Source organism: Bordetella muralis (assembly GCF_054781015.1).
The window spans coordinates 1,142,107-1,257,449 of record NZ_BAAGVF010000008.1 but is presented as its reverse complement, the minus strand read 5'-3'; the positions used below and the strand labels follow the sequence as shown (position 1 = coordinate 1,257,449).

The 115,343-nt window shown below is 59.6% G+C and carries 97 protein-coding genes, 1 pseudogene and 1 riboswitch (1 of these 99 running past the window's edge); of the genes and pseudogenes, 44 read left to right on the top strand and 54 right to left on the bottom strand.

All coding sequences use genetic code 11. The annotated features are described in order from the left end of the window. Nucleotides 1–1,059 carry the 3' portion of a pyridoxal phosphate-dependent aminotransferase gene (locus tag ACYVIT_RS23470; protein WP_415808236.1) on the top strand. 108 nt of this gene lie to the left of the window's left edge, so only the last 1,059 of its 1,167 coding nucleotides appear in the window; its start codon lies off the left edge, out of view; the stop codon is at nucleotides 1,057–1,059. A 120-nt stretch (nucleotides 1,060–1,179) separates the two neighbouring features. Here the strand turns inward: ACYVIT_RS23470 and ACYVIT_RS23465 are convergent, their stop codons facing one another. The 5 genes from ACYVIT_RS23465 to ACYVIT_RS23445 form a co-directional block, all read right to left on the bottom strand. Then, the gene (locus tag ACYVIT_RS23465) at nucleotides 1,180–2,706 is read right to left on the bottom strand and encodes a tripartite tricarboxylate transporter permease (protein ID WP_415808235.1); all 1,527 of its coding nucleotides are present in this window, start codon (nucleotides 2,704–2,706) and stop codon (nucleotides 1,180–1,182) included. Continuing rightward, complete coding sequence (locus ACYVIT_RS23460) at nucleotides 2,703–3,140, bottom strand: tripartite tricarboxylate transporter TctB family protein (protein ID WP_415808234.1); 438 nt, start codon at nucleotides 3,138–3,140, stop codon at nucleotides 2,703–2,705. Before ACYVIT_RS23460 ends, ACYVIT_RS23465 begins: the two co-directional genes overlap by 4 nt. Nucleotides 3,141–3,310: 170 nt before the next feature. Continuing rightward, nucleotides 3,311–4,309 carry a Bug family tripartite tricarboxylate transporter substrate binding protein gene (locus tag ACYVIT_RS23455; protein WP_415808233.1) on the bottom strand — a complete coding sequence of 333 codons (999 nt, stop codon included), beginning with the start codon at nucleotides 4,307–4,309 and terminating at the stop codon, nucleotides 3,311–3,313. 115 nt (nucleotides 4,310–4,424) lie between these two features. Next, nucleotides 4,425–5,840 (bottom strand): sensor histidine kinase, encoded by a 1,416-nt coding sequence (locus ACYVIT_RS23450; RefSeq protein ID WP_415808240.1) that lies wholly within the window; start codon nucleotides 5,838–5,840, stop codon nucleotides 4,425–4,427. A gap of 25 nt (nucleotides 5,841–5,865) precedes the next feature. Further along, complete coding sequence (locus tag ACYVIT_RS23445) at nucleotides 5,866–6,543, bottom strand: response regulator (protein WP_415808232.1); 678 nt, start codon at nucleotides 6,541–6,543, stop codon at nucleotides 5,866–5,868. A gap of 448 nt (nucleotides 6,544–6,991) precedes the next feature. On the opposite strand from ACYVIT_RS23445, the gene ada reads away from it, so the two are divergent. From ada to ACYVIT_RS23425, 4 genes and pseudogenes are all read left to right on the top strand, one after another. Further along, nucleotides 6,992–8,086, top strand: coding sequence for a bifunctional DNA-binding transcriptional regulator/O6-methylguanine-DNA methyltransferase Ada (gene ada / locus ACYVIT_RS23440; protein WP_415808231.1), 1,095 nt, complete (start codon nucleotides 6,992–6,994; stop codon nucleotides 8,084–8,086). A gap of 73 nt (nucleotides 8,087–8,159) precedes the next feature. Next, complete coding sequence (locus tag ACYVIT_RS23435; protein ID WP_415808230.1) at nucleotides 8,160–10,025, top strand: ATP-binding protein; 1,866 nt, start codon at nucleotides 8,160–8,162, stop codon at nucleotides 10,023–10,025. A gap of 12 nt (nucleotides 10,026–10,037) precedes the next feature. Further along, nucleotides 10,038–10,406 (top strand): annotated as a pseudogene (locus tag ACYVIT_RS23430) (response regulator); the annotation flags it as partial. 47 nt (nucleotides 10,407–10,453) lie between these two features. Beyond that, the gene (locus ACYVIT_RS23425) at nucleotides 10,454–12,217 is read left to right on the top strand and encodes a monovalent cation:proton antiporter-2 (CPA2) family protein (protein ID WP_415808229.1); all 1,764 of its coding nucleotides are present in this window, start codon (nucleotides 10,454–10,456) and stop codon (nucleotides 12,215–12,217) included. A gap of 28 nt (nucleotides 12,218–12,245) precedes the next feature. Here ACYVIT_RS23425 and ACYVIT_RS23420 read toward each other — a convergent pair whose 3' ends face one another. The 3 genes from ACYVIT_RS23420 to ACYVIT_RS23410 form a co-directional block, all read right to left on the bottom strand. After that, nucleotides 12,246–14,048, bottom strand: a complete 1,803-nt coding sequence (locus tag ACYVIT_RS23420) for a protein kinase domain-containing protein (protein ID WP_415808228.1) — start codon at nucleotides 14,046–14,048, stop codon at nucleotides 12,246–12,248. Then, entirely contained in the window at nucleotides 14,041–14,853 is an 813-nt protein-coding gene (locus ACYVIT_RS23415; RefSeq protein ID WP_415808227.1) for a formate/nitrite transporter family protein, read from the bottom strand. Before ACYVIT_RS23415 ends, ACYVIT_RS23420 begins: the two co-directional genes overlap by 8 nt. 244 nt (nucleotides 14,854–15,097) lie before the next feature. After that, nucleotides 15,098–16,009 carry a LysR family transcriptional regulator gene (locus ACYVIT_RS23410; protein WP_415808226.1) on the bottom strand — a complete coding sequence of 304 codons (912 nt, stop codon included), beginning with the start codon at nucleotides 16,007–16,009 and terminating at the stop codon, nucleotides 15,098–15,100. Between the two features lie 95 nt (nucleotides 16,010–16,104). On the opposite strand from ACYVIT_RS23410, the gene ACYVIT_RS23405 reads away from it, so the two are divergent. Further along, nucleotides 16,105–16,851, top strand: coding sequence for a sulfite exporter TauE/SafE family protein (locus ACYVIT_RS23405; protein ID WP_415808225.1), 747 nt, complete (start codon nucleotides 16,105–16,107; stop codon nucleotides 16,849–16,851). A 43-nt stretch (nucleotides 16,852–16,894) separates the two neighbouring features. On the opposite strand, the gene mnmE is transcribed toward ACYVIT_RS23405, so the two are convergent. Further along, a complete protein-coding gene (gene mnmE / locus ACYVIT_RS23400) occupies nucleotides 16,895–18,253 on the bottom strand; it encodes a tRNA uridine-5-carboxymethylaminomethyl(34) synthesis GTPase MnmE (RefSeq protein ID WP_415808224.1) in 1,359 nt (452 codons plus the stop codon). A 111-nt stretch (nucleotides 18,254–18,364) separates the two neighbouring features. Here mnmE and ACYVIT_RS23395 point away from each other — a divergent pair, with 111 nt between their 5' ends. The 12 genes from ACYVIT_RS23395 (at nucleotide 18,365) to ACYVIT_RS23340 (ending at nucleotide 30,861) form a co-directional block, all read left to right on the top strand. Then, a complete protein-coding gene (locus ACYVIT_RS23395) occupies nucleotides 18,365–19,951 on the top strand; it encodes an ABC transporter substrate-binding protein (RefSeq protein WP_415808223.1) in 1,587 nt (528 codons plus the stop codon). Nucleotides 19,952–19,969: 18 nt separating this feature from the next. Further along, nucleotides 19,970–20,944 carry an ABC transporter permease gene (locus tag ACYVIT_RS23390; RefSeq protein WP_415808222.1) on the top strand — a complete coding sequence of 325 codons (975 nt, stop codon included), beginning with the start codon at nucleotides 19,970–19,972 and terminating at the stop codon, nucleotides 20,942–20,944. 8 nt (nucleotides 20,945–20,952) lie between these two features. Then, complete coding sequence (locus ACYVIT_RS23385) at nucleotides 20,953–21,870, top strand: ABC transporter permease (protein ID WP_415808239.1); 918 nt, start codon at nucleotides 20,953–20,955, stop codon at nucleotides 21,868–21,870. A gap of 13 nt (nucleotides 21,871–21,883) precedes the next feature. Continuing rightward, nucleotides 21,884–22,924, top strand: a complete 1,041-nt coding sequence (locus ACYVIT_RS23380; RefSeq protein ID WP_415808221.1) for an ABC transporter ATP-binding protein — start codon at nucleotides 21,884–21,886, stop codon at nucleotides 22,922–22,924. Then, entirely contained in the window at nucleotides 22,924–23,991 is a 1,068-nt protein-coding gene (locus ACYVIT_RS23375; RefSeq protein ID WP_415808220.1) for an ABC transporter ATP-binding protein, read from the top strand. Before ACYVIT_RS23380 ends, ACYVIT_RS23375 begins: the two co-directional genes overlap by 1 nt. 101 nt (nucleotides 23,992–24,092) lie before the next feature. After that, on the top strand, nucleotides 24,093–25,292 hold the full coding sequence (locus tag ACYVIT_RS23370; RefSeq protein WP_415808219.1) for a M20 aminoacylase family protein: 1,200 nt from the start codon (nucleotides 24,093–24,095) through the stop codon (nucleotides 25,290–25,292). Nucleotides 25,293–25,404: 112 nt separating this feature from the next. Further along, complete coding sequence (locus tag ACYVIT_RS23365) at nucleotides 25,405–26,307, top strand: TauD/TfdA dioxygenase family protein (RefSeq protein ID WP_415808218.1); 903 nt, start codon at nucleotides 25,405–25,407, stop codon at nucleotides 26,305–26,307. Nucleotides 26,308–26,309: 2 nt separating this feature from the next. Continuing rightward, on the top strand, nucleotides 26,310–27,356 hold the full coding sequence (locus ACYVIT_RS23360; RefSeq protein WP_415808217.1) for an ABC transporter substrate-binding protein: 1,047 nt from the start codon (nucleotides 26,310–26,312) through the stop codon (nucleotides 27,354–27,356). Next, nucleotides 27,357–28,169 carry an ABC transporter ATP-binding protein gene (locus ACYVIT_RS23355; RefSeq protein ID WP_415808216.1) on the top strand — a complete coding sequence of 271 codons (813 nt, stop codon included), beginning with the start codon at nucleotides 27,357–27,359 and terminating at the stop codon, nucleotides 28,167–28,169. It begins immediately after the preceding gene. A gap of 97 nt (nucleotides 28,170–28,266) precedes the next feature. Further along, nucleotides 28,267–29,142 carry an ABC transporter permease gene (locus ACYVIT_RS23350; protein WP_415808215.1) on the top strand — a complete coding sequence of 292 codons (876 nt, stop codon included), beginning with the start codon at nucleotides 28,267–28,269 and terminating at the stop codon, nucleotides 29,140–29,142. 104 nt (nucleotides 29,143–29,246) lie between these two features. Then, nucleotides 29,247–30,332 (top strand): calcium:cation antiporter, encoded by a 1,086-nt coding sequence (locus ACYVIT_RS23345; protein ID WP_415808214.1) that lies wholly within the window; start codon nucleotides 29,247–29,249, stop codon nucleotides 30,330–30,332. 49 nt (nucleotides 30,333–30,381) lie between these two features. After that, complete coding sequence (locus ACYVIT_RS23340; protein ID WP_415808213.1) at nucleotides 30,382–30,861, top strand: low affinity iron permease family protein; 480 nt, start codon at nucleotides 30,382–30,384, stop codon at nucleotides 30,859–30,861. Between the two features lie 73 nt (nucleotides 30,862–30,934). Here the strand turns inward: ACYVIT_RS23340 and yidC are convergent, their stop codons facing one another. The 4 genes from yidC to rpmH all read right to left on the bottom strand — a co-directional run bounded on the left by yidC (nucleotide 30,935) and on the right by rpmH (nucleotide 33,531). Beyond that, the gene (yidC, locus tag ACYVIT_RS23335; protein ID WP_415808212.1) at nucleotides 30,935–32,629 is read right to left on the bottom strand and encodes a membrane protein insertase YidC; all 1,695 of its coding nucleotides are present in this window, start codon (nucleotides 32,627–32,629) and stop codon (nucleotides 30,935–30,937) included. A 61-nt stretch (nucleotides 32,630–32,690) separates the two neighbouring features. Further along, nucleotides 32,691–32,963 (bottom strand): membrane protein insertion efficiency factor YidD, encoded by a 273-nt coding sequence (gene yidD / locus ACYVIT_RS23330; protein WP_415808211.1) that lies wholly within the window; start codon nucleotides 32,961–32,963, stop codon nucleotides 32,691–32,693. A gap of 4 nt (nucleotides 32,964–32,967) precedes the next feature. Continuing rightward, nucleotides 32,968–33,348 (bottom strand): ribonuclease P protein component, encoded by a 381-nt coding sequence (locus ACYVIT_RS23325; protein ID WP_415808210.1) that lies wholly within the window; start codon nucleotides 33,346–33,348, stop codon nucleotides 32,968–32,970. A 48-nt stretch (nucleotides 33,349–33,396) separates the two neighbouring features. After that, nucleotides 33,397–33,531 (bottom strand): 50S ribosomal protein L34, encoded by a 135-nt coding sequence (gene rpmH, locus ACYVIT_RS23320; protein ID WP_003800771.1) that lies wholly within the window; start codon nucleotides 33,529–33,531, stop codon nucleotides 33,397–33,399. A gap of 279 nt (nucleotides 33,532–33,810) precedes the next feature. Here rpmH and dnaA point away from each other — a divergent pair, with 279 nt between their 5' ends. The 3 genes from dnaA (at nucleotide 33,811) to gyrB (ending at nucleotide 38,935) form a co-directional block, all read left to right on the top strand. Then, on the top strand, nucleotides 33,811–35,274 hold the full coding sequence (dnaA, locus tag ACYVIT_RS23315) for a chromosomal replication initiator protein DnaA (protein ID WP_460478294.1): 1,464 nt from the start codon (nucleotides 33,811–33,813) through the stop codon (nucleotides 35,272–35,274). 2 nt (nucleotides 35,275–35,276) lie between these two features. Further along, entirely contained in the window at nucleotides 35,277–36,386 is a 1,110-nt protein-coding gene (dnaN, locus tag ACYVIT_RS23310; protein WP_415808208.1) for a DNA polymerase III subunit beta, read from the top strand. 95 nt (nucleotides 36,387–36,481) lie between these two features. Further along, nucleotides 36,482–38,935 carry a DNA topoisomerase (ATP-hydrolyzing) subunit B gene (gene gyrB, locus ACYVIT_RS23305; protein WP_415808207.1) on the top strand — a complete coding sequence of 818 codons (2,454 nt, stop codon included), beginning with the start codon at nucleotides 36,482–36,484 and terminating at the stop codon, nucleotides 38,933–38,935. Between the two features lie 88 nt (nucleotides 38,936–39,023). Here gyrB and ACYVIT_RS23300 read toward each other — a convergent pair whose 3' ends face one another. The 3 genes from ACYVIT_RS23300 to ACYVIT_RS23290 are packed head-to-tail and all read right to left on the bottom strand — an operon-like array spanning nucleotide 39,024 to nucleotide 44,943. Beyond that, nucleotides 39,024–40,499, bottom strand: a complete 1,476-nt coding sequence (locus tag ACYVIT_RS23300; protein WP_415808206.1) for an efflux transporter outer membrane subunit — start codon at nucleotides 40,497–40,499, stop codon at nucleotides 39,024–39,026. After that, nucleotides 40,492–43,698, bottom strand: a complete 3,207-nt coding sequence (locus tag ACYVIT_RS23295) for an efflux RND transporter permease subunit (RefSeq protein ID WP_415808205.1) — start codon at nucleotides 43,696–43,698, stop codon at nucleotides 40,492–40,494. The genes ACYVIT_RS23300 and ACYVIT_RS23295 overlap by 8 nt, the downstream gene beginning before the upstream one ends. A gap of 12 nt (nucleotides 43,699–43,710) precedes the next feature. Further along, the gene (locus ACYVIT_RS23290) at nucleotides 43,711–44,943 is read right to left on the bottom strand and encodes an efflux RND transporter periplasmic adaptor subunit (protein ID WP_415808238.1); all 1,233 of its coding nucleotides are present in this window, start codon (nucleotides 44,941–44,943) and stop codon (nucleotides 43,711–43,713) included. Between the two features lie 160 nt (nucleotides 44,944–45,103). Between ACYVIT_RS23290 and soxR the strand changes: the two genes are divergently transcribed. Continuing rightward, nucleotides 45,104–45,580 (top strand): redox-sensitive transcriptional activator SoxR, encoded by a 477-nt coding sequence (gene soxR, locus ACYVIT_RS23285; protein ID WP_415808204.1) that lies wholly within the window; start codon nucleotides 45,104–45,106, stop codon nucleotides 45,578–45,580. Nucleotides 45,581–45,669: 89 nt separating this feature from the next. Here the strand turns inward: soxR and ACYVIT_RS23280 are convergent, their stop codons facing one another. Then, nucleotides 45,670–46,659: a Bug family tripartite tricarboxylate transporter substrate binding protein gene (locus ACYVIT_RS23280; RefSeq protein ID WP_415808203.1), complete on the bottom strand. Its 990-nt coding sequence runs from the start codon at nucleotides 46,657–46,659 to the stop codon at nucleotides 45,670–45,672. Between the two features lie 185 nt (nucleotides 46,660–46,844). Between ACYVIT_RS23280 and ACYVIT_RS23275 the strand changes: the two genes are divergently transcribed. The 9 genes from ACYVIT_RS23275 to ACYVIT_RS23235 are packed head-to-tail and all read left to right on the top strand — an operon-like array spanning nucleotide 46,845 to nucleotide 56,218. After that, entirely contained in the window at nucleotides 46,845–47,996 is a 1,152-nt protein-coding gene (locus ACYVIT_RS23275) for an acyl-CoA dehydrogenase family protein (protein WP_415808202.1), read from the top strand. A 19-nt stretch (nucleotides 47,997–48,015) separates the two neighbouring features. Beyond that, complete coding sequence (locus ACYVIT_RS23270; RefSeq protein ID WP_415808201.1) at nucleotides 48,016–50,145, top strand: acetate--CoA ligase family protein; 2,130 nt, start codon at nucleotides 48,016–48,018, stop codon at nucleotides 50,143–50,145. After that, a complete protein-coding gene (locus ACYVIT_RS23265) occupies nucleotides 50,142–51,221 on the top strand; it encodes a CaiB/BaiF CoA transferase family protein (RefSeq protein ID WP_415808200.1) in 1,080 nt (359 codons plus the stop codon). Before ACYVIT_RS23270 ends, ACYVIT_RS23265 begins: the two co-directional genes overlap by 4 nt. Nucleotides 51,222–51,259: 38 nt before the next feature. After that, nucleotides 51,260–51,649: a Zn-ribbon domain-containing OB-fold protein gene (locus ACYVIT_RS23260; protein WP_415808199.1), complete on the top strand. Its 390-nt coding sequence runs from the start codon at nucleotides 51,260–51,262 to the stop codon at nucleotides 51,647–51,649. Next, nucleotides 51,646–52,803, top strand: coding sequence for a thiolase family protein (locus ACYVIT_RS23255; protein WP_415808198.1), 1,158 nt, complete (start codon nucleotides 51,646–51,648; stop codon nucleotides 52,801–52,803). The genes ACYVIT_RS23260 and ACYVIT_RS23255 overlap by 4 nt, the downstream gene beginning before the upstream one ends. A gap of 10 nt (nucleotides 52,804–52,813) precedes the next feature. Then, the gene (locus tag ACYVIT_RS23250) at nucleotides 52,814–53,605 is read left to right on the top strand and encodes an enoyl-CoA hydratase/isomerase family protein (RefSeq protein ID WP_415808197.1); all 792 of its coding nucleotides are present in this window, start codon (nucleotides 52,814–52,816) and stop codon (nucleotides 53,603–53,605) included. 47 nt (nucleotides 53,606–53,652) lie between these two features. Next, a complete protein-coding gene (locus ACYVIT_RS23245) occupies nucleotides 53,653–54,465 on the top strand; it encodes an SDR family NAD(P)-dependent oxidoreductase (RefSeq protein WP_415808196.1) in 813 nt (270 codons plus the stop codon). 13 nt (nucleotides 54,466–54,478) lie between these two features. Beyond that, nucleotides 54,479–55,468: an NAD(P)H-dependent flavin oxidoreductase gene (locus ACYVIT_RS23240; protein ID WP_415808195.1), complete on the top strand. Its 990-nt coding sequence runs from the start codon at nucleotides 54,479–54,481 to the stop codon at nucleotides 55,466–55,468. An 18-nt stretch (nucleotides 55,469–55,486) separates the two neighbouring features. Next, nucleotides 55,487–56,218, top strand: coding sequence for an IclR family transcriptional regulator (locus tag ACYVIT_RS23235; protein ID WP_415808194.1), 732 nt, complete (start codon nucleotides 55,487–55,489; stop codon nucleotides 56,216–56,218). A gap of 19 nt (nucleotides 56,219–56,237) precedes the next feature. Here the strand turns inward: ACYVIT_RS23235 and ycaC are convergent, their stop codons facing one another. Both ycaC and ACYVIT_RS23225 read right to left on the bottom strand, forming a co-directional pair. After that, nucleotides 56,238–56,864, bottom strand: coding sequence for an isochorismate family cysteine hydrolase YcaC (ycaC, locus tag ACYVIT_RS23230; RefSeq protein ID WP_415808193.1), 627 nt, complete (start codon nucleotides 56,862–56,864; stop codon nucleotides 56,238–56,240). A gap of 118 nt (nucleotides 56,865–56,982) precedes the next feature. Beyond that, nucleotides 56,983–57,849, bottom strand: a complete 867-nt coding sequence (locus ACYVIT_RS23225) for a pirin family protein (protein WP_094823990.1) — start codon at nucleotides 57,847–57,849, stop codon at nucleotides 56,983–56,985. Nucleotides 57,850–58,072: 223 nt separating this feature from the next. Here ACYVIT_RS23225 and ACYVIT_RS23220 point away from each other — a divergent pair, with 223 nt between their 5' ends. Next, nucleotides 58,073–58,978 carry a LysR family transcriptional regulator gene (locus tag ACYVIT_RS23220; RefSeq protein ID WP_415808192.1) on the top strand — a complete coding sequence of 302 codons (906 nt, stop codon included), beginning with the start codon at nucleotides 58,073–58,075 and terminating at the stop codon, nucleotides 58,976–58,978. On the opposite strand, the gene bioD is transcribed toward ACYVIT_RS23220, so the two are convergent. From bioD to ACYVIT_RS23200, 4 genes are all read right to left on the bottom strand, one after another. Next, complete coding sequence (gene bioD / locus ACYVIT_RS23215) at nucleotides 58,979–59,695, bottom strand: dethiobiotin synthase (protein WP_415808191.1); 717 nt, start codon at nucleotides 59,693–59,695, stop codon at nucleotides 58,979–58,981. Further along, a complete protein-coding gene (bioF, locus tag ACYVIT_RS23210) occupies nucleotides 59,685–60,878 on the bottom strand; it encodes an 8-amino-7-oxononanoate synthase (protein WP_415808190.1) in 1,194 nt (397 codons plus the stop codon). The genes bioD and bioF overlap by 11 nt, the downstream gene beginning before the upstream one ends. Before the next feature lies 1 nt (nucleotide 60,879). Next, nucleotides 60,880–62,220, bottom strand: coding sequence for an adenosylmethionine--8-amino-7-oxononanoate transaminase (gene bioA / locus ACYVIT_RS23205; RefSeq protein WP_415808189.1), 1,341 nt, complete (start codon nucleotides 62,218–62,220; stop codon nucleotides 60,880–60,882). Between the two features lie 367 nt (nucleotides 62,221–62,587). After that, nucleotides 62,588–62,872, bottom strand: coding sequence for an acylphosphatase (locus ACYVIT_RS23200; protein WP_415808188.1), 285 nt, complete (start codon nucleotides 62,870–62,872; stop codon nucleotides 62,588–62,590). A 90-nt stretch (nucleotides 62,873–62,962) separates the two neighbouring features. Here ACYVIT_RS23200 and ACYVIT_RS23195 point away from each other — a divergent pair, with 90 nt between their 5' ends. Both ACYVIT_RS23195 and ACYVIT_RS23190 read left to right on the top strand, forming a co-directional pair. Further along, a complete protein-coding gene (locus tag ACYVIT_RS23195; protein ID WP_415808186.1) occupies nucleotides 62,963–64,126 on the top strand; it encodes an alpha-hydroxy acid oxidase in 1,164 nt (387 codons plus the stop codon). Nucleotides 64,127–64,254: 128 nt separating this feature from the next. Continuing rightward, nucleotides 64,255–65,085, top strand: a complete 831-nt coding sequence (locus tag ACYVIT_RS23190) for an AraC family transcriptional regulator (protein ID WP_415808185.1) — start codon at nucleotides 64,255–64,257, stop codon at nucleotides 65,083–65,085. Here ACYVIT_RS23190 and ACYVIT_RS23185 read toward each other — a convergent pair. Beyond that, the gene (locus tag ACYVIT_RS23185; RefSeq protein WP_415808184.1) at nucleotides 65,067–66,122 is read right to left on the bottom strand and encodes a BMP family protein; all 1,056 of its coding nucleotides are present in this window, start codon (nucleotides 66,120–66,122) and stop codon (nucleotides 65,067–65,069) included. The two genes, ACYVIT_RS23190 and ACYVIT_RS23185, sit on opposite strands and share 19 nt — an antisense overlap. Nucleotides 66,123–66,340: 218 nt before the next feature. Here ACYVIT_RS23185 and panE point away from each other — a divergent pair, with 218 nt between their 5' ends. Both panE and ACYVIT_RS23175 read left to right on the top strand, forming a co-directional pair. Continuing rightward, nucleotides 66,341–67,270: a 2-dehydropantoate 2-reductase gene (gene panE / locus ACYVIT_RS23180; RefSeq protein WP_415808183.1), complete on the top strand. Its 930-nt coding sequence runs from the start codon at nucleotides 66,341–66,343 to the stop codon at nucleotides 67,268–67,270. A 46-nt stretch (nucleotides 67,271–67,316) separates the two neighbouring features. Continuing rightward, nucleotides 67,317–67,832, top strand: a complete 516-nt coding sequence (locus ACYVIT_RS23175) for a nucleoside 2-deoxyribosyltransferase (protein WP_415808182.1) — start codon at nucleotides 67,317–67,319, stop codon at nucleotides 67,830–67,832. Between the two features lie 125 nt (nucleotides 67,833–67,957). Here ACYVIT_RS23175 and ribB read toward each other — a convergent pair whose 3' ends face one another. The 3 genes from ribB to ACYVIT_RS23160 form a co-directional block, all read right to left on the bottom strand. Continuing rightward, the gene (ribB, locus tag ACYVIT_RS23170) at nucleotides 67,958–68,695 is read right to left on the bottom strand and encodes a 3,4-dihydroxy-2-butanone-4-phosphate synthase (RefSeq protein ID WP_415808181.1); all 738 of its coding nucleotides are present in this window, start codon (nucleotides 68,693–68,695) and stop codon (nucleotides 67,958–67,960) included. Nucleotides 68,696–68,830: 135 nt separating this feature from the next. Beyond that, nucleotides 68,831–68,982: riboswitch (FMN riboswitch) on the bottom strand. Between the two features lie 39 nt (nucleotides 68,983–69,021). Beyond that, nucleotides 69,022–69,549, bottom strand: a complete 528-nt coding sequence (locus ACYVIT_RS23165) for an SET domain-containing protein (protein WP_415808180.1) — start codon at nucleotides 69,547–69,549, stop codon at nucleotides 69,022–69,024. 140 nt (nucleotides 69,550–69,689) lie between these two features. Next, nucleotides 69,690–70,163: an Lrp/AsnC family transcriptional regulator gene (locus ACYVIT_RS23160; protein ID WP_415808179.1), complete on the bottom strand. Its 474-nt coding sequence runs from the start codon at nucleotides 70,161–70,163 to the stop codon at nucleotides 69,690–69,692. Nucleotides 70,164–70,256: 93 nt separating this feature from the next. Between ACYVIT_RS23160 and ilvB the strand changes: the two genes are divergently transcribed. Then, the gene (ilvB, locus tag ACYVIT_RS23155; protein WP_415808237.1) at nucleotides 70,257–72,080 is read left to right on the top strand and encodes a biosynthetic-type acetolactate synthase large subunit; all 1,824 of its coding nucleotides are present in this window, start codon (nucleotides 70,257–70,259) and stop codon (nucleotides 72,078–72,080) included. A 527-nt stretch (nucleotides 72,081–72,607) separates the two neighbouring features. On the opposite strand, the gene ACYVIT_RS23150 is transcribed toward ilvB, so the two are convergent. From ACYVIT_RS23150 to ACYVIT_RS23125, 6 genes are all read right to left on the bottom strand, one after another. Beyond that, nucleotides 72,608–74,044, bottom strand: a complete 1,437-nt coding sequence (locus ACYVIT_RS23150) for an aldehyde dehydrogenase family protein (RefSeq protein ID WP_415804811.1) — start codon at nucleotides 74,042–74,044, stop codon at nucleotides 72,608–72,610. 57 nt (nucleotides 74,045–74,101) lie between these two features. Continuing rightward, nucleotides 74,102–74,893, bottom strand: coding sequence for an SDR family oxidoreductase (locus tag ACYVIT_RS23145; protein WP_415804810.1), 792 nt, complete (start codon nucleotides 74,891–74,893; stop codon nucleotides 74,102–74,104). A 13-nt stretch (nucleotides 74,894–74,906) separates the two neighbouring features. Next, nucleotides 74,907–75,758 carry an ABC transporter permease gene (locus ACYVIT_RS23140; RefSeq protein ID WP_415804809.1) on the bottom strand — a complete coding sequence of 284 codons (852 nt, stop codon included), beginning with the start codon at nucleotides 75,756–75,758 and terminating at the stop codon, nucleotides 74,907–74,909. 14 nt (nucleotides 75,759–75,772) lie between these two features. Further along, nucleotides 75,773–76,543, bottom strand: a complete 771-nt coding sequence (locus ACYVIT_RS23135) for an ABC transporter ATP-binding protein (RefSeq protein ID WP_460478293.1) — start codon at nucleotides 76,541–76,543, stop codon at nucleotides 75,773–75,775. Between the two features lie 100 nt (nucleotides 76,544–76,643). Then, nucleotides 76,644–77,711, bottom strand: coding sequence for an ABC transporter substrate-binding protein (locus tag ACYVIT_RS23130; protein WP_415804807.1), 1,068 nt, complete (start codon nucleotides 77,709–77,711; stop codon nucleotides 76,644–76,646). A gap of 200 nt (nucleotides 77,712–77,911) precedes the next feature. Continuing rightward, the gene (locus tag ACYVIT_RS23125) at nucleotides 77,912–80,521 is read right to left on the bottom strand and encodes a DNA topoisomerase III (RefSeq protein WP_415804806.1); all 2,610 of its coding nucleotides are present in this window, start codon (nucleotides 80,519–80,521) and stop codon (nucleotides 77,912–77,914) included. A gap of 62 nt (nucleotides 80,522–80,583) precedes the next feature. On the opposite strand from ACYVIT_RS23125, the gene ACYVIT_RS23120 reads away from it, so the two are divergent. After that, nucleotides 80,584–83,415 carry a GDYXXLXY domain-containing protein gene (locus tag ACYVIT_RS23120; protein WP_415804805.1) on the top strand — a complete coding sequence of 944 codons (2,832 nt, stop codon included), beginning with the start codon at nucleotides 80,584–80,586 and terminating at the stop codon, nucleotides 83,413–83,415. Here the strand turns inward: ACYVIT_RS23120 and gluQRS are convergent. The 4 genes from gluQRS to ACYVIT_RS23100 all read right to left on the bottom strand — a co-directional run bounded on the left by gluQRS (nucleotide 83,403) and on the right by ACYVIT_RS23100 (nucleotide 88,029). Next, nucleotides 83,403–84,284: a tRNA glutamyl-Q(34) synthetase GluQRS gene (gene gluQRS / locus ACYVIT_RS23115; RefSeq protein ID WP_415804804.1), complete on the bottom strand. Its 882-nt coding sequence runs from the start codon at nucleotides 84,282–84,284 to the stop codon at nucleotides 83,403–83,405. The genes ACYVIT_RS23120 and gluQRS overlap by 13 nt on opposite strands. Before the next feature lie 3 nt (nucleotides 84,285–84,287). Beyond that, the gene (locus ACYVIT_RS23110; RefSeq protein WP_094824010.1) at nucleotides 84,288–84,746 is read right to left on the bottom strand and encodes a Smg family protein; all 459 of its coding nucleotides are present in this window, start codon (nucleotides 84,744–84,746) and stop codon (nucleotides 84,288–84,290) included. A gap of 208 nt (nucleotides 84,747–84,954) precedes the next feature. Next, nucleotides 84,955–86,988, bottom strand: coding sequence for a TRAP transporter permease (locus ACYVIT_RS23105; RefSeq protein WP_415804803.1), 2,034 nt, complete (start codon nucleotides 86,986–86,988; stop codon nucleotides 84,955–84,957). A 78-nt stretch (nucleotides 86,989–87,066) separates the two neighbouring features. Beyond that, complete coding sequence (locus ACYVIT_RS23100) at nucleotides 87,067–88,029, bottom strand: TAXI family TRAP transporter solute-binding subunit (protein WP_415804802.1); 963 nt, start codon at nucleotides 88,027–88,029, stop codon at nucleotides 87,067–87,069. Between the two features lie 158 nt (nucleotides 88,030–88,187). Here ACYVIT_RS23100 and ACYVIT_RS23095 point away from each other — a divergent pair, with 158 nt between their 5' ends. Next, the gene (locus ACYVIT_RS23095) at nucleotides 88,188–89,387 is read left to right on the top strand and encodes a DSD1 family PLP-dependent enzyme (RefSeq protein ID WP_415804801.1); all 1,200 of its coding nucleotides are present in this window, start codon (nucleotides 88,188–88,190) and stop codon (nucleotides 89,385–89,387) included. Nucleotides 89,388–89,515: 128 nt separating this feature from the next. After that, a complete protein-coding gene (locus tag ACYVIT_RS23090) occupies nucleotides 89,516–90,709 on the top strand; it encodes an acetylornithine transaminase (protein ID WP_415804800.1) in 1,194 nt (397 codons plus the stop codon). A 121-nt stretch (nucleotides 90,710–90,830) separates the two neighbouring features. On the opposite strand, the gene ACYVIT_RS23085 is transcribed toward ACYVIT_RS23090, so the two are convergent. The 14 genes from ACYVIT_RS23085 to ACYVIT_RS23020 form a co-directional block, all read right to left on the bottom strand. After that, the gene (locus ACYVIT_RS23085) at nucleotides 90,831–92,474 is read right to left on the bottom strand and encodes an acyl-CoA synthetase (protein ID WP_415804799.1); all 1,644 of its coding nucleotides are present in this window, start codon (nucleotides 92,472–92,474) and stop codon (nucleotides 90,831–90,833) included. Nucleotides 92,475–92,571: 97 nt separating this feature from the next. Then, the gene (locus ACYVIT_RS23080) at nucleotides 92,572–92,928 is read right to left on the bottom strand and encodes an AtuA-related protein (protein ID WP_415804798.1); all 357 of its coding nucleotides are present in this window, start codon (nucleotides 92,926–92,928) and stop codon (nucleotides 92,572–92,574) included. Nucleotides 92,929–92,937: 9 nt separating this feature from the next. Next, nucleotides 92,938–94,302, bottom strand: a complete 1,365-nt coding sequence (locus tag ACYVIT_RS23075; protein ID WP_415804797.1) for an acyclic terpene utilization AtuA family protein — start codon at nucleotides 94,300–94,302, stop codon at nucleotides 92,938–92,940. A 52-nt stretch (nucleotides 94,303–94,354) separates the two neighbouring features. After that, entirely contained in the window at nucleotides 94,355–95,332 is a 978-nt protein-coding gene (locus tag ACYVIT_RS23070) for a Bug family tripartite tricarboxylate transporter substrate binding protein (RefSeq protein ID WP_415804796.1), read from the bottom strand. A gap of 26 nt (nucleotides 95,333–95,358) precedes the next feature. Beyond that, the gene (locus tag ACYVIT_RS23065) at nucleotides 95,359–97,485 is read right to left on the bottom strand and encodes an acetate--CoA ligase family protein (protein ID WP_415804795.1); all 2,127 of its coding nucleotides are present in this window, start codon (nucleotides 97,483–97,485) and stop codon (nucleotides 95,359–95,361) included. 26 nt (nucleotides 97,486–97,511) lie between these two features. Next, complete coding sequence (locus ACYVIT_RS23060; RefSeq protein WP_415804794.1) at nucleotides 97,512–98,492, bottom strand: tripartite tricarboxylate transporter substrate binding protein; 981 nt, start codon at nucleotides 98,490–98,492, stop codon at nucleotides 97,512–97,514. 76 nt (nucleotides 98,493–98,568) lie between these two features. Beyond that, nucleotides 98,569–98,910: a Zn-ribbon domain-containing OB-fold protein gene (locus tag ACYVIT_RS23055; protein ID WP_415804793.1), complete on the bottom strand. Its 342-nt coding sequence runs from the start codon at nucleotides 98,908–98,910 to the stop codon at nucleotides 98,569–98,571. Then, the gene (locus ACYVIT_RS23050) at nucleotides 98,907–100,061 is read right to left on the bottom strand and encodes a thiolase family protein (RefSeq protein WP_415804792.1); all 1,155 of its coding nucleotides are present in this window, start codon (nucleotides 100,059–100,061) and stop codon (nucleotides 98,907–98,909) included. Before ACYVIT_RS23050 ends, ACYVIT_RS23055 begins: the two co-directional genes overlap by 4 nt. Then, the gene (locus ACYVIT_RS23045; RefSeq protein ID WP_415804791.1) at nucleotides 100,054–100,824 is read right to left on the bottom strand and encodes an IclR family transcriptional regulator; all 771 of its coding nucleotides are present in this window, start codon (nucleotides 100,822–100,824) and stop codon (nucleotides 100,054–100,056) included. The genes ACYVIT_RS23050 and ACYVIT_RS23045 overlap by 8 nt, the downstream gene beginning before the upstream one ends. Before the next feature lie 165 nt (nucleotides 100,825–100,989). Continuing rightward, nucleotides 100,990–103,047, bottom strand: a complete 2,058-nt coding sequence (locus ACYVIT_RS23040) for an acetyl/propionyl/methylcrotonyl-CoA carboxylase subunit alpha (protein ID WP_415804790.1) — start codon at nucleotides 103,045–103,047, stop codon at nucleotides 100,990–100,992. A 200-nt stretch (nucleotides 103,048–103,247) separates the two neighbouring features. Next, the gene (locus tag ACYVIT_RS23035; RefSeq protein ID WP_415804789.1) at nucleotides 103,248–104,855 is read right to left on the bottom strand and encodes a carboxyl transferase domain-containing protein; all 1,608 of its coding nucleotides are present in this window, start codon (nucleotides 104,853–104,855) and stop codon (nucleotides 103,248–103,250) included. A gap of 226 nt (nucleotides 104,856–105,081) precedes the next feature. Next, entirely contained in the window at nucleotides 105,082–106,263 is a 1,182-nt protein-coding gene (locus ACYVIT_RS23030) for an acetyl-CoA C-acetyltransferase (RefSeq protein ID WP_415804788.1), read from the bottom strand. Nucleotides 106,264–106,300: 37 nt separating this feature from the next. Beyond that, the gene (gene aceK, locus ACYVIT_RS23025) at nucleotides 106,301–108,136 is read right to left on the bottom strand and encodes a bifunctional isocitrate dehydrogenase kinase/phosphatase (RefSeq protein ID WP_415804787.1); all 1,836 of its coding nucleotides are present in this window, start codon (nucleotides 108,134–108,136) and stop codon (nucleotides 106,301–106,303) included. A 12-nt stretch (nucleotides 108,137–108,148) separates the two neighbouring features. Next, complete coding sequence (locus ACYVIT_RS23020; RefSeq protein ID WP_415804786.1) at nucleotides 108,149–109,327, bottom strand: isovaleryl-CoA dehydrogenase; 1,179 nt, start codon at nucleotides 109,325–109,327, stop codon at nucleotides 108,149–108,151. A gap of 255 nt (nucleotides 109,328–109,582) precedes the next feature. Between ACYVIT_RS23020 and ACYVIT_RS23015 the strand changes: the two genes are divergently transcribed. The 3 genes from ACYVIT_RS23015 (at nucleotide 109,583) to ACYVIT_RS23005 (ending at nucleotide 112,502) form a co-directional block, all read left to right on the top strand. Then, the gene (locus tag ACYVIT_RS23015) at nucleotides 109,583–110,761 is read left to right on the top strand and encodes a M20 aminoacylase family protein (protein ID WP_415804785.1); all 1,179 of its coding nucleotides are present in this window, start codon (nucleotides 109,583–109,585) and stop codon (nucleotides 110,759–110,761) included. Nucleotides 110,762–110,883: 122 nt separating this feature from the next. After that, on the top strand, nucleotides 110,884–111,861 hold the full coding sequence (locus ACYVIT_RS23010; protein ID WP_415804784.1) for a Bug family tripartite tricarboxylate transporter substrate binding protein: 978 nt from the start codon (nucleotides 110,884–110,886) through the stop codon (nucleotides 111,859–111,861). 41 nt (nucleotides 111,862–111,902) lie between these two features. Then, the gene (locus ACYVIT_RS23005; RefSeq protein ID WP_415804783.1) at nucleotides 111,903–112,502 is read left to right on the top strand and encodes a toxin-antitoxin system YwqK family antitoxin; all 600 of its coding nucleotides are present in this window, start codon (nucleotides 111,903–111,905) and stop codon (nucleotides 112,500–112,502) included. A 121-nt stretch (nucleotides 112,503–112,623) separates the two neighbouring features. On the opposite strand, the gene ACYVIT_RS23000 is transcribed toward ACYVIT_RS23005, so the two are convergent. Together ACYVIT_RS23000 and ACYVIT_RS22995 are read right to left on the bottom strand one after the other, a co-directional pair. Beyond that, complete coding sequence (locus ACYVIT_RS23000) at nucleotides 112,624–112,956, bottom strand: YnfA family protein (protein ID WP_415804782.1); 333 nt, start codon at nucleotides 112,954–112,956, stop codon at nucleotides 112,624–112,626. Between the two features lie 49 nt (nucleotides 112,957–113,005). Continuing rightward, nucleotides 113,006–113,383 (bottom strand): MerR family transcriptional regulator, encoded by a 378-nt coding sequence (locus ACYVIT_RS22995; RefSeq protein ID WP_415804781.1) that lies wholly within the window; start codon nucleotides 113,381–113,383, stop codon nucleotides 113,006–113,008. A 107-nt stretch (nucleotides 113,384–113,490) separates the two neighbouring features. Here ACYVIT_RS22995 and ACYVIT_RS22990 point away from each other — a divergent pair, with 107 nt between their 5' ends. After that, complete coding sequence (locus tag ACYVIT_RS22990; RefSeq protein WP_415804780.1) at nucleotides 113,491–114,549, top strand: MBL fold metallo-hydrolase; 1,059 nt, start codon at nucleotides 113,491–113,493, stop codon at nucleotides 114,547–114,549. Between the two features lie 26 nt (nucleotides 114,550–114,575). Here ACYVIT_RS22990 and ACYVIT_RS22985 read toward each other — a convergent pair whose 3' ends face one another. Further along, nucleotides 114,576–115,208: a LysE family translocator gene (locus ACYVIT_RS22985; protein WP_415804840.1), complete on the bottom strand. Its 633-nt coding sequence runs from the start codon at nucleotides 115,206–115,208 to the stop codon at nucleotides 114,576–114,578. Between the last annotated feature and the right edge of the window lie 135 nt (nucleotides 115,209–115,343).

Genomic DNA, 115,343 nt, shown 5'->3' with positions numbered 1-115,343 from the left:
GACCCGGACGCGCGCTTATGTGATTTGGTGTCGCGCGCCATGGCCGCAGGACACAATCAGTACCCCTACATGCCTGGCGTGGCGCCATTACGCCAGGCTATTGCAGAAAAGACGCTGGCTCTTTATGGCCACCGCTACGATCCCGAAACCGAGATTACCGTCACCAGCGGGGCCACTGAAGCCTTGATGGCTACCGTATTGGCGGCCGTCAACAGCGGTGATGAGGTCGTTGTCATCGAGCCCTGCTACGACTCGTACTTGCCAGCCATCCGTTTGGCCGGCGGCACGGCCGTACCGGTGCCCTTGCGTGCACCGACAGAGGCAGACCCGTATTACCGCATCGACTGGCAACGCGTGCGTGATGCCATCACTTCTCGTACTCGTTTGTTGATGTTGAACTTCCCGCACAACCCCACAGGCGTGGTGCTCGAGGAAAGCGATCTGGATGCCCTGGAGAGCATTGTCCGGGATACCGGTATTTTGCTGCTTTCAGACGAAGTCTACGAACACATCGTGTTTGACGGGAAACCTCACGCCAGCCTGGCCACTCGGCCGCTGCTGGCTGAACACGCGTTTGTCATTTCTTCGTTCGGCAAGACCTATCACACGACGGGCTGGAAAATCGGCTATTGCTGCGCCCCGCGCCAACTCAGTACCGAGCTGCGCAAAGTCCACCAGTTCATGGTCTTTACCGTATCGTCGCCCATGCAGTTTGCATTGGCGGAATTCATGCAGGATCCCAAGCCGTACACCGAGCTGCCATCGTTTTACCAAGCCAAGCGGGACCGCTTGACAGCTGGCTTGGCCAATACCCGGTTCAAACCTTTGCCCAGCCCCGGCACGTTTTTCATGTTGGCCGATTACAGCGAGATCTCCAAGCAATCCGAAGCAGACTTCGCTCGAGATCTGACGGTGCAACATGGCGTCACTGTCATCCCGATATCAGCCTTTTATCAACACCCCGACGCAGAGGCCTCTAATCATCGCCTGGTGCGCTTTTGTTTCGCCAAGAAGGACGCGACCCTGGATCAGGCGATTGAACGCTTAGCGGGCGTTTAAATCGATTTAGACGCTAGTGACTGTATCTGCCCAGCACGGCGCCAAGCATCGCACGTAGACCTTCCAAAAAATGGGGCCAGAAGGCGAACATCCTTCTGGCCCCATTTTTCATTCACCGACTCAGGCGGCGGCCTGTTCCGATTTACGATTTTCACGCAGTTTTCGCAACAGTTGCGGAACCACGACAACAGCAATCGCGGCGATCCACAGACCGATCGACACCGAGCTTTGATACAAGACGGCAACATCGCCATTGGTGATGGACAAGGCACGGCGCAGGTTCTGTTCCATCATGTCGCCGAGCACGACCCCGAGGACCAATGGCGCCATGGGCACGCCGAACTTGCGCAAGAAATACCCAATCGTACCGATACCGACCACCATCAACAGGTCAAACGTACCGGAGTTGATCGCATACACACCGATGAAGCTGATGCTGAGGATGCCTGGCACCATCAGCCAACCAGGTACGGAGAGTACCTTGGAAAACACACGAACCATCGGTACGTTCATGACGAACAACAGGACGTTCGCAATGAATAACGAAGCAATCAGGCCCCACACGAGTTCGGGCTTGGTATCGAACAATACCGGGCCCGGCGTGATGTTGTAGAGCGTCAGCGCCCCCATCATGACGGCCGTCGTACCCGATCCCGGGACACCCAGCGTCAACATCGGCACAAAGGAACCAATCGCCGACGCCGTTGCGGCGGATTCCGGTGCAACCAGTCCCCGCATATCGCCTTTGCCAAACTTGGCATTGGGATCTTTGCTTTCGATAATGCGTTTTTCCTGGGAGTAAGCCACGGCAGCGGCAACGCTGGCACCAGCACCGGGCAACACACCCACGCCGAACCCTACCAGCGAGCTGCGCACGATGCTCCACCACGTGAACGCCAGCTCTTTCAGGTTGAATAGCTTGCGACCGCTGGACTTGACCTCGATGCTGTGTCCGGCCACGACTTTTTCAAGCATCTCCAGCATCTCGGCAACGGCAAATAGCGCGATCACCACCACCACGAAGTCGATACCATCAGCCAAGTGCACCGAATCGAAAGTGTAGCGATACACGCCCGAGTTGGAATCCACGCCGATCACTGCAATGCCCAAACCTATCATCGCAGCCAGTACGCCCTTGATGGGTTGTTTACCCAGCAGACTCGTCAAGCAGCAGAACGCGAAAACCATCAGCACAAAATATTCGGCTGGACCGAACGCCAATGCCCACTTGGCCAGCATCGGCGCCAGCAAAATGATGCCTGTCACGGACACGATCGCGCCGACAAACGCCGAACATGCAGACAACGACAATGCAACGTTAGCCATGCCTTGACGCGCCAATGGATAACCATCCAACGTCGTCATGATGGCGCTGGCTTCGCCAGGCACGTTCAACAGGATCGATGTAATGCGCCCACCGTATTCAGCCCCGACATATACCGCGGCCAACAAGATCAAAGCAGTTTCCGGCGGCAGGTTCATCGCAAATGCAATCGGAATCAGCATTGCCACGCCGTTGATAGGACCCAGGCCAGGCAAGACCCCAACCATCGTGCCGATGAAAGAACCGATCGCCGCAACCAACAGATTAGTCAGCGAAAACGCGACGCCAAAGCCAATAGATAAATGATCGACGATGCCGCTCATAGCAGATCTCCCAGCAGACCGGCGGGCAAGACAACGTCCAGCGCTCTGTCAAACAAGAAATAGAAGAAAACGCCCATAATCACGCCGCCGGTCACGCATTTCAGCCACGCACCGCCAAACAGACGACCAACGTAAACCGTCATCAACATGGTCGCAATGATGAAGCCCAACCACTGAAACAGAAACGCATAAGCCGCCGCGCCCAACACCATCAGCGCAATGCGCGAATTGGCACCGGGAGGATTGCTTTCGACAGGGTTGCCGCCCTTGATTGCCAGACGCAGCCCGCACAACCCGATCATCAAGGCAATCAGCATCGGAAAGGCGCGCGGCCCGACAGGCTCGTAAGCGAAAGGTGCTTCGATACCCCAGCCGGCCCATGTCATGAAGGCAGCCAGGAACAGGGCACAAATACCCAGAGTTCGATCAGTCATGATCTCTTGTCCTGAAATCGGCGCGCCGGGGTTCACGCGGTGCATGCATGGCGACCAAGGCGGCGCAAAACAGGGCGTCGGATGCTGACGCCCCCGGAAAAGGTCGCCACGCTGCGCCCTCGGCTTGCTGCTGCCTCGGGCGCCCGCCGGCTAAACCTACAGATTGCGTTTTACTTTTTGATCAGGCCGAAGCTATCAGCCAGCTCTTCGTATTTTTTGACTTGTTCTTTGACGTAGGCATCCAGCTCAGGCCCCGTCTTTTGGAACGGGAACAGGCCTTGTTGATCACGCAGCTTGGCGTATTCCGGCGCAGCCATCATCTTGTTGAAAGCATCAACCCAGAACTGGTAGTCCTTGTCCGAGACCTTCGGACCGACATAGAAGCCACGGATGATGGGCCAGGTAATGTCGTAGCCCTGCTCTTTCGCCGTGGGAATTGCGTTGAGTTTGCCGGGCAGACGTTCATCGTTGAACACTGCCAGCACGCGGATCGGTGCGCCGCCTTCGAGCATGGTGAAAGCTTCGGCAGCGTCACCCATGTATGCCTGGATATGGCCGCCGCGCAGTGCCGTTACGGCCTCGCCACCGCCTTCGAAGGCAACGAAACGCATTTTGCGGAAATCCACGCCTGCGGCTTTGGCAGTCAGGGCGGCTTTCATCCAATCCTGGCTGCCTACAGTACCACCTGCGCCCAGCACGATCTTGGTCGGATCCTGCTTGAAGGCTTCCATCAGGCTCTTCAGATCCTTGTAGGGGGAATCATCGCGTACGACAGCTACGCCGTAGTCGGTGCCGATGCCTGCCAGCCAACGCACGTCGTTGACGTTGTATTTGCCGAACTTGCCTTGCGCCAGGTTCAACAGCGAACCACCCGAGAACGCCACGATGCTGCCGGGCTCGTCAGGATGTTGTGCGACCACGTTGTTATACGCCACGGCACCAATGCCGCCGGGCATGTAGACGATACGCATGGCGGATTTCAGTGCGCCGCTCTGCTTGAGGCCTTCGGTAGCCAGACGGCAGGTCAGGTCAAAGCCGCCGCCAGGCTGGGCGGGAGCAATACATTCGGGCCGACGAGGTTCGTCGGCAGCGTGGGCGGTTGCCATACCCAAAACCAGGGCACATGCGCCAAATGCTGCGGCCAGGCGGGCTTTCAGAAAGAGTTGCATCTTGCGGTCTCCGTGAATCGCTTTTTAGATGTCATCGTGAGCCGGCCATGCCCACAAGACGGGATCCATGACCAACGGATCGCAACCGTACTCAATCCGGCCTTTCCGGAACCTTTCAATTTCCCGCAATTTCGTGCCGCAATGCAGCATTTGGGAATGAACCTAGGGTAAACACTAGTGCGGCACGCAGTCCAGGCTGCGGTTGCCGGTTCTCCAACACGAATCTGCCACCATGGATTTCCACGATGGTTCCGACGATAGCCAACCCCAAACCGGCACCTGGCTTGTTTTTGCCTGCGGCACCACGGCGGAAACGTACGCTGGCTTGGGAAATATCTGCTGATGACATGCCCGGCCCGCTGTCTTCAACGGTCACCCGGGCATAGCGCTCGTCCGCGTAGACGCGCACAGTGACTTGGCTCGCTGGTGCCGTATAGCGGATGGCGTTGTCGACCAGATTGCTGAGGGCTTCACGCAGCAACCAATCAACACCTTGGATGCGAACGGGCAGACTCGAGGCTTCAAGTCCCAGATCAAGGTGGCGCCCCCGTGCGGCGGGCAACAATGTGCGAATGACGTTCTGGGCGATATCCACCAGGTCGACTTCTTCGGGGACCAAGCCGGCTTCGCTCAGCGACGCATTTTTGGCGCGTGCCAGCGCCAGCATCTGATTGGTGGTGCGCACCGCTCGATCCAGGCCCTCTTGCATGGCAAGCAGGGCCGTACGTATTTCGGTCGGGTCGGTTTCCCGCAGTGCATAAGCCGTCTGGGTCCGCAAAACGGACAAGGGCGTGCGCAATTGGTGCGAGGCGTCGTCCAGGAACTGGCGCTGGACCCTCGCCTGAGCCGTAAAACGGCTCATATGGAGATTTACGGCATCGACCAAGGGAGCGACCTCACTTGGGATGTCCGGCGCGTCTACGGGGCTTAAATCGTCTGCTGAGCGCTTTTCCACATCCTGGCGTAACCGTTCGAGAGGACGCACTGCCCGAAAAACGCTCCAGACCACCACCAGCACCACAATCAGTATCACCACGATGTCGCGCTCGAGCGCACGTACTAACGACTGATTTAGAAAATTTTCACGGGTTTCCAGTGATTCGGCAACCTGCACGATTACCCGGCCGCCGCGGTTGTTGTACAGAGGGGGATCCATCGGCCTGGCCAAGGCCGCGACACGCAACGATAAGCCTTGGTATTGCGCGTTAAAAAACTGCGGTTGTCCTGAAATCAGGGGCTTATTCGGCAAAGGCAGGTCCTGATTGCCGATTTCTGCCAACCCGTCTTCGGTAGCGATGCGGTAATACACGTTGCCATTGGCAGTGAGCTCGAAAAATTCAAGCATCAAATACGGCTGCTCGAGACTTAGTCCACCGCTGGCTGTGGATATGTTGTGATCGATAGAACGCAGCGCTCCCGCGAGGGCACGGTCATATGCCTGATCGACCTGGTTGCGCAGTTGATAGTTTGACAGCCACAAAGCTATCAACATGATGAAAACTAGGGCCGGAATCAGCCACCACAACAACAATGATTTCAGGGTGCGATGGCGCGGCCTAAGTTTCAAGAATCGCCTCCAGGCAGTATCCCATTCCCCTCAGGGTCACGATTTGCACGCCTGTATCGGCGAGTTTTTTACGCAGCCTGTGCACAAGTACTTCGATGGCTTCCAGGTTGATATCCGAGTCATCTGTCTGAATGCGATCCAGGATCTGCTGTTTGTTGATGGGTTCGCCGCTGCGTTGGATAAGTACGCGCAACACAGCATGTTCACGGGGCGATAACTGCAACGGTTGACCACGTACAGTAAATCGCTGTGCAGAAGTATCCAGCACCAGATCACCAAGTGCCAGCCGCGGATGTTCGCGGCCGCGACTGCGGCGGATCAACGCGATCAATCGTGCTTCGAGTTCCTCGAGCACAAATGGTTTGGGCAAAAAATCATCAGCTCCCTCGTGCAAGGTATCGACGCGTTCGGCCAGAGAGTCGCGTGCCGTCAGTACCAGAACAGGAGTCCGGTCATCGCGAGCCCGGATTTTCGCCAGCAGGGTATGGCCATCCATACCGGGCAAGCCTAAATCCAAAATGACAGCATCGAACTCTTCCACAGCCAGCCGCCTTTCGGCGACCAGACCGTCATCAGCCCATTCAACAACAAAACCGGCATGCCGGGCCAGGCTGCGGGATAACCACCGAGCCAATTCGGATTCGTCTTCTATGAGGAGGATACGCATAGCTTATTTTTGCACCGCTGGGCGCTGGTGGGATTGCATGTTTGTTTTTCTCTTTTCTTTTTCTTTATATAAAGACTAATGATTAATAGAGTCTGTGGATAACTGCATCAACTCAAAAAAGCCATTCTATTTCATGAGCTTGTAGCGGTTTTTGGCTGTGCAGCAGTTCTGTGTAGCGCTGCGGACCAAGTTGAACAACTTTTGGAGCTCGGCCCAAAAAGCCGGCTTGTTCAATTTACGTCCACACGCTGTGCACAGTCCCGCTTTCTAGAGGTTATCCACAGGCGGTTTTGGGGTCGGATGGACCTCTGTGGATATGGTGTGAATACTTACTTTTCAAAAATTCCGGCTGTCTGGGAATTTGAGCGCAAGAATAGGATGTCTTGCGCTCAAATTCGGATCTACAGTGAGCTATCAGCCTCAAATGGCGTTTTTTCCGAGTGACCTAATGTCGAATTTGTCCGATCCGAGCGATATAGACTTGTACACAACCGACCAGGGGCGCTGGCTGGCAGTACAGAACCGAGATCCCGCGGCGGATGGATATTTCGTCTATGCCGTACGTACTACAGGGGTGTACTGCCGGCCCAGCAGCTCGGCACGATTGCCGCGCCGTGAGAACGTACTGTTTTTCGATACCCCTGAAGCCGCCGAGGCGGCGGGGTTCCGCCCCAGCCGGCGGGCAAGCGCAGATCGCACTGCGGCTGCCAGCCGTCGTGCAGTGCTGGTTGCCCAGGCCTGTCGCCAGATAGAAACAGCGGAAATGCCTCCCAGCCTGGAAGCATTGGCCGTGCAGGCTGGCGTCAGCATTTTTCACTTTCATCGCCTGTTCAAGGCAGAAACCGGAGTTAGTCCAAAGGCCTACGCGGATGCCCTTCGTGCCAAACGGCTGCGTGACGAATTAGCGGGGGCGCCAACCATCACGCAAGCGATTTACGAGGCGGGGTTCAATTCCAATAGCCGGTTTTACGAAGCATCCGATCGCTTGTTGGGGATGCGTCCAAAAGACTATAAGTCAGGCGGAGCCAATACTGATATACGTTTTGCCGTGGGTGAATGCTCACTCGGAGCAATTTTGGTGGCTCGCAGCCAACGAGGAATCTGTGCGATCTGGCTGGGCGATGATCCTGATCAGTTGGTGCGGGACCTACAGGATCGTTTTCCATTTGCTCGACTAAGCGGTGATGACTCTGAGTTCGAACAGTGGGTAGCGCAAGTCGTGGGATTTGTAGAGGCGCCTGGTGTGGGGTTGAACCTGCCGCTCGATGTACGTGGAACGGCGTTTCAACAACGCGTATGGCAAGCGCTGCGAGATCTCGCGCCGGGCGCTACGGTCAGTTATGCGGAACTCGCACAGCGCATCGGGGCGCCCAAGGCTGTGCGAGCGGTGGCCCAGGCGTGCGGCGCCAATCAATTGGCGGTGGCCATTCCCTGTCACCGTGTGGTCAGGCGTGATGGGGATATTTCGGGATATCGCTGGGGCGTGGAACGCAAACGCGAACTGCTGCATCGCGAGTCGGAGACGGCTGTGTTGGGCGACTGAAACCGCCGATTTCAGTTTTCGTGTTCGGCACGAAAGCAGATACACTGCCCGCCTCATTCGCTGACAGCACACCATGACGCCTTCTGAATTTTTCGTGGGTCTAGACGGGTTGCCCACACTGCGAGATCGCCTACCTACCCGGGTGATCGCGAGCCTGTTGTTTTCTCTGGTCGTTGTATTGATGCTGCTTGCCTGGATGTTGTCGCTATCGCGGGGGCTGGAACGCGCTGATGCCGCAACGAAAGAGATAGGCAATCTGCGCATGATGGCAAATCAGATTGCGATCGCGCTGATACGTCCCGATGCGGAACGACACGCCGCATTGGATCGAGCTTTACATGTACAAGATCAGGCGTTGAGGCTTTTGGCGGGCGGGAGCCCGTCCAGGCCCTTGCGATTGCCTCATGTCGCACATATTCGCGAACAACTGACCACGGTTGCACAACTGTGGAACCAGCATCTCAAACCGGCTGTTGCCGAGGCGGAAAAAAGCGGCGAGACGAATACCTATCTGGACAACCTGCCTGCGTTCATGACCGAGACAGATCGGCTGGCTGGCATGATTGAATTGGACAACGACAAGAAAAGAACGCTGCTGCGCTTTTTTCAAGGCGTCATTGCGGTGATTGGCAGTGTCGGTACTGGTCTGGCCATCTATCTGTTGTACGTCTGGATCATCCAACCGATGTTGCGTTTGCGAGAAGGGCTGCATCGTTTGACGGCGGGGCAATTCAATACCCGGTTGCCCGTTAAGACACGCGACGAGTTCGGCGTACTGGCGCACGGATTCAACCTGATGGCCGACAAGCTGGAGCATCTGTACCTGGAGCTGGAAAACGGCGTTCGCACCAAAACGGCAGAGCTGGAAAAACGCAATCGAGAGATTGCGTCTTTGTATATGGTGACCGCATTCTTGAATCTCCCTAACGATATCGAGGCGATGTGCCGGGGTTTCTTGCAACGGGTTATCGGCGAGGTTGATGCTGCCGGCGGATCGGTGCGCCTGATTGAATTACCAAATGAACATGCGCACGTCGTCGTGTCCGAGGGTGTTGCGCCGCAGGGCGATGAACTGACGTCCGGCACGATTTGCGCGCACACTGACTCGATTGTTTATCGCACTGATGCTTGCAGTGTGGCGACGTTTCGCATCATGACCCGCGATGAAAACCTGGGAGAGTTCGCGCTGCACTTTGACGCCGGGCGTGAGTTGCTGCCCAGTGAAACGCAACTGTTGGAAACCCTGGGTCAGCATCTGGGCGCCGCTCTGGATCACCGCCGCCTGGAGGCCAAAGCCCGGCAGTTAGCGGTGATCCGTGAACGCAGTCTGATGGCACAGGGATTGCACGACAGCATTGCGCAGGGCTTGAATTTTCTGAAGCTGCAATTGCAATTGCTCGAAGACGCCATGAAGCGCGCAGATTACGAAGACCTGCAGCAGATTGTGCCGTTGTTACGCACGGGAGTCGATGAAAGTTATCAGGATGTGCGAGAGCTCTTGGTGAACTTTCGTACCAAGCTCGACCAGGTCGAATTGTCGGTTGCCATCGAAGATACGGTCGAACGATTTAAACGGCAGACCGGCATTGTGATTGATCTGGATACGCAGTACAAAATGGGGCGCCCCTTATCGCCCGAGCAGCAGTTGCAGGTACTGTTCATTTTGCAGGAAGCCTTATCGAACGTGCGCAAACACGCTCAGGCGGATCATGTGCGCGTGACATTACGCAATGCCAATGATTTTGAAATGAAGATTGCCGACAATGGCATCGGCTTTCGCATGGATGACATTCGTCAAGGTGACGAAAATCACATTGGATTGAATATCATGCACGAGAGAGCTGCGCGATTGCATGCCGAGTTGGAGATGACATCCCAACCGGGAACAGGAACCACCGTGCGGCTGGTATTGCCGCATTCCGAACGTTCTGTGGTCTGAATTTGCGACATTATGACTATCCGTATTGTGTTGATCGACGATCACGCCCTGTTCCGATCGGGTGTACGGCTGCTGTTGCAGCGGCAACCCGATTTTGACGTCGTCGCAGAAGCGGCCGATGGTATCGAGGGGGTCAAGCGCGCCAAAGCGTTTCAGCCCAATGTGATTCTGCTGGATCTGAATATGCCAGGGCTGTCGGGTCTGGAAACGCTGAAGCTGCTGGTCCAGGACGTGCCAGATGCTGCCGTGCTGATATTGACCGTATCCGAAGAAGCCGACGAACTGGCGCAGGCGTTACGGGATGGGGCGCGTGGCTTTTTAATCAAGAATATCGATGCCACAACATTGGTGGCGGCCATTCGGCAGGCAGCCGGCGGTAAATTTTTTCATACGGGCGAAGCGCCCGGTGAACCGGACAAGGGGATTTCATGGCAGTAGCAGGTGACGCAAGCGAATTGGCCAAGGTGGTCGTACTGCTGGGCGCGGCAGTCGTGGCGGTACCTATTTTCAGGCGTTTGGGTTTAGGATCGGTCTTGGGCTATTTGGCGGCCGGCTTGGTGATCGGTCCGTTTGGCCTGGCGCTGTTTCGAGATCCTCATACGATATTGCATACGGCTGAATTAGGCGTGGTGATGTTCCTGTTCATCATCGGCCTGGAGATGCGTCCATCGCACTTGTGGGGACTGCGCAAGGAAATATTTGGTCTGGGCAGTTTGCAGGTGTTGATTTGCGGCGTGTTGTTGACAGGCGTAGGAGTAGCGTTCGGATTCCCGCTCGCCGTGGCGTTCATCAGCGCCATGGGCTTTGTGCTGACCTCCACCGCCATCGTGATGCAATTGCTGGGCGAGCGTGGCGATATGGCAAAGCCTCGCGGGCAGAAAATGGTCTCGATCTTGTTATTGGAAGACTTGTTGATCGTGCCATTGCTGGCATTGGTCGCGTTTATTGCCCCCCCTGGCGCGCACCAAGAAGCCTTGACAACCGAATCGCGCTGGATCGGTGTCGGCATCGGTGTTGGCTCGGTCGCGGCATTGGTCGTCGCGGGCATATGGTTGTTGAACCCGCTGTTTCGCTTGCTGGCGCGTGCCAAAGCCCGCGAGGTCATGACGGCAGCGGCATTGCTGGTGGTGCTGGGCGCAGCATTGCTGATGCAATGGGGCGGCCTGTCCATGGCGATGGGGGCATTTCTCGCCGGCGTCTTGTTGTCGGAATCGACTTTCCGCCATCAGTTGGAAGCGGACATCGAGCCGTTTCGTGGCCTGTTGCTAGGTCTGTTTTTCCTGGGTGTGGGCATGTCGCTGGATCTCACGGTCGTAGCGCAGAATGCACCGCTGATCGTGGCCGGGGTACTGTCCATGATGCTGGTCAAAGCACTATGTATTTACGGGACGGCGCGATTGGCCAAAAGCTCCCGTGCAGAGGCTATCGATCGCGCAGTGTTGATGGCACAAGGGGGCGAATTTGCTTTTGTGTTGTTTGCCGCGGCATTGGCCAATGGTGTCATCGATCCCATCGTCAATGCCAACATGACGGCCATCGTCGTGCTGTCGATGGCGCTGACGCCGTTGGTTGTGTTGATCCATAAACGCTGGATGCCGCGTGCGAATCTATCAACTGACGATCTGGAGACTCCAGAAGACCAGATCGGCAATGCCCTTGTGATCGGCTTTGGTCGTGTGGGGCAAATTGCCAGTCAACATATGTTGGCGATGGGAGCTGAAATCACCATCATCGACAATGATCCCGAAATGATACGCAGCGCCGGAACGTTCGGATTCAAGGTGTACTACGGTGATGGCACGCGTACCGATGTATTGCATGCCGCCGGAGCAAAGAACGCACAGGCGATTTTGATCTGCGCCGACGGCAAAGACACGGTGACGCAAATGGTCGAACGCATCAAGGCCATGTGTCCGCATTCCGTAGTGCTGGCACGTGCTTTTGATCGTGAGCACGCATTGGATCTGCATAAAGTGGATGTGGATTTTCAGATCCGCGAAACGTTTGAGTCTGCAATGGTATTGGGCAGACAGGCTACGCAGGCCTTGGGTGCGACGCCTGAAGCAGCGGAAGAAATTGCGGATGAAATCCGCAAGCGCGATGCCGAGCGGTTTCAACTGGAAGTCAACGGCGGACTATTCGCAGGGCGTGCGCTGCTGCTGAACAATCAATCGAAAGAATCGACCCATTGAATGCGCTGACTATCTGATACGCGCCGGTTCAGCGTAATGCCAGCAATGCGATGATGACGATCGCCAGCATCAGGCTCAGGCCTTTCCAGAATGCGAGCGGATTGCGTTCAAGCAAAGGCACATACGTGTTGTCGATGCTGGCATGCGGGTGTTGCAAGGCATAGACGAACTCTGATAATTCCTGATAACGCGATGGTGGGTCGGGGTGGACTGCCTTGCTCAGGACGCGATCGACCCAGGTGGGAATGGCGCGTTGGTCGTTCAACGCAGAGTCATACCGCAGATAGCGCTGTGCCGCGCGTGTTCGGGTTTTAGCGACTTGTGTGCCGTAGGGTAGACGGCCCGTCAACATTTGATAGGTGATGACGCCCAGGGAATAAATGTCGGACACTGTAGAGCCCGATTCCCCTACAAAGTATTCTGGTGCAGTGTATTGGGCGGTACCCAATATATGCGGCGTGTCGTTGAGAGTGGCGATTTCCGCAATTCCGGCAACCCGCGTCGAACCGAAATCAATGATCCGGACGATACCCTGTTCGTCGATGAGTATGTTTTCAGGACGCAGATCCTGGTGCACCATTTCCTGCCGATGAAAGGCCTGCAAGCCTTTTGTGATCTGGTCGACGATGTGGATAACTTCCTCGAGTGCGGGTTCGGGATGTTTTTCCATCCATTGAGTCAATGTGATGCCGTGCAGATATTCACAGACGGTATAGAGGTATTGACGCGGGCGTGTTTGCGGCCAGGCTTTGACCACATGGCGGCTATCGATGCGCCGGGCGAGCCATTCCTCCATCAGCAGCCGTTCCAGGTAAACCGGATCGTGACGCAGGTCTAACGAGGGTATTTTGATAGCGACATGGCTTTCGGTATCGAGGTCTATGGCGTGATAGACGTGGCTGCGGCTGCTGGCATGCAGCTCGTCAATGATGCGAAAGCCTTCGAACAGCATGCCCGAGGTCAAGAGGGGAGGACAGGGCAAGCTCCTGGCCTGAGAAGCCATTTCGCTGGCATCGGCCGCAGGCAACGCATCTATCCGTACGATTTGCACCGTCAAGTTGTCCACACTGCCGCAGGCATAAGCGAGTTCCGCCAGCGCTTGAGCGGCCATTTCCAATGCATTGCCATGGGCCGTGACGGCGGTGATGATGTTGTCGCTGTGGATATGTTCGTAGACGCCATCTGTGGCCAGAACAAACACATCCCCTATTTCGAGACGCTGTGTGTGATAGTCGATCTCGACGTGCGGAGACATACCCAGCGCGCGGCTGAGATAGCTCTTATCGTGCGCGACCCAGAGTCGATGGTCTTCTGTGAGTTGTTCGACAACGCCATGGCGCAGGCGAAAAATACGCGCATCGCCGATATGGAACAGGTGGGCAGTTGTGGATTTCAGTATCAGTACGCTCATCGCACATACATAGCCGCGATCCTGGTCGTGGCGATGCTGACTTTGACGCGTCTGCGCATGCAGCCAAGCGTTCGATGCGTGCAGAACGCGCTCGGCGGACTTTTTGACAGACCAGGTTTCCGGCGTGCAGTAGTAGTCCTCTATAAAGCTGGCGACCGCGGTTTCGCTGGCGATATGACTGACATCGCTGCTGCTGATGCCGTCGGCCAGTGCAACGGCAATGCCCTTGGTGTGAAGCAAGGGCCGATCCGGAATACAGAGGCTGTGGAAATCCTGGTTGCCGGATTTGCGGCCACGATCCGAATATTGGCCTGTCGTCACCTGCAAGTGGGTGACGGCAGGACCTTTGCTCGCGCGATCCATGGACGGTGAGCCGAGATCTTTGACGATGACGCGATCATCGGTACTGCGTTCAACCAAAACGGCGTTTGGGGGCGGTTCTCATGTGGGTGGTGTATAGCGTCAGTCCCGTCAACGAAATACCGCCGACCAGGTTACCCAGCACCACCGGAATTTCGTTCCAGATCAGATAATCCATGACAGAGAAATTTCCGCCCAGGATCAAGGCCGATGGGAACAGGAACATGTTGACCACGGAGTGTTCGAAACCCATATAGAAAAACAGCATGATGGGCATCCACATGGCGATGACCTTGCCGCTGACGGTGGTAGAGATCATGGCGCCGACCACGCCGAGCGACACCATCCAGTTGCACAGAATTCCGCGGATGAAAATCGTCAACATCCCGGCCGCGCCGTATTCCTTGTAGCCCAGTGTGCGGTTTTCACCGATGTGCGAGATGACTTCACCGACCTTGCCGGCAGGAACGGAAAACCCATACGTAAAAATAATGGCCATGAGGACGGCGACGGTCAGTGCGCCGATAAAGTTGCCAATGAAGACGACACCCCAGTGTTTCAGGATGACGCCTGGGGTCACCCCGGGACGCTTTTCCAGCCAGGCCAGCGGGGTGAGCATGAAGACGCCCGTCAGCAGGTCGAATCCCATCAAGTACAACATGCAAAAGCCTACGGGAAACATGGCGGCTCCCAGCAGGGGGGAACCGGTCTGCACATTGATCGTCACGGCGAATACTGCAGCAATAGCGAGGATGGCGCCTGCCATGCAGGCACGGATCAATGCGTCGCGTGTTGCCATGTAGATCTTCGATTCGCCTGCATCCACCATCTTGGTGACGAATTCTGAAGGAGCCAGATAGGACATATTGATTTCCTGTAGCGGAAAAACGGATTCCGTCGTTTAAGAAGCATGCTCAGGCTGTAAAGGCCGCGGCGCTATTGCTTGGGATATGAACAAGCCGTGATGCCAAACCGTATTCGGCGTCAGAGATCAAGCAACAAGCGTGCCAGTGCGACGGAATCCATACCGGCTATCGAGGAACCAATGTCACAAAAGGTCTTGTGTGAAGGCATTCCTCAATGTGGTGCGCTGGACCGCGAATGGTGCATCACGGTGCACCGAGATGGGGCGCGCTCGGGACTGCACCCAGATGTGCGAGGAGGCTTCGCATCGGCGCGGACAATTCACGCCAATCCCGAAAGCACGCACACAGCTGCCGGTAGGCCCAGTCTTCGGCTAGCACGACGGTGCGATAGTCGTGTTTGCGCCGATAGCGTTGCGCAATCGGCTGCGGAACGATGCCCATGCCGACACCATGAGCCACCATCTCGCAGAGCCCCTCAAAGGTTTTCATACGGATCCGCAGGTTCAGGGGTTTACCCGCCGCCTGGGCGTATTCGTTGATGTGGTCTTGCAGTGCGTTGCCTGGAGCAAGTCCGACAAAAGATTCATTCAGGATGTCCGCCAGGCGAAAATGGCGATGGTGCGTCAGGCGATGTCCGGCAGGCATGATCAGAACGAGGTGATCCTTTGCGATGGGCTGCCGTTGCAGGCCGGGGGCGTCCACGGCGTCGGAGACGATGCCAGCCTCGGCGAGACCCGCAGTAATCGCGGTGATGATTTCGGTGCTGGTGCGTTCTTTCAGGTCGATATGCAATCGAGGACGTGCGGCGAGCCAGGGGGCGAGCCGTGGTGGCAGGAATTCGGTGAGAGCCGCCGTGTTGGCATAGAGATGCAAGGTGCCGCGCACGCCTGTGGAAAAGTCTTTCAGCTCGGTTTTGAGCAGGTTTTGTTGGCGCAGGATCAGGCGGGCGTGATGGGCCAGCGCTTCGCCCGCTTCGGTGGTGATGACACCGCGTGAATGGCGCTGCAGCAAGGGGACCTGCGCATCGGCCTCGATGTTGCGCAGCCGTTCACTGGCAGAGGCCAGCGCCAGATTGGCGTGTGCGGCGCCTCGGGTAATGCTGCCGGCCTCGACCACGCACAGGAATAAATGAAGATCCGCCAGATCGAGCCGCATAGTGTCTCCTGCTTTCTGCCTGCCTTCGGATAATCCGAAGGCAGGCACCCGAAAACCACATTGTGCCAAGCCACGAGTGAGGCTCCAATAGGGGCATGAACGAATCTGCAAACTTCTATTTATGGTTCACATTGACCTTTTTGGCAGCTGGGCTGGTCAAGGGTGTTACCGGCATGGGACTGCCTACCGTAGCGATGGGCTTGTTGGGCACCGTTATGCCGCCTGCCGCCGCCGCCGCGATATTGGTCATCCCGTCGTTTGTGACCAATGTCTGGCAACTATTGTCCGGTCCGGCAACGGCGCGCTTGCTACGCCGGTTATGGCCGATGATGCTGGCGATTGTGGCGGGGACGGTGGGCGGCGCTTCGCTCTTGGTGCGAGTCGACCCATTGTGGTCCGCGTTCTCTCTAGGTGTGGCGTTGATCGTCTATGCGTTATACGCCCTGCTCGGCCCTGCCCTGTCCGTCTCCGTGTGCGCCGAGTCCTGGTTGTCGCCCGTGATCGGCGTTGTAACGGGAGCGATTACCGGTGCTACCGGGGTGTTCGCCATGCCAGCGGTGCCCTATTTACAGGCACTGGGTTTGGATAAAGACGAATTGGTTCAGGCCCTGGGCCTGTCCTTTACCGTGTCCACCATTGCGTTGGCGGCTGGCCTGATGGTGCATGGCGCATTTCAGCTGAACCAACTCGGGGTCTCCGCGTTGGCAATCGTCCCGGCGTTGATAGGCATGTGGGCGGGGCAGAAAGTCCGGGCACGGATCAGTCCCAAGCGGTTTAAACAATGTTTTTTGGTGTTCCTGGCGGTACTGGGGTTTGAGTTGGCGTCGCGGCCGTTCTTTTGATCGGATCACGCGACTCGCTTTGGCGAGGTAGATGAAATCGGGCTCACTTCCCAATACAAAAACTGGAAAAAATCTCACCCAGCAAATCATCGCTGGTGAACCGCCCCGTAATACTGCTCAGGCTGTCATGCGCCAGTCGTAGCTCCTCGGCGAATAAATCCAATACGCGGTCATCCTGGGCTGCGTGCTCGGTGGCTGTGGTCAGGTGCTCGGCAGCGTCCTGTAATGCGCGTACGTGGCGTTCTCGGGCCAGCCAGGGGGATTCCGCGCCGGGGTTCCAGCCGGCCAAGGCCAGCAGCTTGTCGCGCAGCGTGTCCAGCCCTACCCCTTCGCGGGCAGAGATGCCGAGCTGCTGAGGGCCCGCCACGAAAGGCGTATCGAGCAGGTCTACCTTGTTGAATACGGTCAACAAGGGGGTGCGCTCCGGCAGACGGGCGATGATTTGCGCGTCGAGTTCATCGGCGGGCTGGGTGGCATCCTGCAAATGCAGGATGACGTCGGCGCGTTCGATTTCTTTCCAGGTGCGGGCGATGCCGATGCTCTCGACGGTGTCTTCGGTCTCGCGCAGGCCGGCCGTGTCGACGATGTGCAGGGGCACGCCGTCGATGTGGATTTCCTGCACGACCTTGTCGCGGGTGGTGCCCGCGATCGGCGTGACAATGGCGATGTCGTCACCGGCCAGCGCGTTTAACAAGCTGGACTTGCCCACATTGGGTTTGCCTGCCAGTACGACGTGCAGGCCTTCGCGCAGGATGACGCCCTGGCGTGCCTGGGCGATCAAGGTATCAAGGTCCGCGGCCAGTGCCTCCAGGGTGGGACGTGCCTGGTATTTCTCCAGAAAATCGATTTCCTCTTCGGGGAAGTCTAGCGTGGCTTCGACCAGCATGCGCAGGTGAATGATCCGATCCGATAGTGCATTGACCTGCGCCGAGAATTCCCCCGATAGCGATGCCATGGCGCCGCGCGCGGCGGCCACTGATGAGGCATCGATCAAATCGGCGACGGCCTCGGCCTGGGCCAGGTCCATGCGATCGTTCAGGAAGGCGCGGCGTGTGAATTCGCCGGGCTCGGCCAGACGTACGCCCATGTCCGCGCCCGCCTGCAGGCAGCGATCGAGGATGCGCCGCAATACGGCCGGCCCGCCGTGACCTTGCAGTTCCAGTACATCCTCGCCCGTGTAGGACTGCGGGGCGCGGAAATAGAGGGCAATGCCTTCGTCCAGGTGTTCGCCGTTTTCTGCGGTGAAGGGTAAATAATGGGCGTGACGCGGCGTGAGTTCGCGGTTGAGCAGGCGGCGCGCCAAGGCGGATAAATCGGGGCCGGAAACCCGGACAACGCCAATACCGCCGCGGCCCGGCGCGGTGGCGATGGCGGCGATGGGAACCTGTGTGGATAAGGACATGGGGCATTCATTGAAGACGGCAATAAGGGAATATAACTGTTGCGCACGCGCCTGTTTGCTGGTTAATGTGCCCCTGGCAGTCCAACCTACAGCACAGGCTAGGAGAGCACGATGGCGTCACATTGGTTACGTTTATTGGCGGGCGGGGCATTTACGGCTGCAATGGCATTGGGGGCGATGACTTCCGCTGTTGCGCGCGATCTGGTGGTGGCGCTCAAGACCGAGCCCAGCTCGATGGACCCGCAATACCATGCGTTGACGCCCAATACCCAGATATCGCAAACGTTGTTCGATCCCCTGGTGCGCTCGGATTCCAAGTTGCAGCCTATACCTGCGCTAGCGGAGTCCTGGACGGTGGACGGCAATGTGTGGACCTTCAAGCTGCGTCCGAATGTCAAGTTTTCGGATGGATCGCCCTTTACGGCCGATGATGTGGTGTTCAGCTATGACCGCATTCCCAAGGTACCGAATAGTCCTTCGCCTTTTACCTTGTATCTGGGTTCCGTCGCCAAAACAGAAGCCGTGGACCCGATGACGGTGCGTATTACGACCAAATCGCCCGCGCCAAATCTGCTGATCAACCTGGCACAGCTGCCGATTCTGTCCAAGACGGCGGCATCCGGTCCCGCGCCCGAAGGAAAAACCACAACAGAACTCAATAGCGGCAACGGGCTGGCAGGAACGGGGCCCTATAAGTTCGTGTCCTGGAAGCGCGGCGCGGAATTGGTCTTCGCACGCAATGAAAATTACTGGGGTCCGGCGCCAGCATGGGACCGGGTGATCTATCGCCCGATGTCCAATGCAGCGGGCCGGGTGGCGGCCTTGTTAGCCGGGGATGTGGACTTGATCGAAGATCCTCCAACGGATGATCTGGCCAATCTGAAAAAGAACAAGAAGCTGTACATCGAAGAAACGCCTTCGGTGCGTGTGATGTATGTGGCGATGGATCAATTCGCCGAACCCACGCCGGGCATTGCGGGCCTGCAGAAAAATCCGCTGAAAGACAAGCGCGTACGCGAGGCGCTGTCGCTGGCCATCAATCGCGATGCCATCGTCGATCGCGTGATGGGCGGCGTGGCCAAGGCCGCAGGCAATATGCTGCCCTATCCCATGTTCGGTTCGTCTAAAGAGCATGCCGAGGCGCCGAAGGCAGATGTGGAGAAGGCCAAGGCCTTGTTGAAAGAGGCCGGTTATCCCGATGGGTTTGCGATCACGTTGGGCGCGCCGTCGGGCCGTTATGTGAACGACTCCAAGGTAGCGCAAGCCGTGGCGTCCATGTGGTCGCGCATCGGTGTCAAAACCAACGTCGAGGCCCTGGCGCCCTCGGTGTTTTTCAAGAAGCGCGACAGCTATGAATTCAGTGCCTATCTGGCGGGCTGGTCGGTGACCAGCGGCGAGATGCTGAACCCCTTGGCCTCGTTGCTGATGACGCGCAATCCCGATGCGGGCGAGGGCACGACCAATCGTGGTCGCTACTCGAATCCGGAGATGGATAAATTGGCGCGTGAGGCCGCCGCAACGATGGATGACGCCAAGCGTTCGGCACTGCTACAACAGGCCAGCAATATGGCGATGGACGACTATGCCCTGCTGCCTTTGCACTTTGAGTTGTCTGTATGGGCGATGAAGGACGACGTCCGTTACGACGGCCGGCCGGATCAGACTACCTTGGTGCAATACGCGACCGTAAAGAAGTAGGCCAGGAGTCGCATCGACGTGCTGGCAACTATCATTCGCAGGCTGTTGCAGACGCTGATCGTGCTGCTGGTCATGTCGGCGTTGGTGTTCACCGGGATTTACCTGGTGGGCGATCCGATCTCGATGCTGGCCAGCCCCGAAGCGACCGATGTGCAGCGTGAGGCAATCCGCGTGTCGCTGGGCTTGGACAAGCCTTTGTGGATGCAGTATCTGGTGTTTATCGGCCATGCAGTACAGGGCAATTTCGGCAATAGCTTTTTGACGGGCGAGCCGGCGATGCGCTTGATTCTGGAGCGCATGCCGGCCACGCTGGAGCTGGCCTGTGTGGCCATGCTCATGTCTGTACTGATCGGCGTGCCATTAGGCATCATCGCAGGCCTGCGTCCCAAGGCGGTAGGCTCCCGGGCGATCATGACGGGCTCGGTGTTGGGGTTTTCTCTGCCCAATTTCTGGGTCGGCTTGATGTTGATCATGCTCTTTGCCGTCACGCTGGGGTGGTTGCCGGCGAGCGGACGGGGCGAAACGGTGTCGGTGTTGGGCGTGCCGTTGAGCGTGTTGACACTGGATGGATGGGCAAGCCTGATTTTGCCGGCGTCCACGATCGCCCTGGCCAAATGCGCCATGATCGTGCGCGTCACACGGGCAGCGACGCGCGAGGCGCTGCCCATGGATTACATCAAGTTTGCGCGTGCCAAGGGGCTCGCGGAAAAGCGCGTGTTGGGCGTGCATCTGCTCAAGAACATATTGATCCCGATCGTGACGGTAGCGGGCCTGGAGTTTGGCCAGGTCGTGGCGTTCGCTGTCGTGACAGAGACCGTGTTCTCGTGGCCGGGCATGGGCAAATTGCTGATTGATTCCATCATCAATCTGGATCGCCCCGTGGTGGTGGCCTATCTGATGTTGATCGTATTTTTCTTGGTGATCCTGAATCTGGTGGTGGACATTATCTATACCGTGCTGGATCCGCGCGTACGTCTGGAGCGCAGAACATGACGACACCGATGACTTCTGTGGATACGTCACCCCCCACGCCTGCTGCGCGAGTGGAAACGCCGCTGCGCCGGTTTTTGGTGGACTTCTGTGCCAGCAAACTGGCGTTGTTCGGCGTCGTGCTGCTGCTATTGACGGTAGGCGCAGCGATATTCGCGCCATGGATCGCACCGCAGAATCCTTTTGATATTGCCACCTTGGATATCCTCGATTCCAAATTGCCGCCCGGCAGTGTGAGTGGCGATGGCAGCATGACGTATTGGTTGGGAACGGACGGTCAGGCGCGGGATGTGTTCTCGGCGATTCTGTATGGTATGCGCACGAGCTTGATGGTCGGTTCGATTTCCGTGTTGGCGGCATTTGCGATCGGCGCTACGGTGGGATTGATCGCTGCGTATTTTGGCGGCCGCATCGATGCGTTTTTGATGCGGGCTGTGGATATCCAGTTGTCGTTTCCGGCGATTCTGGTGGCGTTGATTTTGCTGGCTATCCTGGGCAAGGGTGTGGATAAGGTCATCATTGCGCTGGTGGTGGTGCAGTGGGCCTACTTTGCGCGTGCAGCACGCGGAGCCGCGCTGGTCGAACGCGGCAAGGAATATGTCGAGGCCGCCCGTTGCATGTCGTTGGGTTGGGGGCGTGTGTTGTTTCGCCATGTACTGCCCAACTGCATGCCGCCGCTCATTGTGATTGCGACGATCGATCTGGCGCACGCCATTGCGCTGGAGGCGACGCTGTCGTTTCTAGGCGTAGGCGTCCCGGTGACGGAACCTTCGCTGGGGATGTTGATTTCCAATGGCTTCGAGTATTTGCTGTCGGGACTGTATTGGATTTCTTTCTTTCCCGGCATCGCCCTGGCCATTGCGATTATCGGCATCAATCTCGTGGGCGATCATCTGCGCGATGTATTGAATCCGCATAACGCGGCATGAGCAGTGGACGACTATGAGCTCTCAAACGACCGTTGATCATCGCGATAGTGCTTCCATAGCAGCCCCTGTGGGTGCTGCGAACCGTGGCGCCAGGACGGTATTGGATGTTCGCGGACTGAAAACGCATTTCTTTACCCGCGCGGGAGTGGTCAAGGCCGTCGACGGTGTGGATCTGTCGGTGGGGGCGGGCGAGATTCTGGGATTGGTTGGGGAATCCGGCTCGGGCAAGAGCATCACGGGTTTTTCCTTGTTGGGCTTGGTCGACGCGCCTGGCCGGGTCGTCGATGGCGAGATTCGTTTCAACGGCGAAGACTTGCGCCAGGTGTCGGCGCAACGCTGGCGGGAACTGCGCGGCAACGATATTGCGATGATCTTTCAAGATCCGATGATGACGTTGAATCCCGTATTGCGCGTGGATACGCAAATGATAGAAACCGTGCTGGCGCATCGCCGCGTCAGCCGTAATCAGGCACAGGCTCGTGCATTGGAGGTATTGACCAAAGTCGGCATTCCCTCGCCTCAGGAACGATTGCGTGCCTATCCTCATCAATTGTCGGGTGGCATGCGGCAGCGGGTGGCAATCGCGATCGCCTTGTTGAATGAGCCGCGCCTGATCATCGCAGACGAGCCTACGACCGCACTGGATGTGACGATTCAAGGGCAGATCCTCTACGAGATGCAGAAGTTGTGCCGTGAAACGGGAACCGGGCTGATCTGGATTACCCACGATCTGGCCGTCGTGGCGGGATTGGCAGACCGTGTGGCGGTCATGTATGCGGGCCGTGTCGTGGAAACCGGGACGACGCAAGCCGTGATCAGCCATGCCCTGCACCCCTATACGCATGGCTTGATTGCGTCCATCCCCACGCCGCACACGCGCGGCCAGCCCCTGGACCCGATACCTGGTATGACGCCCTCGTTATTGAATCTGCCGCAAGGCTGTGCCTTTCGCACGCGCTGTCATCGGGCGACTGACGCCTGTGCGCAGGCGCCCGCGGCGGTGGAACATCGGCCCAGCCATTGGGCCCGTTGCTGGCATGCAGGAGAACGCTAGTGCAGACTGTTGAATTCGCGGCGCCGGATTCCAGCGTCTCTGTCGCCACCGCCAAGCCTATTTTGTCGCTGCGGCAGGTTGAGCAGCACTTTATCCAGCCGGTCGATCTGGCCGGGCGTATTGCGAACTTGTTTGGTGCGGGCCTGAAAACGTTGGTGGTGCAGGCGGTCGCCGGCGTGGACCTGGATGTTTATCCCGGCGAAGTAATCGGCATTGTGGGAGAGTCGGGCTGCGGTAAATCGACGTTGGGCCGCATGGTGGCGGGAATTCTGCGGCCGACAGGGGGACAGATCGATTATCAGGGGTCCCCTGTGACGCAGATGTCGGCTGCGCAGCGGCGTGCGTACGAATTGAGCGTGCAGATGATTTTTCAGGATCCGTACGCCTCCTTGAATCCCCGTATGCGGGTAGTCGATATCATCGGCGAGGCGCCCGTGGCGCATGGCCTGATCCGCTCGGGCGAGAAGGCCAGCTACGTGGCGGGCCTGATGGGCCAGGTGGGGCTGGACCCGACTTATGCACAGCGTTATCCACACCAATTTTCCGGGGGGCAGCGCCAGCGTATAGGCATTGCCCGGGCGTTGGCGTTAAAGCCGTCTGTCATCGTGTGCGACGAGGCTGTGGCCGCCCTGGATGTGTCGATTCAGGCCCAGGTGTTGAACCTGTTCGCGCAATTGCGCCGCGAGCTGGATTTGACCTATCTGTTTATCAGCCATAATCTGAGTGTGGTGAGCCATATCTCGGATCGTGTCGCCATCATGTATCTGGGGCGTATCGTCGAGATTGCTTCGACCGACGCGGTGTTTTCCCGGGCGAATCACCCCTATACGCAGGCGTTGCTGAAAGAACTGCCGGATCTGCGGCCTGGCCGGCGCGATTACCGGCCGATCAAGGGAGAACTGCCCTCTCCGCTGGCGCCCCCGACGGGTTGTGCTTTTCATCCTCGGTGCCCGCACGCGATGCCACGCTGCAGTACGGAACGGCCGCTGTTGCGTGCGGTGGCGGCGGGTCATGCCAGCGCCTGCCATTTGAATGACGAGCCGACAGGCAAGGTGCCATCGGGATGAGGGCTGAACCCCGATCGCAGCATGCCCGCCGTGCTGAAAATTTGATATCGGACGCGGACTCCTACGGGATCTAACCCAATTTATTCTGTTTATCTTTTGCCATGAAAACTCTAGACGAAATCGAACGTGCCCATGCTGACCTGACCGCTTTGCGACGTGATATCCATGCGCATCCGGAATTGGCTTTCCAGGAAACGCGGACGTCGGCACTGGTTGCCGAGCGCTTGCGCAGCTTCGGGATAGAGGTGCATACGGGCTTGGGCAAGACGGGCCTGGTAGGCGTGCTGAAGTCCGGCAACAGCGGCAAGACCCTGGGGTTGCGCGCCGATATGGACGCCCTACCGATGCCGGAGCACAACCGCTTTGAGCATAAGTCGACGATCGCAGGCCGCATGCATGGCTGTGGTCACGATGGGCATACGACAATGCTGTTGGGGGCGGCGGAATATCTGTCCAAGCATCGTAATTTCGATGGCACGGTACATTTTATTTTTCAGCCGGCCGAAGAAGGCGGTAATGCGGGAGCGCGGGCCATGATGGAGGACGGTCTCTTTGACCGCTTTCCGTGTGACGCTGTGTTTGGTTTGCACAATATGCCGGGCATGCCGGTCAATCAGTTCGGTTTTCGCAGCGGGCCCGCCATGGCTTCCAGCAACCGCTGGGATATCACGATCCGTGGTGTGGGCGGCCACGCCGCGCAGCCGCATAGTGCGGTGGACCCCATCATCATCGCGGCCGATATGGTGCATGCCCTGCAGACCTTGATTTCGCGCAGCAAAGACCCTCTGGAATCGGCGGTACTGACGATCACGCAGATCCATGCAGGGGACGCCTATAACGTGATCCCGGGCGATGCGGTGTTGCGCGGTACGGTGCGCACCTATACCGTGGATGTGCTCGACAAAATCGAAGACGGTATGCGCCGCATCGCGACCACCCTGCCCCAGGTCTATGGCGCAACAGGTGAGCTGGATTTCGTGCGGGCGTATCCGCCCTTGGTGAACTGGGAAAAAGAAACGGCGTTTGCCGCCGAGCTCGCGCGCGAGGTGTTTGGCGACGAACACGTCAATTGCGATATTCCTGCGTTCATGGGCGCCGAGGACTTTTCCTTTTTTCTGGAAAAAGTGCCGGGCTGCTACCTGTTTCTAGGCAATGGCGATGGGGATCATCGGATCGCCAGCTATCACGGCATGGGCCCATGCCAGCTGCATAACCCGAACTATGACTTCAATGATGCGTTGCTGCCGGTCGGCGCAACGTATTGGGTCAAGCTGGTCGAGAAATTTTTGGCAAAGGCATAAGTTAATAACTTCAAACCCATATGAGAAAGTGATCTGATTAAAGTCCGATAACGTCGTTTGGGTTCGAATAAGCTTTTTGCATAATGGATCGCTCTGAATACCGGAGCAATCCATGTCTACACGTAGCAACGCGGCACGCCTTGATGAAGTCGACGACGCTGCGCAGGCATTCGAAGTGCGGCCTCTGCCGGGCGGGATCGGTGCGGAGATCGTCGGCATTGATCTGGGCCACACACTGAACGCCAGCGATTTTGCGCGTGTACATCGCGCGCATCTGGATCACCATCTGGTGGTGTTCCGCGATCAACGTATTACGCCCCAACAGCACATTGATTTCAGCCGCCGTTTCGGCAAGCTGATGATTCATGTGCTGCATCAGTTTCACTTGGCCGGCCATCCCGAGATCCTCATCGTCTCGAACATCGTCGAGGACGGCAAACCGGTGGGCTTGGGCGACGCGGGAAAATACTGGCATTCCGATATCTCGTACAAGCCGCTGCCGAGCCTGGGCTCGCTGCTGCATGCACAAGAGTTGCCGTCCGAAGGCGGCGATACGCTCTTTGCCGATATGCACGTGGCCTACGACACCTTGCCTGCGCACCTGCGCGAGGCCATCGACGGCCGTCAAGCCGTGCATTCGTATCTAGCCAAATATGGCCAGATGCAGAAAGAGGCGAATTGGCGGCCGACGCTCAGCCCCGAGCAACTCGCACAGGTCAAAGAGGTCGTGCATCCCGTTGTGCGTACGCATCCTGAAACGGGACGCAAAGCGCTATTCGTCAGCGAAGGCTTTACGACCCGCATCGAGGGGCTGCCCGAGGATGAAAGCCAACAGATCCTGGCAGAACTCTTTGCCCACAGCATCAAGCCCGAACATATTTATCGCCATCAGTGGCGCGAACATGATCTGGTGTTCTGGGATAACCGTTCGTTGATTCACCTGGCCGCAGGCACCCCGACACACCTGCGCCGCAAGCTCTACCGCACCACTATTGAAGGCGACACGCCGTTCTGACTATGGCCATGACTCAGATTCTTAAACAACGTGTGGGCCGCGCTGTGAGTGCAGGCTTGCTTGCCGTCGCGATCGCCATCATGGCGCTCGTTTCGCCCACTCCCGCGGTGGCGGAGGAAGGCCGCCTGCGGATTGCCGAGCAGTATGGCGTGGTGTATCTGCTGCTGAACGTCGCGCGTGACCAGCAACTGATCGAAAAGCACGGCAAGGCGGCCGGTGTAGACATTAAAGTCGATTGGGTCAAATTGTCGGGCGGATCGGCCGTCAACGATGCACTGCTCTCGGGCGGTGTGGACATCGCTGCGGCGGGTGTAGGTCCTCTGTTGACGATATGGGATCGTACGCATGGCCGTCAGAACGTCAAGGGTGTGGCGTCGCTGGGCAACTTCCCCTATTACCTGGTATCGAACAATCCGGCCGTCAAAACCATTGCCGACTTTACCGACAAGGACCGTATCGCGGTTCCCGCGGTGGGTGTGTCGGTCCAATCGCGCGTATTACAGTTGGCGTCGGCCAAGCAATGGGGCAATGACCAATACGCCAAGCTGGATGCGATCTCGGTCGCCGTGCCGCATCCCGATGCGACGGCAGCCATCATTTCCGGTGGCACGGAAATCTCGGCTCATTTTGGCAATCCGCCTTTTCAAGACCAGGAGCTGGCTGAAAACCCGAAGGCGCACATCGTGCTGAACTCGTATGAGGTATTGGGCGGTCCGGCGTCCTCGACGGTGTTGTTCGCGACAGAAAAATTTCGCAATGACAGCCCCAAGACGTATCGTGCCTTTTTGCAGGCGCTACAGGAGGCTGCGACGTATGTGACCGCCCATCCTCAAGAAGCGGCTGATACCTATATCCGGGTCACGGGCGCCAAGCTGGATCGCGATTTCCTGGTCAAGGTCATCACGAATCCTGACGTGAAATTCACGCTGCAGCCGAACAATACGCTGGGTCTGGCAAAGTTCATGCATCAGATCGGCGCGATCAAAAATGCGCCTGTGAGCTGGCGTGATTATTTCTTCGAAGATCCCGCCATTGGTGAGGGAAGCTAAATGTCTACCACCCCCGCTGCGTTGCTGCAGGTCCGTGAGCTGACCCTGGAATACAAGACACCGCAGCGCCGTGTGCGCGCTACGCACGAAGTCAGTTTCGATGTGCATGACGGTGATCGCTACATTCTGTTGGGCGCATCGGGGTGTGGCAAATCGACGTTGCTCAAGGCGATCGCAGGCTTTATACCACCTGCCGCGGGGCAGATATTGTTGGATGGCAAGGCGGTTTCTGGTCCGGGGCCTGATCGCATCGTTGTGTTTCAGGAGTTTGATCAATTACCGCCGTGGAAAACGGTATTGCATAACGTCGCGTTTCCACTGGTGGCGACGCGTAAACTGGGTCGTGCCGAGGCTCGCGAACGAGCCTTGCACTACCTGGACAAAGTCGGTTTGGCGGCGTTTGCCGATGCCTATCCGCATACGTTGTCGGGTGGGATGAAGCAGCGCGTGGCCATTGCACGTGCGCTGGCCATGCAGCCGCGTGTCCTGTTGATGGACGAACCCTTTGCGGCGCTCGATGCGTTGACGCGTCGCAAGATGCAAGAAGAGTTGCAAGGACTCTGGGAAGAAGCGAATTTCACGCTGCTGTTCGTGACCCACTCCATCGAGGAAGCACTGGTGCTGGGCAATCGCATATTGCTATTGTCACCGCACCCGGGACGCGTGCGCGCCGAATTGAATGCGCATCAATTTGCGTTGCATAGCCAAGGTTCAGCGGCATTTCAAACGGCCACGCGGCGTATTCACGATTTGCTGTTTGACATACCCTCGCATCAGCGTGCCGAGGAACAAGTACAGCGGCGTGCTGCTTGAACTGCGAGACCGCATCGACGGGTTGTTGTCCGTGAGCCGCCACACACCAGCGCTGATAAGGATCCGCGCTTTCTCTTATTGAATGAAAGGAATTTCCATGACGCATCGTGCGGATGGCGCCGTGGTGCGCCCGGAAGTTGAGTATGTGTTGCCCCCTTTGCCAGGGTTAACAGCAGAAGCTCCCCTCTCCTGGTACGAGCGACTGCGGCAACATGCCGCATTTCGCAAGACTCTTATCTTGTTGGCGCTGGCTCTGATATGGGAGGCCGCGGCGCGCTATACCGATAATGATCTGCTGTTGCCGGGCGCATGGCAGACGGCTCAGGCCTTTGCACAAGGGCTGATCAATGGCGAGCTGCCGGCCCGTGCATTTCAATCGCTGGCCGTGCTATTGAAGGGTTACGTGGCCGGCATCGTGTTGGCATTTCTCCTGACGACGTTGGCGGTGTCGACGCGTGTGGGGCGAGATCTCTTGTCGACGTTGACGGCCATGCTGAATCCTTTGCCTGCAATTGCCTTGTTGCCGTTGGCCCTGTTGTGGTTTGGCCTGGGCGAAGGCAGCCTGGTGTTCGTGCTGATTCATTCCGTGCTGTGGGCGCTGGCTTTGAATATCTATTCGGGATTCCAGGCGGTACCGGAGACGTTGCGCATGGCGGGGCGTAACTACGGTTTGAAGGGACCGGGTTATGTCTTGCGTATCTTGGTTCCTGCCGCGCTGCCGGCGATTCTGGCGGGATTGCGTATCGGTTGGGCCTTTGCCTGGCGCACGTTGATCGCGGCGGAATTGGTATTTGGCGCCTCCAGTGGTAAAGGCGGACTGGGCTGGTACATATTCCAAAACCGCAATGAGCTTTATACCGATCGAGTGTTCGCCGGCCTGGCAGCGGTGGTGCTGATCGGGTTGGCTGTGGAAAACCTCGTGTTCAATACATTGGAACGCGTCACCGTGCGGCGTTGGGGCATGCAACGCTAGATCCGTGTGCAAACGTCCCAGGCACGCGGTTTGCTGGGGGGCGGTCATGATTGAGCACAATACTGTCGCCGGGGTAAGCTGCCGTACCAACCCGGGAAAATGTCATGCAAGCACTACTGAAGCAGGAAAAGCTGCTGCTCCTGGCTGTCGCTGCCGCGGTGATCGCCTATACGGCAGGCGACCGTTTGACCTCGCATGGCACCGCCCCTGCCGCCGTCGCGACGGTGCTGTTGGTAATTGCCATCATTTGTGCGTCGCAGCGCGTGGCCTTTCATGCCGAGCAATTGGCGCATCGGCTCGGCGACCCATATGGGACCATGGTGCTGACACTGTCGGCCGTGCTGGTGGAGGTGGTCGTATTGGGCATCGTGATGTCGCACGATACCTCGCCCACCCTGGTGCGCGACACGATCTATGCTGCGGTCATGCTCGACATCAACGGCATCCTCGGCCTGGCGGCGCTGATGGGCGGCATCAAGCATGGCGAACAGTCGTACAACGACGACTCGGGCCGCGTCTATACGGTGATGATTCTCACGGCCATGGCGATTTCCATGATCATGCCCGAGTTCGTTCCGCGCGACCGGTGGCATGTTTATTCCGGCTTTACGATTTTCATCATGGTCATGCTGTATGCGGTGTTCCTGCGCATGCAGACAGGGCCGCACAGTTATTTTTTCAGTTATGCCTATCCCGAAAAGCGGCGCCGGCCGGCTGCGCCGCCTTCGCGTGGTCCCGATACGTTACGGTCGGTGGCGCTGCTGGTGGCAGGCGTGGTCATCATCGGCGCTCTGTCGGAGGTCATGGCCAAATCGCTGAATGTCGCGCTCGAACATGTCGATGTTCCGCCGGCGCTTCCTGCTCTCGTGGTGGCACTGATCTCGGCCAGCCCGGAAATTCTGACTGCCCTGCGAGCGGCATTGGCCAATCGCATGCAGTCTGTTGTGAATATCGCGCTGGGGGCTTCGTTATCCACAGTCATTCTTACTGTGCCCTTGATGGAAGCGCTGGCGCTGTATACCGGCCAGCCGTTCGAGATGGCCATGACGCCGATTCAGACCATGATGGTGCTCGTCACGCTGGTGGTGGCCGCTATCAACGTGAACGACGGACAGACCAATGCCATCGAGGGTATGACTCACTTCGCTTTGTTCGCGACGTTCTTGATGTTGTCCGCCTTGGGGTTGTAGCAGGCACTTTGGCGGACTCCGGCTTTCCGTCATTGCAAAGGAGCATGCCATGAACCAAAAGATCAACAAGGCTGAACACCGTGATACGCCGGCCGGCCATGCGGCCGAGAGCCGTGGGGCTCGAGCGCATGAACATTCCTCTCAATCGCGGATGGCCCGGCTATTCGATCATTTCGCCAGCGCCGTCGCTCGGGCGACGGGCTCGCCGATGGCCTTTGGCTGTGCCGTGTTGATCATTCTGCTATGGGCGCTGGCCGGCCCGTGGGCGGGGTTTTCCGAAGTATGGCAGTTGGTCGTCAACACGGGCACTACCATCATTACTTTTCTGATGGTTTTCTTGATCCAGCAAAATCAGAACAAGGACAGCCGTGCCTTGCACGTCAAATTGGATGAGTTGCTGATGACGTTGAAGGGAGCCAGTGATCAATTGGTCGATATCGAAGACATGGAAGAAGACGAAATCAACGAGATTGCCGAACGTTATCGCCGGCTGGCCCAGGCCGCGCGCAAGCTCAAGGATCCGGAATAACGCGGCCTCATAACAAAAGCCCCCGCGATGCCTGCCAGGCGCCGCGGGGGCTTTTTCCTAGGGGCGCCAGACCTTAGCGGCTGGCCGCCTCAGCGGCTTTGCGCTCGATCCCGCGCGTAATGGTCCACTGCTGAGCAATCGACAGCGTGTTGTTGACGCACCAGTACAACACCAGACCTGCCGGGAAGAAGAACATCATCCCGCCGAACACCAGAGGCATGATCATCATGACCTTGGCCTGGATGGGATCCGGCGGCGTGGGGTTCAGTTTGATCTGCAGGAACATGGTGGCCATCATCACGGCGGGCAGGATGAAGTACGGATCGCGAACCGACAGGTCATGCACCCACATGATCCAGGGCGCACCGCGCATTTCGACGCTGGCCAACAGCACCCAGTACAAGGCGATGAATACCGGGATCTGCACCAACATGGGCAGGCAGCCGCCCAGCGGGTTGATCTTTTCGGTGCGATACATCTCCATCATGGCCTGATTGAGTTTCTGGCGATCGTCGCCGTACTTTTCCTTCAGGGCCTGCAGACGGGGCGCGACTTGTTTCATCCGCGCCATCGAACGGTAGCTGGCGGCTGCCAGCGGGAAGAACACCGCTTTGATGATGACGGTCAGCGCAACAATGGCCCAGCCCCAGTTGCCCAGCAGGCCGTGCAGCCAGGTCAGCAACGAGAACAGCGGTTTGGCGATGATGCTCAACCAGCCATAGTCGACCACGGTATCGAGCCCGGGCGCCAGCGCGGCCATGGCTTTTTGGTCCTGAGGGCCGACCCACAGGTGCGAATCGACCTGGGTCGTCGCGCCGGGCTGGACCGTACCGACGGCTTCGATGCTGCGAGCCGCGTACAAATTAGGTTGGACCTGCAGCAGTTCGTTCGTACGGGCCTTGCCTTCCGGGGGAACCCAGGCGGTCGCAAAATAATGCTGAACAATCGCCAGCCAGCCGTTGTCGGCTTGCTTGATGTAGGAGCCCTTTTTTTTGGCGATGTCCGAGAACGTGACTTTCTGGAATTTTTCTTGCTCGGAGTAGACCGCGACGCCGGTGAACGTGTGATAGAAACTGGACGTATCGGCCGGATCATTGCCATCGCGCTCGAGCTGCAGGTACAGCGAAGGCGACAGCGCTTGGCCGGAGACGTTGTTCAGGGCATGCTGGACGTCGATGTCGTAGCGGCCGCGATGCAGCGTATAGGTCTTGGTGAGTTTCAGACCACCGGATTCCGCCTCGAAGGAGACCTTCAGGGTGTCGCCGGATAGCTCGCGTTCGCTCGAGGTCAAACGGAACGGTGTCTGGTGATTGGGGAAGCTTTCGCCATTAGGCGCACCCACCAGGCCGGATTGCACGACGTAGGTCAGCTCGGGAGAGCGATCCAGCAGTACGGTGGGCTTGTTAGGCTGGCCCGCGGTTGGGTATTTCAGCAGCTCGGCACGAACCAACTGGGCGCCTGCCGTATCGAAAGTCAGACGCAGCACGTCAGTCGTGATGACGACCTGCTCCGCGCGGGCGGGAGCCTGTGCGGGCGTGGCGCCAGGAACTGTGCTGGGCGCAGCGGCAGCAGGCGCGTTGGGCACCGACGGTGTCGCAGCCTGTCCGTTGGCGCCGGCTTGCGCGCCGTTGGTGGATGATTCTGCGCTGGAGGAAGCGGGAGGCGTCCCGAAAAGCGACGGTTTGCCGCTATGGACTTGCCAGTTGTTCCACAGAAGCAACAGCGAGAAGGAAAAAATCATCCACAGGATGGTTCGTCGGATATCCATGGTGCCTACGGTAGGTATGCGGGCCGGCCAAAATCGGAGCGGCAAACCCACAAGTTTAGCGTCAATTGGGATCAGTGCGGCGGTGATGCGCGCAACATGAGGCCCCATCGGGGTGATGCGAAGGCGGTACCGGGTCGTGGCCGCCTGGTGACCAGGGGTGGCAGCGGCCAATGCGACGCGCTGCTAACCATAGACCACGCCAGGCGCCATGTTGTTCAATCGCCTGGATCGCATAAGCAGAGCACGTCGGCGTGAACCGGCATTGCCGCCCCAGCCAGGGGCTGAGAAAAAAGCGGTAAAACCGGATAGGCGCAATGAGCAAGGCTTTGAGCATGGCATCATTCTCGTGGCTTGACTCGGCCAAAGTGAGCGTCCACTTCGGTGCGAGCCAGCCGTTTCAGTGCGGTCAGAGACATCGGTGCCACCTTGCTGTGCAAGCGCAACACGTAGTCCTGGGGGGGCAGTTGCAAACGGCGATGCCGGAAGGCCTCGCGGATGACCCGCTTGAGCGCGTTGCGCGTCGACGCATGCGCGGCGAAGCGTTTGGCGATGACCATGCCCAGACGTGCCTGAGCCGCCTGACCCGTGGGCAAGCCACTGGGCGCGGCGGCACTGAGAATGAAGAAAGCCCCTCGGGCCAGCCGTCGGCCTTTCAGGGCGACAGCAAACTCAGAGGGGCGATGCAGCCGCGCCTCTGGAGGAAGCGTGGCGCGCGGCATGAACAACCAGTGGTCGATGCGTGAAACGCAACAGACCCGGTGCTGACCTTAGACGGCCAGGCGCTTGCGGCCCTTGGCGCGGCGAGCGTTCAGCACGGCACGGCCGCCGCGGGTTTTCATGCGCACGCGAAAGCCGTGGGTACGCTTGCGGCGGGTAACTGAAGGTTGGTAGGTGCGTTTCATGGACGATCCACAAAAAGAACAAAAGTCAGAAGGGACCTGCCCGACGGGTTCCTGGCCAGTGCATAGTGCGTTGGCCTACATAATGGCTAAGGGGCGCGGGGCCTCTCAGGCGTAGTAAAAAGAACCTTCTGACAGACAGAATTCGGAAAAGCCCATCATTTCAGCAAGTTTTCTCTGCTTTGTCAAACAGTTACGGCAAGGGAACAGTGAAGAGACCAGAATAGCCTGTGGATAACCTGCCCCTAACCAAGGTAGAATCGAGGTTTGAATAAGAGCGACATGAAAGAATTCTGGCAGACCTGCGTCAGTCGTCTAGAGCAGGAACTCCCCCCTCAGCAAATCAGCGCCTGGATACGGCCGCTGGTACCGCTTGCGTACGACGAAACGCAGGCAGTGTTGCGCGTAGCCGCTCCCAACCGCTTCAAGCTGGATTGGGTGCGCAAGAACTTTTCTCACCAGATCGAGGCATTGGCGGCTGAATGGTTTCAGCGACCGGTACAGGTGGCGTTCGAGTTGCCCGCCAATGGCGCTGCAGCCCGTATTCCGACCGCTCCCCGGGCGCCGGTACCCGGCGCCGCACCGCCGGGTCCAGTCGCGGTCGGCGCCGCGATTGCCGCGGCGGCGCCGCCAGCCCCAGCGGCCGTTGCGCCTGTACCTGCCGCACCCGCAGTCAATGTGGCAGCGGCGATGCAGGCTGATGCCGCCGGTGTGGTGTACGAACGTTCGCGCCTGAACACCGATTTGACCTTTGAAAACTTCGTTACCGGCAAGGCCAACCAATTGGCTCGCGCGGCGGCGTTGCAGGTGGCTGAAAACCCCGGCATTTCCTATAACCCGCTGTTTTTGTACGGTGGCGTGGGTCTGGGCAAGACTCACCTCATTCACTCCATTGGTAACGCCATGGTGGCGGCGGGCACGGGTGTGCGCGTGCGCTATGTCCATGCGGACCAGTATGTGTCTGACGTGGTCAAGGCCTATCAGCGCAAGGCGTTTGACGACTTCAAACGCTATTACCACTCGCTGGACCTGCTGCTGATCGACGATATTCAGTTTTTCTCGGGCAAAAGCCGCACGCAGGAAGAATTCTTCTATGCGTTCGAGGCGATGGTGGCGCAGCGCAAGCAGATCATCATCACCAGCGATACCTACCCCAAGGAACTCGCTGGTATCGACAGCCGCTTGATTTCGCGTTTCGATTCCGGCCTGACGGTGGCGATCGAGCCGCCCGAGCTGGAAATGCGCGTGGCCATTCTGCTGCGCAAGGCCGAGTCCGAGGGCGTCCCGATGCCCGAAGAGGTCGCCTTCTTTATCGCCAAGCACCTGCGCAGCAACGTGCGCGAGCTCGAAGGCGCCTTGCGCAAGGTCCTGGCCTATGCCCGTTTTCACGGGCGCGATGTGGTGTCGGTCGATGTGTGCAAAGAAGCGCTCAAAGACCTGCTGTCTGTATCGAACGGCCAGATCACGGTGGAAAATATCCAGAAAACCGTGGCGGATTTCTACAAAATCAAGGTCGCCGACATGTATTCGAAACGGCGGCCGGCCAATATTGCTTTGCCGCGTCAGGTCGCGATGTACCTGGCCAAGGAGCTAACCCAAAAGAGCCTGCCCGAAATCGGCGATTTATTCGGCGGCCGCGATCACACGACCGTGCTGCACGCAGTACGCAAAATCTCTGATGCCCGCGCCAAGCAGGCAGAGCTGAACCATACCCTGCACGTGTTGGAACAAACTCTAAAAGGATGAACATGCAACTCGTACAAACCACGCGCGATGCATTGCTGAAACCGCTGTCGACAGTGGCGGGAATCGTCGAAAGACGCCATACCCTGCCCATCCTCGCGAACATCCTCATGCGCAAAGAAGGCAGCAAGGTTGCTTTCATTGCCACCGATCTTGAAGTGCAAATCACCACGCACGCGGATTTTGGTGTGGGACAGGACAACGAGTCCACGACGGTGGCCGCGCGCAAGCTGCTGGACATCTTGAAGGCGCTGCCCGATACGGGCGAGGTAAAACTGGCATTGGCCAGCAACAAGCTGTCGGTGCAATCGGCAAAAAGCCGCTTTGCGTTGCAAACCTTGGCCGCCAGCGAGTTTCCCACGGTGGCCCAACCCGAGAAATGGGACGTGTCGCTGACGCTGCCGCAACGCACCTTGCGTCATTTGCTGAACATGGTGCACTTTGCCATGGCGCAGCAGGACATCCGCTATTACCTGAACGGCATGCTGCTGGTATTCGAAGCCGGCTGCGTACGTGCAGTGGCCACCGATGGCCACCGTCTGGCGCATTGCGCGACAGAGGCTGAGGGCATTGCCCAGCGTCACGAAGTCATCGTGCCGCGCAAGACCGTGCTGGAGATGCAGCGCTTGCTCGAGGACTCGGACGAGCCCGTATCCATTGACGTCGCGCCGGGTCAGATTCGTTTCCGCTTTGGCGAAGTCGAACTCGTCTCCAAGCTCGTGGAAGGCAAGTTCCCCGATTTCACGCGCGTGATTCCTTCGAACTACACGCGTCAGTTCGTCATCAGCCGCGAGGCGCTGCAAGGCAGCTTGCAACGCGCAGCGATTTTGACGACGGACAAGTTCAAAGGTGTGCGCCTGCAGTTGGCGCAAAACCTGATGAAGATCTCTTCTTCCAATGCGGAACAAGAAGAAGCCCAGGAAGAACTCGACATCGATTACGGCCATGAGGCCTTGGATGTCGGCTTTAACGTCAGCTATCTGTTGGACGTGCTGTCCAACGTCAAGGCTGAAAATATTCAGTGGTCGGTGATGCCGGATGCCAATGCATCGGCATTGATTACCCTGCCCGATGACGACCAGTTCAAGTACGTCGTCATGCCCATGCGGATTTGATTTTCCTCGATGGGTCGATGTCGCGGGGGCGTGCATACTGCCGCCCACCGCGCTCTGGCCGCAAGGCCGTCTTTTGAAGTGTTAGCGATATAAACATGTCAGATCAGCAGAACAGCAATCCCGAGAACACCGGCTATGGCGCCGATTCGATCAAGATGCTCAAAGGGCTGGAGGCCGTACGCAAACGCCCGGGCATGTACATCGGCGATACCTCCGACGGTACGGGCTTGCACCATATGGTGTTCGAGGTGGTGGATAACGCCATCGACGAAGCCTTGGCCGGTCATTGCGATGACATCGTCGTCACCATCCATACGGATAACTCGATTTCGGTGACCGACAACGGTCGCGGTATTCCTACCGATATTCACAAGGACGACGAATTCGGCCGTAGCGCGGCAGAAATCGTCATGACCGAACTGCACGCAGGCGGTAAGTTCGACCAGAACTCATACAAGGTATCCGGCGGTCTGCACGGTGTGGGTGTGTCGTGCGTGAACGCATTGTCCGAATGGCTGCGATTGACCATTCGCCGCAATGGCCAAGTGCATCAGATGGAGTTTCGCCAAGGCGAACGCGTTGCCCCGTTGGCCGTGACTGGCACCACCGACAAGCGCGGTACCGAGGTTCGTTTCCTGGCCGATCCGATCATTTTCAACAACATCGAATACCACTACGAGATTCTGTCGAAGCGGTTGCGCGAGTTGTCGTTCCTGAATAACGGCGTGAAGATCCGCCTGGTGGATCAGCGTCAGGGCAAAGAAGAAAATTTCGCGTTTTCCGGCGGCGTGCGCGGGTTTGTGGAATACATCAACCGTTCCAAGACCGTGCTGCATCCGAACGTGTTTGCGGTGACGGCCGAGTCCAGTGCCGGTGGTGTACCGGTGGGCGTCGAAGTCGCCATGCAATGGAACGACTCGTACAGCGAAACCGTGCTGTGCTTTACCAATAACATTCCGCAGCGCGATGGCGGCACCCATATGACGGGGCTGCGCGCAGCGATGACGCGCATTATCAACAAGTACATTGCCGATAACGAACTGGCCAAAAAGGCCAAGGTCGAGACCTCGGGCGATGATATGCGCGAAGGCCTGGCCTGCGTGTTGTCGGTCAAGGTGCCCGAGCCCAAGTTCAGCAGCCAGACCAAAGACAAGCTCGTCTCCAGCGAAGTCCGCCCCGCTGTCGAAGAAGCCGTGGCCCGCACGCTGGAAAGCTGGTTGTTGGAAAATCCCAATGACGCGAAAGCCCTGTGCGGCAAGATCGTCGAGGCTGCGCGTGCCCGTGAGGCTGCTCGCAAAGCACGTGAAATGACACGTCGCAAGAGCGTGCTGGAGGGCGCAGGCCTGCCCGGCAAGCTCGCCGATTGCCAGGAAAAGGATCCTGCCTTGTGCGAGCTGTACATCGTCGAGGGTGATTCGGCAGGCGGCTCGGCCAAACAAGGGCGCGATCGTAAATTCCAGGCTATCTTGCCGCTGCGCGGCAAGGTGCTGAACGTAGAAAAGGCGCGCTTTGACCGGTTGATCGCCAGCGAACAGATCGCGACGTTGATTACCGCATTGGGCACCAGCATCGGGCCGGATTTCAATGCGGAAAAGCTGCGTTATCACCGTCTCATCATCATGACTGACGCGGACGTTGACGGTGCGCACATTCGTACGTTGTTGTTGACGCTTTTGTATCGTCAGATGCCCGAGCTCCTGGAGCGCGGCTATGTGTATATTGCCCAGCCGCCGCTCTACAAGGTCAAGGTCGGCCGCGAAGAACGCTATCTGAAAGACGATCAGGAAGAAGCGCAATTCATGTTGCAGCTGGCGTTGAAAGATGCACAATTGACGCCGTCACAAGGTGCAGCCCCGATTACCGGCGAGCCGTTGGCCGAGTTGGCACGTCAGTACGTCCTGGCCGATGCCGTGATTGCTCGCTTGTCGCGTTTGTTTGACGTGGATGCCTTGTCGGCAATGGCCGAAGGGGTAGAGATCGATTTGTCATCGGCAGAAACTGCAGCCGCGTCGGCAAAACAGTTGACCGAGGCGTTACGCGCTGCGGTCTCGGGAAATGGCGTGGAAGTCACTGCCGAGTTCGACGAGGCGCACGAGCAGCATCGCTTGATGGTACGCCGTATGCATCACGGTAATGTGCGGGTCAGCGTCATCGATGCCGACTTTGTACAAGGCGCTGACTACGCGGTGCTGGCCAAGTCGGCCAAGACGTTCCTGGGCTTGATCGGCGCGGGCGCTGTGGTGGCGCGTGGCGAGGGCGACAAGCGCAAAGAGCAGTTCGTATCGGATTTCCGCGAGGTCATGCAATGGCTGCGCAGCGAAGCCGAGCGCGGTATTTCGAAGCAGCGCTACAAAGGCCTGGGTGAAATGAACCCCGAGCAGTTGTGGGAAACCACGATGGATCCCAAGGTCCGTCGCTTGCTGCGTGTGAAGATCGAAGACGCGATTGCTGCCGATGAAGTGTTTACGACGTTGATGGGTGACGATGTTGAACCGCGCCGCGCGTTTATTGAAACGCATGCGTTGTCGGCGTCGAATATTGATGCGTGATGATGTCGATGCCGATGCTGCGGGAAATATAGTGTTCCCTCAGTGGCATGCGAGGTCGTGAAAAGAGCCGCCATGTGCGGCTCTTTTTTTAACCTCGGACGTCGGCATATCGCTGCAGATCTGCCGCTTGATCCCAGCGCCCAGACATCGCTTTATAGAGGGCAATACTCGAACGCACGGCATTGATCTGGCTTTCGGCCGCCATGTCTTGGGCGTCCAATTGTTCACGTTGGGCGTCGAGCACCTCGAACAAGCCTAATGTGCCGCTTTGGTACATGCGTTGAGCGAGATGCTCTGCCTTGTTGCGCTGCTGTACGGCGGCCTGCAGCGTTTGCAGTTCGTCTCTATTTCTATTCAAACGCACCAACGCGTTCTCCGTTTCCTCTAGAGCACCCAGCACGGTCTGTTGATAATTGGCCAGCGCCTCGGCAGCACCCGCCTCGCTGGCGGCAATGCGGGCGCGCACGCGGCCGATGTCGAGAAACGACCAATCTACGCCCAGAAAAACATTGCTCGTTTCTGTATTGGCATTGAACAGGTTATGGCCGCTCAAGGCGAAACTGCCTAATAGACCTCCCAGCGATAAACGCGGAAAGAGATCCGCGGTGGCAATGCCGATACGGGCGGTGGCTGCGTGCAACCGCGCTTCCGCTGCCGCAATATCGGGTCGACGGCGCAACAATTCTGCAGGTGTGCCTGGGTCCAACATGGGCGGTACTTGTGGCAGGGGCTGTACCGCGTCCAGCCGTGCAATGAGGCTCTCTGGGGGTTCACCCAACAGCACGGCGAGTCGGTGTTGCAGTACGGAGATCTGGGCCTGCAACGCGGGCAGGCGCGCCAGCGTGCTCTGTAACTGGGCCTGTGCCCGACTTTGGTCCAGGTCCGTGCCCATCCCGGCATGTAGCCGGCGTTCTACCAGACGTGCGGTATCGCGTTGGTTCTGCGCGTGCGACAGTGCGATCTGCGTGCGCAGTTGTGTGCCACGCAGCTGTGTATAAGTATCTGCGACTTGAGCGGCGATGATGACTTGCAGTGCGGCCAGGTCGGCTTGCGTCATCTGTTGCTGCGCCTGCTGTGCTTCTACCGTACGCCGCACGCGACCATAGAGGTCCAATTCCCAACTTGCCTGGATCTGGGCGTTGTAGCTGCGCGTAGAGCGCGGCTGGCCGGGACTCAGTTGATCTTGGCTGAGTTTTTGCTGAGCGGCTTCGCCGTTCATGGTCACGGTAGGAAAACGATCGAACTGCGTTTCGTTCAGTAGAGCATCGGCGCCCTGCAATCGAGCGTAGGCCGCATGCAAGTCGCGGTTGCCGTTCAAGGCCTGTTGTACGAGAGCGCTCAACTGCTTGTCGCCGAACTGAGTCCAGAAGCCTGTGTCACGCACATCGAAGACCGGCAAGCTCACGCTGCCAGATGGTTCGGCTTCGCCGGTCTCATAGCGTGCGAACTGCGTCGAGGTGGGTACGGAGGCTGCCGGGCTATGAAAGTCCGGGCCAACTGTGCAACCCGTTACGATGAGGCTGCACGCGACGGTCAGACTGCGCACCGTTAGAGACTTAGCCATGAGTGTGCTCCGGTGATTCTGGATGATGGCGTTGAATCGTCGCCGCCTGCATGGCTGTATTGTCCTGCGGCCTGAGCTGAGTGCCGCTGAGTTTGCGTAGCGTGACATAGAACACGGGGGTGAGAAACAGGCCGAAGAGCGTTACGCCCAGCATGCCGGAGAACACCGTGATGCCCGTCGCCGCGCGCACCTCGGCGCCTGCGCCCTGCCCGATCAGCAACGGTACTGCACCAGCGATAAAGGCAATCGAGGTCATGACGATGGGGCGCAGGCGCAAGCGGCAGGCAGTGCGGGCGGCGTCCCAGATACTGGCGCCCTGCATTTCCAGTTCACGCGCGAACTCCACGATCAAGATGGCGTTCTTGCACGCCAATCCCATGAGGACGACCAGACCGACTTGCACAAAGATGTTGTTGTCGCCGCCGGATAACCACACACCGAAAAGCGCTGCGCAGATGCACACAGGCACGATGAGTATGACAGCCAGCGGCATGGTCCAGCTCTCGTATAGTGCGGCGAGTACGAGAAAGACCAACATCACCGCCAGCGCGAAGACGACGGCTGCCGCATCGCTCTGTTCAACCTGTTGATAACTCATCTCTGTCCACGCCAGCTCAATGCCGCGCGGTAAGGTCCTCTGGGCAATGTCTTGCAGCTTGGCCAGGACTTCGGCCGAGGACAGGACCCGTGGATCGGCATCGCCTATCAGGTCCGCCGCAGGAAAGCCGTTGTATCGCATGACCGGATCGGGGCCGTAGGCGGGAACCACGGTCACCATGGACGCGATAGGCACCATTTGCCCGTCGCTGTTGCGCGTTTGCAGTTTCCCGATGTCTTCAGCGGTTTGCCGGTAGTCTGCGTCGGCTTGCAGCATCACGCGATAGACGCGCCCAAAAGCGTTGAAGTCGTTGACGTAGACAGACCCCAGATACGTCTGCAACGTTTGAAAGAGATCGTTGAGCGCGACACCTTGTGCTTTGGCTTTGGTGCGATCGACTTTGACTTCCAGTTGAGGGATGTTGGATTGATAGGCGCTGACGGGGTAGCTCATGCCGGGCGTCTTGACGATTTCAGCTTGAAAGGCGTTCATCGCTTGTTGTAACGCTGCATAGCCCAGGCCTGCCCGGTCTTCAAGGAACAGCGAGTAGCCTGAGCCGTTGCCCAGGCCTTGTATGGGAGGCGGCATGAGTGCGTACCCAAACCCTCCCTCCATTCCCGCCAACGCATGGTTGAGTTCTGCGCTGATTTCAGTGGCGTCGCGACCGCGCTCGCCGAATGGTTTGAGGCCGACATAGGCGCTGGTCAGATTCGGTGTGTTGGTGGCTTGCAAGGCGTTCAGGCCCGCGAATGCCGAGACGGATTGCACACCGTCTATCTGCAGTGCGCGACGTGTAAGTTCCTGCGTGACATCGTCGGTACGGCGCAGCGATGCGCCTTCGGGGAGCTTGGCGCCCGCAAACAGATAAAGCTTGTCCTGCATCGGGATGAATCCGCCCGGCACGCTATTAAAAAGTACCGCTGTGCCTGCGAGCAGCGCGAGGTATACGGCAAATACGAGCCCTCTTTTTTTGAACGAGCGGCCAACGGTATGCTCGTAGGCCTGGGCGCTGCGCTCAAACCCGCGATTGAAGCGTTTGAAGAACCAACCCAGGCTCCAGTCTATGGCGCGCGCCAACCCATCTTTGCGTGCGCCGTGGCCTTGCAGCAGCTTTGCCGCCAACGCCGGTGACAGCGTCAGAGAGTTGATGGCAGAGATCACGGTGGAGATGGCTATCGTGACCGCAAACTGCTTGTAGAACTGTCCGGTGATCCCATCCAGGAAAGCCATCGGCACAAACACGGCGCACAGCACCAACGCAATGGCGATGATGGGGCCGGACACCTCTTTCATTGCGAGGTGAGCGGCATCGCGCGGACTGTGGCCTTTTTCGATAAAGCGTTCTACGTTTTCCACGACGACGATGGCGTCGTCGACGACGATACCGATGGCCAGGACCAGGCCGAATAGGGTCAGGGTATTGATGGAATAGCCGAGCAGCAGCAGCCACGCGAATGTGCCTACGATGGATACTGGCACAGCCAGCAGCGGGATGATCGACGCGCGCCAGGTCTGTAAAAACACGATGACGACCAGCACGACCAGGATGACTGCCTCTATCAGGGTATGCTGAACGGCCGTGATGGATTCGCGTACGAATACGGTGGGGTCCCACAAGTATTCGAACGAGGTGGCCTGGGGCAGATCGCGGGATAAGCGATCCAGGGTCTGGTACACCTCCTCTGCCACCTTCAAGGCGTTGGCACCGGGCGTGAGGAATATGCCCAGTGCGGCCATATTCTGGCCATTCAATGAGGCCCGCAAGGTGTAGTCGCTGGCGCCCAGCTCGATGCGAGCCACATCTGACAGACGCACGACCTGGCCGTCTGCACCGGTTTTCAGAATGATGTCGCCAAATTCCTGTTCGGTTTTCAACCGGCCTTGCACGTTGATGGACAGGAGTTTGTCGGTGTCCTTGGTGCTAGGCTCTGCACCGAGTTGGCCGGCAGAGACTTGCACGTTCTGTTCGCGTACGGCAGCAATGACTTGGCTTGCCGTAAGTTGCCGGGCGGCGACTTTGTCGGGGTCCAGCCAGACGCGCATGGCATAGTCGCCTGATCCATAGACGCCGACATTGCCGACGCCCTGGATTCGAGCCAGTTCGTCTTTGACCTTGAGCGTGATGTAGTTGCGCAGGTACAGCGTGTCGAGACGGCCATCGGTAGAGGCTAATCCCACGTACATCAGCGGCGTCGCCGTTTGCTTTTGTGTCGTGATACCGAACTGGCGGACTTCTTCGGGCAGGCGGCTCTGTGCCTGGCTGACGCGGTTTTGTACGCGTACGGTGGCATCGTCCGGATCGGTGCCGGGACGGAAGGTGGAGACGACTTGCAGGGTGCCGTCGGACGCCGCGACGGACTTCATGTACATCAGCCCTTCTACACCGTTGATGGCTTCTTCTAATGGTACGGCGACGGATTCGGCGATTTCCTTGGGATTGGCGCCCGGATAGGTTGCGCGCACGACGACGCTGGGCGGGACGACTTCGGGATATTCGCCAGAGGGCAGCAACGGGATGGCAATCAAGCCCACGGCGAACATGATGATCGACAGCACAATGGCAAAAATCGGTCGATCAATAAAGAATTTTGAGAAATCCATGACGTCCTCGATTTATGGCCGATTTGCGGCAGCAGTTTTTTCTGAGGACGACGCCATGTGCAACTGCGCGACGGAGTCTCGTGTTTGATCTCGATCTGTCGAGGCGGGCTTTTCTGAGGCGTTGCCGTTTCTTGCGGTGGGCGCCAGTGGCATTCCCGGGTAGTAGATCCGCTGCATGCCCGCGACGACGACTTGGTCTCCCGGCTGCAGCCCTGATTCCACAACACGCCGGCCCTCGAACAGGCGGCCCAACTGCAGTTCGCGACGTTCCGCCCGGTTGCCTTGGCCCACTACGTAAGCGTACTTGCGGTCCTGGTCCGTCAGTACCGCTTTGTCGTCGATCAGTATGGCATTGAATTTGGCAGGGCTCTGCATCTGTACACGTGCAAACATGCCGGGGGTGAACAGGCCCTGCGAATTAGGAAGCGTGGCGCGCACGCGGAGGGTGCCGGTCTGTGGATCGAGGCGGTTGTCGGTGAAGCTCACCGTACCTTGGTGTGGAAAGCTGTCTTCGTTTGCCAGGCCGATCCGTACGAGGGTGGTGTTTGTGCCGCGGTCGTTGGCTGTGCGGGCAATCTGTTTATTGCGCAACAGGCTTTGTTCGTCCGCATCGAAATAAACATAAACGGGATCCTGTGACACCAGCGTCGTCAGAACGCTCGTATTGGCCTGCGCCAAATTGCCTGTCGTCAGCATCGCCCGTCCGGCCATACCGTCGATCGGCGCGCGTACCGCGGTGAAGTCCAGGTCCAGTTGCGCGCTCGCCAGGGCCGCCTCCGCCGCCTGCACGTTGGCGAGCGCTTGCGCCAACGTGCCCGCCCGGTTGTCCGCTTCTTCTGCCGAGATAGCCCGGTCCGGCAGCAGTGCTCGGGCACGCTTGTCCTGTGTCCGGGCCAAGGCCGCTGCCGCTCTGGCATGCTGCAATTGCGCCTGGGCGCTGGCAAGCGCGGCCTGATAGGGCCGTGCGTCGATCGTAAAGAGCACCTGTCCTTTGCGTACGGGATGCCCGTCCTGGAAATTCACGGCGTCAATGTAGCCGCTCACGCGTGGCCGGATTTCTACGCTTTCCTTGGCGGCAATACGGCCATTGAAGGTGTCCCATTGCTGGATTTGCCGTTGCTGCACAGGTTCGACGGTCACCTGGGCAGGGGGCGGTTCCGCGGCCTGTTCTTTGCCTCCAGCCTGTTCGCAGGCGGCCAGGCCCAATGATGCGGCCATGGTCATGGCCGCTATACCCAGTCGCATAACCCAGGGCTGGCTGATCGTCGATGTCATCGTCACATTCCAGGAATGAGCGTGGCCGCAATGGCCACACGGGGCGACGCGCCCCGATTTACTCGTTGAAGGAATATATTTTCAAAGTTAAAGTCAACTTTAAGTCAAGTGACAAAATGGAGTTTGCGACATGGACGAGCGGGATGATGCTTTGCTGCCAATAGGGTTTATCGCGCAACGCAGTGGGGTCAATGCCTCGGCCCTGCGCTATTACGAATCGCTCGGCCTGATCGAGTCCACCCGCAGCGGATCCGGTCATCGCCGCTATCGCCGGTCGACATTGCGGCGCGTGGCTTATATCGTGTTTGCCCAGCGATTGGGGTTTCAACTGGACGAAATCGCTGCCCAGCTGGACGGGCTGCCCAAACATCATGCCCCTACCGGGGAAGAATGGAGCCGTCTTTCGCCTGTCTGGATCGGCCGCGTGGACGAGCGTATACAGGAGCTCAAGCAATTGCGCCGCAACCTCGAGTCCTGCATAGGCTGCGGTTGCTTGTCGATGAAGGTCTGCAACGTGTTCAACCGCGCCGATAGTATTGGCCGCAAAGGGCCGGGTCCCAGATTGTGGCTGGGCGATCAGTTGACGCCTGAGGGGGATGAAACTTGACTATCGGTCGTGGCGTGTCCGCGTGCCATCAGGCGGGTGCCAGAGCGACGCAGCGCGTCGCACTGACGGACATGCATGCATGGCCGGCATCACTGGATGCTGGCACCTGTCTTGGCAATGAGCGCCCCCCATTTATGCTGTTCTTGTTGCACAAAGTCGTGGAATTTTGTTGAGCCCATTCCATAGAAAGGCTCACTGCCCGTCTCGACGAATTGCGCGACCAACTGTTTGTCGTCGAGCATTTGTCCGATCGCCTTTTCCAGGATCTTTACGATGTGCTCGGGCGTATTCTTGGGGGCAACGATACCGGACCATGAGTAGGACAAGCCATCGGGATAGCCTTGCTCCGCCATGGTGGGAACATCCGGCAGGATAGGCAGACGTTTCTCTGCCATCAACGTCACACCGTTGAGTGCGCCGCTCTTGATATGCGGCCCGACGACCGACGCATAATCAAACATCAGGTCAAGGCGGCCGCCCAGCAAGTCCTGGATGGCAGGCGAGCTGCCCTTGTAGGGCACATGAGTCATTTTGCTCTGCGTGATGTTGGCAAATAACTCGGCGGTGAGGTGTGTGCCCGTTCCCGCACCGGCGGATCCAAAGAACGTTTCTTCATTCGGCCGTTTGGTGTAGTTGATGACATCCTGCACCGTTTTCAGATTCGTCTTTGCGTTGGTCACCAAAATAAGCGGTGTGCGAAACATGCCGTGAATCATCTCGAAATCGCTCAGAGGATCGAATGGCAGCGATTTATAGAGAAACTTGTTCGCCGCCATCGTTCCTTGAGTGGCATACAGCAGCGTGTAGCCGTCGGGTTTGGCCTTTGCTGCGTATTCGCTGCCTATGTTTCCACCGGCGCCGGGCCGGTTTTCGACGATGACCGGCTGGCCCAGTAATTCCGAAAGCTTCTTTGCCCATATGCGCGAATTGTTGTCGGTGACGCCCCCTGGGGTGAACGGCACGATGAGGGTGATGGGACGCGACGGGTAGTCCGGCAATTGACGAGCGAATGCGGGCGCATTGCACATCGCTGCGCACGCTACCAGTACTGACCCAGCCTTTATCAAAGTGCGAATCATAGGGTTTGTCTCCATGTCGGTGGTGTTTTCAAATACGACTTATCGAAGTAGTATTCGGTATATCGTAGATTAATCCGAAGTTGATTCAATACTCGTTTCTACTTAAGGCACGCTCGATACGGCATGTGCAAGCGCCCGCGTGCTGGACTCAACGACGATTACCGAGAACGAACGGAGACTAGGTGATGAGCCAGATTGACCTGACGCCTGAGCAGCAGTCGTTGAAAGACAACATTCGCCGCTTCATGGTGAAAGAGGTCGTTCCATTGATCTCGTCGCACGAAAAGACCCGGACGTTCCCTTTTGAGCTCATGCCTCAATTGGCAGAGTTGGGATATCTCGGAGGCACGTTGCCCGAGAGCGAGGGGGGACACGGTATCGATATGCCCACGTGGGCCATGATGATGGAGGAACTGGGGTATCACTGGCTGTCGCTACGGACGATGGTCAACATCACCAATGGTTCGATCAAGCGTATTGCGACGCATGGCTCGCCCGCACAAAAGGAAAAGTATCTGAAGCCGGTTCTCGCCGGAAAGCTCAAGGTGTGCACGGGGCTGACCGAACCCGACACGGGCTCGAACATTGCAGGTATTCAGACTCGTGCGGATCTGGTGGATGGCCAATGGGTGCTCAACGGTCGCAAGCTGTGGATCACGAACGGATATAACGCCGATGTTGCGATGATCGTAGCCCGTACGTTCAGCCCTGATTGCGATGGAAAATTGTCCACGTTCATCGTCGAGCGCACCCACGCCAATTACGATGTGCGCAAGCTGGAAACCATGGTGTTGCGGTGTACGGGAACTGCAGAGCTGGGTTTTAACGATGTGCGCATTCCCAAGGAAAATCTCGTAGGCGCAGAGGGCTCGGCGCTCAGCGGTACGTTAAAAGGGCTGGACGCAGCGCGCTTGAACATTGCGATGGGCGCGGTGGGTGCGGCGCAGTCAGCCCTCGATCTGTCGACGGAGTATGTCAAGCAGCGCAAACAGTTCGGCAAACTGATCGGCAGTTTTCAATTGATTCAAAAACACATCGTCGATATGACCGTACGGGTCGAGGCAGCTCGCGCCCTCGGCATGCGCGCTGCACACGCGCTGGAGGCGGGAAAGGATGTACGCCAAGCCTGCTCGATCGCCAAGCTGTACGCGACAGAGGCTGCACATGAAGTGGCGAACATGGCTTTGCAAGTCCATGGAGGCCTCGGCTATTCGGAGGACTACCCTATCGAGCGAATTTTCCGCGACACGCGCGGCGGCATGATTCCCGAGGGCACGACAGAGATTCAGACGCTGATTGCCGGACGCGAGATTCTCGGCATCAATGCTATTGCCTGAGGCGAGAGAGGAGTCATTCATGAACGAACTGCATTACCTCTTCAATCCCCGTTCGATCGCCGTGATCGGCGCCTCAGACAAGCCTGCCTCCATTGGCGCACGGACACTGGAAAATCTGTTCGATCATTCGCGCTACGACGGCAGTATTTATCTGGTCAGCGCGACACGCAGCGAGCTGCGGGGCCAGCGTTGCTACGCGAGCATCGTCGATGTGCCGCAGACGCCTGATGTCGCTATTGTCGTGATCCCGGCGCAATCGGCAGTCCAGGTCTTGCAGGAATGTGCGGAGAAAGGCGTGAAGTTTGCTGTCGTCTTGAGCTCGGGCTTCGGCGAGGCGGGTGAGCAAGGACAACGCCTGGAAGCGCAGATCAAACAGATCTCCGCTCAGTCGGGCATGCGTATCTACGGCCCGAATTGTCCCGGTGCATGCAATATCAACGCCCGGCTGGGCATGACGTTTTCGCCCTCCTTTCCGCATGACCTTCGGCCCGGCCCGCTGGGTATCGCCACACAAGGCGGCGGACTCGGCCGCAATCTGATGCAGGCGATGGAGCGCGGCATCGGGGTGGCGCTATGGAGTTCGTCTGGCAACGAAGCGGATCTGCAAGTCGCGGATTTTATTGACTACATGGCGGATGCACCCGATATCAAGGTGATTCTCACGCTGGTCGAAGGCATCAAGGATGGAGCAAAGTTCGTCGCCGCGCTACAGAAGGCTGCACGAAATGGCAAACCGGTTGTTGCGCTGAAGGTCGGCCGATCCGAGTATGGGCAACGCGCTGCCGCATCGCATACTGCTTCCATCACGGGTGCCGCCGAGGTGAACTCGGCGGCGCTGAAGCAATTGGGCGTCATCGAGGTCGATGATATCGACGAGCTCATTGATGTGGGCTGGCTGCTCAACCGGCATATGCCGGATGGCCGCAGCGACATCGCGATTTATTGTTCTTCCGGGGGTGCAGCGGCGCTGACCGCGGATATCGTCGGGCAGCGCGGCGTACGTCTCACGGAATTTGCACCGGCAACAGTGGAACGACTGGCAGCGTTGCTGCCGGGGTATGCGGCAATCGGCAATCCGGTTGATACGACAACCGCCGTACTGTCTAACGAGCAATTGATGGACAGCACCTTGCTCGCGGTTTGTTCTGATCCGGGCGTGGCACTGGTATTGCTGCCGGTGACGATCGACTATGGCACGACGACGGAGAAGATGGCACAGGCGGTCAGCCGCGTACAGAAAGAAAGTCCCGTGCCGATCCTGCCGATCTGGATGTCGGACCGCAACGGCAAGGCGTTTTCTATGTACGCCGAAGACGGGATTGTGCCTGCCAAGAGCATAGGCAAGGCGGTCAAGGCGGTGCGCCGTTGGATGGATTATGGAAAATGGCGGACGCAGACGCACCCGCAGCATTGGAAACCGTGGCCGACGTTGGGCCGCGCTGCACCACAAGGCGCAACGCCATTGAGTCTCAGCGAGGGGAACGCCAAAAGCTGGCTGGCCGAAAATGGCCTGCCTGTGCCGCGCTCGGCGCTCGCAACGTCGGCGCAGGAAGCGGTGCGAGAAGCGGCGGCAATCGGCTTTCCTGTCGTTGCCAAGGTGTCCAGCGCGACGCTGACGCATAAGAGCGATATCGGGGGCGTGTTCGTGAATCTGCGCGACGCAGGCGCCGTCCACGAGGCCTGGAACACGATTATGGAAAACGTCCACCGGCATGCGCCAGGCGCAAAGGTAGACGGTTTACTGATCGAAGAGATGTTGCCGGCCGGCGGGGTCGAGGTGCTGATTGGCGTATCCCGTGATCCCGTCTTTGGTCATGTGATCACGTTTGGCTTGGGCGGCATCTATGTCGAGGTATTCAAAGACGTCACTCGTCGTTTGCTGCCCCTGCAACGCGAAGAGGCGACCGCGATGTTGGGAGAAATCCGCAGCAGTGCTTTGCTCGAGGGCGTGCGAGGCGGGCCGTCGGCGGATGTCGCAGCACTGATCGATGTGTTGATGAAAGTCTCGGATTTTGTCGGGCGTCATGCAGATGCCATCGATGAGATTGATCTGAATCCCGTTTGGGTCGGCCCTAAGGGCGAAGGAGCTTATGTACTCGATGCTGTCATCGTGGGGCGTCAGTCAGACGATGAGGCGGCGCGCAGATGATGCATTGGAACGCCACGGCGCTCGCGTCAGTGCCGGATCAGAAACCGTTGGCTGGGGTAAAGGTGCTCGATTTCAGCGAGCTCGTACCCGGCCCGTTCATGACGCAGAGTCTTGTGGAGATGGGTGCGGATGTCATAAAGATCGAACGCCCGCCGCATGGCGATAATCTGCGTGTCATGTCGCCGTCGCTGTTTGATGCCTTGAACCGCGGCAAGCGATCTATGCAGCTCAATTTGAAAGATGAGCATGATCGCGAGCAAGTGTTGCGTCTGCTCGACGGGGCTGATGTGCTGGTGGAAAACTATCGCCCCGGTGTCATGCAGAAGCTGGGTCTGGGGGCGGCGGACATGCTGGCGCGTCATCCAAGGCTCATTTATGTGTCCGTCAGCGGATATGGATCTGATGGTCCCTGGAGACAGCGCTCGGGCCACGATATGAACTATCTCGCGTCGGCCGGCATTGTGGCGCTGAGCATGACCGAGGCCAATCCTGCGCCCTTTATGGGTGTGCCCTACGCCGATGTCGGGGCGAGTGTCTATGCGCTGGCCGCACTGACTACGGCGCTGTTTCAACGCGAGCGCACGAATCGTGGCCAGCATCTGGATGTGTCGATGGCGGATTGCGCGGCGCATTGGTGCAATGTGCGTATCCCGGTCTTGAGAAATAGCGATCCTGACAACGCCCGGGCATCGATTTCGAAAATCCAGAAGCGGCCAGGTTACGGCGTTTTTCGCTGCAGCGACGATCAAGCCATCACGATTGCGGCGCTGGAAATGCATTTTTGGCAAGCGTTGGTCCGAACGTTGGATCTTGACGATTTTGCCGACGGTGTTTTCGAGAGTTATCCATACCGGGCGCAGCACACGGATGCCATCAACCGTGCGATTGGGCGAGCGATTGCTCGCTGGTCTTCGGCGGAGGCGATCGCGCGGCTGGAGGCGGCCGATGTGCCTGTCAGCCTGGTGGAAAGCCCCTTGATGTTGCACGAAAACGCGCAGTTCAAAGCGCGCGGACTTTTTGTCGACACGCCACGCGGACCGCTTGCCCGTTTTCCCGTTCGGCTTGCCGGCATGTAGCCAGGCCCTGATTCAACACTATCGATCGAAAGAAATCCATGAACGAGACTATCGATACCTCCGTCCAACCGGCCATGTTTGCGATAGGACATTGTGAGGCGTGCGGAACCTATACCTATCCGCCCCAGGCGTATGGGTGCCGGCAGTGTGGCGCCGCGCTGCTGCGTCCTGTCAGTCCGCCCGCGCCGGCCGTGCTGCGCAACTACGTCACGCTATATACGGCTCTGACGCCAGAACTGGATGTGCCATGCGTGATCGGCGAGGTCGAGTTGGCGCCGGGGGTTGTCGAAGAGGCTTTGATTCATGTCGCTGACGAATCTGAACTGTGTCTGGGACAGCAAATGGAGCCGCAGGCATACAAGGACAGCAAAGATCAATGGCGCTGGCGTTTCGTGCCGGTGGTCGGTGGTGTGGGAGACAAGGCATGAATGGCACGCTATTGAAGGAGCATCCCGTACATGTGGTCGGGATCGGCATGCACAAATATCAGTTTCCGACTGAGACACCCTATCCCGTGCTGGGTCTCACGGCCGTTCGAGAAGCGCTCGCCGATTCTGGCCTGAAGTTTTCCGATCTGGATGGCGCTGTCGTGGGGACTGCCGCGATCGGCATGGCGGCCGGGCGTGTCATGCTCAAGCACCTGGGCTCTACAGGGTTGGAAGTAGAACAAGTTGAGAATGCCTCGGCATCGGGTTCCACGGCTTTTCGCATCGCATGCTTGCAAGTGGCGTCCGGTGAAAAGGATCTGGTGCTGGCTGTCGGTGTTGATAAGTTCGGCGATGGCCGGCGCGCTGCCAATAAGGACGGACTGGTGCCGCTGAGTCCGACGGCTTCCATTCCGTTGGTCAAGTTCGCTTTGATGGTGCGTCGTTGCATGCAGACCTACGGACTGACTGCCGAGGATCTTGCTCGTGTCGCGGTCAAGAATCATCGCAATGCATCGCTCAATCCGTATGCGCAATTTCGCAAGGTACGCACGCTCGAACAGGTGATGAATTCGCCCAAGATCTGTGGTGACCTGACGTCGTTGCAGTGCACGCCGCGCGGGGAAGGTGCGGCAGCTGTCATTGTGGCTTCGCCCGTAGCTATCAAGCGGTACGGTTTGGACAAACAGCGAGCCATTCGTGTGCTCTCTTCGGTGTCCAATAGCGAAGGGCTTGCAAGCGGCGATGAGAACGGTACGCCGTCGGTGATTGACGTGGTTACCCGGTCCTCGCGAATGGCGCTCGAACAAGCGGGTATCGGCCCGAAAGATCTCGATGTGGTTGAGCTGCATGACGCATTCAGCGTCGAGGAACTGGTCTATAGCGAGGCCATCGGCGTGTGCGAGCCGGGCGAGGGTGCGCATTACCTGAACCGGGGAGCCTCGAGTATCGGCGGCGAGTGCGCGATCAATGCGTCGGGCGGACTGCTTGGCATGGGGCATCCGCTAGGTCCGACAGGCCTGGGCCAGATCGCCGAGATTACGCGCCAGATGCGAGCCGAGGCAACGGGCCGCCAGCATACGCAAGCACGCTTCGCAATGGCGCACATGGTGGGACTCGGCACGGTCGCCGTCGCGCATGTTCTGGCAAAACCTTGAGGGAGAAAAAATGAACTACGACACCCTGCAACTCGACATCAATGGCGCTATCGCCATCGTCACGCTCAATCGGCCCGAGCGGATGAATACGCTGGGCGGTTCGATGAAAGAAGATCTGCACCATGTGTTTACCGAACGCATTCGCAATGACGAGAGTATTCGTGCTGTGGTAATCATCGGAACGGGAGAGCGGGCATTTTGTGCCGGTGCCGACATCAAGGAGCGTGTCTCGCGTGCGTTAACACTGCCGGCCTATCATGCCGGGCAAAAGGCGACCCATCAGCTGTTCAGCGCGATTGAGGCGATCGAAGTTCCTGTTATTGCCGCGATCAATGGCGTTGCGCTTGGCGGTGGTCTGGAACTAGCGCTATGCGCTGATCTTCGGATTGCGGCGGAACATGCAAAGCTCGGATTACCCGAGGCCCGGCTAGGCGCCTTGCCCGCCGCCGGCGGCACCCAACGCCTGCCGCGCATGATCGGCACTGCCCTGGCCAAGCAATTGATGTTCACGTGCGAACACATCACAGCGGCACGAGCGCTGTCCATCGGCCTGGTCAATGAAGTGGTTCCTCTGACGGATCTGTTGCCAAGAGCGCTTGAGCTTGCCAACCAGATCTCCGCCAATGCGCCCTTGTCGATTCGCTTTATCAAGCAAGCCATCAATCAGGGCATGAGAGTCGATCTCGAGTCGGGACTGGAATATGAACGCTATGCCGCGGCAATCGTCGTGAGCAGCGAAGATAGGAAAGAAGGAATGAGGGCTTTTGTGGAAAAGCGTACGCCTCAATTTCAAGGCGTGTGATTTAGCCCTGCAGCTCTAACGAATTAAAACAGGTAGAGGTAAGCAGTATGGATTTGAAGATCAGCGATAAGGTTGCTTTCGTGACTGGCGGTGGGCAAGGCGTAGGCCGCCGCATCTGCCTGCAACTCGCCGAAGAGGGAGTGAAGGTCGCTGTCAACGACTTTTTTCCCGAGCGTGCCGATGCGGTTGTTGAAGAGATCCGCAATGCAGGCGGCACAGCAATAGCGGCGCCGGCGGACATCACCAATAATGCGGATATTGACGCTGCGTTCGACAAGGTCGTCTCCTTGCTTGGCCCCGTCGACATCCTCGTGAACAATGCCGGTGTGACGGTGGCACGCCGCACCAAGGGGGGAATAGCGCCGATGTTTCTCGAAACCACGGTGGCCGACTGGAAGGAGATCATCGATCTCAATATCTGGGGAATGTTGTATTGCGTTAATAAAGTGCTTCCGGGAATGAAGGCGCGCCGGTGGGGCAAGATCGTCAACATCATGAGCGAGGCGGGACGAGCGGGCGAAGCGCGCCTGGCTGTGTATTCCGGAGCAAAGGCTGCCATGCTCGGTTTTGCCAAAGCGATTGCCCAGGAACATGGCCGGGACTGTATTAACGTCAATACGATTGCGCTGGGCGCAGTGTCGCATGAGGGCATAAAGTCCGGCGCTCTGAGCCCGGAGGCAACTCCGGAAAATAATGAGCGATTAGGGAAAATGCTCAAGGCCTATCCGATCGCCACCGGATTGCAAAGATTGTGCAAACCCGAAGACATCGCACCTATGGTGTGTTTGCTCGCCTCGGATCGCGCAGCCTATGTGACGGGGCAGAGCATCGGAGTGAACGGCGGATTCGTCATGATTTGATTGTGCCGTGCTTATGTGGTCGACTCGGTTGTCCCGCTTGTTTGGCATCCGCCTGCCTATTTTTGCGGGCGGTTTAATGTGGCTTTCAGATGCCCGTTATGTAGCGGCGGTCGTACGTGCCGGAGGGATGGCGTTTATGACGCCTCGCTCTTTTGCCTGCGACGCGGAGTACGAGCGGCAATTGGCGTTGTGCTCACAACTCTGTGAAGGTCTGCCTTTCGGAATCAATCTGACCGCCAGTCAGAGGAGTGCCGCCAATGTGACGCTAAGGCGGCAGTTGGATATGGCACTGGATGCAGGCGTACGTCACTTCGAAACGGTCGGCTCCGCATGCCTGGAATGCTTTGATCGCATTCACGACGCGAACGGGGTACTCATTCATAAGGTCGGTTTTGCGGAGCATGCAGTCAAGGCCGAGCAGCATGGCGCCGACGCGGTTGCTATCGTCGGTATGGAGGCCGGGGGCCATCCGGGTATGCACGAGCAGTCGGCCTTTCTCTCGTGTGCTTATGCACTTGAGAAGCTCTCCGTTCCGCTTGCGCTGGGCGGAGGGGTCGGCCATGGCCGGCAGATCGCGGCATTATTGGCGCTGGGCTGCGAAGGCGTCGTGATAGGTACGCGCTTGCTGGCGTGCGACGAAATAAGCAGCCACGCAGCGGTGAAGGCGCGCATTATTCAGAGCGGTTCGTACGATAGCGTTCAAGTCCTTCGTGCGGTCAAGCACCCGTGGCGAGTGTTGCACAACGAGACAGCAAAACAGGTATTGTGTTTGGAAGCCCAGGGTGTGGCGGACTACGATGGGTTTGGCGAACTGATACGCGGCACCTTGGGAAAGACGGCAGCCTATGATGCCGGAGACCCTGATACGGGTCTATTGTCGCTGGGGCAGTCCGTCGGATTTGTCCGGCAGCGCGAACCTGTGGCCGCCGCCATTGCACAACTCGTACAAGAGACGGAACGACGCTGGCATGAGCAATTCTGTCAAAATAATGGCTGCCCTTAGCACTTATCCGGTTTTCCTATGCCAACATTTGTTACCGCCGCGGCGAGAGCGTTGACAATTTTCGAGATTTTTGCACATGAACGGCGGGAGCTATCTAACGCTGATGTGGCAAAGTTGCTTCAGATTGCGGAGAGCAGTGCGTCGGATCTGTTACATACTCTGGTAGAGACGGGCTATTTAATACGCACGGAGCGTTCACGGCGTTTTTATCCCTCGCCACGCTTCCATGCACTGGGATTGTCGATTTCAGAGAACGACCCCATTGCCCGCATGTGCAATGACGCGCTGGATTTATTGAGCGAGCGAACGGGAGAGACCGCGATTTCCGGCATTCTCGGCAGCCACCATGTGGAAATCACGGGTTTACGCCAGAGCCGGCATCATTTGCGGTATGTGTTCGACGTGGGGTCGCGTTTCGGCCTGCATGTGTCTGCGTTGGGCAAGGCATTGTTGGCCGAGCTGACAGACGAAGAAGCCCTGAAGTTATTGACGAAGAAACCGCTGAAACCACTAACGGCTCAGACGATAACCGACCCGAAGTTGCTACTGAAGGAAATCGCATCGGTAAGAAAAAGCGGCTACGCTCGCAGCGCTAACGAGGGCGTCGAAGACGTCGGAGCGTTAGCGATTGCGGGGCGTATCGGCGATCGGTTGACCGCGTTTTCAATTTCAGGCCCGCTCAATCGTTTCAAGCGCAATGAGAAGGAATACCAGAAGGTCTTGATGGGCCTGAAGTCCTCTATTTTTTGATCGCTTTAGCTCGCGCTGATTACTTCGCCTGCGTCAGCGTGTTGTAGCTGGTGATCAGGTTGCGATAGTCAGGGATGTGGTTCGAGAACAATTCTGCCAGGCCTTCGATGTCGTTGCGCCAGTCGCGATGCAGTTCGCATGCCGCGCCGAACCATGTCATCAACTGGGCACCCGCGGCGCTCATGCGGTCCCAGGCAGCGTCGCGCGTGAGCGGATTAAAGGTCCCGGAGGCATCGGTGATGACGAATACGTCGAAGCCTTCTTCCAGTGCTGACAGTGCAGGGAATGCGACGCAGACTTCGGTGACAACGCCAGCGATGATCAGCTGTTTTTTGCCGGTGGCCTTGATGGCTTTGACGAAGTCTTCGTTGTCCCAGGCGTTGATCTGACCGGGGCGAGCAATGTACGGGGCATCGGGGAACTGGGCTTTCAGTTCGGGGACGAGCGGGCCATTCGGGCCGGTTTCGAAGCTGGTGGTCAGAATGGTGGGCAGGTTGAAATACTTGGCCATGTCGGCCAGGGCCAGCACGTTGTTTTTGAATTTGTCGGGATCGATGTCGCGTACGAGGGACAGCAGGCCGGCTTGGTGGTCCACCAACAAGACGGCGGCGTTGTTTTTGTCCAGGCGGGTGTAGGGTTTGGTCATGATGATCTCCGATTGCACTCAGGCGGCGCCCGGGCGGGCAGGGTTAAATATGGCTCGCATGGGCGAGGTGGTGGGCGATGCGCGCTGTCGAATCGAGGACGGCGCGCATCGGGTCAAGTCAATGCGTCATTTGGCCAAAACGGCCGCGGTTGAAATCGTCGATGGCCTGACGGATTTCGGCGTCGCTATTCATGACGAAGGGACCGTAGCCCACGATGGGCTCGTCGATCGGTTCGCCGCTGAGCAGCAGCAGTGTGGCGTCGTTGTTGGCTTCGACCTGGACTTGGGTGCCGTCGCGCTCCAGATGGACCAGCTGCGCTTCGCGAACGATTTCTGCACCGTTGACCATCACTGTGCCGCGCAACACCACCAATGCCAGCGTGTGGCCTTCGGGGACGTCAAACGTCGCGACACCTTGCTGGTTCAGACGCACATCCCAGACATTCATGGGAGTGTGAGTCTGCGCCGGGCCGCGATGGCCGTCGAACTCGCCAGCGATGACACGGACCTGACCGGCACCGTCGGGCAGCGCTACCGAGGGAATGTCGCGATTCAACAGGGTTTGATAGCCTGGCGCGGACATTTTGTCGCGTGCCGGCAGATTGACCCAGAGTTGCACCATTTCCAGCGCGCCACCTTGGCGGGTGAACGCTTCGGAATGAAATTCCTCGTGCAGAATGCCGCCTGCCGCCGTCATCCATTGGACGTCGCCCGGGCCGATGTGGCCGCCGGCGCCGGTGGAGTCGCGATGGTCGACTTCGCCCTGGTACACGATGGTGACGGTTTCAAAGCCGCGATGCGGGTGCTGACCTACGCCACGGGGACGGGCGGCAGGCGCGAATTGCGCGGGCCCGGCGTAGTCCAGCAGCAGGAACGGGCTGAGGTGTTTGCCGTGGCTGTCGTAGCCGAACATCGAACGTACGGGAAAGCCGTCGCCAACCCAGTGGGGACGCGGTGCGCTATAGACGCCGAGGACTTTCTTCATCGTGTTTCTCCAGTGCTTGGCTGCAAGCAGATGTCGCAGCGCCATGGATAGAACTATAGATTCGGGACAATCGAGGCGGTAGTACGTAAAATTTGTTCTTAGTGTTCTATTTAAAGAACGATGATGGATGGCATCGGGTCATTCGACGATACCGCGCTGCGCATTGCATTGGGCCGCAGGGGATCGGACTGAGGAACGGGTGCCTGACAGATCAGGAGCCACTGTGCACGATTTGAACGATCTTTATTATTTTGTACAGGTGGTGGACCACGGGGGATTCGCACCCGCCGGGCGTGCGCTGGGCGTGCCCAAATCCAAACTCAGCCGGCGAATCGCTTTATTGGAAACCAGGCTGAATACGCGACTGTTGATGCGCACGACACGGCAGTTTGCGGTGACGGAGATCGGGCAGACCTTTTACGTGCATTGCAAGGCGATGTTGGTGGAAGCGGAGGCGGCCGAGGAAGCCATTGCGGTGACTCAGGCGGAACCGCGTGGGGTGGTGCGGGTGACGTGTCCCGTCGCGCTGCTGGACGCTCAGGTGGCCGAGATGCTGGCGGCGTTTATGGTGCAGTGCCCCCTGGTTGAGATTCACCTGGAAGAAACCAACCGCCGCGTGGACGTGGTGGCCGAAGGCATCGATGTGGCGATCCGGGTGCGGCCTCCGCCTCTGCAAGACAGTGATTTGATCATGCGGGTATTTACGGAACGTGGGCAGTGCCTGGTCGCGAGTCCGGCGTTGTTGGCGCGCGCCGGCAAGCCCGAGGTTCCTGCAGATCTGGGCAGCCTACCTAGTTTGGGTTTGGGTTTACCGCAGGGCGAGCATGTATGGAATTTGTTTGGACCGAATGGGGTGCATGCGGCGATCCGTCATCAGCCGAGGTTGATTACGCGTGGAATGTTAGCGCTGCGCGCCGCGGCCGTAGCGGGAGTGGGAATCGTGCAATTGCCCACCATGCTGCTGCGTGGGCAATTCGAGCGTGGTGAACTCGTGACGGTGTTGCCGGACTGGGCTCCGCGCCGCGAGATTGTGCATGCGGTATTTGCATCGCGGCGCGGGCAATTGCCTTCAGTGAGGGCGTTGATCGATTTTCTGGCCGATCAATTCGCCGCGTTGGAGGATGACTGATCAAGGGCTCGCGAGGTTGCGGGTAGGAAAGAGCGTCGATACTCGCAGATGCTGCGCCACGGTTTCCGGATCGGGCTGCGTCATATACGGTACGTTCCCGATCAGAGGGGCCGGCAGGCGGTGGGCCAGTGTCTGCACATTGGCCTCACTATGCTGCATGTCTGGATCGACGTGGTTGGCCACCCAGCCTGCCAGGCGCAGCCCGCGCGCCGCGATCGCCTCGGCGGTCAATAGGGCGTGGCTGATGCAGCCTAATCGCATACCGACCACCAGGATGACCGGCAAGCGTAATCGCTGCGCCAGATCGGCGGTATCCTGATGATCGTCCAATGGCACCCGGAAGCCCCCGACGCCTTCGACAACCACAGCATCTGCGTGGGCCGTGGCGATTTGGTAGGCGCGGTGTATGGTCTCCATGTCGAGTGTGACGCCGATAGCGGCAGCCGCGATATGCGGGGCTACGGCCTGGGGCAAAATGTACGGGCAACTCGCGGCGTCGGGCAGCGTCGCCGAGCTGGCGTGACGAAGTTGTTCTACGTCTTCGTTTTGCCACCGGCCTCCGATGTAATCGGCGCCGGCGGCCGTTATCTTTATGCCGGCGGCGCGCCATCCTTGCCGGGCAGCCGCGTGCAACAGTGCGCACGCAATCAGCGTTTTGCCTATTTCGGTGTCGGTCCCTGTGACGAAGACGTCTCCGGGGCGTGGATCATGGTGCATGGCTGGCCTCGCTGTCCAGGTGGTTCAGGGCGGCCGTCAACCGATCCACATCGGCGTCGGTATGTGCTGCCGATAGCGTGACGCGCAGACGAGCCGTTCCTGGGGGGACGGTGGGCGGCCGGATCGCGGGCACCCAGAGGGCCAGCCGTTCAAGTTCCGCAGTGGCATGCAGCGCCTGGGAATTTTCGCCCAGCACGATGGGCTGGATAGCGGTGGGCATGGGGTGATATTGCCAGCGATGCAGTTGAAGTCCGGATTGCAGACGTTGTGTCAGGGCGCGCAAGTGTGCGCGTCGTTGGCGGCCCTCTGCGCCTTCGATCAGGTCGATGCTGGTCAGTAACGCATGGGCCAGTGCGGGGGCTGCGGCGGTGCTGAAAATATAGGGGCGTGCGCGATTGACCAGCCAGTCGATAACGGTGCCATGGGCGGCCACGAATGCGCCGCTGACACCGGCCGCCTTGCCCAGCGTACCTACTACGATCAGATGCGGCGAACGCAAGTCGGCATGTTCCACGACACCCCGGCCATGTTCGCCCAATACTCCGAACCCATGTGCGTCGTCTATCACCAGCCAGGCATGATGGTGTTCGGCCAATTGCAGCAACTGGCGCAAGCGAGCGATGTCGCCGTCCATAGAGAATACGCCGTCGGTGACGATCAGCCGGGTCGACGCACGGCTTGCGGCCAGCAAACTGGCAAGCGCGTCTATATCGTTGTGGGGATAGATGTGGACGCGGGCACGCGACAGACGTGCGCCGTCGATCAGCGAAGCATGGTTGAGTGCGTCGGAATAAAGTTCGGCATCTTTGTCTGCCAGCGCGCCCAACACCGCCATGTTGGCCATGTAGCCAGTCGAAAAGTACAACGCGCGCGGCATTTCGATGTGCCCGGCCATCATGGCGGCCAGACGCTCTTCTAATTGCATGTGCGCGTGGCCGTGACCACTGATCAGGTGTGACGCGCCGCTGCCTGCGCCATAGCGTACTGCCCCCTCGGCGAGGGCAGCGATAATGGCGGGGTGCGTGGCTAGACCCAGGTAATCGTTGCTGCAAAAGGCCAGCATGTCTCGGCCGTCGACGCGCACGTGCGGGGTGCAGGGGGATTCGGTGGTTCGCCTATGCCGGCGTAGATGCAGGGCGTCCAGCGCTTGCAGGTTGGTATGCAGGGTATCGAGCAAACGCATGTCAGTGGTGCTCCAGCGCGTCGTCTAAAGCGGCCAATGTTTGCCGTGCAAGCCAAATGGCTGTGTCGTCATCCAAGACATAGGGCGGCATCAGATAAACGGTGTTGCCAATGGGGCGCAGCAACAGCCCGCGCGCCAGTGCGGCAGAGGCATAGCGTTGGCCGAAGCCGGCATCTGCCGCGACATCGAATGCCCAGATCATGCCCGTGCGCCGGATGTGGTGGACTGCCGCGTGTGCCTGCAACGGTGCCAGGGCGGCATCCAGTACCGCCGCGCGGTCACGGTTACGCGCCAGCACATCGTCGGTATCGAAGATTTCCAGTGTGGCCAGCGCAGCCCGGCACGCCATGGGGTTACCCGTGTAGGAATGCGAGTGCAGAAAGCCGCGGGCAATTTGGTCGTCGTAAAACGTTTCGTGGATGGCGTCTGTGCTCAACACCAGCGACAAAGGCAGCGTGCCGCCCGAGATGCCTTTGGACAATGTCATCAGGTCCGGCCAGATTTCCGCCTGCTCGCAGGCAAAGAAGGATCCCGTACGTCCACATCCGACGGCGATCTCGTCGGCAATCAGATGCACGCTGTATTGGTCGCATAACTCACGCACACGGCGCAGGTAGGCTGGATGGTGCATGGCCATGCCGGCAGCGCATTGCACCAGAGGTTCGACGATGATGGCGGCAATCTGTGCATGGCGCGTCTCAAGCAGAGTTTGCAGATCGGACGCGGCACGTTGCGCCACTGCCAGGGCGTCTTCGCCAGCTTGCGCGGTTCGCGCGTCGGGGGAGGCCACGACATGGGCGTGGCCGAGTAACGGTCCATAGGCATTCCGGAATACTGCGACATCGGTGACGCTGAGCGCACCGAGGGTTTCACCGTGGTAGCTGTGGCGTATGCAGACGAACTCACGCTTTTGATCGTGCCCAAGATTGCGCCAAGCGTGGAAGCTCATTTTCAAGGCGATTTCCACGGCGGATGCGCCGTCCGAGGCAAAGAAGCAATGGCCCAGTGCGCCGCCTGTCAGGATGGACAAACGTTCGGCCAGCTCGACGGCCGGGGCGTGAGTGCAACCCGCCAGCATGGCATGCGGCAGGCGGCTCAACTGATCGTTCAAGGCGGCATTGATACGCGTATTGGCATGGCCGAACAGATTCACCCACCAAGAGCTGATGCCATCCAGGTAACGCCGCCCGTCCATATCCACTAACCACGGGCCGGTGCCGTGAGACAGCGCCAGCAATGGCAAAGTGGCCTGGCGCTTCATCTGTGTGCACGGGTGCCATACATGGCGCAGGCTGCGCGCCCGCCATTCGGCGGACTGGGTAAGGTGCGTGCGATGGTGCATCCGCGACTCCATGGAAGGTGCCTCGCCGGGTCCGCGGGCAATAGGCGCACTGCGGTTGAATAGCCCGGTCAGGCCATTGAGGGGCGGATAGTAAGGAGTGCGCGCACGCGCTGGCAATCCTGCGAATTTATGAGTTTTAGGTGATATATGAGAGAAATAGGCGGCATTTGCCGGTGCGTTCGGAAGATCGCGCTGTCATCTGGTACCTATCTTTCGGGGCAGAACAAATGAAACAATTTGAAAATTCATCTGTTGATGCCACTGGCAATCAGGTCGCGGCGGAGCGTGCGAGCGGCAGGCACCGTGCGTGGCACTCGGGCATGGGGGCCACAAGCACCTACAGCATGGCGGCTGCTATGCGTTGGGCCTACAGTTGCTCGAAGCGTACGTAACGCTTGTCGGTGTATTCACGCTCGGTAATCAGCTCGCGCACGATCGCACCGGGCGGGCCGCGGCGCAGCCATTCCAGCATGTGATCGACCTGATCAGGGCTGCCTTGCACCATAGCTTGTACGGTGCCGTCTTCCATGTTTTGCACCCATCCGGTGACACCCAGCATATGGGCACGGCGCACGGTGGCGTGCCGGTAGCCCACGCCTTGTACGACGCCTTTGATGACAGCGTGTACGGTTTCGTGTTGAGGGACTTGCATGAGAATCCTTTGATACCTGATTGATCTGGCGCAGCGGCGCCTGGAGCGGCGCGTATACTTTCGGAGCCCTCTATTTTGCAATAGTGTCCTATGAGCCGGAACCTCGCCAAAATAACCTGCATCGAAGACCTGCGTGTATTGGCGCAGAAACGCGTGCCACGCATGTTCTATGACTACGCCGATTCGGGGGCATGGACCGAGAGCACGTATCGTGCCAACGAAAGTGATTTTCAAAAAATCAAGCTGCGTCAGCGGGTCGCCGTCAATATGGAAGGCCGCTCGTTGCGCACCACGATGGCAGGCGCCGATGCCATTATGCCGGTGGCGATCGCGCCGACGGGCTTGACGGGCATGCAGCACGCGGATGGCGAAATGCTGGCCGCGCAAGCAGCGGCTGAGTTCGGTGTGCCTTTTACGCTGTCGACGATGAGCATCTGCTCGCTCGAAGACGTGGCGCGCGCGACGGGCAAGCCATTCTGGTTTCAGCTGTATGTGATGCGTGATCGCGATTTTGTCGGGAACCTGATTGATCGTGCCAAGGCGGCAAATTGTTCGGCGCTGGTGTTGACGTTGGATCTGCAGATCATGGGGCAGCGCCACAAAGATATCCGCAATGGTCTGTCGACGCCGCCCAAGCCGACCTTGGCGAATCTGATCAACCTGGCGACCAAGCCGCGCTGGTGCCTGGGAATGCTGGGCACACCGCGCCGTACGTTCGGCAATATCGTCGGTCATGCGAAAGGCGTCGCCGATATGTCGTCGCTCGGGTCGTGGACCGCAGAGCAATTTGATCCTTGTTTGAGCTGGAACGATGTCGAGTGGATCAAGCAGCGCTGGGGTGGAAAATTGATCCTGAAAGGCATCCTGGACGTCGAGGATGCGCGTTTGGCTGTCGATAGCGGCGCTGACGCACTGATTGTCAGTAATCATGGCGGGCGTCAATTGGACGGCGCAATGTCGTCAATCGCGGCGCTGCCTGCCATTGCGGATGCGGTGGGATCACGGATCGAGGTGTGGATGGATGGTGGCATTCGATCGGGTCAGGATGTGCTGAAGGCCGTGTCCCTGGGCGCGCGCGGCACCATGATCGGACGCGCATTTTTGTATGGCTTGGGGGCATATGGAAAAGCGGGCGTGACCCGTGCCCTGGAAATCCTCTACAAGGAATTGGACGTGACGATGGCGCTGTGCGGGCGCAAGTCGCTGACGCCGGGCGATCGGGGCATGTTGCTGCCGGGGACTTTCCCCTCCTGACCTGCTTGGCGAGAGATGCTCGCAAGGCCGGGTGCAAGAGGCCTGCATTGGCTTGGGCAGGGTGAGTCATCGCAAAAGCGCAAAATCTGCAAATAGGCCCTCGTTACAGTGCAAGCACTGGAGAACGAATGAAAGCCAAAACCCGCATTCATTACGCCAACCGGCTGGACCCTGTGTTGCAATGGTTGGCGTCGCATCCTGACGCGACGCCGGACTTGTACCTGCTGGCCGATTTGGCATGCTTGTCGCCGTATCACTTTCATCGTGTCTATCGCGCGTTGATGGGTGAGACGGTGAACGCTACGATGTTGCGCTTGCGCATGCATCGTGCGTCGACGGATCTTGCGGGAGACCGGCCCATGCAGCAGGTGGCGCAACGTGCGGGATATACCTCGCAAGCGGCGTTCAACCGGGCTTTCGGGACCACCTTCGGCGTACCGCCGGGGCGTTACCGGCATGCGCGCTCCAGGCCCTTTAATCCTCAGGAGCTTGGCATGTATCCCACTACTATCGAAACTTTCGCGGGCGCATCGTTGGCAACGCTGGCGCATCACGGCGATTATCAACATATCGGCATGACGTTCGACCGCTTGTTCTTGTTGGCATCCGGTCGCGAATTGGTCGGGCCTGCGACACGGTCGTTTGGCGTGTATTTCGATGATCCGCAACAGGTGCCGGCTGATCAGTTGCGCTCGCTAGCGGGTTTTACGTTGCCCGATGGAGCGGCCGTGGATGCGGTGTTTGAACCATTTGCGTTGCCTGCCACGCGTTGCGCCGTATTGGAATATACGGGGCCGTACAGTGAGTTGGAGTCGGCGTATAACTGGTTATTCGGGCAATGGTTGCCGGCTAGCGGCTATGAAACGCGGGATTTTCCCATGTGGGAAGAATACGTCAATGATCCGAAGACGACCCCTGCTGCGGAACTAAAAACGCGTATTTATTTGCCGCTCATTTGAGTCGATGAACGGCCGGTCGGAGACAACGGTGCCTCGTTGAGCTTGATGGTGAAGCGCCCGTCGAGCATGGTCTGTTGACGGGCCTCTACGCGAGCGATCAGTGCGCTGGGGACTTTGTCTTTAAAGGTCCCTAGCGGCGCCAGCATCGCGCCCTGGTAGCGCATTTGCGAGTATTTGCCGTAATCGTCCGCCTTGAATGTGCCGCGCTTGACCATGGTCAACGCTCGCTCGATGGTCGGCGCCATATCCCATACCGCCGAAGAGATAACGGTATCGGGATACTGAGCTTGCATGTCGACGATATTGCTGATGATCAGCTTGCCACGTTGTTCGGCTGCCTCGGCAGCGCCGAAGTGCTCTGCGTAAAGGACGTCGGCCCCCTGGTCGATTTGGGAAAAGGCCGCTTGTTTGGCTTTGAGCGGATCAAAGCGCGAATGGATGAACGTGAGGAGAAATTTTGAGTCGGGATTGATTTCGCGTACGCCATCCATAAAGGCGTGCAATAAGCGGTTGGTGCCCGGGATGGGATCGCAGGCGATCAGGCCGATAGTGCCGGTTTGGCTCATGCCGCCGGCAATCATGCCGGCCAGATAGACGGGTTCCTGGATGTAGTTGTTGAAAACCGAAAGATTGGGTTGTTGCGGACGGTTTGTGGAGCCGACCAGGAACGCAATGGTTGGATAGTCTTTGGCAATCCGATAGACGCTGGACTCGCTGTCGAAAGCTTCGCCGATGATGAGTTGTACGCCCTGCTGGGCGTATTTGCGCATTGTCGCCTCGTAGTTTTCGGGAAGGATATTCTCCGAATAGAGGTAGTCGATCTCGCCGCGAGACCGGGCCAGCACCAGTGCTGTGTGTACGCGTGATACCCAAGGTTGCCCGATCGGGACAGTGTAGACGGCGGCGACTTTGATCTTGTCGCCGGATTGCGCGTGGAGTTTTCCTGCTATCAGGATAGCGCCCACCGCTGCGCCGAGCTGCAGCAGCGCGCGTCGTCGTGTTAGTTCGGTTGTTGGCAAAGAAGCACCAATAGTCATGGGTGAGGTTCCTGATCGCCCAGTAACATTGCGGCATAAGGCCGCGCCATGCGCACAAGTCGCGCAGTGCAACATGACGAGCTGGCGCTGTAGTGCGTCGTCACTGCGCGTAGCGATGATTATAGGCAGCTTGTGCCCCGTGTGAGGCCTGCATGGGTGCATAATTTCAGATTCCGCGCCCGTCCTGAAGCGGTGCGCAGCATTCACTGGAGAAACGCATGAGATTGTTGTTCCTTGGCGCTGGCGGTACGGGCGGCTATTTCGGCGGGCGGGCCGCGCAAGCGGGCGCCGATGTGACGTTTCTGGTACGAGAGGCGCGTGCCCAAAAGCTGCGGGCAGAGGGGTTGAGGATCGAAAGTCCGCGTGGCGATGCCGTCGTGCAGCCGCAGTTGGTCACGGCGGACGAATTGAAAGCGGCCTATGACGTGGTGGTGGTCAGCTGCAAGGCTTATGACCTGTCCAGTGCGATCGAGGCGATTCGTCCTGCGGTCGGGCCGGATACGGCGATTTTGCCGATCATGAACGGGGTGCTGCAATACGATGCCCTGGATGCGGCGTTTGGGGCATCGCGCGTATTGGGTGGGCTCTGTCAGATCAATGCGACGCTGGGGGCGGAGGGCCAGGTCAAGCATCTAGGTCAGCATGCGGTGTTTGTGTACGGCGAACGCGCCGGCGAGCCGCGCAGTGCGCGTTGTACTGCACTGGAGGCCGCATTGGCCGATGCAGCATTCACCAGCCGCCTGAGCACAGAGATTCAGCAGGACATCTGGGAAAAGTACGTGTTCCTGACCACCATGGCGTCGGCGACCTGCCTGATGCGCGGACCCATCGGACAGATCGCGTCGACGGATTCGGGAGAGGACATTCTGCGCAGCCTGCTCAGGGAATGCCAGCAGGTGGCAGCGGCGTCCGGGCATGCCGTGCGTGCCGAGGCGGACGAGTCGGCACTGAAGATCCTGACGGACCGCCAGTCGCCCATGACCGCGTCCATGTATCGCGATCTGAGCTTGAATGCGCCGGTCGAGGCCGATCACATTGTTGGCGATATGGTGCGGCGCGCCGGCGTATTGCAGCTGGATGTGCCGCATCTGCGAGTGGCTTATACCCATCTGCAGGTCTATCAGGCGCAGCGTGCAGCGAAAGAGTAGGCCGCGCAGGCCTGGGCGGTGTGGTGTGCGCAGACTGAGGTAACCGATGAAGACGATCTACCTGGCGGGCTTTGACGTGTTTCGTGCGGACTCGCTGGTTTACGGTGCATGGTTGAAACGGCAATGCCGCCGCTATGGCTTTGAGGGGCTGTATCCCCTGGACAACCAGGCGCCGGCCCATCTGTCGGGACGGGCTTTGGCGCAGTGGATCTACGAGGCCAATGTCGCGCTCATTCGTCAGGCCGATGCGGTGATGGCGAATCTGAATGCGTTTCGCGGCGCGGAGCCCGACTCGGGGACGGCGTTCGAGGTGGGCTATGCCTCGGCACTGGGCAAGCCGGTATGGGCCTATGTGGACGAGGCGGATTCGTTGGTGCAACGTCTGGCGGTCGCGCAACATGATGATCCGCCGCGTCATGTTGATGGCGAAGGCTATACCGTCGAGGACTTTGGCCTGAATCTTAATTTGATGCTGGCCTGCAGTGCGTCGGTGGTCGTAGGGGATGCGGCAGAGTGCCTGGCTCGTATGGCGCGGACGCTGCATCATGCGCAAGACGCCTGACGGATCAAGCCGCAGGCGTATCACGGTGTTTGAGGCCTGACGATCGTTAGACCGTCAGGCCCGTTACGTCGCCATCAGCGTTGGCATGAAGCACGCGGGGTCAGCGTCTGTCTGGCTCGTTTTAATTACGCGGCGACAGCATCTGGCGCTGTTGCGCCCGCTCGTTCTAATTGACGTCGATGATCGGCCAGCTCGGCAATGGTCAAGGCGACCAAGCCATGTTCCGCTGCATAGCGTGCGATAGCCGGGCCGCGCATCATGGTGCCGTCGGGATTCATCAGCTCGCACAATACGGCGGCTGGGCGCAGACCTGCCAGCACGGCGAGATCGACCGAGCCTTCGGTGTGGCCACGCCGCGTCAACACGCCACCCGGTTGCGCCCGCAAGGGAAACACATGGCCGGGGCTGACGATATCGTCGGCTTGGGCACTGGTGGCGATCGCGGCCCGGATCGTGGTGACGCGGTCGGCGGCGGAGACGCCGGTGGACACGCCGTTGCGGGCTTCGATAGACACCGTGAACGCGGTGCTGAAGCGGCTTTCGTTGCGTGCCACCATGGGGGGCAACTGCAACTGATCCAAGGTCTCATCGGTCAGGCACAGGCAGACGATACCGCTGCAGTCGCGGATCAGTTGTGCCATGACGGGGACGGTGAGCTTGTCGGCAGCGACGATCAGGTCGGCCTCGTTTTCGCGATCGAAATCGTCCATCAAGATGACGGGACGGCCCAGGCGCAGATGATGCAATGCCCGCGTCAGCCGGGTTTGGAACGGTTGCGCGTAGAGATCGGGCGGGGAATACGGTGAGGCTGGGATACCGGCGCTGTGGCTGGTGGGAATTGCGGTAGAAATAACGCTAGACATTGAAACGCTCTCGCAAAAAAGGTGGCGAAAAACGTTTCAGGGCACATGATAGCCATCTTTGCCCGTACAACAGCCAAGCAGCGCGCGACGGCCTATGGCCGAGACGGATTGCCCGCGATTGGGTGGGTTCAGCTGGCACATCTTCTCTCATCCGGACTGTAACCGTCGGCTCTGGAATCGCACCAGATCTGCTGACCCCGGCTGCCATGAGACAGACCGGGCGCTCGCGGGCTCGCCAATTGTGGCTTACCGCCGGTGGGGATTTTCGCCCCGCCCTGAAGACGTACTGCTATGCCGCAACACGCGGCACGAAGGACATTGTACGCCTAGTCCGAGGAGGCCTGATCTTTCAGGGCCTTCTTGTCTTTCTTGTTTTTCTTTTTCTTTGTCTTGACCGCCAGCATGGTGCCGCGGCAGGTCGGCGCGCCGCACAGGCAGAGATAAGCTGCTTTGAGCTTTTTGGTGATCTTGTCCTCGAGCACCAGGCCATAGTCGTAGAACAGTTCTTCGCCACGCGCAATATCGCGCAGTGCGGTGATGAAGACGCGCTTGCCGCCGGCGCTTTCCTGGGATTCGCAGTTGGGCTCGCAGGCATGGTTGATCCAGCGAGCATCATTACCGTTGTCGCCGCCGTCGATCACGCGGCCCGAGCTCAGCGAAAAGAAGAACGTGTGGAACGGATCGTCGGGGTTGGTGGGGTGACGGCGATCGGCTTCCTTGGCGCTGATGCGTGCGCCTTGGTATTCGATGATCTGGGTGCCGGCGGGGATCTTGCGGGCAGCAAAGACACCATTGCCGTGCAGCTTGGAGCGGCGCACGACGTGCCAGGGCTTGGGGGATTCTGCAGTGGTCATGAAGGCAAAGCCAGGTAGCGGGCCAGCGGGGATTATAGGTGCAATGGATGACAGTCCCTAAGCGATGCGTTTTGCCAGATCCGCGTGGCCCTTTTGGGTGGACAAGTGCATGGGGCAAGGCAACGCGTTCTGCGCGGTCGTCACGTGGTGATCTCCGTATTCAAGGGCAATTGCGTTTCCTTCAATCGGCGCAACACAAAACAGGACTTGCTATGGCGAATGCCCGGAATGCGATAAAGCTGTTCGCGCAATAGCCGTTCATAGTCGCGCGTGTCGCGCACGGCGATGCGGATGTAGTAGTCATAGTCGCCCGATACGAGAAAGGCCTCCAGGACCTCAGGAATCTGCGCCAGCGCGCGGCCAAATTCGTAAAGGGTTTCCTCGCTGTGGCTTTCCAGCGTGATGTGCACGATGACGGTATCCATGAAGCCCAGACTGGCAGGATCCAGATCCACCGTATAGCCGCGAATGACGCCCGCGGACTCCATGCGCTTGATGCGGTTCCAGCACGGCGTGGACGACAGGCCGACCTCGGCGCCGATCTCATTGAGACTGGCTCGGGCGTTTCGCTGTAAGGCCCTCAAAATGGCAAGATCAAATTTGTCTAGTTTCATTTTCTGGGTTTCCTTAAAAACAAAGATTAATTTACTGGAAAATCCCGGAATTTGGAGAAAATAAGAGAAATCTTCTGGGCAGAAAGGCATAAGATATCCACTATGAACGATCGACTCCACGCCAGCGCCCTCGCCGCCTTGAATTCCGACTCCCGCCCCGCCCGCAACGGGGCGCAAATTTTGCTCGACACGTTGATTGCGCGTGGTGTCGATACTGTGTTCGGTTATCCGGGGGGCGCCGTACTCCCGCTTTACGATGCGCTGTACGCCGAGCCGCGTTTGCGTCACGTGCTGGTGCGCCATGAGCAGGCGGCAGTCCACGCCGCTGAAGGCTATGCCCGCACCACCGGCCGGCCCGGCGTGGTATTTGTGACCTCGGGTCCGGGGATGGCGAACACGACATCCGGTTTGCTGGATGCCATGTGCGATTCGATTCCGGTGTTGTGCATCAGCGGCCAGGTGGCCACCACCGCGATTGGCACGGACGCTTTCCAGGAGTGCGATGCCATGGGGATTTCGCGCTCCGTCACCAAGTGGAATACCCAGATTCGCACCGTCGATAACGTGGCCGATGTGGTCGGGCGCGCCTTTGATCTGACGCGTCAGGGACGGCCGGGGCCTGTGCTCGTGGATTTTCCGAAAGACGTGCAGTTGACCCCGTTGTCGTCATCGCCCGAGACGGCAGAGCTCTCAGAAGGCTCGCGTGTCGCCGCATTGCGCGCGCGCCGGCAAGCGGGCAAAGCCCCATTGAAACTGCCGCAAACTGCAGTGCGCCGTGCTGCGGCCCTGATCGCACAGGCGCGTCGGCCCGTTTTTTATGGTGGTGGCGGCCTGATCAATTCCGGCCCGCAGGCCTGCCAGGCGTTCACCGATCTCGTGCGTCACACGGGGGCGCCCTGCACGCTGACATTGATGGGCCTGGGAGCGTTTCCCGCATCAGATCCTCAATTCGTGGGCATGCTGGGCATGCACGGCACGTTAGAGGCCAACATGGCCATGCATGAGGCCGACCTGGTGGTATGCATCGGTGCGCGCTTTGATGATCGCATCACCGGCAAACTCGCCGAATTTTGCCCCCATGCCCGCAAGATCCATATCGACATCGATCCTGCATCCATCAACAAGGTCGTGCGCGTCGATGTCGCTCTCGTTGGCGATTGCCTGCCTTTGATCGATGCACTGCGCAGTGCGCTGAACGAGCATCCCCTGCCGGCCGCGAGACTGGCCGACTGGTGGCGCCGGATCGACACATGGCGTGCGAAAGATTGCCTGGCCTACTCACCCACGCCGGAAGCGATCTTGCCGCAGCAGTTGATGCAGCAGTTGAACACTGCATTGGCCAGCCACGACGCGATCATTTCCACCGATGTAGGCCAGCACCAGATGTGGGCCGCGCAATATCTACGTTTCGATAAACCGAATCGTTGGTTGACCTCGGGCGGTGCGGGAACGATGGGCTATGGGCTGCCGGCTGCAATCGGCGCGCAAGTGGCACATCCCGATAAAACGGTGGTGTGTGTCAGTGGCGATGCTTCGGTGTTGATGAATATCCAGGAGTTATCCACTGCCATGCAGCATGACACGCCCGTCAAGGTCGTGCTGTGCAATAACGGCTATATGGGGATGGTGCGCCAATGGCAGGAATTGATTCACGGTGGACGTTATAGCCACAGCTACAACGCATCTCTGCCCGATTTCGTTGCAGTTGCCAAGGCGTTCGGCTGGGGAGCGGCACGGGTGGACGATCCGGCGCAGCTGGATGAGGCGTTGGCGCAATGCCTGGCGCATCCTGGGCCATATTTTCTGGACGTTGCGGTGGCTGCGCAGGAAAACTGTTTTCCCATGATGCCTGCTGGCGAGGGGCATCATCGGATGATGTTGGCTGAAGGGGTTTGGTACGAGGATGACAGCGTTTGATGGCGTGGGTCTTTCGCTGTTAACACGTCGCGGGCGGTTGCCATGGGCCACGCTGGCCTAGTCGCCGCGACTCGGCCCATGACCAGGGGCCTCGGCCCGCTTCGCGGGCTAAATCGCGGCTCAAAAGGCCAGCATGGCCCATGGCAACCGCCCGCGACTCACAGTCATGGCATGCCACCGCAGTCCCTCACCACAACTAGGCCGTCATTCAAAGCACGACCCACCGCATCAAAGCATCCGTAACCTGCAGACATTGCGAGCCGGTGTCCGTCGCGTATAGGCGCTGCCGGCCCGTAGAGCCCGCCGAACCTGCCTTGTCAGGCGGGGGGCAGTCGGCTGGGCATGTTTGAGTGGAGCGCAGCGGAGCGAGTTTGCCCAGCCGCCCCGCCTGGCAAGGCAGGTGAAGGGCAGTCTGGCCGCGCAGGCGGCCAGACTGGGCGATAGGGCCGGCAGCGCCTATACGCGACGGACGCCGGCGCCTAAAGAACTCAGTACGATGCGTTGACCCGCACTGACACCACCACCTATCAATCGTGCTTGATAGAAATCGTCTTCAACACCGTAAACCCGTAAAGCGCCTCAAAGCCCTTCTCACGCCCATGCCCGCTGGCTTTGACACCACCGAACGGCAGTTCGATCCCGCCCCCCGCCCCGTAGTTGTTGATAAAGACCTGCCCACTGCGCACCTTGCGAGCGATACGTAGCTGGCGCGCACCATCGCGAGTCCAGATACTGGCGGCCAGACCGTATTCCGTGGCGTTGGCAATACGCACTGCATCGGCCTCGTCATCGAACGGCATGGCGGCCAATACCGGACCGAAGACTTCCTCCTGTGCCAGACGATGATCGACCGGCACATCGCGCAGCAGCGTCGGAGCCTGGTAGTAGCCTTCAGCGGGCGCACCATCGGCAACTTTGCCCTGCGCAGCGGTAGCGATGCCGTCCTGCGCAGCAGCCTTGAGAAAGCCCTGCACGCGTTCCTGCTGCGTTTTGCGAATCAACGGACCGCAATCCAAGTCCATCGTCGCGGGCCCGGTACGCAGCGCCGAAAATGCCTGGGACAAGCGCTCGAGCACACGATCGTAGGCACTGCGTTCAATCAGCAGACGGCTGCCTGCCGAGCAGGTTTGCCCCGAGTTCTGCACGATGGCATTCACAGCCACCGGAATCAATGCGTCGATATCCGCGTCGCCGAACACGATCTGCGGTGACTTGCCGCCCAGCTCCAGCGTCACCGGCACATGGCGTTCCGCAGCGACCTGGGTGACCAGCACGCCGATGCGAGGCGAGCCCGTGAACGAGATGTGGTCAATGCCTGGGTGACGCGTCAACGCATCGCCTGCCTCATGACCATAGCCCGTGACGATATTGATCGCACCCGGCGGAAAGCCCACGTCGGCTGCCAGCTCAGCCAGGCGCAGCAGCGACAGGCACGCGTCTTCAGCGGGCTTGACGACGCAGGCATTGCCCGCTGCCAGCGCACCGCCCACGCTGCGGCCGAAAATCTGCAGCGGGTAGTTCCATGGCACCACGTGGCCAGTCACGCCATGCGGTTCGCGCAGCGTCAGTACGGTATAGCCGTTTTGATAGGGCAAGGTTTCACCGTGCAGCTTGTCTGCCGCACCGCCGTAGTACTCGAAATAGCGCGCCACGGCAGTGACGTCGGCGCGGGCTTGTTTGGTGGGCTTGCCGCAATCGCGCGATTCGATCTCGGTCAGTTCGTCGATGTGGTCGAGGATCTTCAGCGACAGTTTCAGCATCAGCCGGCCGCGTTCGGCCGCGGTGAGTTTGCCCCAGGCGCCTTCGTCGTAGGCCTTGCGCGCCGCGCGCACGGCGACGTCGATGTCGGCCGCATTGCCGCGCGGGATGGCGTCGTATTCCTGTCCCGTAGAGGGATCGATGACGGGAATGGTTTCGCCCGAGAGACCGGGTACGGAACGGTTATCAATGAAATGCTGCTTCATGCCTGAGAACCTCTAGTGTGTCGTTGCAGAAAATGCCGGCGGGTGGGTGCCGGGCAGCTAAAACAAAATGGATAAACCCCCGTCCACCGCCAGCACCTGGCCGTTGATGTACGAGGCGGCAGGCGATGCCAGGAATACGGCAGCGCCGGCGATTTCTTCGGGTTGGCCCCAACGTCCGGTCGGGTTGCGGGCGCAGATACGCTCGCTGATCGTGGGGTCCGCCACCATGGCGGCATTGGTTTCGGTGGCGAAGGTTCCGGGCGCGATGGCGTTGCTGGTGATGCCCATCGGACCGAATTCGACAGCCAGCGCGCGCATCATGCCGGTCAGCCCTTGCTTGGCCGCAGGATAGACGGCGTCTCCGGGACGTGCCAATTCGCCCGCCACCGATGTGATGGTGATGAGGCGGCCTGAACCTTGGCGCACCATGCGTTCGGCGGCGAGTTTGGCCAGCACCATGCCAGCGACCAGATCGGTATCGATCAATGCGCGGATTTCCGCTGCGGTAATGGCTTGCAGCGTTTTGCGGTTACGGGCGCCGACGTTGTTGACCAGGATGTCCAGGCGTCCATGTTCACGGTCGATGCGCTCGAATGCGCGGGCGACGGCTGCGTCGTCAGACACATCAAACGGCAGCGCCGATGCGGCCAGGCCTTGCTCGCGCAGCGTATGCGCTGCGGCCTCGGTGGCGTCGGCGCTACGGCCATTGATGAGGACATGCGCACCGCTACCGGCCATGGCGCGTGCCATGCACAGGCCCAGGCCACGCGCGGATCCCGTGATCAGGGCGACGTGGCCGGCCAGGGAAAAGCGTTGTAGATAAGCTTGGGAGGCAGTCGGGGTATTCATGGCTGGATATCAATCAATCGCGGAACTCGGGCGCCCAATGCAACAGTCTGCGCTCAATCCACGTCACAGCATAGACTAACGCAATACCGACGAGGGAAAGCAAGGTGACTGCGGCAAACATGTCGGTCGCGTTCAGCGTGGCCAAGGCGGTGACCATCAGATAGCCCATGCCCGTGGTGGATCCGACGAATTCGGCCAGTACGACGCCGATGAGCGCAAAGCTGATGGCGTTGGGCAGCGCGGCAAAGGTCCAGGCGGCGGCGGTGGGAACGCGGACGCGCCACAGGATCTGGCGCGGCGAACCGCCCAGCGTGCGGCAGAAATCGACGAGTTCGCGTTCGACGCTGCGCCCCCCTTTGTAGGTGTTGAAGAACACCAGAAAGAACACCACGAACCACGATGTCACGACTTTGGACGCCAGGCCCAATCCGAAAAACATGGTGATCAGGGGAACAAAGGCAATGCGCGGCATCGAGTTGAATGCCACGATAAACGGGTTGAACACATCCGCCAGCATGCGGCTGCGGCTGAGCACCATGCCGACGAGGAATCCGCTGCCCACACCGACGACGAGGCCTACCAGGGTGGCCTGCAGGGTCAGCCACAAGTGCGGCCAGACGGACCGGGGCCCCGGTTGCAGCCATTCCCACAATCGCACGGCGATGCGCGAGGGCTGACTGATGAAAAACGGGTCAAAGATGGTGTTCTGGGCGAACCAGGGGATACGGGTCAGGATTTCCCAGCCGCCGATGATGATGGCCAGGATCAGGATTTGCCACGCGGTAATGCGCAGCCGGCGGTGTACCTGAGCTCGCCGGTCTTCGCGCAGTTGGTCTTGCAGGGTGGAAACGTCGGAAGCAGTCATGGATATCAGAGCGGTCAGGCAGCCGTACGGAATTGCTCGCCCAGCACGCTCCAGAGGCTTTGCACGTGGGAGACGAACTGCGGGGTTTCACGCAACACAAAAACATCGCGCGGATGCGGAATCTGAATGCGTTCATCGAGCAGGACGTGGCTCGGCGGTCCCGACAGCACGATGACCCGATCCGAGAGTGTGATGGCTTCGTCGAGATCATGGGTGACCATGACGACGGTTTGGCCGAGCTTGCGCCAGATCTCGATGAGTTCGCGATGCAAGTGTGTTTTGGTATGCGTATCCAAGGCGCCGAAGGGCTCGTCGAGCAACAGGATACGGGGCTCGACGGCCAGGCTCATCAAGAGCGCGACGCGGCGGCGCATGCCGCCCGACAACTGGTGAGGATAGGCCTGAGCGAAAGCGCTGAGGTGGCCCAGTTCGAGCAGCCCGGCGACACGGCGATCGATCTCGGCCGCAGGCACGCCCAAAAATTTCAGGCCCAACGCGACGTTTTTGCGCACGTTGTACCAAGGCAGCAACGTGTCTTTCTGAAAGATGTAGCCCAGCGCTGGCGGTACTTGGCCATTGACGGGCGCCCCCGCTACGCGGATGGTGCCGGTCGTGGGCGGCAGGAAGCCCGCCATCATGTTCAGCAATGTGCTCTTGCCGCAACCGGAGGGTCCGACAATGGAAACAAATTCGCCTTCGGCAATGGACAGCGAGACGTTGCCTACGGCATGCACCGTGCCGCCGCGTGCCTGGTAGGCTTTACCGACGTTTATGAGTTCTATCATCCGCGGCTCCCGAGGACATCGCCGTGCAGGGTGCTGAAAAGCGGCATATCGCCGACGAGGTCCTCATACATGCGTTGAATATCCGGGGGCCTCATGGAACTTACGATGCTTTCCGGGCTTGCCGTACAAAGGACATGTCCACGCAGCTGGCGTAGGGGACTTTTTTCATTTCTTCGTTCGAGAATTGACGTCCGTCGCCCATGATGCCGGCCATCCGGTTGTAGGCGTCCTCGGTGATGAGGTTGTCTTTCAGGAAGACGGTTTCCTTGTAGATGCCCAGGGTTTTTTCGATAGCCGGACGGGGAAAGGCATGAAGGTAATCGTCGTAGATCGCGTCAGTCACGGCCTGTGCGCTGTTGGCGGTGATGAAGTCCTGCGCCTTGACCAGCGCCGTCACAAAGGCTTGTACGACTTCAGGGCGCTTTTGAATGGTGTCTTGCAGGGTCAGGGCAGCGATACCCGGGACGTCGCCCCCCATGAAGGCATTCCATGAGGCTTCGGTGGTGGCGTCGAAAATCGGTACGCCCCACCCTTCGGCTTGCGCCTGTTCCATCATGGACATGGTCGCCATGCTGGCCGATATCGAGCCGGTTTTCAGCGCGCCCAGCATGGTGGCCAGGTCCCCCAGGGGCCGAATGTCGACCTGGTCGGCGATGCCGGCCTGCTGCATCAGATAAACGGCCATGAGCCAGGTGCTGGATTGCGGTTGTGTTGCGCCAACGCGCTTGCCCGCCAGGTCTTTCAGGGTCTTGATTTTGCCGCTGTCGAAATCCTCGCGCCGTACGATGACATTGGCGTAGGTGAGTTTGCGGTCAAAGCCAAAGATCAGGCTGGCGGGCTTGCCGGCCAGTGTCAATGCCGGGGCGGCGGTCGCGGCCGTGGCGCCAAAGAGGATCTGCCCTGCCGCCAGCATTTGCATGGTCCGGGGACCGCTTTGCGAGTTCAGGTATTCGACATCCAGGCCGCCCTCGCCAAAATAGCCCTTCTTGAAGGCGACGTAAGCGGCGGCGAAGAAAGGATCAATGCTGCCCAGGCCAAACGCGGCCTTGCCGAGCGCAGCCCGGCTCAACGCCGGGGTGCCGAGCAGGCTCGTTCCCGCAAGCGCGGCGGAGCAGGCAAGAAAATGGCGGCGGGTGTAAGAACCCGATTTCAAGGGATAGCGCTGCATTGTCGTCCTGAAATGTTGTAGTGACACGGCTGTTTGAGGACAACGATACTGCAAATGTGCAAAGACCGTGGCGGACCACGGTCTTTGTCTGCCGGCGTACGGGCCATCCGGGTGTGGATAACTCGTGCGCCGTAAAAATGGCCGGCGGCGAACGACGCTGACTGAAGTGCGTCAATCGCTCCCGGGCCATAGGCTGGCGATCAGCTAGCGGTTTTCTTTACCGCTTTCTTTGCCGTGGCCTTTTTTGCTGCCGCTTTTTTGGGTGCAGCTTTCTTTGCGGCGGCTTTCGTGGCGGTTTTGGTCGCTGTCTTGCCGGCCGTTTTGCTCGCCGTTTTTGCCGGCGCGCGGCCGGGTTTGGCTGCGCGGGGCTCGAATTCAAAGCCGGTTTTGCCGTCGGGTTGGCGCACCAGGAACGCCTTGAATTTGCGGTTCGTGCGGCTGGAGACAAAGCCCTCGAGCAAATCGGTGCGGCCGTCGGTCAGCAGCTTGTGCATTTGATCCCGTGAGATCTCTTGCTGCAAGATGATTTTGCCCGAACGGAAATCGCAGGTCTTGTCGGGACCGACCGATTTCTCGCACACATAGCTCAGGCCATGCTCGAACACGCGCGAATTGCATTTGGGGCAGTTGCCGACCGGCGTATGGCCTGAGAAGTCGACGGCCTCGCTGTCTTCTTCGTCTTTTTGGCCAAAGTCGAATTCGAGTTTGTATTCGTCGCTGATACGCAGGATGGCGGCAAAGGGCCGGCCCATTTTGCTGATGAAACCCTGCAAGGGGCCGATCTCGCGTTTGGCGAGCAGTTCTTCGACCTCGGGTAACTCAAAGGTGCGGCCGCCGGGATGCTTGCCGATCGAGAATTCGCACTGAGTGCAAGCGTAACGGCGGTAGTTTTCCTTGACGACGCTGCCGCATTTCGGGCACGGGGTTTTCAGGGTGGCATAGTCGCCAGGCACCGTATCGCGCTCGTACTCTTTGGCACGCTTGACGATGATTTGGGTCATCTGCGCGATCTCGCGCATGAAGGCCTCGCGGCCCAATCCGCCCTGCTCGATCTGTTTGAGCTTGTGTTCCCATTCGCCGGTGAGTTCGGGCGAGGTCAATTCTGTGACGTCCAGTCCGGACAGCAACGTCATCAACTGGCGGGCCTTGGCGGTGGGCACCAGGTCGCGGCCCTCGCGGCGCAGGTAGCTTTCGCCCAACAGGCCTTCGATGATGCCTGCCCGCGTGGCCGGCGTGCCCAGGCCGCGCTCGGACATGGCTTCGCGCAGCTCTTCGTCGTCCACGAGTTTGCCGGCGCCTTCCATGGCGGACAGCAGCGTGGCTTCGTTGTAGCGGGCCGGCGGTTTAGTCGACAGACCGATTGCCTCGACGTCTTCGGTGCGGACGGTTTCGTTGTCGGCGACAGGGACCAGGTTGGCGTCTTCACCCTGGGCTTCTTTGCCATAGACAGCCAGCCAGCCCGGCGCGACCAGTACCTTGCCATCGGTCTTGAAGCGATGGCCCTGGACTTCGGTGATACGGGTGGTGACACGGTATTCGGCCGCGGGGAAAAACACCGCCAGGAAACGCTTGAGCACCAGATCGTACAGTTTGCCTTCGGCCTCGCTGAGATCGTGCGGGATCTGCAGTGTGGGGATGATGGCAAAGTGATCCGACACCTTTTTGTTGTCGAAGATACGGCGGTTGGGTTTGATCCAGTTTTGCGTGACCACGGTGTCGGCGTGGCGCGACAGCTGTCCCACGGCGTTGGAGCCGCCCTTGGCCAGCGCCTGCATGGTGTCGCGCACGGTGCCCAGGTAGTCTTCGGGCAGATAGCGCGAATCGGTACGCGGGTAGGTCAAGGCCTTGTGGCGTTCGTACAGCGTCTGGGCCAGCGCCAGGGTGGTCTTGGCAGAGAAACCGAAACGGCCGTTGGCCTCACGCTGCAACGACGTCAGGTCGTACAGGGCTGGCGACATCTGGGTCGAGGGCTTGGATTCCTCGGTGACGGTGCCAGGCTGTTCGCGGCAAGCCGCTACGACGCTCTGGGCGGCGGCCTGTGACCAGAGGCGCGATTCGCGTTTTTCGGGATCGCGTTCGTCTTTCTTGAAATCCGGATCGATCCAGCGGCCCTGGTAGAGCCCGGCAGCGGCGACAAAGGTGGCGTGGACTTCCCAGTAGTCGCGCGGCACGAAACTGCGGATGCGTTCCTCGCGCTCGGCCACGATGGCCAGCGTGGGGGTCTGCACACGGCCCACGGGGGTTTTGAAGAAGCCGCCGTCCTTGCTGTTGAAGGCCGTCATGGCGCGGGTGCCGTTGATGCCCACCAGCCAGTCAGCCTCGGCGCGCGAGCGCGCGGCAGCCTCCAGTGGCTTGAGCTGGGCGTCATCGCGCAGGTTCGAAAAGGCCTCGCGGATGGCAGCCTGGGTCATGGACTGCAGCCAGAGCCGTTTAATGGGCTTTTTGACCCCCGCGTACTGGATGATGTAGCGAAAGATGAGTTCGCCCTCACGTCCGGCGTCGCAGGCGTTGATGAGGCTGTCCACGTCTTTGCGCTTGGCCAGCTTGACCAGCAGTTTGAGGCGTTCGGCCGATTTCTTGTCGGCAGGGCCGAGTTCGAATTCAGGCGGAATGACGGGCAGGTGCGTGAAGCTCCATTTTCCCTTGACGGGATCATTGGGTGCGACCAAGCCCAGCAAATGTCCGATACTGGAAGCCAGTACGTAACGTTCGCTTTCAAAATAGTCACCCTCGCGCGCGAAGCCTCCGAGGGCGCGGGAGATATCAAGGGCGACCGAGGGTTTCTCGGCAATAATCAGCGTTTTGCTCATGGGTATCCATTGGCGGTAGACCCGCCGGTGTAGCGCGGATAATACGAGGGGAGATTCGCCGCATGCAAGTCAAGCCGGAAATTAAGGTGGGATCGGAATTGCACGCTTGGCGTCAATTTTTGTCTCGCGGCACCCTGTGGCTGGGCATTTGGCTGCTCGGGAGTGCGGTAATTTGCGGGGTGGCGGCCAATTGGGAGGCGCTGTCAAAAACCCAGCGTTTCGCGGGGGCGCAGGTCCTGTTGGCAGTCTGCGTGGTGGCGGCCGCCTGGCTCGGCTGGCGGCTGCGTGCGGCTGACGGCGCCCGCCGGTACGGGCCCGATGCCCTGCTGGCGCTTGCCGGGCTGCTGCTGGGTGCGCTGTTGGCCTTGCTGGGGCAGACGTATCAAACGGGGGCCGATACCTGGGAGCTTTTCGCCTGGTGGGGAATGCTGCTGCTGCCCTGGGCGCTGGTGGCCATGAGTCAGGCGGTATGGCTGCTGTGGCTGGTGGTCGTCAATATTGCCATGGTGCTCTACGTGCAAGAGGGCAGCATGTTTCTGTGGATTCTGGCGCCTGCTCAGCAGATGGTGGCAGTGGCGGTCGTGAATCTGCTGTTCCTGGCCGGCTGGGAGGCCGCCAGTTGGCGCTGGCGCGCCAGTACGGTACTGGGACCCAGGGTGCTCGTGGCATGGATTCTCAGCCTGCTCGGGATCGCGATGTTTTTTGATTACGCGCCGTTGTATGGGCTGGGGTCCAGCGCGGGGCTGCTCTGGATCCTGACGACGCTGGGGCTCGGCTACTACTACCAACATGTGCGCCGTGACCTGGTCATTCTGGCCCTGCTGGCAGCGGGTGTTATCGGGATGTCGCTACGGGTCGTCGGTGAGCTGCTGGTGGAGATCGCCAACGATTTCTGGGCGGCATTGCCCCTGGCGGCCCTGCTGATAGGCGAGGCCGTGATGGCGGCTGGATGGTTGCGCCGTCTGGCAGCACGGCCGGCACCCGTGTGGCCGCCGTCGGGGGCTGCGGTTGACGATGCTGTGTTACAAGGGCAGGCGGCGACCACGGCAAGTCATTCGCACGGCGTATCGGCGGGCGATACCGGGCAGACGGCCAGGGCATCACAGCTCGAGGCCGCCGGGCATGATGCGAGAGTGCTGGCAGATGACGCTCGCGCAACCAGTGCGCGGGTGCAGCCGGCCGGCATGCCCCATCAGGCGAATCCTCCCTGGTATGTGCAAGGACTGTTGGCCTTGAGCGCATGGCTGGCGACGCTGTTGCTGCTGTTGTTTGTGGTGGCCTCGGAGTTGATTGACTCCGGTACGGGCGCGAAGATTGCCGGGGTGGTGCTGTGTGCGCTGGCCGTGGGCGGGTTGCGTGTTCCGGCGGGGCTGTTCTGGCGGCAGTGTCTGACCGCGGTGGGATTTGCGGGCCAGCTGTTGGTGTTTTTCGGCCTGCTCTATCCTGACTCGTCTTCCTATTTTGATTCCGGCACGTGGTTCTATGTTCTAGTGCTGGGGGTTGTGGTGTATGCGTTGGGTGCCGAGACGCTGTTGCGCTTCTTGAGCGCGGGCATGATGGCCATGGCGCTGGCGGGATTGATCGTGCAGTATCTGGTGCCCGGGTTTATGCAGGCTGACGGGATGTGGGAATGGCTGGACTACGAGGCCATTGGCGCGACGAGGGTGTGGCTGCCCGTGGCAGTGGCTGGCGCCTGGACGGCGGCGATTGCGTTTTTCCTGAGCTACGCCCCTGCGCTGGGCCTGTTTCGCGGGCAGCCGGGCACGCTGCCAGGACCGGTTGATAGCAAAGGCGAAGCATCCGTTGGCGACGTCGTGCCCGGTGGGGATCCCGTTGCTTTCGACGCACCGGTGCATGCCAGGTTCGAGGCCTTGAAACCGTTGGCTTGGGCTTTCGCATTGGCAGTGCAGACCATGGTGTGGCTGGCGGGCGGCGTGTCATTGATGCGATGGCCCGCCTTGTGGCGTGCAGACGCGTTTGTGGCGCTGATCATGGTTCTGGGGGTACTGCTGCCGGTGGCGTGCGCGTGGGCGGTGCTGTGGCCGCGTCGCCGCGTGTTGACTTCGGGTGTGGTGTGGGGTGTGCCGCTGGGGCTGTTGGCGTTGGCGCTATTTTGGCTGCCCAGTCCGGGTGTGGCGTTCGCACTGGCCTGGATGTTGCTGGGCTTCGGGTTGCGTGAACCGCGCTTGACGATGGTGGGCGGTCTGAGCTTGCTGGTGTATCTGTTGGTGTACTACTACCAATTGGAAATCCCGCTGCTCGATAAGGCATTCTGGCTAGGCGGCGCTGCGTTGCTGTTATTCGTCCTGCGTGCGCTGGTGTATCTGGTGCCCCGCTGGATGAAGACGATCGAATTGCCTGAGGTGACCCTCCCTGCCCCTGTGACATCGGCATTGCGCTGGCGTACAGCGGTGGTGTTGGGCGGGCTGATCCTGGTGCTGGCGGTGGTTAACCACACGATCTGGCAACGAGAGACCCTGCTCACTCAGGGGCGAGTCGTCGTTCTTCAGTTGGCGCCAGTCGATCCGCGTTCGTTGATGCAGGGCGACTACATGGCGCTGAATTTTGCGGTAGGTGATCAGTTGCGGCCCAGTTTCGATCCCGATGGGGTCGCCAAGCGGCCTACCGATGGTTATGTGGTGTTAGTGCCGGACGGCGATGGCGTGGCGCAACGGGTTCGGACGCAAGCCGATGCACAACCGGTTGCGGGTAACGAAATTGCATTGCGCTATCGCATCCGCGATCGCGACGTGCGGATTGTCACGAACGCGTATTTCTTTCCGGAAGGCCAGGCCGATCGCTATGCGCGGGCGCGTTACGGTGAAATACGGGTGGGCGACGATGGGACGGGATTGTTGGTGCGCATGCTGGGCGAGGATCGTCAGCCGCTGTAGGGAAAGCGTCGGGCCCATTGCGGGATCGCTTGGGCGAGAAACATTTCCGGTGTGCTTGCGGCGATGGGGGCAAAGCCCAGCGCCTGCCAAGCCTGCGTCAGCATCGCCAAAGGCTGCGCCGTATCCAGCGGCGCGGCGCCATTCTGTTTGGACAATTTGAGGCCGCTGTCGGGGTCGGTGATCAACGGCACATGCATGACACGCGGAGGTACGGCACCCAACAGGCGGGCCAGGATGCGTTGACGGGCCGTGGAACTGAGCAGATCGGCGCCTCGCACGATATCGGTGATGCCTTGCTCGGCGTCGTCCACGACGACGGCCAATTGATATGCCCACAGGCCATCCGCTCGGCGCAGAACGAAATCGCCCACTGCCAGTGCGACATTTTGCTGCTGAGGGCCCAGCCAGCGGTCGATAAAGGTTTCGGTGCCTTCGGGTACACGGAGCCGCCAGGCACGCGCTTGGCGGCCTGGCGGCAGGCCATGACGGCAGGTTCCGGGATAGGGGCGTTCCCCGTCTAGCGCCGGCAAGGTCCCGCGCAACGCGGAGTCCGCGATTTCCCGGCGGGTGCAACCGCAACCGTAGACCAGTCCACGCGCTGCCAGCGCGTCAAAAGCCTGTTGATAAGTGTTGTTGCGTTGAGATTGCCACAGGATATCCCCATCCCAATGCAGGCCCATGGCGCGCAGCTGGCTCATGATGGTCTGCGCGGCGCCGGGGACGGTGCGAGGCGTGTCGACGTCTTCGATGCGCAGCAGCCAGCGCCCAGTCTGGGCGCGCGCGTCCAGCCAGCTGGCCAAGGCTGCGACTAGCGAGCCCAGGTGCAGAGGCCCGCTGGGGCTGGGGGCAAAGCGGCCGACGTAGCGCACGGCTCAGTGGAGCCGGCGTGCACCGTCGTCGTCGAGCAGCTCTTCCAGGACCAGGTTGTCGATGTCGGCTTCCTGGCTCCAGAGCACCATCAGCGCGATGATTTTGATCTTGGCCAGTGGTACCGGGGTTTCGGGGGCGGCCAGTGCACGGTCGATGACGATTTCGCGCAAGGGGGCGGGCAGGACGCCGGCTGATTCGAGAAAGGCGATGAAGCCGATGGACTCGGACCCCAGTTGCCGGTATTCGGAGTCAGCGTAGATGCGCGTGCCGGTGCTGGGCACCTGGGCCAGATCGACGCAGCGTTCGGTGGTTTCCGCCAGACCATATAGCCAACCCAGGGCGTCGTCTATGTCGTCGTGCTCGAAGCCGGCCGCAGCGAGGCGTTTGGCCAGGATGTCAGCCGCGGGACAGGCTTGCGGCGTGTAGTAGTTTTCGAACAAATAAACGAGGATATCGAACATATGGCGCAAAGTAGTGCCTGTTTGCCCAGTCGGCCCGCATATCGGCAAACCAGCAAACGTGAATTTAAATGTACGCTGAATTGTCATTGGGGGCAACTTGAGGGGTTCAGGGCGTTTTTTTATTGCCACGGTGGGGGAAAAAGGGTGCGCCGGCCGCGGGGTTTTTGAGACGCCGACGCGGGTCGTGGCACTTTGCACTATGGGAGGGTCACGTCACCGGTAGTACCTTGTCGGTTCTTTCGGCCTTTAGCTGCGCCAGTTGGCGGATGAATACCGGGATGCAGATAGCCAGGCCCACAATGCCGCTGGTAAAGCCCGGAATGATGGTCAGCAGCGCGCCGATAATGCATAACCAACGTTCCCACGATTTCATGCTGACCAGCATGTAGCGCGAAAAGGCGGCCGACAACAATACCAGGCCGATCATGCAGCCTATCAGCGTTTCCAGGAAGGCAAACCACGTGAAGCCTTGCACCGAGATCAGCAGCGACGGGGAAAAGACGAACACAAAGGGCACGATCAATTTGGTAATGCCCAACCTGAAGGCGGTGACGCTTGTTCGCAATGGATCGCTGCCCGCCATGCCCGCTGCGGCATAGGCGGCGAGTGCGACAGGCGGGGTGATGTCTGCCAGGATGCCGAAATAGAACACGAAGAAGTGCGCGGCAATCGGCTGAACGCCTAGTTGCACCAGGATGGGCGCGGCGATGGCGACCATGATGAGGTAGTTGGCGGTGGTGGGCACACCGCAACCCATCAGCACGCACACGATGCCGGTCATGACGAGGGCGGCCATCAGGGTCAGGGTTTGTGCCGACGCCAGGAATTCCGGAATGACGGAATGCAGACCGCCCGAGATGAACTGGGCTGCCGAGATCACGATGTACGACACCTTGAAGCCCACGCCCGTCAGGGTGACGACACCGATGACCAGTCCCACTGTGCCTGCGGCTGCACCGACTGCCAACGCGTATTTGGCGCCGGTTTCGAAGGAGTCGTACAGGTCGCGCCATTTCAGGCGTTGGAGCGGGTTGAGCAGGCCTACCAGGATGCATCCTGTGATGCCGGCGAACGCGGCCAGATAAGGGGTGCGGCCGCTGGCCAATACCGAGATCAGGGCAATGAGAGGCAGCAGGGTCGGCCAACGGCGCTTGAACGAGTCGCGCAGATTGGGCATTTCGTCCTCCCGCAAGCCGCGCAATCCCTCACGCTTTGCCTCGAAGTGCACCTGCATGAACATGCCAAAGAAATACAGAAAGGCCGGACAGATACCGGCCATGATGATCTGTTGATACGGGATGTCCAGAAATTCGATCATCAGGAAAGCCGCGGCTCCCATGATGGGTGGCGTGATCTGTCCGCCGGTGCTGGACGCGGCTTCGACGCCCGCAGCGAAGTGGCGCGGATAGCCGATACGGATCATGGCCGGGATGGTGAGCGATCCTACGGTGACGGCATTGGCGACCGATGAGCCCGACAGCATGCCGAACATGGCCGAGCCAAAGACGGAAACTTTGGCAGGACCTCCGGCATAACGGCCCGCGATGGCCGAGGCGACGTCCAGAAATAATTGCCCCAGGCCGATACGGCTGGCCAGCACACCGAACAGCACAAAGTGAAAGACGTAGGTGGCGACCACGCCTACGGCGACACCATAAATGCCCTGGCTGGTCAGGTACATGTGGTTGACGATCTGCGGCCAGGTATTGCCAGCGTGCTTGAGCAGGCCGGGAAACCAGGGTCCGAATGCAGCGTAGGCGAGAAACACCAGCGCGATGATGGGCAAGGGCCAGCCCATGGCGCGGCGCGTGCCCTCCAGCAGGCCGATGATCAAGACGGAACCCATGAATACATCCATCGGCAGCGGGTTGCCGACGCGGAACGCCAGGTCTTCGAAGATGTACGGGATGTACAGCACGCTGAGGGCCAGCACGATGGCGATGATCCAGTCGTACAACGGCACGCCGCCCGGCGATAGCAGCGTCGAACGGGGCTCGCGCTGATAATGCGATTTGCTGAAACCGAACACGAGGAAAATCAGGCTCAGCACAAAGGCCAGGTGCACACCGCGGTGCGTGGCCTCGCGCAACAGGCCAAATCCTGCCGTGTAATAGTGAAATATCGACAGCGATACGAGCAGGACCGACACGATCGCGGTGGCGGTTTTGGCCAGTGGCCGGAAGCGGATTTCGGAATCGAATTTTTCCGCGAGTTGCTGGGTTTTATCGTGATCGATTTCCATCGCCAGGCCTGTCAAAAGAAACGCAGCGCGCCGGGGTGCGTTCCGGCGCGCTGAGAGAGATACTGCAAGCGATACGGCTTACTTCAGCAGGCCGGCTTCTTTGTAGAATTTTTCGGCGCCCGGATGGAACGGGATGCCAGCGCCTTTGACGGCGTTTTCCTTGGTGATCAATTTGCCTTTGGCGTGACCGTTGTCGAGCACTTTACGGGTTTCCGCGCTGTAGAGGGCTTTGGTGATGTCGTAGATGGTCTCGTCGGACAGTTTGGCGGACGTCACCATTTGCGCATTGACGGAGATGGTCTTGATCTCGCCCACGCCTTGGTACATGCCGGCGGCGATGGTGTCGGGCGTGAAGAACTCTTGTTCGCTGCGCAGTTTGTCGATCTCGGGGCCGACCAGAGGGACGAGCTCGATGCCTGCGCCGCTGGAAGCCAGTTCCGCGATCGCACCGGCGGGTGCGCCACCTACAAAGAAGAATGCGTCCAGGCCTCCGTCACGGATCTTGTCGCCGGCTTGGTTCGGCTTCAGGTATTCGGCTTTGATGTCCTTGTCGGTCATCCCGTACGCCCCGAGAATCAGGCGAACGTCTACCAAGGTGCCCGAGCCGGGCTCGTCCATCGAGACACGCTTGCCGCGCAGATCGGCGACGGACTTGATGCCGGAGCCCTTGCGTGCCACGAGGTGGATGCTTTCGGGATAGAGGGTAGCGATCAAGCGCAGATTTTCGGCCTTGGGTTTGCCGTCGAACGTCCCTGTGCCGGTATAGGCCCAATAAGCGACGTCGGATTGCGTGAAGCCGGCTTCGAGCGAGCCGCCCAGGATGCCGTTGATGTTGGCGACTGAACCATTCGAGGCAACCGCCGTCGCGATGAGCTTGCCGGGTTGCGAAATCGCGTTGGCGATCATGCCGCCGACAGGATAGTAGGTTCCCGCAGTGCCGCCGGTACCGATGCGGAAAAATTGCTGTGCGTGCACAGTCCCGACACTGCCGGCAACGGCCAACGCGAGAGTCAGGGTCTTGATCCAGTTTTTCAACGACATGAAGCTTCTCCAGGTGCGGGTGTTTTCGATCCCCACGCGATTTTGTCACGGGGGTGATTCCAGGAGGCATAGGGTTTGCCTGGGGGATACACTATGTGCTTGTCCAGTACGCCAGATCCGATGGCGTGCATGTTCGTTCGAAAAGGAAACGCGCATCCATGGCCGCCATCCCTGCCGCCCCGATTTTGACGTTGCCGCCAGCCGCAGTGCCAGGCGATTTGCTCGCGCACGTCGACACGCCCAGCCTGGTGCTGGATCTGGATGCGTTCGAATCGAATCTGCGTGCGATGCAGGCCTGGGCGGATCGTCATGGCGTGAACCTGCGGCCGCACGGCAAGGCCCACAAATGCCCGGAGGTCGCGCGGCGTCAGATCGCATTGGGTGCGCGCGGGATCTGCTGCCAAAAGGTCAGCGAAGCACTGCCGTTTGTCGAGGCAGGTATTGACGACATCCATATCAGTAACGAGGTCGTGGGTCCGGCCAAGCTGGCCCTGCTGGCGCAATTGGCCCGTGTGGCGCGTGTCAGCGTATGCGTAGATGATGCAGGGAATTTGGCCGATATCTCGGCCGCCATGGTGCAGGCCCAGGCAGAGGTCGAGGTGTTGGTCGAGGTCGATGTCGGCCAAGGGCGTTGCGGCGTGTCGAATGCAGCCTTGGTGTTGGCACTGGCACAACAGGCTCAAACCCTGCCTGGCGTGAGTTTTGGCGGCCTGCAGGCCTATCATGGCTCGGTGCAGCACGTGCGTAGTCATGGCGAGCGGGCAGCGGTGGCGGCTCGGGCCGCACAGACTGCCGCAGACTATGCCAACCATCTGCGCGCGGCGGGCATCGCCTGTGATCGCATTACCGGTGCAGGGACCGGCAGCGCCGAGTTTGATGCCGCTTCGGGCGTCTACACCGAGTTGCAAGCGGGTTCGTACGCGTTCATGGACGGCGACTATGGTGCGAACGACTGGTCTGATGCGTTGGCTTTTCGCAACAGTCTGTTTTTGCTCACCACGGTGATGAGTATGCCCGCCGCCGACCGTGTGATCGTGGATGCGGGCCTGAAATCGACGACCGTGGAGTGTGGTTTGCCCCGGATCGCGGAATCAGTCGGGTTGCAATACACGGCCGCGAATGATGAGCACGGCGTGTTAAAGACGCTTCAGGCCGCATCGATCCCTCAGGGTCCAGGCGCCAAATCGGCCTCGGATGAGGCGTATTCCCAGGGGACAGGCGTGCGTCTGGGCGACACGCTCCGTCTGATCCCGTCTCACGTGGACCCGACATTCAATCTGCATGACCAGCTCGTGACCTACCGCAACGGCGTGGTCGAGGGCGTGTGGGATATCGCTGCCCGAGGGTTGAGCCGATAACGTACAGGCGGGGGGCACCGGCCCGTCTATGTCGATTGCCTGGCGCGTACTGCGCCAGCGGCAACAATACGGTGCTAAATTCTTCAATTCTTCCTTTTCTCTAGTTTTCCCATTCCGTAGGAACCGCCATGGAATTCAGCCAGTTCAACGTCAACGCCCTCATGGAGATCACCTCCCGCCCGGACCTCGTGTTCGTGCGCGGTCAGGGCTCGTGGCTGGAGGACCATACCGGCAAGCGATATCTGGACTTTATCCAGGGCTGGGCCGTCAATACCCTGGGTCACTGCGACCCGGCAATGAAAAAGGCGCTGCTGGATCAATCCGACAAGCTGATGAACCCCTCGCCGGCGTTCTACAACCAGCCGTCCATCGATCTGGCGCTGCGCCTGACTGGCGCGTCGTGTTTTGATCGCGTGTTCTTTGCCAACAGTGGCGCAGAGGCCAACGAAGGCGCCATCAAACTGGCGCGCAAGTGGGGCCGCGTGAATCGCAACGGCGCGTACAAGATCATCACGATGAACCATGGCTTTCATGGCCGTACGCTGGCGACGATGTCGGCCTCGGGCAAGCCCGGTTGGGACACGATGTTTGCGCCGCAGGTCGAGGGTTTCCCCAAGGCCGAACTCAACGACCTGGACTCGGTCCGTGCGCTGATCGATGACAAGACCGTGGCCATCATGCTCGAGCCGGTACAAGGCGAGGCAGGTGTCAACCCGGCGACACGCGAATTCATGCAAGGCCTGCGCAAGCTGGCTGACGAGCACAAGCTGCTGTTGATCGTCGACGAAGTGCAAACCGGCATGGGCCGTACGGGCTCGATGTTCGCGTATCAGCAATTCGACGTGGTGCCGGACATCATGACGCTGGCCAAGGGCATTGGCGGCGGCGTGCCGTTGGCCGCGTTGCTGGCTCGTGAAGAGGTCTGCGTGTTCTCGCACGGTGATCAAGGCGGCACCTACAACGGCAATCCTTTGATGGCTGCGGTAGGTGTTGCGGTATTCGATACCTTGGTGTCGCCGGGCTTCATGGAGTCGGTGCAGGCGCGCGCCAAGCAGCTGTCCGAAGGGCTCTTGGCGCTGTCGGCCAAATGGGGCATGAAAGGCGAGCGTGGCATGGGCCTGTTGCGCGCCTTGATGCTCGATCGTGATGACGGGCCTGCGATTGTCGACGCCGCTCGTGTCCTGGAGCCGCAAGGCATGCTGTTGAATGCGCCGCGCGCCAATCTGCTGCGCTTCATGCCGGCGTTGAACGTCAGCGAGCAAGATGTCGCGCAGATGCTGACCCTGCTGGACCAGGTGATTGCTTCGGTACGCAAGAACTAAACCGTACTATCACCAGAATGCAAAAGGGGCGCGTTTGCGCCCCTTTTGCATTGATGCTCCTGAATCGGTAGCGGCATTCAGAACGGCATTGGTTTTATAGCACCGCATCGGACGGGTCCAATTAGCCGTTTTGATCGTTCGTCGAATCCAACGCGGCGGCTTGATCACGTAAAACGAATTTCTGGACTTTGCCGGTTGCGGTTTTTGGCAGCTCGCAAAACACCACCGTGCGTGGCACTTTGAATCGTGCGAGATGTTCGCGGCAATAACGCAGTACATCGTCTTCCGTGCACATGGCTCCCGGTTTGAGCGTGACAAAGGCGCAGGGTGTTTCGCCCCAAGTCGTATCCGGCCTTGCCACTACTGCTGCTTCCAGGATGTCAGGATGCCGGTACAACACGCTCTCGACTTCCACCGTGGATATGTTCTCTCCGCCCGAGATGATGATGTCCTTGGCACGATCCTTGATCTCGATATAGCCGTCGGGGTGCATGACCCCGAGGTCGCCGGAGTGAAACCAACCGCCCGCAAAGGCCTGTGCGGTGGCATCGGGATTGCGCAGATAGCCTTTCATGAGCGTGTTGCCACGCAGCACGATTTCTCCCATGGTCTTGCCATCGGCGGGTACGGGGCGTAGCTCGTCGTCGACGACTTGTACATGTTCGACATTGAGTTTGCGCACGCCGATGCGTGCCTTGAGCGCGGCGCGTTCGGCCAGGGGCAGCTCATCCCATTCATCGTGCCAGGCACAACTGATGGACGGCCCGTAGGTTTCCGTGAGTCCATACAAATGCGTGACGCCGATGCCGAGCTGTTCCATGGATTCGATCACAGCGGCTGGCGGCGCGGCGCCACCGGTCAATACTTGTACGGGATGCGTGGCGCGATACTGGACTTGCTTGGGCGCATTGATCAGCATGCTCAGCACCACGGGAGCCGCGCAAAAGAAGCCGACATGATGACGCCGGATGGCCTCGAAAATCGCAGTGGGCTCGACGCGGCGCAGGCAGACGCTGGTACCCGCCAGCGCCGCGAGCGTCCACGGAAAGCACCATCCGTTGCAGTGGAACATGGGCAACGTCCACAGGTAGACGGCATGAGGTGGCATGCCGCAGGCCAGTACGTTGCCCGTGGCATTGAGATAGGCGCCGCGATGGTGATAGACCACCCCTTTGGGGTTGCCGGTGGTGCCGGACGTATAGTTCAGGCAGATGCTCTGCCATTCGTCGGCAGGCCATTCCCAAGCATGATCCGAGGGCTGTGCCGCCAACCAGGATTCGTACTCCGCGTCGCCCAATGTGCCGTGATCACCTTGGTACTCGCGGTCTTCGATGCGGACGGTGCGCGGTGGGATGGAGAGCCTGGAGAGCACGTCGCTTACGAGTTCTGCATATTCACTGTCGTACAGGAACACGGCGGCGCGGCCGTGTTCCAGAATGAACGCCAAGGTGGCGGCATCCAGCCGGGTATTCAAGGCATTGAGCACCGCACCGGCCATCGGCACGCCAAAATGCGCTTCGTACAGCGCGGGCGTGTTCGGCGCCAGGACGGCGACCACGTCACCGCGGCGAACGCCCCACGCCTGTAGCGCTGCCGCCATCTGTTGGCAGCGTTCTCGTGTGGTTTGCCAATCTTGACGGTAGTCGCCGTGCAGCAGCGCTGGTCTCTGTGGATAGACGTCCGCGGCCCACTGCAGAAAACCCAACGGGGTCAGTGCGACGTGATTGGCGGGATTGGGCGGCAAAGCATCATTCGGATCAGTCATCGCGGTCTCTTTTGATGCAGCGCAGACATTCAATGATGCGTCTCCTGCCATGTCCGCGCGACTCGGGTTTCTAGGACGAAAAACCTGCACGACCTATTTATACCTCGTGAGGTCCACGTAGTAATGGTAACCATGCATCGGGAACCTCCAATTCGAAACGTAATACTGCGCTGGCGAGCGCTTTACCGTAGTTGTCGATCGCCAGGCTGCGCGAGACGCCGCCGCCCAATGCACCCTCCAGCACAAAGTTCAATACGCCCAGGCCATCGACGTCGTAGCGATTGATGGCACCGCGCACCGCTGTATCGTTATAGATCGAGCGCATTGCGTCGACCGTCAGGGTTTGTTTTATCAGTGGATAAAACATGGGCTCGTAGGCGATGACGGCGATATTCGAGGTGTTGCCCTTGTCGCCCGAACGGGTGTGGGCGATACGCCGCAAGTTGACTCTCATGTTGTCTCCTTAGACGAATTCAATCGTGCAGTGAACCGAGTCGCGGGGCACCAGGGTGGACCACAGGCCGATGACTTCGCGTACGCGGTCTTGATGCGGTACGCGTTTGCCTGTCGATGCCAGACCGCACACCGCCATGCCGTCGACCTCGCGGCCGATTTTTTCTGCTTGTGCGCGAGATGCGCAACGCGCGGCGATGCGTACGGCGATTTCCGCCGGAACATGATCCTGAGACGGCGTCGCAGAGGCCGCACCATGCACTGCGTTCAACCCGATGAAATCAATGCGCAGATCGTCGGCTTGCAGATTGGCCATGTGCAAGCGCTCGCGCAAGATCGTATCGGCCAATTGGGCTTTTTCCAGGCATCCGGGACCTGCGAAAAAGAACATGTCCTCGCCGATATAACCTTCGGTGCATCCCACCGAGACCTTGAGGGTCGGGGTGCAGGGGCGTCCCGAAATTCCGCTTACCATGACGCGGTTTTCACCTGTTTGCTCCAATTGTGCGGTCGTGAAGTCCACCACCACATCGGGGGTGATATAGCGCGCCGGATCGTGCACCTCGTAGAACATCTGCTCTTTCACGGTACGCAGATCGATGCAGCCGCCCGTGCCGCTGACTTTTCCGATCTCGGCAGTACCGTCCGCTTCGATGTCTGCATAAGGAAACGCGAGATTCCAGGGCTCGGGCACATTTTTGTAGCCAGGGTCGCCAAAATAGCCGCCGGTGACTTGGGCGCCGCATTCGAGCAAATGGCCGATGCCGCTGCCCTGCCCCAATTTGTCCCAATCGTCATGGCGCCAACCGTAGTGATGCATCATGGGCGCGAGAAATAGCGATGGATCGGCAACCCGGCCGGTGATGACGATGTCGGCTCCTTGATCCAGTGCTTGCACGATGGCCTCGGCGCCTGCATAGGGTTCGGCCGAGATCAAGGTATCGCGCAGCGATGCAATCGGCGCGCCGCTTTCCATGATGGACAGGCCGCTGGCGGCGATGGTGGCACTGAGGTCCGTGGCCGTGATGGCGGCGACTTTGGCGTTTTTCCAGCCGACTTCCGCACACAACTCTGCGACGCGCCGGGCCGCCGCCTGGGGATTGATCCAGCCCTGGTTGGAGATAATGCGTGTACCGTTGGCCATGCAATGCGGCAGTACCGCACGCATGCGATCGTCCAGCCAGGTGTCATAACCGGGAAAGCCCGGGTCGCGGCGTTTGCGGACCTGAGCCGCAGAGACCGTGGCTTCGGCCATGGTTTCAAAGCACAGAAAATCCAACTCGCCGCGTTCGGCATTCCAGCGCGCGGGATCGATGCGATCGCCCCACCAGCCAGCGCCGGAGCCGATACGCAATTTGTTCGGGTTGCGGGTCATTTACCTCTCTCCTGATGAGTATGGCTATATGAGCGTTGTGGCGCGTGCCGCATCATTGCGGTTTGATTCCCGCGTTGCGGATGACTTGTTGCCATTTCTCCGTATCGGCGCGGATGATGTCGCTGAACGCCTGTGGCGTGCTGGCAACCGGGATGGCGCCCAGGGCCTCGATCTGGCGGCGTACGGCGGGTTCGGCCACGGCGTTGGCGACGGCCGAATAAATGCGGCTTACGACGGCATCGGGTGTCCCGGCAGGGGCGAGTAATCCAAACCATGCGTTTACTTCATAGCCGGGGAGCCCGGCCTCGGCAACCGTGGGCACATTGGGTAATAGCGGCACGCGCTCGGGAGTCGTCACTGCCAGGGCCTTTACCGTACCGGCCTGGATCTGCCCCATGGCCGAGGGCAAGTTGTCTATCATCATCTGCACCTGGCCGCCGAGCAGATCAGTCATCGCCGGGGCTGATCCCTTGTATGGCACGTGACGAATATCGACCTTGGCCATGCCGTTGAACAGCTCTCCGGACAGATGAGGCGAACCTCCCAGGCTTGTCGACGCAAAGTTCAATGCGCCTGGCGTGCGTCGTGCTCGTTCGAGCAATTCCGCGACGGTGGAGATGCCCAGCTTGGGACTGACCAACAAGACGTTCGGAGAGTTGGCAACCAATGTGACCGGCGCAAAATCCCGCGCCGAGTCGTAAGGCATCTGCGCATAAATGAATTGATTGGTGACTTGCGTGCCCAGTGTTCCCATTACCAATGTGTAGCCATCGGGCTGCGCACGTGCGACGGCTGCGGCGCCAATGCCGCCGCCTGCACCGGGACGGTTCTCGACAACCATGTTTTGGCCCAGACGATTGCCGGCTTCGCGGGCGACGAGGCGCGCCAGCAGATCGGTAGTGCCGCCCGGCGGAAACGGCACGACCAAGGTGATGGGACGTGTAGGCCAATCCGATGCTGCCTGGGCATGAACTGCCGTTGCAAAAGGTGTTGCCAGTATCAACACCATGGATAAGAGCAAACCGCGCATGGGTGTCTCCTGATAGTTGTGGTGCTTCAGGTTTCAGAGGCGTTTGACAGCTCGACTAACGCATCCAGTGCGATCGCGCCTTGACCTTGCGCGCACACCAGAACAGGGTTGATGTCGATCGAGGCAATTTTTCCGTTGGCAGCCAACGCGCACTGACCGAGCCGCACGGCCTGTTCGGCCAGCGCCGCCATATCCGCAGACGGGTCGCCGCGCACGCCTGCCAGCAGCGTGCCGATGCGCAGGCCCTGCAGTTTGCGGATGACGTCTGCGGTGTTAAAGGGCGGCAGCAGCAGGGCGACGTCCTGCATGGCTTCGACATATTTGCCGCCACTGCCGATCATGATCACGGGGCCAAAGACTGGATCATGCCGCATACCCAGCGCACATTCGTGCAGGCCGTCCTGCATGCGCGCGACGATCCATGTGGCGTCGTGGACGTTCAAGTCTTTCAGCGTTTGCGCTTGCCGACGCAGCGCCTCGCGCAGGTCGTGTTCGCTGTTCAGGCGCAACGTCACGAGGCCGTGTTCGGATTTGTGAGGTAACTGGGCCGAGCAGGCTTTCAATGCGACGGGCGCATTGATCGTGCGCCAGGCTGCCACGGCAGTGTCTGCATCGGTGCAACAGCGGTAGTCGGCCACGGTCAAGTCGTAGTCCGACAACAGTTCGAGGCTTTGAGATTCAGAAAGAAAGCGTGATGGCGATGACAATCCATCGAGCGAACCCGGTATGCCTTGTCTGGCGTCCTGGTGTGGCGCAGTGTCGCGCGTCTGCCATTGATGCAGGCGATACAAACTCGCCATGGCGTTGGCTGCCTGTTGTTCATCGGCGTAGACTGCGACGCCGCGTGCACGAAACGTGGCGGCTACGTTCTCTTGCCAGGCGACGACGGCGACCGGTTTGCCAGAGGCTGCGGCAAACTCTGCCGTGTCCGCCGCAAACGTCTCGACGTCATAGCCGCGCCCCGCGACCGGAATATCGATCAGAAACATATCGGCGGCCGGGTCGTCAGCGATGACGGGCAGGACCTGACCGAACAGACCATTGTTCGATAGCAGTGCCGCCGTGATGTCGATCGGGTTGGTCGTGGTCGCATAGCCCGGCAGGCGATCGGTCAATGCCTGCTGAGTACGATCGGCCAGCGGCGTAATCTGCAGACCGTGTTCGACAGCGGCATCCGATGCCAGCACGCAGCTCGCACCGGAATTGCTGACGGCGACGACTCGCGGGCCTCGAGGTAATGGGCCGCGCAATGACAACTCCGCCCACCGCACCAATTCATGTGGATCTCGGGCACGCAAGATACCGTGATGTTCGAAGTACGCATCCACCACGCGGTCTTCGCTCGCCATGGCGCCGGTATGCGACGCTGCCGCGCGTGCACCAGCCTCGGAACGGCCGGATTTGACGGCGATCAATGGGACGCCACGCTCGCGTGCGAGTGCGGCTGCTCGCGCCAGAACGTCTGCGTCTTGCAGGGATTCGAGATAGAGCAACACCATGCGTACCTGCGGGTCGCACAACACGGCGCAGGCCAGCTCCGATACGGTGACATCGGCTTCATTACCGGTGGCATGCATGTGACGTACACCGATACCGCGTTGGCGCAACAGCCCATATATCATCGCGCTCATTCCGCCGCTTTGGCTGATGACGGCGACCGGTCCATCGGCCGGTTCGACCTCCAGGAACATGGTTGAAAAGCAGGCGATCGCACCATTGCCAAAATTCGCAAGGCCTTGCGAGTTGGGACCGACGATGCGCATGCCCGCCGCGCGTGCGCGTGCGGTCATGGCATCCTGCAAGGCTTTTCCTGCGCTGCCTGTTTCAGAAAAGCCCGCCGAGATCACGATGGCTGTGGATACGCCAAGCTCCGCGCATTTATCCACAGCTTGTACGGCTTGTTCACCGGCTACTGCCACGATGGCCAGGTCGGGCGTCGTGGGCAGTGCATCCAGACTGGGCCAGGCGCGCTCGCCTTGCACCTCGGTGCGTTGCGGGTTGATGGGATATATCGTGCCCGCATAGCCATGCCGGCGCATGTAGAAAATGGGCCGTCCGCCGATTTTGTCGGGGTTGTCCGAGGCGCCCACGATGGCAATGGATGCTGGGTCAAGCAAGGTGTTCAGGTTGTCATGGCGAGAAGTAAAGCCCATGGAGATTCCTATGCCGGTGATGATATTCAGTTGACAGTGGCGCCCGACGTCTTGACGACGTCTGCCCATTTCTTGATTTCGTTGTCGACGAACTGTTGATAATCCGCCGGACTCATCCACTGCGCGTCGAACCCTTGTTGGGCAAATTGCTGCTGTAGCGCCTTGTCTGCCAGAACCTTTTGCAGTGTGGTGCTCAGCTTCTGCACGATCGCATCGGGAGTCCCTGCCGGTGCCATCAGGCCGTTCCACGCCGTCGCCTCGTACCCCGGTAATCCGGATTCTGCGACGGTAGGGATCTCTGGCGCTGCTGGCGATCGCGCCGCACTGGTCACCGCGAATGCTTGCAGCTTGCCGTCGCGCACATAGGGCATCGATGACAGCATGGTGTTGAACATGACATCGGTTTGACCTCCCATCACATCCGTCATGGCGGGCGCGCTGCCTCGGTACGGGACATGCACCATGCGCGTTCCCGCCATGGCGTTGAACAGCTCCGCGGCCAAGTGTGTCGACTGCCCGTTTCCAGACGAGGCAAAGGTCAATTTGCCCGGCGTGGATTTCGCCAGCGCGATCAGCTCACGGACGTTGTGCGCGGGCAGATCGGGGCGCGCCACGATGACCAGCGGACCTTGTGTCAGCAGTGACAGAGGAACGAAGCTCTTGCTGGTGTCATAGCTCAGGGTTTTGAACAGCGACATGTTGATGGCATGAGCCGTCGTGGCCAACAGCAGCGTATAACCATCGGGGGCGCTCCTGGCGACGAGCTCTGCACCGATGTTGCCGCCCGCGCCTGAGCGGTTGTCGATGATCACGGTTTGCTTGAGTTCGTCGCCCAGGCCTTTCGCCACCGACCGGGCCACGATATCGGTGGGCCCTCCTGGTGGATACGGCACGACCAAGGTAATCGGTTTGGCTGGCCAGTCAGTGGAGGCAGCATGGACAGAGATCGTCGCGGTGAATAGCGTCAACGCGGCGAATGCGCCACGCCATAGCGTTTTGATAGGCATGAGTGTCTCCTCCGTCCTCTCGGGACGTGTTGTGGATGCGGTTCATTTGGATGTGATGCCGTGGATACGGCCAGCATCACGGCGGGGAGCGGGCTTCGAACTTCAGTAGCAGGCGGCTGTTGATTTCTACGGCGTGTCCATGCACGTGCTGGCCGACGGTGATGGTGGCGTCTGCATGCCCCATCAGCGTGACATGTTCATGCAGTTTGACGAGCACCAACGTATAGGGTGTCAGCGCTTTCCATTGCGCATCCGGGGCACGATGTACCTCGCTGCGTGCGATGACGACGCCCTCGCCTGTGGCGCGTTGCCACGACAATGTGGTGCCGCCACAGGAGGCGCAGGCGTAGGGCCGCAGCGCCCACCATGTGCCGCAGTGGTCGCAACGTTGGATATCCAGAGGATGCTGTGTACTCACGTTGTGCCCTCCGCTTCCAGTACCAGGCTCACATGTGCAGAGAGCACGCCACCATCGGCATGGACCAGGGCTCGCCGCCGCGGGTCGATCTGGCGTTCGCCAGCGCGGCCGGCCAGTTGAGTCCAAGCCTCGACGATGTGTGCCAAGCCACCCGCCACGCCGGAATGGCCGAACGATAGCAATCCACCGTGCGTATTGAGAGGCAGTGCACCAGACGCTGCAAAATCTCCGCGACGCAGCCGGGTTCCTGCGCCGCCACGCGGCGCGTATCCCAGCTCTTCAAGCAACATGACCAGCGTAATCGTGAAAGAGTCATAGATCGCCAGATAATCGATGTGCCGTGACTCCAGCTTTGCCTCGGCCAGGGCTCTGGCGCAGGCACGCGCGGCACCCGTGTCCAGCACGTCGCGCATCGCTGACAAATGCTGATGACGGTGCGCCTGGCCATCGCCAACGACCTGGACCGGGCCTTCGTCGGCGCTGATCACCAGCGCTGCCGCCCCATCCGATATCGGGCAACAATCCAGCAGATTCAATGGTGTTGCGATCGGCTTGGACGCCAGCACTTGATCGACAGTGATAGGGTCGCGCAGATGGGCATGAGGATGGCCAGCGGCATGTTCGCGCATCAGCACCGCAAATTCCGCCAAGGTCTCGCGATCGAGTCCGGTCTGATGCATATAGGCCGAGGCCAGCAATGCGTAGTAGGCCGGCACGGATGCGCCATTGGGCACCTCGGTATCGGGCTCTCCGACCTGGGCCAAGGTCTGGATGGATGTATCCACGGCCTGGCCGGTCAATCGATTTTCACCAGCAACCACCAGAATGTGCCGGCAGGTGCCTGCGCGCAGGAGCGTACGCGCCAGCATGACCATGGCAGCCCCGGTGGCCCCGCCCATTTGCATGCCGTGCGCATAGTGGGGCTGCAAGCCCAGCTTTTCGCTCAGCAGATCGGCCAGCATCAAATGCGGAAAGGTCGTCGCGTAGCCGCACAATACGCCGTCGATGTCGCTGCGTTGCAGGCCCGATTGTGCCAAGGCCTGATTCGCAGCTTGCGCCATCAAATCCAGCGCACTGCTGCCCTCGTGCCGGCCGTAGCGCGTCGTCGCGGCGGCGTGGATATAGGCGTGGGGATAGCGGATATCACGCATGGGGCCACCACGAGCGTTCGATGTCGCGGGCCTCTTGCGAGAGGGCCTGGGCGAGTTCCGCTTCGCGAGACTCGATGCGTTCATTCAACGCCGCGATGCTGAGCGCGGCGATGGCGCGTCCGCTGGGGCCTCGCACGGCGACACCCAGGCCGCCCATTTTTTCTACCACTACATCCAGCAGCATGGCGTGTCCCAGACCTCGTGCACGTTGTGTTGCCGTGATCAAATCCGATTCCGGAAAACGGGGATACTTGGCGGTCAGGCGTTGCCGCACCATGGGCATGACCGCCTGCGTTTCGATCTCGCCCAGCGTTGACAGCAGCGCCAGACTGCCCGCCCCCACGCCTAGCGGGCGGCGGCTGCCCACCTGCAGATAGTTGGCGCGAATGGGGTAGTCGCCAAAGCACAGATCCACGCAAACCGACTCCCAGCCCATTGGCAACGACAGAATGACGGTGTCGCCAAAACGGCGCGCCAATCGGATCAGGGCTGGCCGTGCGAGGCCGCGCAGATCGAGGCCCTCCACCATTGCATGATGCATGGCATAGACCTGGGGGCCCAACATGTAGTGTTTGTTGACGGGGTCCCGTTCGACGAAGCCTTCCGCTTCCAGGTCCTTCAGGATACGTCGCGCCGTAGAGATATCCAGCGCGGCGCGTTGCGCGATATCGGTCAGCCGTTGGACATTGGGGTCCGACAGGCTGGCCAGTACTCGGCAGGTCTTTTGCGTGGCGGATAAGGCGTTGGCGTCTGGTGTGGACATGAATGTGGGGCAGCCCGATAGGGGAACACCGCCACAAGATAAGAACACCAGCCACGCCGGTAAAGTTGCATCGCAACAAATTTTCGTCCAGCGACAATCGAGGCCGCCCAGCTTCGCGGGCCAGGCCCCTGCCTCATAGAGACAGGGCCTGGCCTGTCAGAGGCGCTACGCGACGATAGCGACCAACTCGGCACCCTCGCCGACCTGGTCTCCGACGGCGTAAAACACCTCTTGCACTTCGCCGTCGCTCGGAGCCGAGATTGTGTGCTCCATCTTCATGGCTTCCATGACCAGCAAGGCTTGGCCTTTCGTCACTTTGTCGCCTGCCTGAACGGCAATCGAAATGATCTTGCCGGGCATGGGGGCTGTCAGCCCGCCTGCATGTTCGCCCTCGCCATCCTGGGCGTGGGCCAATGCATCATGCAGACCCAGTATCTGGGTGCGGCCCTCGCGAAACACATAAGCTTTATCACCGTGCAATACCACCGTGCCTGTGCTTTCGCGTCCGTCGAGTGTCACACGCAGACCGTAGGCCAGATTCGGGTTCGCTCCCGATTGGGCCCGCCAGGAAAAAGCCCACGATGTTTGATCGCTGCGTAATGTCCAGGTCCGTCCATCACGCGCGATCGTGACATCACGCAAGGTTTCATGATCGAGCCATTGCAGCGTTTGCTGATACTGTCCACCCAAACGCCATCCATCGCGCACGTCCCATGGATCTGTGGCTGACGCATGCGCTGAGGGCGTCGTGGCTGCAGAGCCTGGCAACAACGCACCGCCTGCGGGCGCCAAGCCCTGGCGGACCAGCACTGCTGCGGTGGCCAGCGCCACATCGGTGGCATCTGCCGCGGCCGGCGGCGGCAACAGTGTCTCGCGCTGACGCTCGATCAAGCCCGTATCCAGATCCGCCCCGGCAAAGGCCGCATCCTGCATTAGACGCGTCAGAAACGCTACATTGGTCTGCACGCCCACGGCATGCGTATGCGCCAACGCCTGAATCATGCGTGCGCGGGCCTGATCGCGGTCCGCACCGTGCACAATCAGTTTGGCGATCATCGGGTCGTAGTAGGGCGTGATGGTATCGCCCATCCGCACTCCGCCATCCACCCGCACATCGCCGTTGGAAAACGCCACATGAGGCGGCAGTTCCAGATAGGCCAGCGTACCGATCGAAGGCAAAAAGCCTTTATCGGGGTTCTCTGCATAAATGCGCGCTTCGATGGCATGGCCATGAATGTGCAGGTCTTCTTGTTTGGCAGGCAGAGGCTGGCCAGCGGCGACACGCAACTGCCACTCTACGAGATCGTGGCCAGTGATCATTTCCGTGACCGGATGCTCCACTTGCAGACGCGTATTCATTTCCATGAAATAAAAACGTCCGTCTGGCTCGGCGATGAATTCCACCGTCCCCGCACCGACATAGCCGACTGCGCGCGCGGCCGCGACGGCCGCTTCGCCCATGGCCTGCCGGCGCTCTGCCGTCATGCCGGGGGCGGGGGCTTCTTCGATGACTTTTTGATGGCGGCGTTGCACTGAGCAATCGCGTTCGAACAAGTACACGCAGTTGCCATGCGTATCGGCAAAGACCTGGATTTCGATGTGCCGCGGTTTCTGCAGATAGCGTTCAATCAGCACGCGATCATCGCCAAAACTCGATGCCGCTTCGCGCTGGCACGAGGCTAGCGCCTCGATAAAGGCACCGGAGGACTCGACTACGCGCATCCCCTTGCCACCACCGCCCGCGCTGGCTTTGATCAACACGGGATAGCCGATGGCATCGGCTTGTGACTGCAGAAACGCGGGATCCTGGTTATCGCCGTGATAGCCGGGCACCAGCGGCACCCCGGCTTTTTCCATCAAGGCCTTGGCGGCCGATTTGCTGCCCATGGCGGCGATGGCCGATGCAGGCGGCCCGACAAAGGCAATGCCCGCGTCTGTCGCAGCCTGAGCAAACGCCTCGTTCTCCGACAAAAATCCATAGCCCGGATGAATCGCCTGCGCACCCGTATCGCGCGCCGCTTGCAAAATAGCCTCTGCCCGCAAATAACTCGCACGCGGCTCAGCCCCCCCTATATGCACCGCGACATCGCAAGCCGCCACATGTCGCGCACCGGCGTCAGCATCGGAATACACCGCCACCGTCCGTATGCCCAGACGTCGCGCCGTCGCCGCAACACGGCAAGCAATCTCACCACGGTTAGCTATCAGCAGAGTATCGAACATGTTGTCTTCCACACAAAATTTTTTAACGGCGATGCCAATGAAGTGGTAAGAAAAGCCTTTCACAGCGCCGCACAAATGAGATATCACTACAGTCCATCACCGCTCCCCCACAATCGGGAAAGTCACAGATCCGGCTCCGCCGGTCTGTAGACTTTGCCCCCTTGAGGGGGCGCGCGAAGCGCGTAGGGGGTGGGTTCTACTCACATCCGGAATACGCCAAAGCGCGTGTCCTCGATAGGCGCATTCAACGCCGCCGATAACGCCAGGCCCAGCACACGGCGGGTATCGGCCGGCGCAATGATGCCGTCGTCCCACAGACGCGCGGTCGCGTAGTACGGATGCCCTTCGCGCTCGTACTGATCACGAATCGGCGCCTTGAAGGCTTCTTCGTCTTCTGCCGACCACTGCCCGCCTTTGGCCTGAATCCCATCGCGGCGTACCGTAGCCAGCACGCTCGCGGCCTGTTCGCCACCCATGACGGAAATGCGCGCATTGGGCCACATGAACAACATGCGTGGCGAATACGCGCGTCCGCACATGCCATAGTTGCCCGCGCCGAATGAGCCGCCGATCAACACCGTGAATTTAGGCACGTTGGCCGTCGCGACGGCGGTGACCATCTTGGCGCCATGCCGTGCAATCCCTTCGTTCTCGTATTTACGGCCCACCATGAATCCGGTGATGTTCTGCAAAAATACCAAGGGGATTTTGCGTTGCGCGCAGAGTTCAATAAAGTGAGCGCCCTTTTGCGCCGACTCTGAAAACAGGATGCCATTGTTGGCCACAATGCCTACCGGCATGCCATGAATATGCGCAAAGCCCGTCACCAAGGTTGTGCCGAAACGCGCCTTGAATTCGTCAAAATCCGAGCCGTCCACAATGCGTGCGATGATTTCACGCACATCGTAGGGCTTGCGGGTATCGGAGGGGATGATGCCGTTGAGTTCCGCCGGGTCATAGCGCGGCTCGCGTACGGGGGCCAGTGCCAGCGGCGTGGGCTTTTGACGATTGAGCCGCGACACGGCATTGCGCGCGAGCTGCAAGGCATGCAGATCGTTGACGGCCAGGTGATCGACGACGCCGGATAGCCGTGTATGCACGTCACCGCCACCGAGGTCTTCGGCGCTGACTTCTTCGCCTGTTGCTGCCTTGACCAGCGGCGGGCCGCCCAGAAAAATCGTGCCTTGGTTGCGCACGATGATGGATTCATCACTCATTGCAGGCACATAGGCGCCGCCCGCTGTGCAAGAACCCATCACGACAGCAATCTGCGCAATGCCTTGCGATGACATCACCGCCTGGTTGTAGAAAATACGGCCGAAGTGATCGCGATCGGGAAAAACCTCGTCCTGACGCGGTAAATTCGCCCCGCCCGAGTCCACCAGATATACACAAGGCAGACGATTCTGCGCCGCGATTTCTTGTGCACGCAGATGTTTTTTGACGGTCATGGGATAGTACGTCCCACCCTTTACCGTCGCGTCATTGCAGACGATGATGCACTCCGTATCGGCGATGCGGCCGATGCCGGTGATGACTCCCGCGCCAGGCGCCTCACCCTCGTACATGCCGTGCGCCGCCAGCGGCGACAGCTCTAGAAAGGCGCTGCCCGGGTCGATCAAGCGTTCGACACGCTCACGTGGCAGGAGCTTGCCGCGCGCAACGTGTTTGGCGCGCGCGGCTTCGTTGCCGCCCAACGCGGTCTGGGCCAGGTGTCCGGCCAGATCGTCCAGCAACGCCTGCATGGCGCGCGCATTGTCGGCGTAATCTTGTGAGCGTGGGTTGATGCGAGATTCGATAGTGGGCATAGCGGGCCGTTGTCGTGCAAAGTGATCGACAGGCACTGCGGATGCAGGCCATTGTGTTTATCAGAGGCTCTGGAACGTTCGACGTTTTGTACATGGAGCCGTCAACTTGCGTAAAGGTTGATACCTCAACGCTCGGATACCTGATCGAAATGCAGTGGTCTTGCTCAGGATTCGTCTGTCGCGGTGTGTCAGATCACATGAGTGATCCGACACACGCACAGACTCGTTAGATCATTTCAATGGCCATGGCTACGGCTTCGCCGCCGCCAATGCACAGCGTGGCCACGCCGCGCTTGCCGCCAGTTTTGCGCAAGGCGCCGATCAGCGTGGTGACCAGGCGGGCACCCGATGCGCCGATAGGATGGCCCAGCGCCGTTGCGCCACCGTGCACGTTGACTTTGTCGTGAGGCAGTTTGAAGTCGTTCATGGCAGCCATGGTGACGACGGCAAAAGCCTCGTTGATTTCATACAGATCAACGTCTTCGGCTTTCCAACCCGTTTTGGTGAACAGGTTTTTCAGTGCACCGACGGGTGCGGTCGTGAACCAGTTCGGTTCTTGCGAATGCTGGCTGTGCGCCACGATACGGGCCAGCGGTTTTAGGCCGAGCTCTTCGGCGGTCGAGGCGCGCATGAGCACCATGGCGGCGGCGCCATCGGAAATCGACGACGAGTTGGCCGCGGTGACAGTGCCGTCTTTTTTGAAGGCGGGTTTCAGTGTCGGGATTTTCTCCGGCATGGCTTTGGTCGGGGCCTCGTCGGTGTCGATCACCGTATCGCCTTTGCGGCCGGCGACGGTGACGGGGGCGATTTCCCATTTAAAGCTGCCGTCTTCGCTGGCGGCACGCGCGCGGCGCAGCGACTCCAGTGAAAACGCATCCTGCTGTTCGCGCGTGAAGCTGTATTTCGCCGCGCAGTCCTCGGCAAAGACACCCATGGCCTTGCCGCGATCGTAGGCGTCTTCCAGGCCGTCCAAGGCCATGTGGTCATACACCGTGTTGTGGCCGTAGCGATAGCCTTGGCGGCCCTTGAGCAGCAAATACGGGGCATTGCTCATGCTTTCCTGGCCACCTGCGACGACGATTCGCGCCGAGCCGGCGGTGAGCAGATCATGGCCGAACATGGCGGCTTTCAGGCCCGAGCCGCAGACTTTATGGATGGTCGTGCATGCGACACCCAATGGCAGGCCGGCACCCAGCGCTGCCTGGCGCGCGGGAGCTTGGCCCTGGCCAGCTTGCAACACATTGCCCATGATGACTTCATCGACCTGGTCCGGTTTGACACCGGCGCGTTCGACGGCGGCTTTGATGGCGACGGAGCCGAGCTCGTGGGCGGCCAGGCCTGACAGGCTGCCCAGCATGCCGCCCATGGGGGTGCGAGCAACAGAAACGATAACGACGGGATCAGACATGATGGGCGCTCCTGAAAATCAGAGATAAATTAGATTGTTACGACGCGAAAACAGGCGGCGTTGCGCCAACGCGCAGCCGTCTGTCCTTATCGTAAGGGAAAAATTCTTCAATTTGACCTTGCGCAACATGGCTGCGGCAGGCCTGCCACCAGTCGGCTTGTAACAGCTCGGCGTGGTGCCGTAGAAAGGCTTTGCGTATGCGGGTATCCCCCAGCAAAAAGCGGTCGAATTCCTCGGGGAAAACATCATTGGGGCCGATGGCGTACCACGGTTCGCTGGCCATCTCGGCCTCTTCATTCGGCGCGGGCGGAATCCGGCGAAACTGCATCTCGGTCATGCGTTGGATTTCGTCGTAGTCGTAAAACACCACGCGACCTAGGCGAGTGACGCCGAAATTCTTGTACAGCATGTCGCCAGGGAAAATATTCGCGCTGGCCAACTGACGGATCGCGTCCCCATATTCGCGTATCGCATGATCCACCATCGGCTCGCTGGCATGTTGCAAATACAGATTCAGCGGTGTCATACGGCGTTCGATGTACACATGCCGGATGACGATCGAGTCGTGGTTTTCCTCGAGCAGGCTGGGAACACGTTGCCGCAGTTCGTCCAGCAAGGCCGATGAAAAACGCGCGCGCGGCAACGCGACTTGCGAGTATTCCCAGGTATCGGCCATGCGGCCGACACGGTCATGCAGTTTGACCATCTGGTATTTGCGCCGCACGGTGGCGTGATCGATGCCGTCCTTGTCGATGTGATCCTTGATCAGCTTGAACACATACGGATAGGACGGTAACGTGAACACGCACATCACCATGCCTTTGATGCCCGGCGCAATATCAAAGGCATCGCGCGAATGCGCCAGATGATGCAGGAAATCGCGATAGAACAGCGTCTTGCCCTGTTTTTGCAGGCCTATCATGGTGTAGAGCTCGGCCTTGGGTTTGCGCGGCAACAAGGTCGATAGAAAACTCACCACGGCGGCCGGCGTTTCCATGTCCACCAGGAAATAGGCGCGGGTAAAACTGAACAATGTGCTCAGATCGTCTGCACCCAGCAATAACGCATCCAGCTCGATCTGGCCCGCGGCGTTGCGCGTCAGCGCAATGGCAAAAGGCAGCAGGTTGCTCTGATTGATCAGGCGGCCGATGATGTAGGCGCCCTTGTTGCGAAAGAACAGCGTACCGAGTACCTGGATCTGGCAGTCTGGCGCGAGCCGCCGCCCCTGGTGTCGAGGCCATTGCGCACGCAACTGCCGCACGGCGGCACGTGCCAGCAAACGCGTATCGCGCGGCAGGTCTGCATACGGCGCGGCCAAGCCAAAATCAGCCACCATGCGGATCAGGCCGCTGCGCAACCCGTCGGACAAGGGGTAATAAACGCGGTACGACGGAATGCGGCTATCCAGATAGTCCGTCGCAATGGCTGGCCGGACAAACAGGAAATCGTTATGAAAATAGTCGCGATGCAGAATCCGGCACGATACCGAATTGAAAAACGTTTCCGCACATTCGGGTTGACGATGCTCTGACAACAATCCGACGAATTGCTGTTTGACGTCTTGCCAGAACGCCGTTTGCGCAGGTGTCAAGCTCGTTTCGCTATCTGATGCGGCCAAGCCGTGCAAAGTCCGTTGCAGCTGATTGGCGCACTCGCGCACGCGCATGTCGTAGTACTCGATGCGTTCGCGCGAGAGCTGCTGGATACCATGCCAATCGCCCGATTCAAACAAGGCCTTGGCACGTTGTGCGCTGTAGCGAAAGAGCGCGTAATGCCGGTCAAAACCTGCCAGGATCTGGCGGGCGACGTCCAGCGGCAATGGCGCAGGCGCGGCCACTGGCTCGATATGCTGAACGTCGCCGGTGTAGATCATGATGGCAACAGATCAGGCCGTTTCGGCAAACAGTTCACGGCCGATCAGCATGCGGCGGATTTCGCTGGTGCCCGCGCCGATTTCGTACAGCTTGGCATCGCGCCACAGACGGCCCGTAGGATATTCGTTGATGTAGCCATTGCCGCCCAGGATCTGTACGCTCTCGCCGGCCATCCAGGTGGCTTTTTCGGCGGTGTACAGGATGAGGGCCGCGCAGTCTTTGCGGACTTGCCGCACGTGCTCTGCGCCGAGTTGATCCAGGTTCTTGCCGACGGCGTAGCAAAACGCCCGGCTGGCCTGCAACGTGGTGTACAGGTCTGCGACCTTGCCCTGGATCAACTGAAACTCGCCAATGGCCTGGCCGAATTGCTTGCGGTCGTGGATGTACGGCACCACGACGTCCATCACCGCCTGCATGATGCCCAATGGCCCGCCGGACAGCACGGCACGTTCGTAGTCCAGACCGCTCATCAGGACTCGCACGCCCCCATTGACCTGGCCCAGGACGTTTTCCTCGGGGACCTCGCAATCCTGGAACACCAGCTCGCCCGTGTGGCTGCCGCGCATACCCAGTTTGTCCAGCTTTTGCGCGACCGAGAATCCTTTGAAGTTCTTTTCCACCAGAAAGGCCGTAATCCCGCGCTGGTGAGCCTCGGGATCGGTCTTGGCATAGACCACCAGGGTATCGGCGTCCGGACCGTTCGTGATCCACATCTTGGTGCCGTTCAGTACGTAGCGGTCGCCCTTTTTCTCGGCGCGCAGCTTCATGCTGACGACATCCGAGCCCGCGCCCGGTTCGCTCATCGCCAGCGCGCCCACGTGTTCGCCGGAAATGAGCTTGGGCAGGTAGCGGGCTTTCTGTTCTGCCGTGCCATTGCGGTGGATCTGGTTGACGCACAGATTGGAATGCGCGCCATACGACAGGCCGATCGAGGCGCTGGCGCGCGAAATTTCCTCCATGGCCACCATGTGCGCCAGGTAGCCCAGATTGGCACCGCCGTATTCCTCGCTGGCAGTCATGCCTAGCACCCCGAGCTCGCCGAATTTGCGCCACAGGTCCATCGGAAATTGATCGCTGCGATCGACTTCGGCCGCGCGCGGCGCGATTTCGGCCTGTGCAAAAGTCCGCACCGCGTCGCGCAGCATGTCCAGGTCTTCGCCCAGATTGAAGTTCAAGCCGGGAAGGTTCATCGCGATCTCCGTGAGAGTATGTGCTTACATTCGATGATGCTGCATGCATGAGTCCGTTTGCCAGATCCATCATGCTCCACCATGGGTGGCTAAGCAATGTAGAAGGCTTATATTACGTTTACGTAAACGTAAAGTAAAACGCGGGTTTACCCCTAATAAAAACGTGACGGCGGCTTGTCAGACCATGCCAGAATTTGCCTGGAACTTGTCTGACCAATCCATTGCTGGCCCGAGCGGGCCTCTGGAGGGACTGTCGTGATAGAACTCGCCGATCTGGACGAGATGATTGCCTTGCGGCGCGATATCCATGCGCATCCTGAGCTGGCCTACGACGAGCATCGTACGGCCGCCCTCGTGGCCGAGCGCCTGCGATCCTGGGGGATCGAAACCCATACCGGCATCGGGCGCACCGGGGTGGTGGGCGTGCTCAAGGCAGGGAGCGCAGCGCGAGCCATCTTGTTACGGGCGGACATGGATGCATTGCCCATCCAGGAAGCCAACACCTTTGACCATCGCTCGCGCCACGACGGCAAAATGCACGGCTGTGGCCACGATGGCCATACGGCCATGCTGCTGGCTGCGGCCCGCCATTTGAAGCAGGCAGGCGGCTTTGACGGCACCGTTTATGTCTGCTTTCAGCCCGCCGAGGAAAACGGCGGCGCGGGTGCCCGGGCCATGATCGAGGACGGCTTGTTCGAGCGGTTCCCGTGCGAAGCCGTATTCGGCATGCATAACTGGCCCGGGATGCCGGCGGGCAGTTTCGGCGTTTGCAGCGGCCCGATGATGGCGGCGGCGAATGCCTTCAAGATCACGGTGACTGGACGTGGCGGGCATGCCGCGGCCCCGCAGGACTGCGATGACCCTGTACCAGCGCTATTCGCGATCGGCCAGGCGCTGCAAACCATCTTGACGCGTAGCAAACGGCCGCTGGACGCCGCGGTCGTGTCCATCACGCAAGTGCAAGCGGGTGGCGAAGTGACCAACATCATTCCCGGCAGTGCGTGGCTGGGGGGCTCGGTGCGGGCCTACAGCGCGGGTGTCGTGGACTTGATCGAGCGCCGCATGAACGAGCTGGCCGAGCCGATTGCTGCCGCGCATGGCTGCCGGGCCGAGGTGTATTTCGAGCGTCGCTATCCCGCCTTGGTGAACACGGCTGACGAAACGGCGTTTTGCCTGGACGTCATGCGCGACGTAGTGGGTCCAGACCAATCGCGAGTAATCGAGCCCGTGATGGCATCCGAGGACTTTGCCTTCATGCTGCAGGCCAAGCCTGGCTGCTACGTGTTTCTGGGCAATGGGGACGGCGAGCATCGCCTGGCAGGCCACGGGCTGGGCCCGTGCATGCTGCACAACACTAGCTACGACTTTAACGACAATTTGATTCCTGTCGGCGCGTCCTATTGGATTCGTCTGGCGCAGCGTTACCTGGCTTGAGTGTTTTATGCCTCGCGGCCTCGCGAGGCACCTTCTTTTTCATTGGTGTTCATCGATTGCCATCTTGATGGCTTTTCCCCGGCATGAGCAGCGGGGATTCTCGGAGCGTTGAAATGATCAGAATGGCAGCACTTTCGAAGTTCACCCGCACGGTCGCAGTTATAGCCCTGGCGGCAGCGGCCACGGCCGCTCAGGCTCAGCCGGCGTGGCCCGGCAAAACATTGACGCTCGTCGTTCCCTATACCGCTGGCGGCACAAATGACACGCTAGGCCGCACGCTGGGCGACATTCTCCGTCAGGCCTATGGCACGGCGACCATCATCGAAAACAAGCCTGGCGCGGGGGGCAGCGTGGGTACCGAGACCGTCGCGCGAGCCACGCCTGACGGGACCACATTGCTGCTGGCATCGACCAGCCCGCTGACGATTTTTCCGAACCTGGTAAAGACCTCGTATGACCCGATGAAAGATCTCGTTCCGGTTGCCAGTGTGGCGGTCGGGCCGGTCGGCATCCTGGCGACGAAAGCGCTGCCCGTGAGCACGTTTGCCGAGTTGGTGGACTATGCCAAGCAGCACCCCGGCAAAGTCACGTTCGGCATTCCTGGCCTCGGTTCCGTCGCACATATTGGCATGGCAGCACTGAACAAGCAGGTGGGCATCGAGATGCTGCAGGTTCCGTATCGCGGCGGCAGCCAGGCTGTCTCGGATGGTCTAGGCGGCCAAGTCGATCTGTTGGTCGTCAACACGGACATCGTGCTGCCTCACGTCGCCGCTGGCACGCTCAAGCCCCTCGCGGTGATGGCGCCGCAACGGCTTGCACCGTGGCCCGATGTGCCGACCATGGCAGAGCTGAAGTTGCCGAACATCCGCTATTTCTCGAACTTTTCGCTGTTCGCGCCTGCCGGCGTGCCACCCGAAGTAATGAAAACAATGCGCGATGAAATAGCAAAGGCGCTCGCGAACCCGCAGTATCAACAGATGCTGGAGAAAAACTCCATGCAACCTGGAACGGGCATCGGCGACGATTTTGCGAAACAGGTTCGCACGGACTACGAGAACAATCAGCGCATCATTCGTGAAAGCAAGATTCAAGTGCAGTAGTTCTGTGTGACGAAAACAAGGGATTTCCTTTGGAGCATCTGATGACGCGTACGCTGGTCTTTTTGTTTGTACTGTTGACGACGGCCTTGAGTCCCGCACTATCCAATGCGGAATCCAACCCCGCGCTGGCGGGCCAGAGTGTGACCAAGGATATTGAGGGCGGCCGGCACACCAAGGAATACGCGCGCAATGGGACATTGATCTACGAGGTCATCGAGCGCGAGGTTTTGCAGGGAGGGACCAAGACGATTCAAGCCACTGAGCGCGAGTGGCTGGACAACGCAACCCCGGTACGTGAACAAGAATTTCTGGGTGGCAGAGAAATGAAGGCCACGTTCTGGTACATGAATGGCAAGGTCAAAGAAGCCCGTGTGGATCAATCGATTCATGATCCCAAGGGGGTGCCGGGCACTTACGTAGAGCGGTTTTCCGATCTCGGCGTCTTGCAATCGGCCGGCGTGTTTCAGGGGCAATTCCGTCACGTCGGCGTGCATCGCTACTATGACGAGGTTGGTAAATTAACCAGCGAAATCACCTACGGACGTGATGGTGCGAAGCTTTCCAGCAAGACATTCGATGCGAGTGGGGCACCCAAAGGCACTGCGCAGTATTACCCCGATGGATCGCGCAAGGCTCCGTAGCCGTACAGGATCGCTGTCGCGGTACGGGATGTCGCTGTGCGGCGCGGATTTTCTGCAGCAACAAAGCACAGCCGTCGAGACACAACGCCAACGCGTCGAACAGGATACGTCGTGACGCCCGCTATTCCGCGCGTGGGCCGATCACGATGAGGGCCATACCAGCCAGGCAGAGCCCGACACCGGCCCAGTCGGTCAGCGCGGGACGCACGCCGTCTACGGCCCATAGCCATATCAATGCCATGGTGACGTATACGCCGCCATAGGCCGCATACACCCGCCCCGACGCTGCGGGGTGCAACGTCAACAGCCAGACAAATAACGCGAGACTCAACGCCGCCGGCAACAATAGCCACGCGGAATGGCCCTGCTTTAACCAGAGATAGGGCAAATAGCAGCCGAGGATTTCGGCGAGCGCCGTCAAAACGTACAGGCCTAGTGTGGGCAGCAATGTCATCGTTTGTTCCGAGACGTCACGGCATTGATGCGGGAGGACAGTGGCACGGTCAAGGCTTTTGTGCCAGCAACATCTGACACTGCTGTTCCTGTTCCGCGATTTCAGAGAGCGTGTCTTCGATATCGCGGCGTTGTTGTTCCAGGGCCGCGCGATGCTTGGCCAGCACATCCAGATACTGCCGTAATTGCATCGCGTTGTCGCTCGGGCTGTCGTACATGTCGATCAACGCGCGGATTTCCGACAATTGCAGCCCGAGCCGTTTGCCGCGTAACGCGAGCTTCAGGCGAGTACGGTCGCGCGGGCTGTACACACGGTTGCGCCCATCGCGCGCAGGGCTGACGATGCCCTGGTCTTCGTAGAAGCGGATGGTGCGCGGTGTGATGTCGAACTCGCGCGAGAGCTCGGAAATCGTCCAGGTGGATGGCATGCGATGTTTGGCAGTTTACGTAAACGTAAATTATGATGGTCTGGAACAATCGTCAAGCTTATTTCTGACTGCCGACGCAGTCCGGCGGTTTAACCGAGAGCGAACAGATGAACCCGAACGAGCATCAACTGCAGTATCCCTGGGGAGATACACAGCCCGAGCCAGGCGTTGCGCTAGAGGTCGCGCCAGGCGTGAAGTGGATCCGCATGCCGCTGCCTTTTGCGCTGGATCACATCAATCTATGGTTGCTGCGCGACGAGATCGACGGACGCCAGGGCTGGACCATCGTCGACTGTGGTATCAGCCGTGACGAGGTGCGCACGCTGTGGGAACAGGTCTTTGCCCAGGAGCTGGACGGGCTGCCGGTGTTGCGCGTGCTCGTCACCCATATGCACCCCGATCACGTCGGGCTGGCCAATTGGTTGTGCGAGCGGTGGAATGCGCCGTTGTGGATGAGCATGACCGACTACATGGTGGCCGTGCTGTGGTCATCGCGTTCGACCGGCTCGGGCCCCAATGGCGAGGCGGCCGTGGCGCATTTCGCTCGCCATGGGATGACGGACCCTGATGCCCAGGAACAGATTCGCCGCCGCGCGGGCTATTACCCGGATCTGGTGCCGGCCATGCCGACGCGTTACACCCGCATGCTGCACGGCGATCAAGTCGCCATCGGCGGCCACGATTGGCGTGTCATCGTGGGCTATGGGCACGCGCCTGAGCATGTCTCGCTTTACAGCCCTGACTTGAACGTCGTGATCTCTGGCGATATGGTGCTGCCGCGCATTTCCACGAACGTCAGCGTATTCGATTACGAGCCGGACTCGGATCCTCTGCGCTTGTATCTGAATTCGCTGGATGGCTATGGCGATCTGCCGGCCGATGCCCTGGTATTGCCGTCGCATGGGCGCCCATTCAAGGGTCTGCACGAGCGTATCGCGCAGCAGCATCAGCACCACGCGGATCGGCTGGCAGAGGTGCTGCAGGCTTGCGTCGCGCCGCAATCCACTATGGATATCGTGCCTGTGCTGTTCAAGCGCAAGCTCGATCTGCATCAGCTGACTTTTGCCATGGGCGAGGCGCTCGCGCACCTGCATACTCTGTTTTTCGAGGGCAGGCTGACTCGCAAGACCGATGAAGACGGGATTGTGAGATTCACCGCACGCTGAACGCGAGCGCCAACCGAGCGTGAGTGTTAACGGCTGGCTGTGGCCAGCCGGATGGCCAGCCCGAGAAAAACAATACCCGTCACCCGGTTCAACCAGCGTGACGCGGTGGGCGAGCGTTGCAGCAGTTGCCCGAAAGCGCCCGAGAAAAAAGCGATAGCGCTGAATACCACTAGCGCGGCCAGCATGAACAGCACACCCAAGACAGCCGTTTGCAGGCCTACAGGACCGTACTCCGGTTTCGGCGAGGTGAATTGCGGCAAGAACGCAAAAAAGAACAGCAGCACTTTGGGATTGGTCAGACTCATGATGACGCCGCGCCGATAGAGCGCGCCCGGCGTCATCGCGGGCGGCCGCTCGGCGTTTGCCGCACCGCCACGCGCGCGTAGCGCCTGCCACGCCAAATAGGCCAGATAGGCTGCCCCAGCGAGTTTGAGGACGGTAAAAGCATGCGATGACGCCGCAAAAATCGCCGCCAGACCGGCGGCGACGGCGGCGGTATGGCCGAGTACGCCCGTGCATAACCCCAACACCACGCACATCCCCGCGGAACGGCCCCACAGGGCCGATTGCATCAAGACGAACAGATTGTCGGGGCCAGGCGTGAGAGCCAGCACAATCGCGATACCGAAAAAAGCAAGCAATGTGTCAAAGGGCAGCATGGCGCGGCGGCCGCAGATACGGCCAGAGGACAGTGGGCGTCGAAGGACTTCAAGGGTACAGCGCGCAGGCTTGGCGAGCAATTCATCAGGCGATGGAGGACACGATAAAACCGTAGCCGGCGAAGCGGGAGGCGC

Excerpts from the sequence above, each read along its gene's own strand:
- ACYVIT_RS23465 (WP_415808235.1), bottom strand. The coding sequence starts at position 2,706 with ATGAGCGGCATCGTCGATCATTTATCTATTGGCTTTGGCGTCGCGTTT.
- ACYVIT_RS23460 (WP_415808234.1), bottom strand. The coding sequence starts at position 3,140 with ATGACTGATCGAACTCTGGGTATTTGTGCCCTGTTCCTGGCTGCCTTC.
- ACYVIT_RS23455 (WP_415808233.1), bottom strand. The coding sequence starts at position 4,309 with ATGCAACTCTTTCTGAAAGCCCGCCTGGCCGCAGCATTTGGCGCATGT.
- ACYVIT_RS23445 (WP_415808232.1), bottom strand. The coding sequence starts at position 6,543 with ATGCGTATCCTCCTCATAGAAGACGAATCCGAATTGGCTCGGTGGTTA.
- ada (WP_415808231.1), top strand. The coding sequence starts at position 6,992 with ATGTCGAATTTGTCCGATCCGAGCGATATAGACTTGTACACAACCGAC.
- ACYVIT_RS23435 (WP_415808230.1), top strand. The coding sequence starts at position 8,160 with ATGACGCCTTCTGAATTTTTCGTGGGTCTAGACGGGTTGCCCACACTG.
- ACYVIT_RS23425 (WP_415808229.1), top strand. The coding sequence starts at position 10,454 with ATGGCAGTAGCAGGTGACGCAAGCGAATTGGCCAAGGTGGTCGTACTG.
- ACYVIT_RS23415 (WP_415808227.1), bottom strand. The coding sequence starts at position 14,853 with ATGTCCTATCTGGCTCCTTCAGAATTCGTCACCAAGATGGTGGATGCA.
- ACYVIT_RS23410 (WP_415808226.1), bottom strand. The coding sequence starts at position 16,009 with ATGCGGCTCGATCTGGCGGATCTTCATTTATTCCTGTGCGTGGTCGAG.
- ACYVIT_RS23405 (WP_415808225.1), top strand. The coding sequence starts at position 16,105 with ATGAACGAATCTGCAAACTTCTATTTATGGTTCACATTGACCTTTTTG.
- mnmE (WP_415808224.1), bottom strand. The coding sequence starts at position 18,253 with ATGTCCTTATCCACACAGGTTCCCATCGCCGCCATCGCCACCGCGCCG.
- ACYVIT_RS23395 (WP_415808223.1), top strand. The coding sequence starts at position 18,365 with ATGGCGTCACATTGGTTACGTTTATTGGCGGGCGGGGCATTTACGGCT.
- ACYVIT_RS23385 (WP_415808239.1), top strand. The coding sequence starts at position 20,953 with ATGACTTCTGTGGATACGTCACCCCCCACGCCTGCTGCGCGAGTGGAA.
- ACYVIT_RS23380 (WP_415808221.1), top strand. The coding sequence starts at position 21,884 with ATGAGCTCTCAAACGACCGTTGATCATCGCGATAGTGCTTCCATAGCA.
- ACYVIT_RS23370 (WP_415808219.1), top strand. The coding sequence starts at position 24,093 with ATGAAAACTCTAGACGAAATCGAACGTGCCCATGCTGACCTGACCGCT.
- ACYVIT_RS23365 (WP_415808218.1), top strand. The coding sequence starts at position 25,405 with ATGTCTACACGTAGCAACGCGGCACGCCTTGATGAAGTCGACGACGCT.
- ACYVIT_RS23360 (WP_415808217.1), top strand. The coding sequence starts at position 26,310 with ATGGCCATGACTCAGATTCTTAAACAACGTGTGGGCCGCGCTGTGAGT.
- ACYVIT_RS23355 (WP_415808216.1), top strand. The coding sequence starts at position 27,357 with ATGTCTACCACCCCCGCTGCGTTGCTGCAGGTCCGTGAGCTGACCCTG.
- ACYVIT_RS23350 (WP_415808215.1), top strand. The coding sequence starts at position 28,267 with ATGACGCATCGTGCGGATGGCGCCGTGGTGCGCCCGGAAGTTGAGTAT.
- ACYVIT_RS23345 (WP_415808214.1), top strand. The coding sequence starts at position 29,247 with ATGCAAGCACTACTGAAGCAGGAAAAGCTGCTGCTCCTGGCTGTCGCT.
- ACYVIT_RS23340 (WP_415808213.1), top strand. The coding sequence starts at position 30,382 with ATGAACCAAAAGATCAACAAGGCTGAACACCGTGATACGCCGGCCGGC.
- yidC (WP_415808212.1), bottom strand. The coding sequence starts at position 32,629 with ATGGATATCCGACGAACCATCCTGTGGATGATTTTTTCCTTCTCGCTG.
- yidD (WP_415808211.1), bottom strand. The coding sequence starts at position 32,963 with ATGCTCAAAGCCTTGCTCATTGCGCCTATCCGGTTTTACCGCTTTTTT.
- ACYVIT_RS23325 (WP_415808210.1), bottom strand. The coding sequence starts at position 33,348 with ATGCCGCGCGCCACGCTTCCTCCAGAGGCGCGGCTGCATCGCCCCTCT.
- rpmH (WP_003800771.1), bottom strand. The coding sequence starts at position 33,531 with ATGAAACGCACCTACCAACCTTCAGTTACCCGCCGCAAGCGTACCCAC.
- dnaA (WP_460478294.1), top strand. The coding sequence starts at position 33,811 with ATGAAAGAATTCTGGCAGACCTGCGTCAGTCGTCTAGAGCAGGAACTC.
- dnaN (WP_415808208.1), top strand. The coding sequence starts at position 35,277 with ATGCAACTCGTACAAACCACGCGCGATGCATTGCTGAAACCGCTGTCG.
- gyrB (WP_415808207.1), top strand. The coding sequence starts at position 36,482 with ATGTCAGATCAGCAGAACAGCAATCCCGAGAACACCGGCTATGGCGCC.
- ACYVIT_RS23300 (WP_415808206.1), bottom strand. The coding sequence starts at position 40,499 with ATGGCTAAGTCTCTAACGGTGCGCAGTCTGACCGTCGCGTGCAGCCTC.
- ACYVIT_RS23295 (WP_415808205.1), bottom strand. The coding sequence starts at position 43,698 with ATGGATTTCTCAAAATTCTTTATTGATCGACCGATTTTTGCCATTGTG.
- ACYVIT_RS23290 (WP_415808238.1), bottom strand. The coding sequence starts at position 44,943 with ATGCGACTGGGTATAGCGGCCATGACCATGGCCGCATCATTGGGCCTG.
- soxR (WP_415808204.1), top strand. The coding sequence starts at position 45,104 with ATGGACGAGCGGGATGATGCTTTGCTGCCAATAGGGTTTATCGCGCAA.
- ACYVIT_RS23280 (WP_415808203.1), bottom strand. The coding sequence starts at position 46,659 with ATGATTCGCACTTTGATAAAGGCTGGGTCAGTACTGGTAGCGTGCGCA.
- ACYVIT_RS23275 (WP_415808202.1), top strand. The coding sequence starts at position 46,845 with ATGAGCCAGATTGACCTGACGCCTGAGCAGCAGTCGTTGAAAGACAAC.
- ACYVIT_RS23270 (WP_415808201.1), top strand. The coding sequence starts at position 48,016 with ATGAACGAACTGCATTACCTCTTCAATCCCCGTTCGATCGCCGTGATC.
- ACYVIT_RS23265 (WP_415808200.1), top strand. The coding sequence starts at position 50,142 with ATGATGCATTGGAACGCCACGGCGCTCGCGTCAGTGCCGGATCAGAAA.
- ACYVIT_RS23260 (WP_415808199.1), top strand. The coding sequence starts at position 51,260 with ATGAACGAGACTATCGATACCTCCGTCCAACCGGCCATGTTTGCGATA.
- ACYVIT_RS23255 (WP_415808198.1), top strand. The coding sequence starts at position 51,646 with ATGAATGGCACGCTATTGAAGGAGCATCCCGTACATGTGGTCGGGATC.
- ACYVIT_RS23250 (WP_415808197.1), top strand. The coding sequence starts at position 52,814 with ATGAACTACGACACCCTGCAACTCGACATCAATGGCGCTATCGCCATC.
- ACYVIT_RS23245 (WP_415808196.1), top strand. The coding sequence starts at position 53,653 with ATGGATTTGAAGATCAGCGATAAGGTTGCTTTCGTGACTGGCGGTGGG.
- ACYVIT_RS23240 (WP_415808195.1), top strand. The coding sequence starts at position 54,479 with ATGTGGTCGACTCGGTTGTCCCGCTTGTTTGGCATCCGCCTGCCTATT.
- ACYVIT_RS23235 (WP_415808194.1), top strand. The coding sequence starts at position 55,487 with ATGCCAACATTTGTTACCGCCGCGGCGAGAGCGTTGACAATTTTCGAG.
- ycaC (WP_415808193.1), bottom strand. The coding sequence starts at position 56,864 with ATGACCAAACCCTACACCCGCCTGGACAAAAACAACGCCGCCGTCTTG.
- ACYVIT_RS23225 (WP_094823990.1), bottom strand. The coding sequence starts at position 57,849 with ATGAAGAAAGTCCTCGGCGTCTATAGCGCACCGCGTCCCCACTGGGTT.
- bioD (WP_415808191.1), bottom strand. The coding sequence starts at position 59,695 with ATGCACCATGATCCACGCCCCGGAGACGTCTTCGTCACAGGGACCGAC.
- bioF (WP_415808190.1), bottom strand. The coding sequence starts at position 60,878 with ATGCGTTTGCTCGATACCCTGCATACCAACCTGCAAGCGCTGGACGCC.
- bioA (WP_415808189.1), bottom strand. The coding sequence starts at position 62,220 with ATGCACCATCGCACGCACCTTACCCAGTCCGCCGAATGGCGGGCGCGC.
- ACYVIT_RS23200 (WP_415808188.1), bottom strand. The coding sequence starts at position 62,872 with ATGCAAGTCCCTCAACACGAAACCGTACACGCTGTCATCAAAGGCGTC.
- ACYVIT_RS23195 (WP_415808186.1), top strand. The coding sequence starts at position 62,963 with ATGAGCCGGAACCTCGCCAAAATAACCTGCATCGAAGACCTGCGTGTA.
- ACYVIT_RS23190 (WP_415808185.1), top strand. The coding sequence starts at position 64,255 with ATGAAAGCCAAAACCCGCATTCATTACGCCAACCGGCTGGACCCTGTG.
- ACYVIT_RS23185 (WP_415808184.1), bottom strand. The coding sequence starts at position 66,122 with ATGACTATTGGTGCTTCTTTGCCAACAACCGAACTAACACGACGACGC.
- panE (WP_415808183.1), top strand. The coding sequence starts at position 66,341 with ATGAGATTGTTGTTCCTTGGCGCTGGCGGTACGGGCGGCTATTTCGGC.
- ACYVIT_RS23175 (WP_415808182.1), top strand. The coding sequence starts at position 67,317 with ATGAAGACGATCTACCTGGCGGGCTTTGACGTGTTTCGTGCGGACTCG.
- ribB (WP_415808181.1), bottom strand. The coding sequence starts at position 68,695 with ATGTCTAGCGTTATTTCTACCGCAATTCCCACCAGCCACAGCGCCGGT.
- ACYVIT_RS23165 (WP_415808180.1), bottom strand. The coding sequence starts at position 69,549 with ATGACCACTGCAGAATCCCCCAAGCCCTGGCACGTCGTGCGCCGCTCC.
- ACYVIT_RS23160 (WP_415808179.1), bottom strand. The coding sequence starts at position 70,163 with ATGAAACTAGACAAATTTGATCTTGCCATTTTGAGGGCCTTACAGCGA.
- ACYVIT_RS23150 (WP_415804811.1), bottom strand. The coding sequence starts at position 74,044 with ATGAAGCAGCATTTCATTGATAACCGTTCCGTACCCGGTCTCTCGGGC.
- ACYVIT_RS23145 (WP_415804810.1), bottom strand. The coding sequence starts at position 74,893 with ATGAATACCCCGACTGCCTCCCAAGCTTATCTACAACGCTTTTCCCTG.
- ACYVIT_RS23140 (WP_415804809.1), bottom strand. The coding sequence starts at position 75,758 with ATGACTGCTTCCGACGTTTCCACCCTGCAAGACCAACTGCGCGAAGAC.
- ACYVIT_RS23135 (WP_460478293.1), bottom strand. The coding sequence starts at position 76,543 with ATGATAGAACTCATAAACGTCGGTAAAGCCTACCAGGCACGCGGCGGC.
- ACYVIT_RS23130 (WP_415804807.1), bottom strand. The coding sequence starts at position 77,711 with ATGCAGCGCTATCCCTTGAAATCGGGTTCTTACACCCGCCGCCATTTT.
- ACYVIT_RS23125 (WP_415804806.1), bottom strand. The coding sequence starts at position 80,521 with ATGAGCAAAACGCTGATTATTGCCGAGAAACCCTCGGTCGCCCTTGAT.
- ACYVIT_RS23120 (WP_415804805.1), top strand. The coding sequence starts at position 80,584 with ATGCAAGTCAAGCCGGAAATTAAGGTGGGATCGGAATTGCACGCTTGG.
- ACYVIT_RS23110 (WP_094824010.1), bottom strand. The coding sequence starts at position 84,746 with ATGTTCGATATCCTCGTTTATTTGTTCGAAAACTACTACACGCCGCAA.
- ACYVIT_RS23105 (WP_415804803.1), bottom strand. The coding sequence starts at position 86,988 with ATGGAAATCGATCACGATAAAACCCAGCAACTCGCGGAAAAATTCGAT.
- ACYVIT_RS23100 (WP_415804802.1), bottom strand. The coding sequence starts at position 88,029 with ATGTCGTTGAAAAACTGGATCAAGACCCTGACTCTCGCGTTGGCCGTT.
- ACYVIT_RS23095 (WP_415804801.1), top strand. The coding sequence starts at position 88,188 with ATGGCCGCCATCCCTGCCGCCCCGATTTTGACGTTGCCGCCAGCCGCA.
- ACYVIT_RS23090 (WP_415804800.1), top strand. The coding sequence starts at position 89,516 with ATGGAATTCAGCCAGTTCAACGTCAACGCCCTCATGGAGATCACCTCC.
- ACYVIT_RS23085 (WP_415804799.1), bottom strand. The coding sequence starts at position 92,474 with ATGACTGATCCGAATGATGCTTTGCCGCCCAATCCCGCCAATCACGTC.
- ACYVIT_RS23080 (WP_415804798.1), bottom strand. The coding sequence starts at position 92,928 with ATGAGAGTCAACTTGCGGCGTATCGCCCACACCCGTTCGGGCGACAAG.
- ACYVIT_RS23075 (WP_415804797.1), bottom strand. The coding sequence starts at position 94,302 with ATGACCCGCAACCCGAACAAATTGCGTATCGGCTCCGGCGCTGGCTGG.
- ACYVIT_RS23070 (WP_415804796.1), bottom strand. The coding sequence starts at position 95,332 with ATGCGCGGTTTGCTCTTATCCATGGTGTTGATACTGGCAACACCTTTT.
- ACYVIT_RS23065 (WP_415804795.1), bottom strand. The coding sequence starts at position 97,485 with ATGGGCTTTACTTCTCGCCATGACAACCTGAACACCTTGCTTGACCCA.
- ACYVIT_RS23060 (WP_415804794.1), bottom strand. The coding sequence starts at position 98,492 with ATGCCTATCAAAACGCTATGGCGTGGCGCATTCGCCGCGTTGACGCTA.
- ACYVIT_RS23050 (WP_415804792.1), bottom strand. The coding sequence starts at position 100,061 with ATGCGTGATATCCGCTATCCCCACGCCTATATCCACGCCGCCGCGACG.
- ACYVIT_RS23045 (WP_415804791.1), bottom strand. The coding sequence starts at position 100,824 with ATGTCCACACCAGACGCCAACGCCTTATCCGCCACGCAAAAGACCTGC.
- ACYVIT_RS23040 (WP_415804790.1), bottom strand. The coding sequence starts at position 103,047 with ATGTTCGATACTCTGCTGATAGCTAACCGTGGTGAGATTGCTTGCCGT.
- ACYVIT_RS23035 (WP_415804789.1), bottom strand. The coding sequence starts at position 104,855 with ATGCCCACTATCGAATCTCGCATCAACCCACGCTCACAAGATTACGCC.
- ACYVIT_RS23030 (WP_415804788.1), bottom strand. The coding sequence starts at position 106,263 with ATGTCTGATCCCGTCGTTATCGTTTCTGTTGCTCGCACCCCCATGGGC.
- aceK (WP_415804787.1), bottom strand. The coding sequence starts at position 108,136 with ATGATCTACACCGGCGACGTTCAGCATATCGAGCCAGTGGCCGCGCCT.
- ACYVIT_RS23020 (WP_415804786.1), bottom strand. The coding sequence starts at position 109,327 with ATGAACCTTCCCGGCTTGAACTTCAATCTGGGCGAAGACCTGGACATG.
- ACYVIT_RS23010 (WP_415804784.1), top strand. The coding sequence starts at position 110,884 with ATGGCAGCACTTTCGAAGTTCACCCGCACGGTCGCAGTTATAGCCCTG.
- ACYVIT_RS23005 (WP_415804783.1), top strand. The coding sequence starts at position 111,903 with ATGACGCGTACGCTGGTCTTTTTGTTTGTACTGTTGACGACGGCCTTG.
- ACYVIT_RS23000 (WP_415804782.1), bottom strand. The coding sequence starts at position 112,956 with ATGACATTGCTGCCCACACTAGGCCTGTACGTTTTGACGGCGCTCGCC.
- ACYVIT_RS22995 (WP_415804781.1), bottom strand. The coding sequence starts at position 113,383 with ATGCCATCCACCTGGACGATTTCCGAGCTCTCGCGCGAGTTCGACATC.
- ACYVIT_RS22990 (WP_415804780.1), top strand. The coding sequence starts at position 113,491 with ATGAACCCGAACGAGCATCAACTGCAGTATCCCTGGGGAGATACACAG.
- ACYVIT_RS22985 (WP_415804840.1), bottom strand. The coding sequence starts at position 115,208 with ATGCTGCCCTTTGACACATTGCTTGCTTTTTTCGGTATCGCGATTGTG.